At 71.9% G+C, this 105,990-nt stretch carries 87 protein-coding genes, 1 rRNA gene and 3 pseudogenes (1 of these 91 cut by a window edge); 58 read left to right on the top strand and 33 right to left on the bottom strand.

Going from position 1 to position 105,990, the window contains the following annotated elements; genetic code table 11:
• The first annotated feature begins 224 nt into the window (after positions 1-224).
• Positions 225-341: ribosomal RNA gene (gene rrf, locus H343_RS0118725) — 5S ribosomal RNA — on the top strand.
• A gap of 691 nt (positions 342-1,032) precedes the next feature.
• The gene (locus tag H343_RS35600) at positions 1,033-1,815 is read left to right on the top strand and encodes a tetratricopeptide repeat protein (RefSeq protein WP_486586954.1); all 783 of its coding nucleotides are present in this window, start codon (positions 1,033-1,035) and stop codon (positions 1,813-1,815) included.
• 67 nt (positions 1,816-1,882) lie between these two features.
• Here the strand turns inward: H343_RS35600 and H343_RS0118715 are convergent, their stop codons facing one another.
• The 5 genes from H343_RS0118715 to H343_RS0118695 all read right to left on the bottom strand — a co-directional run bounded on the left by H343_RS0118715 (position 1,883) and on the right by H343_RS0118695 (position 8,762).
• A complete protein-coding gene (locus tag H343_RS0118715; protein ID WP_028432403.1) occupies positions 1,883-3,700 on the bottom strand; it encodes an IucA/IucC family protein in 1,818 nt (605 codons plus the stop codon).
• Complete coding sequence (locus H343_RS0118710) at positions 3,697-4,314, bottom strand: GNAT family N-acetyltransferase (RefSeq protein WP_037904231.1); 618 nt, start codon at positions 4,312-4,314, stop codon at positions 3,697-3,699. Before H343_RS0118710 ends, H343_RS0118715 begins: the two co-directional genes overlap by 4 nt.
• Positions 4,311-5,651: a lysine N(6)-hydroxylase/L-ornithine N(5)-oxygenase family protein gene (locus H343_RS31475; RefSeq protein ID WP_037904228.1), complete on the bottom strand. Its 1,341-nt coding sequence runs from the start codon at positions 5,649-5,651 to the stop codon at positions 4,311-4,313. The genes H343_RS0118710 and H343_RS31475 overlap by 4 nt, the downstream gene beginning before the upstream one ends.
• A 33-nt stretch (positions 5,652-5,684) precedes the next feature.
• On the bottom strand, positions 5,685-7,265 hold the full coding sequence (locus H343_RS31470) for a pyridoxal phosphate-dependent decarboxylase family protein (RefSeq protein WP_078505857.1): 1,581 nt from the start codon (positions 7,263-7,265) through the stop codon (positions 5,685-5,687).
• Between the two features lie 159 nt (positions 7,266-7,424).
• Positions 7,425-8,762, bottom strand: coding sequence for a DUF1015 domain-containing protein (locus tag H343_RS0118695; protein ID WP_028432401.1), 1,338 nt, complete (start codon positions 8,760-8,762; stop codon positions 7,425-7,427).
• A gap of 134 nt (positions 8,763-8,896) precedes the next feature.
• On the opposite strand from H343_RS0118695, the gene H343_RS0118690 reads away from it, so the two are divergent.
• Positions 8,897-9,943 carry an HAD hydrolase-like protein gene (locus H343_RS0118690; RefSeq protein WP_028432400.1) on the top strand — a complete coding sequence of 349 codons (1,047 nt, stop codon included), beginning with the start codon at positions 8,897-8,899 and terminating at the stop codon, positions 9,941-9,943.
• Between the two features lie 123 nt (positions 9,944-10,066).
• Here H343_RS0118690 and H343_RS0118685 read toward each other — a convergent pair whose 3' ends face one another.
• Together H343_RS0118685 and H343_RS0118680 are read right to left on the bottom strand one after the other, a co-directional pair.
• The gene (locus tag H343_RS0118685) at positions 10,067-10,987 is read right to left on the bottom strand and encodes a siderophore-interacting protein (RefSeq protein ID WP_028432399.1); all 921 of its coding nucleotides are present in this window, start codon (positions 10,985-10,987) and stop codon (positions 10,067-10,069) included.
• 144 nt (positions 10,988-11,131) lie between these two features.
• Positions 11,132-12,163, bottom strand: coding sequence for an ABC transporter substrate-binding protein (locus H343_RS0118680; protein ID WP_028432398.1), 1,032 nt, complete (start codon positions 12,161-12,163; stop codon positions 11,132-11,134).
• 292 nt (positions 12,164-12,455) lie between these two features.
• Here H343_RS0118680 and H343_RS0118675 point away from each other — a divergent pair, with 292 nt between their 5' ends.
• The 8 genes from H343_RS0118675 to H343_RS31455 all read left to right on the top strand — a co-directional run bounded on the left by H343_RS0118675 (position 12,456) and on the right by H343_RS31455 (position 21,305).
• Complete coding sequence (locus tag H343_RS0118675) at positions 12,456-13,433, top strand: FecCD family ABC transporter permease (protein WP_486586953.1); 978 nt, start codon at positions 12,456-12,458, stop codon at positions 13,431-13,433.
• Complete coding sequence (locus H343_RS0118670) at positions 13,430-14,461, top strand: iron chelate uptake ABC transporter family permease subunit (protein ID WP_028432396.1); 1,032 nt, start codon at positions 13,430-13,432, stop codon at positions 14,459-14,461. Before H343_RS0118675 ends, H343_RS0118670 begins: the two co-directional genes overlap by 4 nt.
• A 116-nt stretch (positions 14,462-14,577) precedes the next feature.
• Positions 14,578-15,504 carry an ABC transporter ATP-binding protein gene (locus H343_RS31465; protein WP_078505871.1) on the top strand — a complete coding sequence of 309 codons (927 nt, stop codon included), beginning with the start codon at positions 14,578-14,580 and terminating at the stop codon, positions 15,502-15,504.
• Positions 15,505-15,558: 54 nt separating this feature from the next.
• The gene (locus H343_RS36015; protein ID WP_486586950.1) at positions 15,559-16,152 is read left to right on the top strand and encodes a hypothetical protein; all 594 of its coding nucleotides are present in this window, start codon (positions 15,559-15,561) and stop codon (positions 16,150-16,152) included.
• A gap of 3 nt (positions 16,153-16,155) precedes the next feature.
• Positions 16,156-16,962 carry a TlyA family RNA methyltransferase gene (locus tag H343_RS0118655; RefSeq protein ID WP_028432395.1) on the top strand — a complete coding sequence of 269 codons (807 nt, stop codon included), beginning with the start codon at positions 16,156-16,158 and terminating at the stop codon, positions 16,960-16,962.
• Positions 16,959-17,864 carry an NAD kinase gene (locus H343_RS0118650; protein WP_028432394.1) on the top strand — a complete coding sequence of 302 codons (906 nt, stop codon included), beginning with the start codon at positions 16,959-16,961 and terminating at the stop codon, positions 17,862-17,864. The genes H343_RS0118655 and H343_RS0118650 overlap by 4 nt, the downstream gene beginning before the upstream one ends.
• Positions 17,865-18,060: 196 nt before the next feature.
• Positions 18,061-19,812, top strand: coding sequence for a DNA repair protein RecN (gene recN, locus H343_RS0118645; protein ID WP_028432393.1), 1,752 nt, complete (start codon positions 18,061-18,063; stop codon positions 19,810-19,812).
• Between the two features lie 320 nt (positions 19,813-20,132).
• Positions 20,133-21,305, top strand: coding sequence for a glycosyltransferase family 4 protein (locus tag H343_RS31455; RefSeq protein WP_037904223.1), 1,173 nt, complete (start codon positions 20,133-20,135; stop codon positions 21,303-21,305).
• Positions 21,306-21,324: 19 nt separating this feature from the next.
• Here H343_RS31455 and H343_RS0118635 read toward each other — a convergent pair whose 3' ends face one another.
• Entirely contained in the window at positions 21,325-22,368 is a 1,044-nt protein-coding gene (locus H343_RS0118635; RefSeq protein ID WP_028432392.1) for a LacI family DNA-binding transcriptional regulator, read from the bottom strand.
• Between the two features lie 110 nt (positions 22,369-22,478).
• Here H343_RS0118635 and H343_RS0118630 point away from each other — a divergent pair, with 110 nt between their 5' ends.
• Entirely contained in the window at positions 22,479-23,438 is a 960-nt protein-coding gene (locus tag H343_RS0118630; RefSeq protein WP_028432391.1) for a glycoside hydrolase family 16 protein, read from the top strand.
• Positions 23,435-24,607 (top strand): beta-1,3-glucanase family protein, encoded by a 1,173-nt coding sequence (locus H343_RS0118625; protein WP_028432390.1) that lies wholly within the window; start codon positions 23,435-23,437, stop codon positions 24,605-24,607. Before H343_RS0118630 ends, H343_RS0118625 begins: the two co-directional genes overlap by 4 nt.
• Before the next feature lie 107 nt (positions 24,608-24,714).
• On the opposite strand, the gene H343_RS0118620 is transcribed toward H343_RS0118625, so the two are convergent.
• The gene (locus H343_RS0118620; RefSeq protein ID WP_028432389.1) at positions 24,715-26,529 is read right to left on the bottom strand and encodes a glycoside hydrolase family 15 protein; all 1,815 of its coding nucleotides are present in this window, start codon (positions 26,527-26,529) and stop codon (positions 24,715-24,717) included.
• A gap of 494 nt (positions 26,530-27,023) precedes the next feature.
• On the opposite strand from H343_RS0118620, the gene pyrG reads away from it, so the two are divergent.
• The 14 genes from pyrG to der all read left to right on the top strand — a co-directional run bounded on the left by pyrG (position 27,024) and on the right by der (position 43,702).
• The gene (gene pyrG, locus H343_RS0118615; RefSeq protein WP_028432388.1) at positions 27,024-28,661 is read left to right on the top strand and encodes a CTP synthase; all 1,638 of its coding nucleotides are present in this window, start codon (positions 27,024-27,026) and stop codon (positions 28,659-28,661) included.
• 3 nt (positions 28,662-28,664) lie between these two features.
• The gene (locus tag H343_RS0118610) at positions 28,665-29,312 is read left to right on the top strand and encodes an NUDIX hydrolase (RefSeq protein ID WP_028432387.1); all 648 of its coding nucleotides are present in this window, start codon (positions 28,665-28,667) and stop codon (positions 29,310-29,312) included.
• 150 nt (positions 29,313-29,462) lie between these two features.
• Positions 29,463-31,568: a tetratricopeptide repeat protein gene (locus tag H343_RS0118605; protein WP_028432386.1), complete on the top strand. Its 2,106-nt coding sequence runs from the start codon at positions 29,463-29,465 to the stop codon at positions 31,566-31,568.
• Between the two features lie 224 nt (positions 31,569-31,792).
• Complete coding sequence (gene ald / locus H343_RS0118600) at positions 31,793-32,908, top strand: alanine dehydrogenase (RefSeq protein WP_028432385.1); 1,116 nt, start codon at positions 31,793-31,795, stop codon at positions 32,906-32,908.
• 342 nt (positions 32,909-33,250) lie between these two features.
• Positions 33,251-34,444: a ParA family protein gene (locus H343_RS0118595; protein WP_078505854.1), complete on the top strand. Its 1,194-nt coding sequence runs from the start codon at positions 33,251-33,253 to the stop codon at positions 34,442-34,444.
• Positions 34,441-35,232 carry a hypothetical protein gene (locus tag H343_RS0118590; RefSeq protein ID WP_028432383.1) on the top strand — a complete coding sequence of 264 codons (792 nt, stop codon included), beginning with the start codon at positions 34,441-34,443 and terminating at the stop codon, positions 35,230-35,232. The genes H343_RS0118595 and H343_RS0118590 overlap by 4 nt, the downstream gene beginning before the upstream one ends.
• A gap of 134 nt (positions 35,233-35,366) precedes the next feature.
• Positions 35,367-36,776 carry a segregation/condensation protein A gene (locus H343_RS0118585; protein WP_028432382.1) on the top strand — a complete coding sequence of 470 codons (1,410 nt, stop codon included), beginning with the start codon at positions 35,367-35,369 and terminating at the stop codon, positions 36,774-36,776.
• Positions 36,773-37,483, top strand: a complete 711-nt coding sequence (scpB, locus tag H343_RS0118580; protein ID WP_028432381.1) for an SMC-Scp complex subunit ScpB — start codon at positions 36,773-36,775, stop codon at positions 37,481-37,483. The genes H343_RS0118585 and scpB overlap by 4 nt, the downstream gene beginning before the upstream one ends.
• Positions 37,483-38,778 carry a pseudouridine synthase gene (locus H343_RS0118575; protein ID WP_028432380.1) on the top strand — a complete coding sequence of 432 codons (1,296 nt, stop codon included), beginning with the start codon at positions 37,483-37,485 and terminating at the stop codon, positions 38,776-38,778. The genes scpB and H343_RS0118575 overlap by 1 nt, the downstream gene beginning before the upstream one ends.
• A gap of 194 nt (positions 38,779-38,972) precedes the next feature.
• Entirely contained in the window at positions 38,973-39,335 is a 363-nt protein-coding gene (gene aroH, locus H343_RS0118570) for a chorismate mutase (RefSeq protein WP_028432379.1), read from the top strand.
• Positions 39,335-40,423, top strand: coding sequence for a prephenate dehydrogenase (locus tag H343_RS0118565; protein ID WP_028432378.1), 1,089 nt, complete (start codon positions 39,335-39,337; stop codon positions 40,421-40,423). Before aroH ends, H343_RS0118565 begins: the two co-directional genes overlap by 1 nt.
• Positions 40,424-40,678: 255 nt before the next feature.
• Complete coding sequence (gene cmk / locus H343_RS0118560) at positions 40,679-41,416, top strand: (d)CMP kinase (RefSeq protein ID WP_486586949.1); 738 nt, start codon at positions 40,679-40,681, stop codon at positions 41,414-41,416.
• Positions 41,413-42,069 carry a lysophospholipid acyltransferase family protein gene (locus H343_RS0118555; protein WP_028432376.1) on the top strand — a complete coding sequence of 219 codons (657 nt, stop codon included), beginning with the start codon at positions 41,413-41,415 and terminating at the stop codon, positions 42,067-42,069. Before cmk ends, H343_RS0118555 begins: the two co-directional genes overlap by 4 nt.
• A gap of 139 nt (positions 42,070-42,208) precedes the next feature.
• The gene (gene der, locus H343_RS0118550) at positions 42,209-43,702 is read left to right on the top strand and encodes a ribosome biogenesis GTPase Der (protein WP_028432375.1); all 1,494 of its coding nucleotides are present in this window, start codon (positions 42,209-42,211) and stop codon (positions 43,700-43,702) included.
• A 74-nt stretch (positions 43,703-43,776) separates the two neighbouring features.
• Here the strand turns inward: der and H343_RS31450 are convergent, their stop codons facing one another.
• Complete coding sequence (locus H343_RS31450) at positions 43,777-44,151, bottom strand: hypothetical protein (protein ID WP_486586948.1); 375 nt, start codon at positions 44,149-44,151, stop codon at positions 43,777-43,779.
• 111 nt (positions 44,152-44,262) lie between these two features.
• On the bottom strand, positions 44,263-45,213 hold the full coding sequence (locus tag H343_RS0118540) for a hypothetical protein (RefSeq protein ID WP_106958882.1): 951 nt from the start codon (positions 45,211-45,213) through the stop codon (positions 44,263-44,265).
• A gap of 290 nt (positions 45,214-45,503) precedes the next feature.
• Here H343_RS0118540 and H343_RS0118535 point away from each other — a divergent pair, with 290 nt between their 5' ends.
• The 5 genes and pseudogenes from H343_RS0118535 to H343_RS0118515 all read left to right on the top strand — a co-directional run bounded on the left by H343_RS0118535 (position 45,504) and on the right by H343_RS0118515 (position 48,979).
• A complete protein-coding gene (locus H343_RS0118535; protein WP_028432372.1) occupies positions 45,504-46,754 on the top strand; it encodes a glycosyltransferase family 4 protein in 1,251 nt (416 codons plus the stop codon).
• Positions 46,751-47,845 (top strand): hypothetical protein, encoded by a 1,095-nt coding sequence (locus tag H343_RS31445; RefSeq protein WP_199778948.1) that lies wholly within the window; start codon positions 46,751-46,753, stop codon positions 47,843-47,845. The genes H343_RS0118535 and H343_RS31445 overlap by 4 nt, the downstream gene beginning before the upstream one ends.
• Positions 47,846-47,890: 45 nt before the next feature.
• A complete protein-coding gene (locus tag H343_RS0118525) occupies positions 47,891-48,061 on the top strand; it encodes a hypothetical protein (RefSeq protein WP_028432371.1) in 171 nt (56 codons plus the stop codon).
• Positions 48,062-48,093: 32 nt separating this feature from the next.
• Positions 48,094-48,300: pseudogene (locus H343_RS34320) on the top strand (hypothetical protein); the annotation flags it as partial.
• A 457-nt stretch (positions 48,301-48,757) separates the two neighbouring features.
• Complete coding sequence (locus H343_RS0118515) at positions 48,758-48,979, top strand: I78 family peptidase inhibitor (protein ID WP_028432369.1); 222 nt, start codon at positions 48,758-48,760, stop codon at positions 48,977-48,979.
• Positions 48,980-49,140: 161 nt separating this feature from the next.
• Here H343_RS0118515 and H343_RS0118510 read toward each other — a convergent pair whose 3' ends face one another.
• Positions 49,141-50,199 carry a phosphatase PAP2 family protein gene (locus H343_RS0118510; protein ID WP_028432368.1) on the bottom strand — a complete coding sequence of 353 codons (1,059 nt, stop codon included), beginning with the start codon at positions 50,197-50,199 and terminating at the stop codon, positions 49,141-49,143.
• Between the two features lie 493 nt (positions 50,200-50,692).
• On the opposite strand from H343_RS0118510, the gene H343_RS31440 reads away from it, so the two are divergent.
• The gene (locus H343_RS31440) at positions 50,693-52,495 is read left to right on the top strand and encodes an MFS transporter (RefSeq protein WP_051265495.1); all 1,803 of its coding nucleotides are present in this window, start codon (positions 50,693-50,695) and stop codon (positions 52,493-52,495) included.
• Positions 52,496-53,215: 720 nt separating this feature from the next.
• On the top strand, positions 53,216-55,363 hold the full coding sequence (helR, locus tag H343_RS0118500) for an RNA polymerase recycling motor ATPase HelR (protein WP_028432367.1): 2,148 nt from the start codon (positions 53,216-53,218) through the stop codon (positions 55,361-55,363).
• 195 nt (positions 55,364-55,558) lie between these two features.
• Here the strand turns inward: helR and H343_RS0118495 are convergent, their stop codons facing one another.
• A complete protein-coding gene (locus H343_RS0118495) occupies positions 55,559-56,002 on the bottom strand; it encodes a cell division protein SepF (RefSeq protein WP_028432366.1) in 444 nt (147 codons plus the stop codon).
• A gap of 1,141 nt (positions 56,003-57,143) precedes the next feature.
• Between H343_RS0118495 and H343_RS0118490 the strand changes: the two genes are divergently transcribed.
• On the top strand, positions 57,144-58,187 hold the full coding sequence (locus H343_RS0118490) for an alpha-lytic protease prodomain-containing protein (protein ID WP_028432365.1): 1,044 nt from the start codon (positions 57,144-57,146) through the stop codon (positions 58,185-58,187).
• A 153-nt stretch (positions 58,188-58,340) separates the two neighbouring features.
• Here H343_RS0118490 and H343_RS0118485 read toward each other — a convergent pair whose 3' ends face one another.
• Positions 58,341-59,363 carry an aspartate-semialdehyde dehydrogenase gene (locus tag H343_RS0118485; RefSeq protein WP_028432364.1) on the bottom strand — a complete coding sequence of 341 codons (1,023 nt, stop codon included), beginning with the start codon at positions 59,361-59,363 and terminating at the stop codon, positions 58,341-58,343.
• Positions 59,364-59,764: 401 nt separating this feature from the next.
• On the opposite strand from H343_RS0118485, the gene H343_RS0118480 reads away from it, so the two are divergent.
• Positions 59,765-63,394, top strand: a complete 3,630-nt coding sequence (locus H343_RS0118480) for a DNA polymerase III subunit alpha (RefSeq protein WP_028432363.1) — start codon at positions 59,765-59,767, stop codon at positions 63,392-63,394.
• Positions 63,391-64,503 (top strand): DinB/UmuC family translesion DNA polymerase, encoded by a 1,113-nt coding sequence (locus H343_RS31435; protein ID WP_078505850.1) that lies wholly within the window; start codon positions 63,391-63,393, stop codon positions 64,501-64,503. The genes H343_RS0118480 and H343_RS31435 overlap by 4 nt, the downstream gene beginning before the upstream one ends.
• 97 nt (positions 64,504-64,600) lie before the next feature.
• Here the strand turns inward: H343_RS31435 and H343_RS0118470 are convergent, their stop codons facing one another.
• Positions 64,601-65,452, bottom strand: coding sequence for an RNA methyltransferase (locus tag H343_RS0118470; RefSeq protein WP_028432362.1), 852 nt, complete (start codon positions 65,450-65,452; stop codon positions 64,601-64,603).
• A gap of 285 nt (positions 65,453-65,737) precedes the next feature.
• Here H343_RS0118470 and H343_RS0118465 point away from each other — a divergent pair, with 285 nt between their 5' ends.
• On the top strand, positions 65,738-66,577 hold the full coding sequence (locus H343_RS0118465; protein ID WP_078505863.1) for an alpha/beta fold hydrolase: 840 nt from the start codon (positions 65,738-65,740) through the stop codon (positions 66,575-66,577).
• A 115-nt stretch (positions 66,578-66,692) separates the two neighbouring features.
• On the opposite strand, the gene H343_RS0118460 is transcribed toward H343_RS0118465, so the two are convergent.
• Positions 66,693-67,337 carry an MSMEG_1061 family FMN-dependent PPOX-type flavoprotein gene (locus tag H343_RS0118460; RefSeq protein ID WP_028432360.1) on the bottom strand — a complete coding sequence of 215 codons (645 nt, stop codon included), beginning with the start codon at positions 67,335-67,337 and terminating at the stop codon, positions 66,693-66,695.
• Positions 67,338-67,776: 439 nt separating this feature from the next.
• Positions 67,777-68,739, bottom strand: coding sequence for a LysR family transcriptional regulator (locus tag H343_RS31430; protein ID WP_486586947.1), 963 nt, complete (start codon positions 68,737-68,739; stop codon positions 67,777-67,779).
• 87 nt (positions 68,740-68,826) lie between these two features.
• On the opposite strand from H343_RS31430, the gene H343_RS0118450 reads away from it, so the two are divergent.
• Both H343_RS0118450 and H343_RS0118445 read left to right on the top strand, forming a co-directional pair.
• Positions 68,827-70,179, top strand: a complete 1,353-nt coding sequence (locus H343_RS0118450; RefSeq protein WP_028432359.1) for a class-III pyridoxal-phosphate-dependent aminotransferase — start codon at positions 68,827-68,829, stop codon at positions 70,177-70,179.
• 279 nt (positions 70,180-70,458) lie between these two features.
• Entirely contained in the window at positions 70,459-71,655 is a 1,197-nt protein-coding gene (locus tag H343_RS0118445; protein ID WP_028432358.1) for a MarP family serine protease, read from the top strand.
• 108 nt (positions 71,656-71,763) lie between these two features.
• Here H343_RS0118445 and H343_RS0118440 read toward each other — a convergent pair whose 3' ends face one another.
• Entirely contained in the window at positions 71,764-72,693 is a 930-nt protein-coding gene (locus H343_RS0118440) for a GNAT family N-acetyltransferase (protein WP_037904217.1), read from the bottom strand.
• Between the two features lie 128 nt (positions 72,694-72,821).
• Here H343_RS0118440 and H343_RS0118435 point away from each other — a divergent pair, with 128 nt between their 5' ends.
• The 4 genes and pseudogenes from H343_RS0118435 to H343_RS36010 all read left to right on the top strand — a co-directional run bounded on the left by H343_RS0118435 (position 72,822) and on the right by H343_RS36010 (position 77,146).
• Positions 72,822-73,199, top strand: a complete 378-nt coding sequence (locus H343_RS0118435) for a GntR family transcriptional regulator (protein WP_486586946.1) — start codon at positions 72,822-72,824, stop codon at positions 73,197-73,199.
• Positions 73,200-73,425: 226 nt separating this feature from the next.
• The gene (locus H343_RS0118430) at positions 73,426-74,016 is read left to right on the top strand and encodes a TetR/AcrR family transcriptional regulator (RefSeq protein ID WP_028432355.1); all 591 of its coding nucleotides are present in this window, start codon (positions 73,426-73,428) and stop codon (positions 74,014-74,016) included.
• Positions 74,017-74,113: 97 nt separating this feature from the next.
• Positions 74,114-76,306 (top strand): annotated as a pseudogene (locus H343_RS31425) (MMPL family transporter); the annotation flags it as partial.
• 57 nt (positions 76,307-76,363) lie between these two features.
• Positions 76,364-77,146 (top strand): MSCRAMM family protein, encoded by a 783-nt coding sequence (locus H343_RS36010; RefSeq protein WP_486586952.1) that lies wholly within the window; start codon positions 76,364-76,366, stop codon positions 77,144-77,146.
• Between the two features lie 363 nt (positions 77,147-77,509).
• Here the strand turns inward: H343_RS36010 and H343_RS0118420 are convergent, their stop codons facing one another.
• A complete protein-coding gene (locus tag H343_RS0118420) occupies positions 77,510-78,142 on the bottom strand; it encodes a hypothetical protein (protein WP_028432354.1) in 633 nt (210 codons plus the stop codon).
• 134 nt (positions 78,143-78,276) lie between these two features.
• The gene (ybiA, locus tag H343_RS31420) at positions 78,277-78,843 is read right to left on the bottom strand and encodes a riboflavin biosynthesis intermediates N-glycosidase (protein ID WP_037904211.1); all 567 of its coding nucleotides are present in this window, start codon (positions 78,841-78,843) and stop codon (positions 78,277-78,279) included.
• Positions 78,844-79,264: 421 nt separating this feature from the next.
• Between ybiA and H343_RS36005 the strand changes: the two genes are divergently transcribed.
• Positions 79,265-79,531: a hypothetical protein gene (locus tag H343_RS36005; protein WP_028432353.1), complete on the top strand. Its 267-nt coding sequence runs from the start codon at positions 79,265-79,267 to the stop codon at positions 79,529-79,531.
• 181 nt (positions 79,532-79,712) lie between these two features.
• Here H343_RS36005 and H343_RS0118405 read toward each other — a convergent pair whose 3' ends face one another.
• From H343_RS0118405 to hmgA, 3 genes are all read right to left on the bottom strand, one after another.
• On the bottom strand, positions 79,713-80,909 hold the full coding sequence (locus H343_RS0118405) for a type ISP restriction/modification enzyme (RefSeq protein WP_158679580.1): 1,197 nt from the start codon (positions 80,907-80,909) through the stop codon (positions 79,713-79,715).
• Positions 80,910-81,120: 211 nt separating this feature from the next.
• Positions 81,121-81,873: a GntR family transcriptional regulator gene (locus tag H343_RS0118400; protein ID WP_028432351.1), complete on the bottom strand. Its 753-nt coding sequence runs from the start codon at positions 81,871-81,873 to the stop codon at positions 81,121-81,123.
• A 168-nt stretch (positions 81,874-82,041) separates the two neighbouring features.
• The gene (gene hmgA, locus H343_RS0118390) at positions 82,042-83,409 is read right to left on the bottom strand and encodes a homogentisate 1,2-dioxygenase (RefSeq protein ID WP_028432350.1); all 1,368 of its coding nucleotides are present in this window, start codon (positions 83,407-83,409) and stop codon (positions 82,042-82,044) included.
• A 224-nt stretch (positions 83,410-83,633) separates the two neighbouring features.
• Between hmgA and H343_RS31415 the strand changes: the two genes are divergently transcribed.
• From H343_RS31415 to H343_RS0118370, 4 genes are all read left to right on the top strand, one after another.
• Positions 83,634-86,060, top strand: coding sequence for a molybdopterin oxidoreductase family protein (locus tag H343_RS31415; RefSeq protein WP_078505846.1), 2,427 nt, complete (start codon positions 83,634-83,636; stop codon positions 86,058-86,060).
• On the top strand, positions 86,057-87,559 hold the full coding sequence (locus tag H343_RS31410) for an MFS transporter (protein ID WP_078505845.1): 1,503 nt from the start codon (positions 86,057-86,059) through the stop codon (positions 87,557-87,559). The genes H343_RS31415 and H343_RS31410 overlap by 4 nt, the downstream gene beginning before the upstream one ends.
• A gap of 56 nt (positions 87,560-87,615) precedes the next feature.
• Positions 87,616-89,034 carry an aldehyde dehydrogenase family protein gene (locus tag H343_RS0118375; RefSeq protein WP_028432349.1) on the top strand — a complete coding sequence of 473 codons (1,419 nt, stop codon included), beginning with the start codon at positions 87,616-87,618 and terminating at the stop codon, positions 89,032-89,034.
• Positions 89,035-89,123: 89 nt separating this feature from the next.
• Positions 89,124-90,209 (top strand): Zn-dependent alcohol dehydrogenase, encoded by a 1,086-nt coding sequence (locus H343_RS0118370; protein ID WP_028432348.1) that lies wholly within the window; start codon positions 89,124-89,126, stop codon positions 90,207-90,209.
• A 282-nt stretch (positions 90,210-90,491) separates the two neighbouring features.
• Here the strand turns inward: H343_RS0118370 and H343_RS36000 are convergent.
• The 3 genes and pseudogenes from H343_RS36000 to H343_RS0118360 form a co-directional block, all read right to left on the bottom strand.
• A pseudogene (locus tag H343_RS36000) lies at positions 90,492-90,554 on the bottom strand (hypothetical protein); the annotation flags it as partial.
• 202 nt (positions 90,555-90,756) lie between these two features.
• A complete protein-coding gene (locus H343_RS0118365; RefSeq protein ID WP_028432347.1) occupies positions 90,757-91,176 on the bottom strand; it encodes a DUF6653 family protein in 420 nt (139 codons plus the stop codon).
• A gap of 350 nt (positions 91,177-91,526) precedes the next feature.
• On the bottom strand, positions 91,527-92,291 hold the full coding sequence (locus H343_RS0118360; protein ID WP_028432346.1) for a TetR/AcrR family transcriptional regulator C-terminal domain-containing protein: 765 nt from the start codon (positions 92,289-92,291) through the stop codon (positions 91,527-91,529).
• 113 nt (positions 92,292-92,404) lie between these two features.
• Here H343_RS0118360 and H343_RS31405 point away from each other — a divergent pair, with 113 nt between their 5' ends.
• A complete protein-coding gene (locus H343_RS31405) occupies positions 92,405-93,502 on the top strand; it encodes an ATP-binding cassette domain-containing protein (RefSeq protein ID WP_078505843.1) in 1,098 nt (365 codons plus the stop codon).
• 58 nt (positions 93,503-93,560) lie between these two features.
• Positions 93,561-94,307: an ABC transporter permease gene (locus tag H343_RS0118350; RefSeq protein WP_028432345.1), complete on the top strand. Its 747-nt coding sequence runs from the start codon at positions 93,561-93,563 to the stop codon at positions 94,305-94,307.
• A gap of 46 nt (positions 94,308-94,353) precedes the next feature.
• Here H343_RS0118350 and H343_RS0118345 read toward each other — a convergent pair whose 3' ends face one another.
• Entirely contained in the window at positions 94,354-94,977 is a 624-nt protein-coding gene (locus H343_RS0118345) for a TetR/AcrR family transcriptional regulator C-terminal domain-containing protein (RefSeq protein ID WP_028432344.1), read from the bottom strand.
• 172 nt (positions 94,978-95,149) lie between these two features.
• On the opposite strand from H343_RS0118345, the gene H343_RS0118340 reads away from it, so the two are divergent.
• Positions 95,150-95,839, top strand: a complete 690-nt coding sequence (locus H343_RS0118340; protein ID WP_078505841.1) for a TetR-type transcription factor C-terminal domain-containing protein — start codon at positions 95,150-95,152, stop codon at positions 95,837-95,839.
• Here the strand turns inward: H343_RS0118340 and H343_RS0118335 are convergent.
• Both H343_RS0118335 and H343_RS31400 read right to left on the bottom strand, forming a co-directional pair.
• Positions 95,827-96,288, bottom strand: a complete 462-nt coding sequence (locus H343_RS0118335) for a MaoC family dehydratase (protein WP_028432342.1) — start codon at positions 96,286-96,288, stop codon at positions 95,827-95,829. The two genes, H343_RS0118340 and H343_RS0118335, sit on opposite strands and share 13 nt — an antisense overlap.
• A gap of 206 nt (positions 96,289-96,494) precedes the next feature.
• Entirely contained in the window at positions 96,495-96,998 is a 504-nt protein-coding gene (locus H343_RS31400) for a hypothetical protein (RefSeq protein ID WP_486586945.1), read from the bottom strand.
• Between the two features lie 217 nt (positions 96,999-97,215).
• On the opposite strand from H343_RS31400, the gene H343_RS34930 reads away from it, so the two are divergent.
• From H343_RS34930 to H343_RS0118305, 5 genes are all read left to right on the top strand, one after another.
• Positions 97,216-97,650, top strand: a complete 435-nt coding sequence (locus H343_RS34930) for an SAM-dependent methyltransferase (protein ID WP_158679579.1) — start codon at positions 97,216-97,218, stop codon at positions 97,648-97,650.
• A 136-nt stretch (positions 97,651-97,786) separates the two neighbouring features.
• Complete coding sequence (locus H343_RS31395; RefSeq protein WP_078505839.1) at positions 97,787-98,629, top strand: SDR family oxidoreductase; 843 nt, start codon at positions 97,787-97,789, stop codon at positions 98,627-98,629.
• On the top strand, positions 98,626-100,314 hold the full coding sequence (locus tag H343_RS31390; RefSeq protein ID WP_051265491.1) for an AMP-binding protein: 1,689 nt from the start codon (positions 98,626-98,628) through the stop codon (positions 100,312-100,314). The genes H343_RS31395 and H343_RS31390 overlap by 4 nt, the downstream gene beginning before the upstream one ends.
• Positions 100,315-100,390: 76 nt before the next feature.
• Positions 100,391-101,023: a TetR-type transcription factor C-terminal domain-containing protein gene (locus tag H343_RS0118310; RefSeq protein WP_078505861.1), complete on the top strand. Its 633-nt coding sequence runs from the start codon at positions 100,391-100,393 to the stop codon at positions 101,021-101,023.
• Positions 101,024-101,176: 153 nt separating this feature from the next.
• Positions 101,177-102,166, top strand: a complete 990-nt coding sequence (locus H343_RS0118305; RefSeq protein WP_028432339.1) for an NADPH:quinone oxidoreductase family protein — start codon at positions 101,177-101,179, stop codon at positions 102,164-102,166.
• Between the two features lie 227 nt (positions 102,167-102,393).
• Here H343_RS0118305 and H343_RS0118300 read toward each other — a convergent pair whose 3' ends face one another.
• Positions 102,394-102,807: a nuclear transport factor 2 family protein gene (locus H343_RS0118300; protein ID WP_051265489.1), complete on the bottom strand. Its 414-nt coding sequence runs from the start codon at positions 102,805-102,807 to the stop codon at positions 102,394-102,396.
• Positions 102,808-102,855: 48 nt separating this feature from the next.
• Between H343_RS0118300 and H343_RS0118295 the strand changes: the two genes are divergently transcribed.
• On the top strand, positions 102,856-103,302 hold the full coding sequence (locus H343_RS0118295; RefSeq protein WP_037904206.1) for a MarR family winged helix-turn-helix transcriptional regulator: 447 nt from the start codon (positions 102,856-102,858) through the stop codon (positions 103,300-103,302).
• A gap of 179 nt (positions 103,303-103,481) precedes the next feature.
• On the opposite strand, the gene H343_RS0118290 is transcribed toward H343_RS0118295, so the two are convergent.
• From H343_RS0118290 to H343_RS0118280, 3 genes are all read right to left on the bottom strand, one after another.
• Positions 103,482-104,708: an acyl-CoA dehydrogenase family protein gene (locus tag H343_RS0118290; protein WP_028432336.1), complete on the bottom strand. Its 1,227-nt coding sequence runs from the start codon at positions 104,706-104,708 to the stop codon at positions 103,482-103,484.
• A 6-nt stretch (positions 104,709-104,714) separates the two neighbouring features.
• Positions 104,715-105,737: a phosphotransferase family protein gene (locus H343_RS0118285; protein WP_028432335.1), complete on the bottom strand. Its 1,023-nt coding sequence runs from the start codon at positions 105,735-105,737 to the stop codon at positions 104,715-104,717.
• Positions 105,738-105,977: 240 nt separating this feature from the next.
• Positions 105,978-105,990 carry the 3' end of an MBL fold metallo-hydrolase gene (locus H343_RS0118280; protein WP_051265488.1) on the bottom strand. It continues 938 nt past the right edge of the window, so 13 of the gene's 951 nt are visible here — the last part of the coding sequence; the start codon falls outside the window, past its right edge; it ends in the stop codon at positions 105,978-105,980.

Genomic DNA, 105,990 nt, shown 5'->3' with positions numbered 1-105,990 from the left:
CCAGATATGGAAGACCCGTGAGGGTTGGAGTTGACTGGTACTAATAAGCCGAGGGCTTGACCACAGGTACTTCTGCTCGCGTCCACTGTGCGGTTTCTGAGACAGCAACCCGCAATCCAGCACCACCACGTGACATGTGAACAGTGTGTGTTTGCTGAGACTTCCCCCCTTGCCGGGGCGTGCCACTACGTGTGGCAGGCCCAGGAGAAGTGGGGGGTGTGAGTTTCGGTGGTCATAGCGTCGGGGAAACGCCCGGTTACTTTCCGAACCCGGAAGCTAAGCCTGACAGCGCCGATGGTACTGCATGCGGGAGCGTGTGGGAGAGTAGGACACCGCCGAACAACCATTGACGGGCCCGTGGCCCGCAGCGTACATGCGCTGCGGGCCACGGGCCCGTTTTCGTATTTGAGAGCGGCATATGTTCGGGCGCGGCAGAATGCTGTGCGGCACCCGCAGGACAGGAGTCTCCCGATGACCACCAATTCGCCTGACGAAGGACCCGAACGTCGCCCTCGTCAGTCCGGTCCGCGGCGGGGCGATGACCGGCCTCGTGGCGATCGGCGCGATGAGCGCGGCGGAAGCGGTGCCGCGCGGGGGCGCGGTGGATTCCGCCGCGACGACGAGCGTCGTGACGAACGGGGCGGCGAGCGCAAGGACCGGGGCAGGAGCGGTGGTTCGGGGTCTCCTGACCGGGACCGCTCGCGCAGCGGCGACCGGGACAGGCCGCGTGGAGGTGCAGGGCCCCGCCGGAGTGACGACCGGGGCGGGCGCTCCGATGAGAGGCGCTCCGACGACAGGCGTTCCGAGAGCCGTCGGGAGGGGCGGCGGGATGACCGTCCGCGTGGTCCGCGCCGGGACGACGACCGGAGTGGCAGCGGTGGCAGGCGTCCCTATGGGCAGAGCGGCGGGCGCGGGCGCGACGACCGCGACCGGGGCGGATTCCGCGGCCGGCGTGATGACTCCCGCTCCGGACCTTCGCGGCGTCCGGGGCGCGATGACCGGCGCGACGACCGCAGGCAGGACCGGGAGCCGCTGAGGCGACTGCCGGTCGACGACGACGTCACGGGTTCCGAGCTGGACAAGGACGTCAGGCAGGAGCTGATGAGCCTGCCGAAGACGCTCGCCGAGGACGTCGCGAAGAATCTGGTGATGGTCGCCCGCCTGCTGGACGAGGACCCCGAGGCGGCCTACGGGTATGCCAAGGTCGCGCTGCGGCTGGCTTCGCGCGTGCCGTCGGTGCGTGAGGCGGTGGGCTTCGCCGCTTACGCGGTGGAGAAGTACGCGGAGGCGCTGGCGGAGTTCCGGGCGGCCCGTCGCATGACGGGACTGCAGCACCTGTGGCCGGTGATGGCGGACTGCGAGCGCGGTATGGGCCGTCCGGAGAAGGCCCTGGCGATGGCCGGTGAGCCTGAGGTCCAGAAGCTGGACAAGGCCGGGCAGGTCGAGATGAGGCTCGTCGTGGCGGGCGCGCGGCGCGACATGGGGCAGGCGGAAGCCGCCGTGGTGACGCTGCAGAGCCCTGAGCTGGCCTCCAACTCCCAGCAGCCGTGGACGGCACGTCTGCGGTATGCCTACGCCGACGCCCTGCTGGCGGTCGGCGGCCGCGAGGACGAGGCCCGGGAGTGGTTCGCGAAGGCGCTGGAGGCCGACCAGAGCGGTGCGACCGACGCTTCGGACAGGCTGGCCGAGATGGACGGTGTCGAGTTCGTCGACGCGCTCGACCCGGACGCGGCCGACGACGAGAGCGGGACAGAGGTGCCGGAGCAGGCGGAGAGGGCGGCGGACCGCCCGCGCGAGGGTGGTCCGGCGGCGTGATCTGAGCGAGAGGAGCAGAGGGCGGGAACCAGGTGGGTTCCCGCCCTCTGCTTCGCTGTTCGCCTGCTTACGGGGCGAACCGCGCCAGGGGGTTGTCCAGTTCGCCGATCAGCTGGAGCGCGCCGGCCGGGTCCTGGAGGTCGACCATCTGCTGGTTGTTGCGCAGTTGCAGCCGGTTCAGGCAGGACAGTGCGAAGGTGTCCGCGAAGAGGTCGTAGCGCTGGAAGCGGTCGGCCAGATGCGGGGCGGACTTCTGGTAGTCGCGTACGCACTCGGCCACCGCGGACCAGAAGGTGTCCTCGTCCAGAGTGCCGCTCTCGGAGAGCGCGGCGTTGAGGAAGCGCAGAAAGCAGTCGAAGACGTCGGTGAAGAGGGAGAGGACCTTCATCTCCTCGGGCACCTCGGCGCGGATGCGTTCGACCTCCGGGGGGAGGGGCGTGTCCGCGTTCATCACGGCGATCTCTTCGGCGATGTCCTTGAAGATCGCGCGCTTGGGGGTGCCGTCCTCGTCGAGAACGAGGATGACGTTCTCGCCGTGCGGCATGAAGACAAGTTCGTACTCGTAGAAGCAGTGCAGCAGCGGCGTGAGGTAGGTGTCGAGGTAGCGGCGCAGCCACGTCGCCGCGTCCAGGCCCGAGGACTCGATCAGGGAGGACGCCAGGGAGGCACCGTCGCGGTCGATGTGGAGCAGCGACGCCATCGTCGCCAGCCGCTCGCCCGGTGCCAGCCGCGGCACCGGGCTCTCCCGCCAGAGTGCCGCGAGCATCTTCAGATACGGGGAGCCCTTGGGGGCGGAGGCCTCGTAGGGGGCGGGGTGGTAGCCGACCGCGGCGCACTCGCGCAGCACGGACAGGCCCGTCTCCCGCAACACCGGGTCACCGTCGATGAGTTCGGCCAGCCAGTCGTTGATGGCGGGCGTCGCTTTCATGTAGTCGGCCGAAAGGCCCCTCACGAAGCCCATGTTGAGGACCGACAGGGCCGTCTTGACGTAGTGCCTGCCGGGGTCGGAGGCGTTGAAGAAGGTACGGATCGACTGCTGGGCGAGGTACTCGTCGTCGCCGTGCCCGAGGCAGACGAGGCGGCGCCGTGCGACCTCGGCGGCGAAGGTGACGGACAGCTTGTTCCACCACTGCCAGGGGTGCACGGGAATGAGGTAGTAGTCGTCCAGGTCGAGTCCGGCTTCGGACATGGCGGAGGAGAAGCGGCGCAGGGTGGCCGCGGACAGTTCCGAGAGCAGCAGCTTGTCGTAGCCGAGGTCCGCGGCGGTGGTGAACGTGGCGTGGTCGCGGTGGGCGGCGACCCAGATGAGCCGTACGGGGGCGGCGGCTTCGGGAGCGTAGGCACGGTACTCGGCGATGTCGAAGCCGAGACGGCCGTTGTTGGCCACGAAGCAGGGGTGGCCCTCGGTCATTCCGGCCTCGATCTCCTGGAAGCCGGAGCGGGCGAGCCGGTCGGCGCCGGCGTGCGGCGCGGCCAGCTTGAACGCGGTGCTGGCCAGGGTGGAGCTGATCTCCTCCAGGTAGACGGGCAGGACCTCCTCGCCCAGGCCGAGGGAGTCGCGCAGTTCGGTGACGAACTCCAGGGCGTCCAGGGGGAGCGGGCCGCCGTCCCGGTGGCGGGTGATGCTCGCGGCGTCCACCTGCCAGTGGTCCAGCGACAACTTCCGTGCGGTGAAGCGGTATTCGGTCGCTCCGTCGTCGCTGTGCACGGCGTGTTGCCCGGCGGGGTGTCCGTCTGACTCCGGGAGCGGGACGGGGGCGAGCAGCCGTTCATGTGTGAACTCCGCGAGTGCCTTGCGTATCAGCAGGCGGTTGGCCTCCTCCCAGCGCTCGGGTGTGAGGTGGGCGACGGCTTCGCGGGGAGAGCAGGTGGTCGGGGCGGTCATCGGCTCGTCGTCCCTTCTCGGACGTCACGTGGTGCGGGGCGGGCCAGGAAGTCCTCCCGGGTGCACGTGCTCAGGAAGGCGTCCTTCTCCGGTTTGGTGATGGTGCGTTCGACGCGGAAGCCGACGGCTTCGTTGAGGGCGTGCACGGCCTCGTTGCGGACGTCCGGTTCGACCACGACCCGGTGGGTTCCGGGGTCGGCGAAGAGCATGTCCATCACGGTGGTGATCACCGCGAGGGTGAATCCGTGCACCGGGGTGTCGGTGGGGGCGCACAGGAAGTGCATGCCGACGTCGCCGGGTTCGGCTTCGTGGAGTCCCTTGAGCTCGACGTGTGCGGGGTCGTAGCGCTCCATCAGGAAGCGCGGCTCGCCCTCGTGCAGCCCGAGGAAGGCATCGTGGTGGGGCGAGGCTGCGATGTTCATGAACTCCCGTTCCACATCGGGGAGTTTCGCCTCCTGCATCAGCCAGAACGCCGACTTGGGGTGGGTGACCCAGCGGTGGAGGAGCTCGGCGTCGCCGGCGGGGTCGACCGGGCGCAGGGCGAAGACGCCCAGACGCGGGTCGGTACGGGTGTGCACGGTTCCCGGGGCGTTCGCACGGGTGTGGCTGCTCATGCGGTCGGAGCCTCCGTTTCTGCGGTCGTGGCCGCGTCCGGTGCGGCGAAGTCCTGGAAGGCGATGGAGCGTTCGACCGGGTAGTACTCACGGCCCAGCAGCTCGCGGATGATGCAGGAGTTGCGGTAGGCGGCCATGCCGAGGTCCGGTGTGACGAAGCCGTGGGTGTGCAGTTCGGCGTTCTGGACGTAGATCCCGTCGCCGGCGGTGTCGATGCTGTAGTCCCGGCGAACGGCGAAGCGGCCCTGCTCGTCCCATTCGATGCGGTCGGTCACGGGGGAGAGGAAGTCCGGTGTGCGGTAGCGGTATCCGGTGGCGAGGACGAGGCCCTCGGTGGTGAGGGAGAAGTCCTGCTTCTGCTCCTCCTGGCGCAGCCCGAGGGTGTACGAGCCGGTGCCCGGGTCGTAGGACGCGTCGGTGAGCGCGGTGTTGGTCATCAGCCGGGTGGGGCAGGGGCCGCGACGGCTCTTCTGGTAGAGGAGGTCGAAGATGCCGTCGATCAGTTCGGTGTTGATGCCCTTGTAGAGGTTCTTCTGGGAGGCGTTGAGCCCGTCGCGGGTGGCTGCGGGCAGGCCGTAGAAGTAGTCCACATACTCCGGGGAGGTCATCTCCAGGGTGAGTTTGGTGTATTCGAGGGGGAAGAAGCGGGGTGAGCGGGTGACCCAGGTCAGTTCGTAGTCGTGGCCGTCGATGTCCTGCAGCAGGTCGTAGTAGATCTCCGCTGCGCTCTGGCCGCTGCCGACGACGGTGACGGACTTCTTCTCCTGGAGGGCGGGCTTGCTGTCCAGGTAGCGCGAGTTGTGGATCAGGTCCCCGTCCAGGCCGCTGCAGGCTTCGGGGATGTGGGGCGGGGTGCCGGTGCCCAGGACGAGCTTGCGGCCGCGGTAGGTACGCCGCACGCCGCCGGCGCGGTCGTCGGCGTGCACGAGGTAGAGGCCCTCGCGCTCGTCGTACTCCACGCGTGCGACGTGGTGCTGGAAGCGCACCGACTCCAGTTGCGCGGCGGCCCAGCGGCAGTAGTCGTTGTACTCGGCGCGCAGCGGATAGAAGCTCTCGCGGATGTAGAACGGGTAGAGGCGGCCGATCTCCTTGAGGTAGTTCAGGAAGGAGAAGCGGGAGGTGGGGTCCGCCAGGGTGACCAGGTCGGACATGAACGGTGTCTGCAGCGTGCTGTCCTCGAGCAGCATCCCCGAGTGCCAGTCGAACTCCGGCTTGTCGTCCAGGAACAGGCCGTCGAGGTCACCGATCGGCTCCGTCAGACAGGCGAGGCCGAGGTTGAAGGGGCCCAGCCCGATGGCTATGAAGTCGTGGACGGTGGTGGTGTCTTGTGTGGACACGTGAGTGAGTCTCCGGGTCTCCGGGGCGGGTGGTCAGCTGGCGCGGGAGCGGATCTGTTCCGTGCCGTCGTGCGGGTCTCGTGCGGCGCGTCCGTCTCCTGTGGCGGGGACCGCCGGGGACGCCTTGGACGGGCCCTGCTGCCCGTGGCGTCCGGAGAGCCGCCTGCCTGCGTGCTCGGCGATGAGGTCGAGGACGGCGGCGATGTCGCCGATCGAGGTCTCCGGGTTGAGCAGGGTGAACTTGAGGTAGTGGCGCCCGTCGACGACGGTCGAGGCGACCACCGCCTCCCCGGAGGCGAACAGGGCCTCCCTGGCGTGCAGGTTGACCTCGTCGACGAGGGACGGGCCCGCGGGGGCGGGCGGCAGGTAGCGGAAGACGAGGGTGCTCAGCTGAGGCCGGGTGACGACCTCGAAGCGCGGGTCGTCGCTGAGCAGCCGCCAGGCGTCGGCCGCCCGGTCCACGACCTCGTCGAAGAGTTCGCCGACGCTCTCCGCGCCCATGATGCGCAGCGTCAGCCACAGCTTGAGCGCGTCGAAGCGCCGGGTGGTCTGGATGGACTTGTCGACCTGGTTGGGGATGCGCTTCTCCGCCATCCGTGCGGGGTTGAGGTAGTCGGCGTGGTAGGTGACGTGGCGCAGGGCGGCCTCGTCACGGACCAGCAGGGCGCTGGAACTGACCGGCTGGAAGAAGGACTTGTGGTAGTCCACCGTCACCGAGTCGGCGCGTTCGATGCCGGACAGCAGATGGCGGCGCCGGGAGACGAGGAGCCCGCAGCCGTAGGCCGCGTCCACGTGCAGCCACGTGGCGGCACTCTCGCACAGGTCGGCGATACCGGGCAGCGGGTCGATGCTGCCGAAGTCCGTGGTGCCGGCCGTGGCGACGACGGCCATCACCACCAGATCCTCTCGCTCGCACCGTTCGAGTTCGGCGGCGAGGGCCGAGAGGCGCATCCTCCGGTCCTGGTCGCAGGGCACGGAGACCACGGCCTCGGCTCCCAGCCCGAGCAGCGTGGCCGCCTTCTCGACGCTGAAGTGGCTGCACTCGGAGGTGAGAATGCGCAGCCGGGGGAGGAGTTCGGGCTTGCGCATCGGTGTGGCGGAGTTCTTCTCCACCAGGCGGCACGCCTCGTCGCGGGCGAGCAGAAGGGCCTGAAGGTTGGACTGCGTGCCGCCGCTGGTGAAGATGCCGTCGGCGTCGCGGCCGAGACCGATGCGGTCGGTCGTCCACTTGATGAGGCGGCGCTCGATGAGCGTGCCGCCCGCGCTCTGGTCCCAGGTGTCGAGCGAGGAGTTGACGGCGGAGAGCACGGCCTCGCCGAGGACCGCCGGAATGACCACGGGGCAGTTGAGATGGGCCAGATAGCGCGGGTGGTGGAAGTAGACGGCGTCGCGGAGGTAGACGCCCTCCAGCTCGTCGAGGGCGGCGGCCGGGTCGCGCAGTGGCTCCTCCAGGTCGATGTCCGAGACGGCCGGGGCGAGTTGGGACGGGGTGATTCCGGTGAACGGCTGTTCGGTACCGGCGATCTTCTCCGCGACTCGCTCGACGCCGGCCGTGAGGGAGCGCCGGTAGTGCTCCGCCGTCCTGTCGTTGAGCAGGTGTGACCTGCTGCTCATGAACTGTCCTCCCTGACACGGACATCTTCTGCACGCACGGGCAGTGCGGTGAGGTAAGGCTACCCTAACCCCTGCTCCGTCATGGCCGGGTGGGGGCACATGGTGCGGTCGGAAGGCTTCAGTCCGGAGATTCGCGCAGGTCGGACGGTGAAGGAAAAGTCAGCGCCCGTCGTCCTCGAGGACGCGCAGCACCAGGCCGGTTGCCGGTTTCGGGCCGAAGGATGTGGACTTGCGCGGCATCATGACGCCCTGCTCGGCCAGCTCGCGTACCGCTTCCTCCGGCACCGGGCGCAACAGCACCGCTGTGCCGCCGAGTTGGGCCGCCTTGCCGGCAGCGGCGGCGGCGTCGTGGATGTAGCCGATCTCTTCCGGACGGTCGGGGACGCGCCACACCTCGTCGAGCAGCACCGAGTGCAGCACGGTGGCGTCCAGCCGCCGCCAGGACTCCGGGCGGCGGGCGTCGAGCGTACGCTCCAGCAGACGCGGCTCCGGACGGTCCAGCAGGTGGCAGGTGCCGCCGCCGTCGGTGAGCAGAAAGGCATTGCCCGGGGTCGCCCCGAGGGCCTCCAGCGCCTGCGGGAGGGGGACGTCGAGTGGCGTGACGCGGAAGGCCCCGCGCATCTCCAGCGTCTCCAGGGCCCGTTTGAGGGGCAGCCGGGGCAGTACGCGGTGGATGGCCTGCACCCGCAGCGGGTAGCGGGCGGTGTCGACGAGCAGGACCAGGCCGTAGTTCCACGGGGAGTCCCCGTCCCTGCGCCCGTCCCTGTCCCCGTCTCCGCCCTCGCTCCCGGCGCCGGGTACGGCGGCGTCCCCGGACTGCTCGTCGCGCAGCCGCAGATACGTCGCCCACCGGTGGTGGCCGTCCGCGATCAGGGCGCGCCGCCGGGACAGGTCCGCGTCTGTCTCGGCGAGTTCGCCGGGATCGGTGACGGCCCACAGCCGGTGCGAGAAGCCGTCCTCGGTCGTGGTCGACAGCAACGGCTCGCGCAGCGTGGCGCGTTCGATGACGGCCGATGCCCCGCCCGGGGTGCCGTCACCGCGGTAGGAGAGCAGCAGCGGCTCCAGATTCGCGCCCGTGCCGCGCATCAGGGCGGCCCGGTCCGCGACGACGTCCGCCATCACTCCCTCGTGCGGCAGCACCACGCCGTCCTGGGGAGGGGAGAGCCGCAGCGCGCCGATGATCCCGCGCTGCAGAAGATCGCCGCGGCGCTGCTCGTAGACGTACAGGGCGGGCTCGGGGTCGAGCGCGAGGACGCCCTCCGCGCGCCAGCGGCGGAGCGTGGCAGCGGCCTTGCTCTGCCGGGCTGCCTCGTCGCCGGCCTGCGGCAGGATCAGCCGGACGATGTTGTGCGGGTCCGCGGTCTCCAGGTGGTGCAGCTCGTCCGGGCGGACCACGACGTCGTACGGCGGCGAGGTCACCGTGGCCAGACCGCCGGCCCTTCCGGGCGCGTAGCGCAGCCCGCGGAAGGGGGAGAGCCGGAGGCCGTCACTGGTCATTCCCGCATGCTATGCCGGGGCACGCGGGGGCCGGGACACCGGCGGGTGACGGGAGGGAGGATGATCTCACCACGAGGGGTGCGGACGGGCGTGGACGGGTGAGGAGAGAACCCTTGCGAGGAGAGCGAGAGACGATGCCGGACACTGTGCGCACAGCGCCCTCGGGCAGCGCGAGGGCGCTGCGGGAGGCGTACGACACCGCGCTGCTCGACCTGGACGGCGTGGTCTACGTCGCCGGTGACGCCGTCCCGCACGCGGTGGCCTCCCTGGAGGCGGCGCGAGAGGCGGGCATGCGGCTCGCGTACGTGACCAACAACGCGGCCCGCACACCCGTGAGCGTCGCCGAGCATCTCGAACGCCTCGGCGTGCCCGCCGAGGCGTCGGACGTGATCACGTCGGCGCAGGCGGTGGCGCGGCTCATCGCCGAGCAGCACCCCGCCGGAGCGCGCGTACTGCCGGTCGGCGGCGACGGCCTGCGGGAGGCGCTGCGCGAAGCCGGGCTGAACGTCGTGGAGTCGGCGGACGAGGACCCGGCAGCCGTGGTGCAGGGGTACGGCGGCCCGCAGCTGCCGTGGGGGCGGCTGGGCGAGGCGGCGATCGCGGTCGGCAGAGGGGCGCACTGGTTCGCCTCGAACACGGACATGACGATCCCGGGGGACCGGGGCATCCTGCCCGGCAACGGCGCGGCGGTCGAGGTCGTACGGGTGGCGACACGATGGATGCGCGAGGCGCCCGAACCGCAGATCGCGGGGAAGCCGCGGCCCCCGATGCACCGCGAGACGATCCTGCGCACGGGCGCGCGGCGGCCGCTGGTCGTCGGCGACCGGCTCGACACCGACATCGAGGGCGCCCACGTGGGCGGGGTCGACTCGCTGCTCGTGCTGACCGGAGTGACGGACGGGACGCAGCTGCTGGCCGCGCGGCCCGAGCACCGGCCGGTCTACGTGGCGCGCGATCTGCGCGGACTGGCGCAGCCGCAGCCCGAGTTGAGCCGGGAGGACGGGCCGGTGTTCGGCTGCGGGGGCTGGAGCGCCCGTGCGGGCGAGGACGAACTCGTCCTGGAGGGGGAGGGTGAAGCGCTGGACGGGCTGCGGGCGCTGTGCGCGGCGGCCTGGACGGCGGCGGGGGAGGGCAGTTGCGGCCTGGAGACGGGCAAGGCCCTGGCGCGGCTGGGGCTTTGATCGTCCGACGGCGGCACGGCGCCCTGTCCGTGCCGCGGGCCGTGCCGCAGGGCCTTGCGGTCCTTACGCCGGGGACGTCCCCCGGCCCCGCATCCTCCGGATGCCCTCGCCGCGCCGGCCCGTTCAGTCGTCCGTGCCCGTGGCCGCGCCGGAGACCGCCTCCTCCACGAGCTGCTCCTCCGTGGCGTTCATCCGCCAGTAGCCCGTGAACTTCACTGCCCTGCGGTCGAATCCGCGCTCCCGGACCAGATGCCGCCGCAGGGCCTTGACCGTCCCGGACTCGCCCGCGATCCACGCGTACGGGGTGCCGGGGGGAAACGCCGCGGAGCCGATCGAGCCGAGCACGAACTCCGTGCGCTGCCGGCGGGTGTTGTCCCTGACCAACCAGGTGATGTCGGCGTCGGCCATGGTCGGCAGGTCCTGGATGTCGTCCGCGTGCGGCACCTCGATCCAGACCTTGGCGGGCGTTCCGGGCGGCAGCCAGCTGAGGATTCCTGCGACGGCGGGAAGCGCCGTCTCGTCGCCGCTGAGCAGCACCCAGTCGGTGCCGGAGGGCGGCCTGAAGTCGACGCCGCCGTTGTCCCCTTCGACCGGACCCAGCAGCGTGACCCGGTCGCCGGGACGGGCGCCGGCCGCCCACCGTGACGCCGGACCGGCGGCCACGAAGCCCGCCGCCTCCGGGTCAGCCGGGTCGCCGACGCCGTGCAGCACGAAGTCGACGTCCAGCTCCGGACGGGGGTGGCGGCGCTGCTCCCGCACGGTGTACGAGCGCATGATTCCGCGGATGTCCGGGTCCATGGCCCGCCAGACCGTGAACCACGAGTCGCCCGCCTCGCACGGGACGACCGGTGCGTCCTGGCCGGGGTGCGGCAGGAAGAGTTTGAAGCGCTGGTCACGTCCGCCGGAGGCGAACCTGCTCAGCGCGTCGCCGCCAAGGGTGATGCGCAGCATGGTCGGGCCGAGCCGGGCGGTCCGTACGACGTGGGCGTCGAAGAACTCGAACGGGACTGTCAGGGCGGGCGCTTCGGGGGCTGCGGTACTCATCTGCGGGCTCTCCTCCCGTTCGGCCGCCCCGTGCGGTGCGGCCGGTGGCGGTGCGTTGTGTCGGTGCCGGCGGTGTCCGTCCCTGCGGGCGGTGCGTGCTTCGACTCACCGCCCGCGCTCGGGGCATCCGTGACCGGATGCGGCTCAACTGACTTTCTTCGCGCCTTCGACGGCCTCGGCGAGCTGCTCCAGGAGCGGGGCGGCGCCCGCGTAGGAGAAGCGGGGTTCGGCGTCCCATGTCGTCAGCTGGCCCTCCTTCACGGCGGGCAGGTCCGACCAGGACGGCTTGTCCTTGAGGGCGTCCGGCTGCAGGGCCTGGGTGCGGTTGTCGAGCATGATGACGTCGGCCTTGTACTTGTCGGCGTTCTCCCAGCTCAGCTCCTCGAAGAAGCCCTGCTGGCTGAGCTTCTCGGGTACGACGATGTCGACGCCGAGCTCCTTGAAGTAGCGCAGGTCGGCGTTGGCGGAGGGGTCGGAGACATAGAACAGGTCCGGGGAGCCGGAGGCGGCCAGCACCTTCAGGCCACCGTTCGCCTTGGCCGTCCTGCGCAGTTTCCCGGCCGCCTCCTCGAAGCGGGCCTTGTCGTCGGTGACCTTCTTCGCCTTCAGGTCCGCGCCGAGCGCCTCGGCGAGCTTCGCGAAGCGTTCGACCGCGTCGCGCATCGAGATCTCGGCGGTCTTCATGGCCAGCGAGGGCGCCAGCTTGAGGATCTTGGACTTGCTCTCGTCCGGCACGTACCAGAGGGCGTCCTCGACGTACATGTTGGTCACCAGCAGGTCGGGGCGGAGCTTGGCGTACTTCTCGATGTCGAACTCGCCGTAGGCGTTTCCGATGATCTTCAGCTTGTCGACGTCCAGGTCGCCGGCGAGTACGTCCGGTTCGCCGTTCTTCTTCTTCGTCGGACCGAAGACCCCGGCGATCCGGTCCCCGGCGCCGAAGTCGTGCAGGGCGGCGGCGGTTCCGACGTAGGCGACGACGCGCTCCGGTGCGGCGTCGAGCTTGATCTTCTTCTTGCGGTCGTCGGTGAAGGACCAGGCGCCACCGCTCTTGCCGGAAGCGGAGTCCGAGCCGCTCTCGCCCCCGCAGGCGGCGAGCAGAGCGCCGAGACCGGCGGCACCGCCTGCGGCCAGCAGGCCACGGCGGGAGAGACGGGATGACGCGGACGAGTGGGGCATGGCAGAGCCTTCTCTTCTCAATGTCGTACGGGACCGGCCGTGGGCCGGGATGTTCGGTTAGGTTAACCTAACCAAAGTCGTTGTTGTCCAGTGGTCCGGGGCCGCCCACTCCCCGGTCCCCGACCGGAGCCTGTACGTGACTCTCATCAAGTCCCGCCTTGCACACGGGGGTTCGGCCGCCGAAGTGCCCGCGCCACCCCACCGGCCGCCACCGCCGACGGGCCGGGCCGGTTCCCCGGACCAGCTCGGCACGGCCCTCGCCGCCCCCACCGCGGGGAGAGGCCGGTCCGCGCTGCGCGCCGCCGGACTCCTCGGTGCCGCGGGCCTGTTGCTGCTCGTGCTCGTGCTCAGCGTCGCCGTCGGGGCCAAGCCGCTCTCACCGGGTGAGGTCCTGCGAGGTCTCACGGAGCCCGGCTCACCGGCGTACACGGTGGTCCACGAGATGCGCCTGCCGCGCACCGTGCTGGGTCTGCTCGCCGGGGTCGCGCTCGGGCTCGCGGGCGGAGTGATGCAGGCGCTGACCCGCAACCCCCTTGCCGATCCCGGTCTGTTGGGCATCAATGCGGGGGCCGCCGCGGCAGTGGTCACCGCCATCTCCTTCTTCGGTGTGACCGGTTACAACGGCTACATCAGCTTCGCCTTCCTCGGTGCCGCGGCCGTCTCGGTGGCCGTGTACGCGGTGGGCGGCGGCAGGGGGGCCACTCCCGCCCGGCTCGCACTCGCCGGAACGGCTCTGAACGCGGCGCTCATCTCCTACGTGAACGCCGTCCAGTTGCTCGACACCGCCTCGCTGGACCGGATGCGCTTCTGGACGGTCGGCTCACTGGCCCGGGCCGAGGAGGCCACCAACCTCAAGGCACTGCCGTTCGTCATCGCCGGGCTGCTGGTGGCGCTGGCCCTCGCCCGTCCGCTCAACGCGCTCGCACTCGGCGACGACGCGGCCAGAGCGCTGGGTTCGCGTCCCGCGCTCACCCGCACCGGCGCCATCGTGGCCGTGACCCTGCTGTGCGGGGCGGCGACCGCCGCGTGCGGCCCCATCGTCTTCGTCGGCCTGATGGTGCCGCACATGGTGCGCTCCCTGACCGGGCCGGACCTGCGCTGGCTGCTGCCGTACTGCGCGGTGCTGGCCCCGGTGCTCATGCTGGGCGCGGACGTGCTGGGGCGGGTGCTGGGCCGGCCCGGCGAACTGCAGGTCGGCATCGTGACGGTCGTACTGGGCGGGCCGTTCTTCCTCTACTTCGTGCGGCGACGGAGGGTGGCACAGGCATGAGCGTCCTGCGTACCGCGAGCGGCTGGTCCGTGGCCTTCAGGCCACGCGCGCTGGCCGCCGGAACGGTGTGTGCGGTCCTCGCGCTCGCTGTCGCCGTCGTCGCGATCGGCAGCGGCGAGTACCCGATGGCCCCGGCGGAGGTGGTGCGCACCCTCGTCGGGCAGGGCGACCCCGCGGACGCCTTCATCGTGGCCGAACTGCGCCTCCCGCGAGCCGTCACGGCGCTCGCGGTGGGTGCCGCGCTGGCGCTGGGCGGCGCGGTCTTCCAGGCCGTGGTGCGCAACCCGCTCGGGAGTCCCGACGTGCTGGGGTTCACGCACGGCGCCGCCACCGGCGCACTGTCCGCGATCGTGCTCGCCGGCGGGGGCAGCGTGGCCCTCGCTGGCGGTGCGCTCCTCGGCGGGATCGTCACCGGTGTCCTGGTGTACGCACTGGCATGGCGCCGCGGGATGCACGGCTACCGGCTGGTGCTGGTCGGTATCGGAGTGGCCGCGATCCTCACCGGCGTCAACGGCTATCTGCTGACACGCGCGCACATCACCGAGGCGGGCCGTGCGGTGCTGTGGATGACCGGCAACCTCAACGGGCGCGGCTGGGACGACGTACTGCCGCTGCTGGGTGGTATGGCGGTGCTCGTGCCGGTCGTGCTGCTGGGGTGCGCACGCGGGCTGCGCATGATGGAGATGGGCGACGACGCCGCGTACGCACTGGGCGTACGCGTGGAGCATGTGCGGCTGGTGCTGCTGGGTGCGGCCGTGCTGCTGGTCTCCCTCGCCGCCGCGGCGGCGGGGCCCGTCGCCTTCGTGGCGCTCACGGCACCGCAGCTGGCGCGGCGGCTGACGAAGTCACCGGGGCCCAATCTGGTGCCCTCGGTCTTCATGGGGGCCGTGCTGCTGTCCGCCGCCGACCTCGCGGCCCAACGGGCCTTCGGCGGGCAGGAACTGCCGGTGGGAGTGGTCACGGGCGTACTGGGCGGCGGCTATCTGGTGTGGCTGCTGGCCACGGAGCGCAGGGCGGGACGGATATGAACGGCAGGACGGGCACGACCGGGGCGGCCGGGGCGGCCGGGGCGACGACCGATACGCAGGCCGATGCGGGAACCGGAGCGACGGCCGAACCGAGGACCGGTGCGAGGACGACCGAGATGACGCAGCAGACCGCGCACAAGACGGAGCACAAGCCGGGGCACAAGACTGGGCGGAAGACGAAGAGTCCGGGACAGCAGCCCCCGGTAACACTCCCGCAGGACCCGGCAGCGGCAGCCGCCAGGCTCACCGGCGAGGCACTCACCCTCGCCTACGACCAGCGCACCATCACCGAAGGACTCACCGTCGCCGTACCCGACAACTCCTTCACGGTGGTCGTCGGTCCCAACGCGTGCGGCAAGTCCACCCTGCTGAGGGCGCTGTCGAGGATGCTGAAGCCAGCCGCGGGGTCCGTCATGCTGGACGGCGCCGACATCGGCGGCATTCCGGCCAAGAAGCTCGCGCGGACGCTGGGGCTGCTGCCGCAGTCCTCCCTCGCCCCGGACGGGATCACCGTGGCCGATCTGGTGGCCCGGGGCCGCTATCCGCATCAGGGACTGCTGCGGCAGTGGTCGCGGGAGGACGAGCGGGTCGTGGGTGAGTCCATGGCGGCGACGGGGGTCGCCGACCTCGCCGACCGCTTCGTCGACGAACTCTCCGGCGGGCAGCGCCAGCGCGTGTGGATCGCCATGGCTCTCGCACAGCAGACGCCTCTGCTGCTGCTGGACGAGCCGACGACCTACCTCGACATCGCCCACCAGATCGAGGTGCTCGACCTGTGCGCCGCCCTCCACGAGGAACAGGGCCGCACACTCGTGGCCGTCCTGCACGACCTCAACCACGCGGCCCGCTACGCCACACACCTCATCGCGATGCGCGACGGCGGGATCGTGGCACAGGGCCCGCCGGGCGACGTCGTCACGGCGCAGCTCGTGGAGGAGGTCTTCGGGATGCCGTGCCGGGTGATCGAGGACCCGGAGTCGGGGACGCCGCTGGTCGTCCCCGCGGCGCGGGAACGTACGAGGGCGGCGACGCGGGCGGGATGAGCCGCGGGGCGGGCGGAGGCCGGGACGCAGGTCGAAAGCGGTAGCGTCTGGGGCATGAGCGACCCGATGCCGGACGGAGTGCCGGTGCAGCAGGACGGTGATCCGCCGGACCGGGCGGACCTGACGGACCCGGGGGAACCGGGGGAACCGGCGCGCCCGGTGGCCCCGGAGACCCCGGCGCAGCCCGCGCGTACGGAGTGGCCGCCGGAGCCGGCGGCATCCCCTGGCGGGGGGACGGACGAGGGGGGTCCGGCCGGCGGGCCCGGCCACGAGCCGGGCGGGAACCTCTCCGCTGCGGACGAGTACGCCTCCGCTGCGGATGAGGACCTTCCCCCGGTGGACGGCGCCGCCTCTGCGGACGAGGAGGACGGACCGCGGCCGCTGGGCCTGCATGTGGAGCCCACGGGGCACGCCCCCGTCGACGACCGGCTGAGGAGGCTGGAGGACGCCGATCATCTCGCCGTCTCCGGCCACCTGGAGGTGTACGAGGACGTGCACCGGGGACTGCGTGACACGCTCACCGCCCTCGACCGGCCCGCCCCCGGCCAGGTTCCCGCCCCCGGCCAGGTTCCCGCATCCGCCTCCGGCCCTGTCCCCGGTCCCGTACCCGGCCGGGGTGTGCCGCCACGTCCCCACCCACGGAGCTGACACGTGCCCCGACGCCGGCTCGACGCGGAGCTCGTACGCCGGAACCTGGCCCGCTCGCGCGAGCACGCCGCCCGCCTGATCGCCGAGGGGCGGGTGACCGTCGGCGGGAACACCGCCTCCAAGGCGGCCACACAGGTGGAGACGAGCGCCGCGGTGGTCGTCCGCGAGGACGGGAACGACCCGGGGTACGTCTCCCGCGGCGGGCACAAACTCGCGGGAGCGTTCGCAGAGTTCGTGCCGAGGGGACTGCGCACCGAGGGGCGGCGCGCCCTGGACGCGGGAGCCTCGACGGGCGGCTTCACCGATGTGCTGCTGCGCGCGGGGGTGTCGGAGGTCGTCGCGGTCGACGTCGGGTACGGACAGCTCGCCTGGTCGCTGCGCAGCGACGGCCGCGTCACCGTCAAGGACCGTACGAACGTACGGGAGTTGACACCCGATGACGTGGACGGGAAGCTCGTCGATCTCGTCGTCGGTGATCTGTCCTTCATCCCGCTGGGGCTGGTGCTTCCCGCCCTGGTGCGCTGTGCCGCGCCCGGCGCCGACCTCGTGCTCATGGTCAAGCCGCAGTTCGAGGTGGGCAGGGAACGGCTCGGCAGCGGAGGTGTGGTGCGCAGTGCCGCACTGCGCGCCACGGCGGTCGGGACGGTCGCCGGACAGGCGGCCGCGCTGGGACTGGGGGCGCTCGGGGTGACGGCGAGTCCGCTGCCGGGGCCGTCCGGGAACGTCGAGTACTTTCTGTGGCTGCGGGCCGGTGCACCCGAGATCGACCCGGCGGATGTCGAGCGAGCTGTGGCGGAGGGCCCGAAATGACGACACCCACTGACGCCCGTACGGTCTTCCTGCTCGCCCACACAGGCCGCCGCGCGGCAGTGCGCAGCGCCGAACTCGTGGTCCAGGGGCTGCTGCGCGAGAACATCGGCGTGCGGGTGCTGGAGGGGGAGGCCACCGACCTGCCGCTGCCCGAGCAGGCGCAGAAGGTGCCCGCCGACGGGAACGCCGCGGAGGGCTGCGAGTTGATCGTGGTCCTCGGTGGTGACGGAACACTGCTGCGCGGCGCCGAGTTCGCACGCGCCTCGGGCGTGCCGATGCTGGGCGTGAACCTCGGACGCGTCGGCTTCCTCGCCGAGGCCGAGCGCGACGACCTGGAGAAGGTCGTCAACCGCGTGGTGACCCGCGGTTACGAGGTCGAGGAGCGGATGACGCTCGACGTGCTCGTACGCACCGACGGCCGCGTCGTGCACCGCGACTGGGCCATCAACGAGGCCTCCGTGGAGAAGGCGTCCCGCGAGCGGATGCTGGAGGTCGTCACCGAGGTCGACAACCGGCCCGTCTCCCGCTTCGGCGGTGACGGCGTCGTCTGTGCCACGCCCACGGGGTCGACGGCCTACGCCTTCTCCGCGGGCGGCCCGGTCGTGTGGCCCGAGGTCGAGGCCCTGCTGATGGTGCCGATCAGCGCGCACGCGCTGTTCGCCAAACCGCTGGTGACCGCGCCCGACTCGGTGCTGGCCGTGGAGGTGCAGCCGCAGACGCCCCACGGAGTGATGTGGTGCGACGGGCGGCGCAGCGTCGAACTGCCCGCGGGCGCCCGGGTGGAGGTGCGGCGCGGCTCCGTGCCCGTACGGCTGGCACGGCTGCACCACGCGTCGTTCACCGACCGGCTCGTCGCCAAGTTCGCGCTGCCGGTGGCGGGCTGGCGGGGCGCGCCGCACTGACGGGTGGTGTCACGGCGTGGCGACCGTAAGTGCCCGAGGGTGCGCCGAAAGTGACGCGCGGCGGGGCTTCTGCGAGGTGAACGGCCCATGGACCGGCACTGCGGAGGCCGGGCCCGGCATGCTCAAGAGCGTGTGCGCACCTGTGATGTGAACCGTCACCCGGACCAGGGGTGGGGGTTGCCCCCGCGGACTGCGTATGGTCGTACCCGTGTTGGAGGAGATGCGGATCAAGTCCCTGGGCGTGATCGACGACGCCGTCGTCGAACTCTCCCCCGGCTTCACCGCGGTGACCGGTGAGACCGGAGCGGGCAAGACCATGGTCGTCACCAGCCTCGGACTGCTCCTCGGCGGGCGTGCCGACGCCGCCCTGGTACGGGCGGGCGCGAAGGCCGCCGTCGTCGAGGGGCGGATAGTCGTGCCCCCTCACTCACCCGCCGCGCTGCGTGCGAGCGAGGCGGGCGCCGAACTCGAGGACGGTGAGCTGCTCGTCAGCCGTACCGTCTCCGCCGAGGGCCGCTCCCGTGCCCACGCGGGCGGGCGGTCCGTCCCCGTCGGGCTCCTCACCGAGCTGAGCGACGACCTCGTGGCCGTGCACGGTCAGAGCGACCAGCAGGGGCTGTTGCGTCCCGCCCGGCAGCGCCAGGCCCTGGACCGCTTCGCGGGTGAGGCCGTCTCCGGGCTGCTGGCCTCCTGGTCGACGGCGTACCAGCGGCTGCGCGGCGTCAGCGCGGAACTGGACGAGATCACCACTCTCGCCCGGGAGCGCGCGCAGGAGGCCGACATGCTCCGTTTCGGCCTGGAGGAGATCGCAGCGGCCGAACCGCGGGCGGGTGAGGACGCCGAACTCGCCGCGGAGGCCGAACGGCTCGGTCACGCCGAGTCCCTCGCCTCGGCGGCCACCACCGCTCACGGCGCCCTCGCGGGCGATCCCGCCGACCCGGAGAGCATGGACGCAGCGGCCCTCGTCTCGGCCGCGCACCGAGCCCTGGAGGCCGTACGGGCCCACGATCCGGCTCTCGCCGCGCTCGCCGACCGGCTCGGTGAGGTCTCCATCCTGATGGGCGACGTGGCGGGTGAACTGGCCGGCTACGCCGACGACCTGGATGCCGACCCGCTGCGGCTCGCGGCCGTCGAGGAGCGGCGCTCGGCGCTCACGCAGCTCACCCGCAAGTACGGCGAGGACGTCTCCGCCGTCCTCGGCTGGGCCGAGGAGAGCGCGGCACGGCTCGCGGAGCTGGAGGGCGACGACGAACGAATCGGTGAACTGACCGCCGAACGCGACGCGCTGCTGTCCGAACTGACCGGCCTGGCCGAGCAGTTGACGCATTCCCGTACGGACGCGGCGAAGCGGTTCGCCGAAGCGGTCACCGAGGAGCTGTCCGAACTGGCCATGCCGCACGCCCGCGTCACCTTCGCGCTGCGGCGTGCCGACGCGGCCGAGGGCGCCTCCGGGCTCCCGCTGGACGGGCGCAGCGTGGCCTTCGGACCGCACGGCACCGACGAGGTGGAACTGCTGCTCGCCCCCCACCCCGGCGCCCGGCCCCGGGCCATCGCCAAGGGAGCCTCCGGAGGTGAACTCTCCCGCGTGATGCTCGCCGTCGAGGTCGTCTTCGCCGGCTCCGACCCGGTGCCGACGTACCTCTTCGACGAGGTCGACGCGGGCGTCGGCGGCAAGGCGGCCGTGGAGGTCGGCCGGCGCCTGGCGCGTCTGGCCAGGTCGGCGCAGGTCGTGGTCGTCACCCACCTTCCGCAGGTCGCCGCCTTCGCCGACCGGCATCTCGTGGTGGAGAAGACCGATGACGGCTCGGTCACGCGCAGCGGCGTCCAGGCGATGGAGGGCGAGGACCGCGTACGGGAGCTGTCGCGGATGCTCGCGGGGCAGGAGGACTCCCGGCTGGCGCGGGCGCACGCCGAGGAACTCCTGGAAGCGGCCCGCGCGAGCAGCTGAGCCGCGGGCGCGCGGCAGCGGCTCAGCTGCCGTGCGCGGTGCGGCCGTGCGCCGTGCCGGCTGCGCGGGGCGGGCGCATCGCCGCGGCCAGCCGCCGGACGGGGTGAACGCGCAGCACCAGGCGTCATCCGGGTGGGTGATACCTGTACCGTACGGGCGCGGTGTGCCGCACCTGTGACCGAGGTGTGGCGCCGGGGAGGCGCGAACGGCTGGCATGCTGGGCGCGGCCCCCTCCGTACGCGCGCACGCGCCCTCCCGTGCGTGTGTTCCCGGCCGCCCAGCCTGCCGTCCGTTGTCGCCGTCTTGGAGTTCGACCCGTTGTGAGCCGTCCCCCCACACCGTCCCCGCAGTCCGTCGGCCCGCCGCCGCACGCCGTCCAGGTGGTGGACGGCGCGAGCGCCGGCACCGGGGCCCATGTGCGTTCGCTCGCCGAGGGGCTCGTGGCGCGCGGGCTGCGGGTGACCGTCTGCGCCCCGCCGGCGGCGGAGGCCACGTACGGCTTCACGGACGTCGGAGCCCGGTTCGCCCCGGTCCCCGCGGCCACGGAGCCGGAGGGTGCCGCTGCGCTCCGCCACCTGTGCGCGGACGCCGACCTGGTGCACGCCCACGGTGTACGTGCCGGCCTGCTGGCTCTCTGTGCGCTCACCGTCTCGGGGCGGCGGCGCCGGGTGCCTCTCGTCGTGACCTGGCACCACCGCGGTCTGGCCGCGGGTGTGCGGGCCGGAATGAGGCGGCTGATGGAGCTGCGGGTGGCGCGGAGCGCGACCGTCGTCCTGGCCGCCACGACCGACCTCGTCGACCGGGCCCGGCGGCGCGGGGCGAGGGACGTGCGGCTGGCGCCGGTCGTCCTGCCGGGCCCGTGCCGGGAGGCTCCACCGGAGCCGCGTGCCGCGGTCGAGGGGCGGGAGAACCACAAGGTGCGAGCGGAAGTGGGCGCAGTGGCCCGTCCGTTGGTCTTCTCCGTGGGCCGCCTCGACGGCCTTCACGGCTACGGCACGGCGCTGACCGCCTCCCGTGCCTGGCGGGACCTCGACCCGCAGCCGCTGCTGGCCATCGCGGGGGAGGGGCCACAGCGGGCGCGGCTGCAACAGCGCATCGACGAGGAGGATCTGCCGGTGCGTCTGCTGGGACGGCGCGACGATGCGTTCGAGTTGCTGGCCGGTGCGGACGTGGCGCTGCTCACCTCCCGCTGGGAGGGGCGTTCTCTGCTTGCCCAGGAGGCGCTGCACGAGGGGGTGCCGCTGGTGGCCACGTCGGTCGGGGGAGTCCCGGAGATGGTGGGAGGCGGTGCCGTGCTGATTCCCTACGGCGACGCGGAGGCGCTCGCCGGTGAGGTGAGAGGGCTGCTGGCCGACCCGGCGCGGCGTGAGCGTCTGGTCGCGCTGGGCCGCGCGTGTGCCGCGACATGGCCGACGGCGGAGGCCACGGTCGCGCACGTGCTGAGCGTCTACGACGAACTGGCCGCCCGTCCGGCGACGGAACCCACGGCCTGACGCTGCGGGGGCGCCGGCCTCAGCTGGAGTCCCGTACGACGAGCGTCGCGGGTGTCACAACCGGAGCGGGCGGCTGCCCCTCCGGGGCGAGACCGATGCGCCTCAGCAGCAGTTCGGCCATCATCCGGCCCATGCCCTCCACGTCCTGTCTCACGGTCGTCAGGGCGGGCTCGGCCCACGCCGCAGGTTCCAGGTCGTCGTAGCCGACGACGGCGACGTCCCGCGGCACCCGGCGGCCGTGGGCGCGGAGCGTACGCAGCGCGCCGGAGGCCATCAGGTCGTTCCCGGCGAATACGGCGTCCAGGTCGGGCGCGCTGCTCAGCAGCCGGGACATCGCCCGCTCGCCGCCCTCGGCCGTGAAGTCGCCCTGTGCGACGAGTGCTTCGTCGCGTTCGTGGGGGGTGATGCCGAGAGCGTCGCAGTAGCCGTAGAGCCGGTCCAGGGCGGAGGTCTGGTCGAGGGGCCCGTTGATGACGGCTATTCGGCGGCGTCCTCGCTGAAGCAAATGAGCAACGGCCTGGCGGGCGCCGCCGCGGTTGTCCGTGTCGACGTAGAGGAGCGCGGGGTCCTCGGCTGCACCGGGCCAGCCGGGGCGTCCGCCGAAGACCGCGGGGAGGCCCGTGTCTTCGGCCATGGCCGGCAGTGGGTCGTCGCCGTGCAGTGAGAACATCAGGGCGCCGTCGACGTGTCCGGCCGACAGGTACCGTCCGATGCGTGCGTAGTCCTTCTGCTGCTCCAGCAGGATCAGCAGCAACTGCATGTCGTTGTCGGACAGTTCACGGCTGATACCGCGCAACTGCTGGGCGAAGAAGGGATCGGCGAAGACCCGTCGCTCCGGCTCGGCGATGACGACGGCGACGGCTCCGGTACGCCGGGTGACCAGGGTCCGGGCGGCGTTGTTGGGCACGTACCCCAACTCCTCGACGGACAGCCGCACTCTCTCGCGGACCTCCGCCCGTACGCCCGCACCGCCGTTGACCACCCGCGACACCGTCGCCCGGGACACCCCGGCGTGGGCCGCGACGGCCTCCAGCGTGGGCCGGGAATGGCGAAAAGTGTGCACCGACAACTCCTTTTCTTTTCTTAGGTCTTGACCAATCACCGATCTCTGGGCACCGTACATGTCCATGACGTGAGAGCGCTCTCACCCCCCACGAACGAGGAGCGTAGGTCATGCTTTTCAAGAACGGCAGACGGCGCTGGGCAGTCGCTGGTGTCGCGATGCTCGCGGCCGTAGGCACATACGTGGCCCCGGCGGCCGCACAGGAGGACGGCAGCGCGAAGCCGTCCCAGCAGAAGGCGGCGGCCCTCGCCGAGGTCTGGCGCACGGACTTCGACGGAGATGCCGGGACCCTCCCCTCCAGCGAGGACTGGATCATCGACAAGGGGCACAGCTATCCGGGCGGGGCCCCCAACTGGGGTACCGGCGAGGTGCAGGAGTACACCGACAGCCCGGAGAACGTGCAGCTCGACGGCGAGGGCCACCTGAAGATCACCGCACTGAAGGACGGTGACAAGTGGACCTCCAGCCGCATCGAGACCCAGCGCACCGACTTCGCGGCCCCCGAGGGCGGTGTGATGCGCATATCGGCGGGCATCAAGCTGCCCGACGTCTCCGGCGAGGAGGCCCTGGGCTACTGGCCCGCCTTCTGGACCCTCGGTGAGGACTTCCGCGGCAACTACCAGAACTGGCCCGGCGTCGGCGAGTTCGACATCATGGAGAACGTCAACGGCGAGAACACCACCCACGGCGTGCTGCACTGCGGCACCAACCCGGGTGGGCCGTGCAACGAGTCGACCGGCATCGGCCAGGCACGCGAGTGCACCGGCTCCTGCAAGACGGAATTCCACGAGTACGCCCTGGAGCTGGACCGCAGCGGCGAGACCGAGGAACTGCGCTGGTACGTCGACGGCGAGCAGTACCACTCCGTCAAGGAGACCGACCTGGACGCCCAGACCTGGGCCGACGCCACCGACCACGGCCACTTCATCCTGCTGAACCTGGCCATGGGCGGAGCCTTCCCCGACGGCGTCGCCGGTCAGCAGACACCCGTCGCCGCAACCCAGCCCGGCCATTCCATGACCGTGGACTACGTGTCCGTCGAAAGCAGCACCGGAGGTGCCTCCAAGTGATCAGCCGCAGGTCTCTCATCCGTGGTGTCACAGCCGCAGCCGTCGCCGCGCCCGCCGCCGGGCTCCTGGTGACCCAGGCGGGCGCCGTGACCCGCAGGCCGGCGGGCAGGGCCGCAGCCATGCCGCTGAAGATCGTCAACAACAGCGGTGAGTACGACAACACCTCGGTCCACGTCTACATCGTCGGCAACGACGGCACCAACCAGGTCCGCGTCACCCCCGAGGGCGAACTGAAGCCCGTCGCCATCGGGGACAACGGCGAGGACGGCTTCACCGACTACGCGATCCCGCTCGCGGCCAGCGGTGTGACGACCCTTCAGCTTCCGGAGATGTCCGGGCGCATCTACTTCGCGCTGGGCGAAAAACTGAAGTTCAAGGCGGTCGAAGGCGGCGACGGCAAGGCCGCGCTCGCCTACCCGGCGGCCTGGGTCGAGTCCGACCCCAACTTCGGGGTGATGCACGACTGCGCCGAGTTCACCTACCGGGACGGCGCGATGTACTGCAACACCACCATGGTCGACATGTTCAGCGTCCCGCTCTCCATCCAGCTCAAGGGGGACAACGACCAGACGGCCGGCAAGCTGAAGCAGGGAGCGCGGGACAAGATCTTCCAGGACGTCGGCGGCGCCGAGGGCTTCTCCGATCTGGTGATCGACGACAAGCGCGTCATCGCGCCGGGTCACGGCATGGGCGCGGGGAAGTTCTCGGAGAGCTACTTCGACGGCTACATCGACGAGGTGTGGAGCGCGTACTCCGGCAAGGACCTCGTCGTCACGACCAACGCCGGCGAGTTCACCGGCAGGGTCAGCGGCGACACGTTCTCCTTCACCGGGCCGGCCGAGGTCTCCTTCTCCAAGCCCACCACGAAGGACGTCCTCTTCTGCGACGGCGCCCTCGCCGCCCCGAACGACGGCACCACCGGGCCCGTCGCCGCGATCCTGGGCGCCGCGTTCAACCGCACCACGCTGCTGACGCACGCGGCCCAGCCCACCACCGACCCCGCCGAGTTCTTCAAGGGGGACACCGTCCACCACTACGTCAAGGCCATGCACGCCGCGACCGAGGACGGCAAGGCCTACGGCTTCGCCTTCGACGACGTCGCCGGGTTCGCCTCCTACATCGAGGACGGAGCGGCCAGCGAGATCACGCTGACGCTCACCCCGTTCTGAGGGCCTGCCCGAAGGGCCCCGGAACACCCGTACGCCCGCTGCCGGACTCCACCGGACAGCGGGCGTACGCGCGTCAGCCGACTGCCTCGCCGGTTGGTTCCGCCCGCTCAGCCGCCGTAGGCGCCGGAGGCGGTGAGCCGCAGCGCCGTGTCGATCAGCGGCACATGGCTGAACGCCTGCGGGAAGTTGCCCACCTGGCGCTGCAGTTGCGAGTCCCACTCCTCGGCGAGCAGCCCCAGGTCGTTGCGGAGGGAGAGCAGACGCTCGAAGAGCTTGCGCGCCTCCTCGACCCTGCCGATCATCGCGAGGTCGTCCGCGAGCCAGAACGAGCACGCCAGGAACGCGCCCTCCTCGCCCGCCAGTCCGTCGACGTTGCCGTCGTCCCCCTGCGAGGTGGGGTAGCGCATCACGAAGCCGTCCTCCGTGGACAGCTCCCGCTGGATCGCCTCCACCGTCCCGATGACGCGCTTGTCGTCCGGCGGCAGGAAGCCCATCTGCGGGATCAGCAGCAGTGAGGCGTCCAGCTCCTTCGAACCGTAGGACTGGGTGAAGGTGTTGCGCTCCTTGTCGTAACCCTTCTCGCACACGTCGCGGTGGATGTCGTCGCGCAGGTCGCGCCAACGCTCCAGCGGCCCGTCGACCTCGCCGGACTCGATCAGCTTGACCGTCCGGTCGACGGCGACCCACGCCATCACCTTGGAGTGCACGAAGTGCCGCCGCGGGCCGCGCACTTCCCAGATTCCCTCGTCCGGCTCGTCCCAGTGGTCCTCGAGGTAGCCGATGAGCTTGAGCTGGAGCAGCGAGGCGTAGTCGTTGCGGGCGAGGCCGGTCATGTGAGCCAGGTGCAGAGCCTCGGTGACCTCGCCGTACACGTCGAGCTGGAGCTGTCCCGCCGCGCCGTTCCCGATCCGTACGGGCACCGAATTCTCGTAGCCGGGCAGCCAGTTCAGCTCCGCCTCGCTCAACTCCCGCTCGCCCGCGATGCCGTACATGATCTGGAGGTTCTCCGGATCGCCCGCGACGGCGCGCAGCAGCCACTCCCGCCAGGCCAGTGCCTCCTGGTGGTAGCCGGTGCGCAGCAGCGAGGACAGTGTGATCGCCGCGTCCCGCAGCCAGGTGAAGCGGTAGTCCCAGTTGCGCATCCCGCCGATGCACTCCGGCAGCGACGTGGTGGGGGCGGCGACGATGCCGCCTGTCGGGGCGTACGTCAGCGCCTTGAGGGTGATCAGCGACCGTACGACCGCTTCCCGGTAGGGGCCGTGGTACGTGCAGTGGTCGACCCACTCGCGCCAGAACTCCTCCGTGGCCTCCAGCGCGGCCTCCGCGTCCGGCGCGGGCGGGGGGCTCTTGTGGGAGGCCCGCCAGCTGATGGCGAAGGCGACCCGCTCGCCGGGCGCGACGGTGAAGTCGGAGTAGGTGGTCAGGTCCTCGCCGTAGGTGTCGGCCCCGGTGTCCAGCCACACCGAGTCGGGCCCGGCGACCGCGACCGTACGGCCCTCGATCTGCTGCACCCACGGCACGACCCAGCCGTAGGAGAAGCGCATCCGCAGCGCGGAGGTCATCGGCACCCGGCCGCTGACGCCCTCCACGATCCGCACCAGCTGCGGCGCGTGCTGCTCACGGGGCGGCATGAAGTCGATGACCCGGACGGTGCCGCGGGGGGTGTCCCACTCGGACTCCAGGACGAGCGAGTCGCCGCGGTAGCGCCTGCGGTCCGCCCTGGGCGGCTCACCTCCGCCGGTCTGTGCGGGCCCCACCCGCCAGAAGCCGTGCTCCTCCGTACCCAGAAGACTCGCGAAGACCGCATGGGAATCGAAGCGCGGCAGACACAGCCAGTCCGCCGACCCGTCCCGGCCGATCAGGGCGGCGGTCTGCATGTCCCCGATGAGTGCGTAATCCTCGATGCGCCCAGCCACGTGCATCTCCAGTCGAACTGCGGCTCGCCCCGTGGGACGTGCGATGACCTGCGAATTTCCTTACGGCCCGATCCCATCTCCGATCGAGCGTCCGAGCAGGATACGACGGAGCGAAGCCACTTTTCCCACGCTCGCCACAGGACGGATGAGCCGATGAGGTGAGCTTGCGTCAGACCCCTCACCACCCGCAACCGGGCGCTCACGCCGCGAGACGGAAAACGTGCCCGGACGCCCGAATGTGCGGGTCGGAGGGGATGTGCGAGGGTCGCCGCCACGAGCGGTACGGCCGCGGACCGTCGCTGATACGCTGGTCGCCCGTGGACCGGTGGGCGAGAGTTCTCGGATTCGTCCCGAATCTCCGGCACGGCAGCCCCCCGAGCCGCAGCGACGGTATCCCTGAGCACACCCGCCCCGCACCAGTGCGTGGTGAGGTCAGGGGCGCCGGTGCGCACCCCACCTCGCGACCACGGGAGCACCTCTTGCCAACGCCGCCCACAAGCATGACGACCAAGCACCTCTTCGTCACGGGGGGTGTGGCCTCCTCGCTCGGCAAGGGGCTCACCGCCTCCAGCCTGGGGGCGCTGCTCAAGGCACGGGGCCTGCGCGTCACGATGCAGAAGCTCGACCCGTATCTGAACGTCGACCCGGGCACGATGAACCCCTTCCAGCACGGTGAGGTCTTCGTCACCAACGACGGGGCCGAGACCGACCTGGACATCGGGCACTACGAGCGCTTCCTCGACGTCGACCTCGACGGCTCCGCCAACGTCACCACCGGGCAGATCTACTCCTCCGTGATCGCCAAGGAGCGGCGCGGCGACTACCTGGGCGACACCGTGCAGGTCATCCCGCACATCACCAACGAGATCAAGCACCGCATCCGCCGCATGGCCACCGACGACGTCGACGTCGTCATCACCGAGGTCGGCGGCACCGTCGGCGACATCGAGTCGCTGCCCTTCCTGGAGGCCGTACGCCAGGTCCGCCACGAGGTCGGCCGGGACAACGTCTTCGTCGTGCACATCTCCCTGCTGCCCTACATCGGGCCCTCGGGCGAACTGAAGACCAAACCCACCCAGCACTCCGTCGCGGCGCTGCGCAGCATCGGCATCCAGCCCGACGCGATCGTCCTGCGCGCCGACCGCGAGGTGCCGCGCTCCATCAAGCGCAAGATCTCCCTGATGTGCGACGTGGACGACGCCGCCGTCATCGCCTGCAAGGACGCGCCCTCCATCTACGACATCCCCAAGATGGTGCACGCCGAGGGACTGGACGCCTACGTCGTACGGAAGCTGGACCTGCCCTTCCGCGACGTGGACTGGACGCAGTGGGACGATCTGCTGCGCCGCGTCCACGACCCCGCCCACGAGGTCACGGTCGCGCTGGTGGGCAAGTACATCGACCTGCCCGACGCGTATCTGTCCGTCACCGAGGCCCTGCGCGCCGGCGGATTCGCCAACAACGCCCGCGTGAAGGTCAAGTGGGTCACCTCCGACGACTGCCGCACGGCGGAGGGCGCCCGCGAGCAGCTCGGCGACTGCGACGCGATCTGCATCCCCGGCGGTTTCGGCGAGCGCGGCGTGGAGGGCAAGGTCTCCACCATCACCTACGCCCGCGAGAGGGGCGTCCCGCTCCTCGGTCTCTGCCTGGGCCTGCAGTGCATCGTCATCGAGGCGGCGCGGCACCTCGCGGGCATCGAGGGCGCCAACTCGACGGAGTTCGAGCAGGCGACGGCACACCCGGTCGTCTCCACCATGGCCGAGCAGCTCGACATCGTCGCCGGCGACGGCGACATGGGCGGCACCATGCGCCTGGGCCTCTACCCCGCCAAGCTCGCCGAGGGCTCGATCGTGCGGGAGGTCCACGGCGGTGAGCCCTACGTCGAGGAGCGCCACCGGCACCGCTACGAGGTCAACAACGCCTACCGCGGCGAGCTGGAGAAGAAGGCCGGCCTGATCTTCTCCGGCACCTCGCCCGACAACAAGCTCGTGGAGTACCTGGAGTACCCGCGTGAGGTGCACCCGTACCTGGTCGCCACCCAGGCCCACCCGGAGCTGCGCTCCCGGCCCACGCGCCCGCATCCGCTCTTCGCCGGCCTGGTCAGGGCCGCCGTGGCACGGCAGCAGGGCGAGGGCTGAGACATGACGCAGCGAAAGGCTGAAGCACGCGTCGTCGACTCACCGCAGGAGTGGGAGGTCACCGCGACCGAGGTGCCCTTCCGCGGCAAGAAGACCAGCGTGCGCACCGACGACGTGGTCATGCCGGACGGCTCCACCGTGCGCCGCGACTACCAGGTCCACCCCGGCTCGGTCGCCGTCCTCGCGCTGGACGAGGAGGACCGGGTGCTGGTGCTGAGCCAGTACCGCCACCCCGTCCGGCAGAAGCTGTGGGAGATCCCCGCCGGCCTGCTCGACGTCCCCGGGGAGAACCCGCTGCACGCCGCCCAGCGGGAGCTGTACGAGGAGGCGCACGTCAAGGCCGGCGAGTGGCACGTGCTCACCGACGTCTACACCACGCCCGGCGGCTGCGACGAGGCCGTACGCATCTTCCTCGCCCGCGACATCCGCACGGCCGAGGGCGAACGCTTCGAAGTCTCCGAGGAGGAGGCCGACATGGAGCTGGCCCGGGTGCCGCTGGAGGATCTCGTACGGGGCGCGCTCGTGGGGGAGCTGCACAACAACTGCCTCGTGGTGGGCGTCCTCGCCCTGACCGCCGCCCGTTCGGGCCCCGGCGTGGACTCGCTGCGGCCGGCCGGCGCCCCGTGGCCCGCCCGCCCCTTCGAGGAGTAGCAGGGGCCACAGACCGCCGCGCAGCGCCCGCCGGGCGCGCCGCGCGTACCGCCCCCGCCGCCTGCGGTGAACTACGCTCTGTGGGTTCCCGCTCGCGGCAGCGGCGGGTTCGTACGCAGGCGCAGGCGCAGGTGGACGGGAGCGTGGCCCGTGACGGATCAGGCGGTGCAGCCGGCGGGCGCCGGCGCACCCGGGCAGGGCACCGAAGCCTCCGGCGGGCAGAGGCCGGGCACCGGCTCCGGCGAAGCGGCCCCGGCCGACGAGGGTTTCGTGGGCCGTGAGTGCGAACTGGAGGAGATGCGCGCCGACATGGAGCGCGCGGGGCTCCACACCCTCTCCGGCCGACCCTCCCCGCACAGCCGTGTGCTGCTCGTCGCGGGCAGGGCCGGCTCGGGACGTACGGCGCTGGCCGAGGAGTTCGTGCGCCGGGTGGCGGGCAATTTCCCCGACGGGGTGCTGCGGGCCCGGCTGACCGACCCCGGCGGCGCACCCGTACCGACGGAGCGCACCGTCCGTGACCTGCTCGCCGCCCTCGGGCCCGACCCCGTGCCCGCCGGCGCCGGCGAGGACGAACTGACCGACACACTGCGGGCCGCGCTGGGGCAGCGGCGCGTACTCCTCCTCCTCGACGACGTGGCCGGCTCCGAGCAGTTGCTCGACCTGCTGCCGGACAACCGCGGCACCCTCCTCGTCGCGGTGGCCTCCGGGCCGCTGAGCGGCGTTCCGGACGTACGTCCCTGCACGCTGGGCGGACTCGGCCGGGCCGCTGCCGTCTCCCTCCTGGCCGCGCACGCCGGTGCTCCGCACCGCACCACCGTCGACCCGCGCAGCGCCGAGAAGGTGGCCGAGGCGTGCGGCGACCTGCCCGCCGCGCTGATCATGGTGGGCGGCTGGCTCGCGGCACGGCCCAGGCTCTCCGTCGCCGACGCGGCCGGCCGGCTTCAGGCGCACCCCGGCACCGACCCGCTGGAGCGTGCCTTCCGGCTGGTGGCCGACTCGCTGGCCAGGCAGCCCTCCCGTGTCCTGCGCATGCTGGCACTGGCGCCGGCCGGGCTGGCGGACGCGCACACCGCCTCCTCGCTCTCGGGATGTTCGGTGGGCACCGCCCGCGGCATCCTGGAGGAGTTCCAGCGGCTCGGGCTGCTGCGCACGAGCACGTACGCGCCCGGCTGTTACGAGGTGCCGCCCTGCCTGGACCCGCTGCTGCGCGCCGAACTCGACGAGCACGAGGGCCCCGAGGAGGTGATGCTCGCGCGTGCGCGGATGCTGGAGCGGACCGTGCGGCAGCTCACGGCCTGCCACGCCGTCACCGAACCGGAGGGCTCCGACGCCCGCAGAAGGCTGGCGTTCGTGCCGCGAACCGTCCGCTTCGGCACCGCCGCCGCCGCGTGCGAGTGGCTGAGGGCCCGGCGCCCGTACGTGCTCGCCGCCGCCCGGCTCGCCGTCGCCGAGGGCGAGGGACGGCTGGACGGCCTGGCCCGGCGCCTGGTCTCCGCCCTCGCCCGCGCCTTCGACGCCCACCGCTCGCCGGAGGAGGCCGCGCCCGAGCTGTACCGGCTGCACGAACTCGTACTCGACGTCGCACAGCGCTCGGGCCTCCAGCGGGAGAGGGCCGCCGCGCTGCTCAACCTCGGTGACCTGGACGCCCGTACGGGCCGGCATCCGCGTGCTCTCGCGCGCTACCGCGCCGCCCTCGACGCGGCCCGCGAGGTGAGCCCGCCGCGGCGCTCGGGGGAGAGGGCCGGAGCGGGGCGCGGCGGGCCGGACCACCTCGCGGCCGGGCGGGCGCTGGAGTCCATCGGCGGCACCTACGAGGACCTGGGTGACTGGGAGCGTGCCGCCGACTGGTACGGGCGGGCTCTGCAGCTCCACCAGACCAGGGACGCCCGCGCGGCGGCGGCACGGCTGCACGGGCGTCTGGGCTCCGTGCACTGCCGCGCCGGGTGCTTCGGTGACGCGCTGCGCGAGTGGCGTGCCGCCGCCGCGGCCTTCCGCAGGCTGGGGGACGCGAGGGCCCACGCGCGCGCACTGGGCGAGGTCGCCAGGACCCACGAACTGGCGGGCCGCCCGCAGGAGTCGGTGCGCGCCTTCCGCCAGGCGCGGGAGGCCGCGCGTGCGGCCGCCGACGTGCGGCTGGAGGCAGCGCTGCTGCTGAGGCTGGCCGACGCGTGCGACAGGACCGGCGATGTCCGTGCGGGACGTGGGCACCGCCGTGCGGCCGATGAGCTGCTGAATACTTGTGATGAGCGGGCGTGACGCAGGGTGGACCTGCGAAACCAATAGTCAACAATGAAAAGATTCCTTGTTTGTAAGGCTGGACAGCGCGGCATCCTTCATTAGACTGGCGGAGCCGTGGCCGTCCGGACAACTTCCGGCATGCCTCTTATGTGCTGCCGAAACGGGATGTGTGCCACGGGTGCTTCCGGCGTCCACCGACGTGAAAGCTTCCGAGAATCCCAGAGTCAAGGACCGTGATCGACGTGAAGGTCGGCATCCCCCGCGAGGTCAAGAACAACGAGTTCCGCGTGGCCATCACCCCGGCCGGGGCGCACGAACTCGTACGCAACGGACACCAGGTCACCGTGGAGGCGGGCGCCGGCACGGGCTCCTCCATCCCGGACGAGGAGTACGTCGCCGCCGGAGCCGTGATCCTCGGCACCGCCGACGAGGTGTGGGACACCGCCGACATGGTGCTGAAGGTCAAGGAGCCCGTCGCCGAGGAGTACGGGCGCCTGCGCAAGGACCAGACGCTCTTCACCTACCTCCACCTCGCCGCCTCCCGCGAGTGCACCGACGCCCTGCTGGAGTCGGGGACCACCGCCATCGCCTACGAGACCGTGGAGAGCGCGAACCGCGCGCTGCCGCTGCTCGCCCCGATGTCCGAGGTCGCCGGAAGGATCGCGCCCCAGGTCGGCGCGTACCACCTGATGCGTTCCGCGGGCGGCCGCGGCGTGCTGCCGGGCGGTGTGCCGGGTGTGCAGGCGGGACGTGCGGTCGTCATCGGCGGCGGCGTCTCCGGCTGGAACGCCACGCAGATCGCCACCGGGCTTGGCTTCCACGTCACGCTGCTCGACAAGGACGTCAACAAGCTGCGCGAGGCCGACCGGATCTTCGGCACCAAGGTGCGTACGGTCACCTCCAACGCGTACGAGCTGGAGCGTGCCGTCCTCGACGCGGACCTGGTCGTCGGCGCGGTGCTCATTCCGGGGGCGAAGGCGCCGAAGCTGGTCAGCAACGAGCTGGTGTCCCGCATGAAGCCGGGAAGTGTCCTTGTCGACATCGCGATCGACCAGGGCGGCTGCTTCGAGGACGCGCGTCCGACGACGCACGCGGAGCCGACCTTCAAGGTGCACGACTCGGTCTTCTACTGCGTCGCCAACATGCCCGGCGCGGTGCCCAGTACCTCGACGTACGCGCTCACCAACGCGACGCTGCCCTACATCGTCGAACTGGCCGACCGCGGCTGGCGGGAGGCCCTGCGCCGGGACGTGACGCTGGCCAAGGGGCTCAACGTCCATGACGGTGAGGTCTTTTACGGCCCGGTCGCCGAGGCCCACGGGATGGAGAGCCGCGAACTGGCAACGCTGCTGGGCTGATTCGGCACGCCCGTCAACCGCCCACGTCAATCTCCGCGACGGCGTATCACCGGCCGCTCCCCGTCCGTGAAAGGGGGCGGCCGGTGTGCCGTATGTGCCCGGGCCGGGGGCTCAACTCGCCGTGAACGTAACTCTCTCGACCGTTTTGCGCCGCACCCTGACAGGCGTCGCGGCGCTCATTGCCTCTTGACAGCGGAGTGTTGGCTGCTCGACACATCGTGCCGTCTCCGGCGGATTGTGTTGCTGACTACCGCCGACACGCCATAGAGTCGCCAATCGTCGGCATGGTGTCACGCTGACCTGTCTAGAAGTTTCCTGGTCACCAAGGAGGTAGGACGACTTGTGAATGAGTCGACATTTTCTCCCGGGGGTGGTCGACCAGGAGCACCTGCGCGGGGCCAGGAGTCCTCGGGGCCGGAGGAAGTCGGCTCCGTCGCTGTCCGCACCTTCGCCGCGTACCAGAACGCATCACCGATCCCCACAGCCCACCAGAGCATGGACGGCCGCCAAGTGAACGCCATGGCCGGCAACTCCGCGGGCGATCAGTCCGCCGAACTCGCCGACTACAGTGACCCGCACCGCGTCGCCTACGGCGAGCTGCCCGAAGGGCACTTCTACGATCCGGACGCGGAATACGAACCGGACCCCGAGTACGCGGCCACCCTCGCCCCCGACGCCGCACGGCAGCGCCGCGAGCGCATCGGCCCCACCGGCCGCCCCCTGCCGTACTTCCCGATCCCCGGGCCGGTCAGCGAGCCGGGCCCCGCGAAGATCATCGCGATGTGCAACCAGAAGGGCGGCGTCGGCAAGACGACGTCGGCCATCAACCTGGGCGCGGCGCTCGCGGAGTACGGACGCCGCGTGCTGCTGGTCGACTTCGACCCGCAGGGCGCCCTGTCGGTAGGGCTCGGGGTGAACCCGATGGAGCTCGAACTCACCGTCTACAACCTGCTGATGGAGCGGGGCCTGGCGCACGACGAGGTGCTGCTGAAGACGGCGGTCGCGGGAATGGACCTGCTGCCCAGCAACATCGACCTGTCGGCCGCAGAGGTGCAGCTGGTGAGCGAGGTCGCCCGCGAGTCGACGCTGCAGCGCGCGCTGCAGCCGCTGCTGAGCGACTACGACTTCATCGTCATCGACTGCCAGCCCTCGCTCGGCCTGCTGACGGTGAACGCGCTGACCGCCGCCCACAAGGTCATCGTGCCGCTGGAGTGCGAGTTCTTCGCGCTGCGCGGTGTGGCCCTGCTGACCGAGACGATCGAGAAGGTGCAGGAGCGGCTCAACCCCGAGCTGGAGCTCGACGGCATCCTGGCGACGATGTACGACTCCCGCACCGTGCACAGCCGTGAGGTGCTGGCACGTGTCGTCGAGGCGTTCGACGAGAACGTCTACCACACGGTCATCGGGCGGACCGTGCGCTTCCCCGAGACCACCGTCGCCGGCGAGCCGATCACGACGTACGCCTCCAACTCGGTCGGTGCCGCCGCCTATCGCCAGCTCGCCAGGGAGGTGCTCGCCCGGTGCCACGCCGAGTGAGTCTCCCGGCAGCTGACGAACTGTTCCGTACGACCGGGGGGTCGGCCGTACAGCCCTCCACCCCCGCACAGCAGCACCACAACGGCGAGGAGCCCTCCGGCAAGGAGGCACCCGCCTCGAAGCGGGTACCGGCCCCCGCGGCCGGGCCTGACGGCGAAGGCGGCGCGGAGCCGGCCGCCGAGGCGGCCTCCGGAGGCGCGCGCGAGGCGGCCGGCGAAGGCCCCGGCGACGAGCACAGCGCCGTGGGGGAGGGCGGGGAGTCCGGGTCCGAGGCGGGCGCGTCCGGTCCCGACGGCGGGCCCGCGGGGGAGAGCGGCGCCGAGCACGGCCGCGAACGCGGCGGCACGGACCGGAAGCCGGCCGCTCAGCGTCCCGCCGTGCCGGGCCAGGGAGTTCCGCAGGGGGCGGGCAGGGGCCGCGGCCAGGAAGGCCAGGGCGCAGCCGAGGCGGCATCGCGCTCCGGAAGCCGGCCGGCGCAGGCGACGCCGAAGCCGGGACGTTCCCCCGAGCCCAAGGGCCGCCAGGCGGCGGCCGGTTCACCCCGCCGGGGAGGACGTGGCGCGAACCGCCGTCCGACCGGACGCGAGCGCCATGACGAGAAGATCACGGTGTATGTCTCCGCGGAAGAGCTGATGGACCTGGAGCACGCCCGGCTCGTCCTGCGCGGTGAGCACGGACTGGCCGTGGACAGGGGCCGTATCGTGCGCGAGGCCGTCGCCGTCGTGCTCGCCGACCTGGAGTCCCGCGGCGAGGCGAGCATCCTCGTACGCCGGCTGCGGGGGCGCTGAACCCTCGCGGCCGGCCCGGCCCCGGCGCAGGCGTTCACGGGCGCGGCACGGTGGGCCGGAACCACGGTGAAAGCACGGGCACACGAGTGAACCGGAGCGCCCTGACCGCCCCTGGCCCAGTACGCTGCCGGGCGATGCCCACTCCTGACGACCACGCCGAGGCGACACCTCGCGCCGCCCGCCGCACCCTCGGGCGGGGACCGGGGACATCGCCGGCCCCCGAGGCGGGGCCCCCTGCCGAACCGGGGCTCGCGGCACCGCTCGAACGGGAGGCGTCCGCACGGGAAGAGGCGTCCGGGCCGGAAGAGGCATCCGCTCCGGAAGAGGCCACCGGGCAGGCACCGGCCGCCCCGCCCCCCGCTCCCGCTCCCGCGCCTCCGCCGGTCACACCGGCGCCGCCGCCAGGCGACGGCCAGGGGCCCGCCGGACCGCCGCCGGAACCCCCGGCGGAGCTTCGTCAGACGGCCCCTCAGGAGCCCCGGGGAACGGACGGGACGAACGGGGAGCCCGCGGACGGGCCGGAGGCGGAGCGGGGCGCACAGGCCCTGTCGGAGCCGCCCCAGGACGCCACCGGGGAGGCTCCTCCCGAGACGCCGGAGGAGGACGTACCCGCCGGGGCCCCCGCCGAGCAGCCCGCCGAGCAGTCCGAGGAGCAGCCCGACGACGGGCGTTTCAAGGTCGTCCTCGACAACTTCGAAGGCCCCTTCGACCTTCTGCTGCAGCTGATCTCCAAGCACAAGCTCGATGTCACCGAGGTAGCGCTCTCCCGGGTCACCGACGAGTTCATGGACTACATCCACGCCATGGGCCCGGACTGGGACCTCGACCAGACCACCGAATTCCTCGTCGTCGCGGCCACCCTGCTCGATCTGAAGGCGGCCCGGCTGCTCCCCGCCGCCGAGGTCGAGGACGAGGCCGATCTCGCCCTGCTGGAGGCGCGCGACCTGCTCTTCGCGCGGCTGCTGCAGTACCGCGCGTACAAGGAGATCGCCGGAATCTTCGCGGGGCGCATGGCGGACGAGGACCACCGCCACCCCCGTACGGTCGGGCTGGAACCGCACCACGCGGAGCTGCTGCCCGAAGTGGCCATCAGCATCGGCCCGGAGGGTTTCGCCCGTCTCGCGGTGAAGGCGATGCGGCCCAAACCGAAGCCGCAGGTGTACGTCGAGCACATCCACGCGCCGCTGGTGAGCGTGCGCGAGCAGGCCGAAGTGGTCGTGGCGCGGCTGCGGAAGCTGGGCGAGGTCACCTTCCAGCAGCTGACCGAGGACGCGCCGGACACCCTGACCGTCGTCGCGCGCTTCCTCGCCCTCCTGGAGCTCTACCGCGAACGTGCCGTCTCCCTCGACCAGGAGGAGGCGCTGGGTTCGCTGACGGTCCGCTGGAGCGGCGAGGAGGGCCGTCAGCCGCTGGTGACCGACGAGTTCGACCAGGAACCGCAGCCCCCGCAGCAGGAACCGCAGCCCCCGCAGCAGGAAGAGCGGGCGGAGCCGGACGCGGCGGGGACGCGGCATCCGGAGCCCGGGAAGGAGATCGAGGCATGAGCGAGGACACCTACGAGATCCAGGAGGCGCAGCCGGCCGGCGGTGTCCCCGGTCCGGAAGCGGAGGCGGATGCGGAGGCCGACGACGGCGGTGTCCGTGAACTGGAGCTCAAGCCGGCCCTGGAGGCCGTGCTGATGGTCGTGGACGAACCGGCCACCGCCGAGCACCTGGCGAAGGTCCTCGGCCGGCGCAGCCGCGAGATCAGCGACGCGCTGCGTGAACTGGCCGACGAGTACGACCGGCAGCACCGCGGCTTCGAACTGCGTCTGGTGGCGGAGGGCTGGCGCTTCTACACACGGGCCGAATACGCCGAGGCCGTCGAGTCGTTCGTGCTCGACGGGCAGCAGGCCCGGCTCACACAGGCCGCGCTGGAGACGCTGGCCGTGGTCGCCTACCGCCAGCCCGTGAGCCGTTCCCGGGTCTCGGCCGTCCGCGGGGTCAACTGCGACGGCGTGATGCGTACGCTGCTGCAGCGCGGGCTGGTGGAGGAGGCGGGCGCGGAACCCGAGACAGGTGCGATCCTGTACAGGACGACGCACTACTTCCTGGAGCGGCTGGGCCTGCGCGGCCTCGACGAACTTCCGGAGCTGGCGCCCTTCCTCCCCGAGGCGGAGGCGGTCGAGGGGGATTCCCAGGAAGGGATGCCGTCGTTCGACGTAGACGACAGCGGCGATGAAGTCCCCGACAGAACGCAGACGGAAACTTGATGCGAAGCAGCGGCAGCAACACTGGCGGCAACCGTAGGAACAGGGGCGGCACCGGAAAGCCGTCGCCTCGCGCGGCCGGAGGGGGCGGGGGAGCGCAGAAGGGCGCGGGCCGTCCGCGGCCGGAGGAGCGCCGTTACGGCAAGGGCGACGACCGGCCCACGGGCGGTGGCGGCAAGGCGGGAGCCCGTAAGGACGGGCGCGGACAGAAGTCCGCAGCGGGCGGCCCGAAGGGCGCCGCGAAGAAGCCGTCCGCGGGCGGCCCCCGCAGCGCGGCGGCGAAGAAGGCCGCCGCGGGCAAGTCCGGCGCGAAGGGCGGCACCACGAAGGGCGGCACCACGAAGGGCGGCACCACGAAGGGCGGCACCACGAAGGGCGCCGCCGCGAGGAGCGTCGCCGCGAAGAGTGCCGCCAAGACCGGCCCCAGGAAGGTCACCAAGAGCGGAGCCCCCAAGGCCCGTGCCCGCAACGCGTCCGCGCCCGCCCGTCCCCGCGAGTACGAGGCGCAGATCGAGGAGCGCAACCGCGCCCGTCACAGCAGGCCCGCGCTCAAGCTGCCCAAGACCTTCGGCGGGCAGGAGGGCGAGCGGCTGCAGAAGGTGCTGGCACGTGCGGGCATGGGCTCGCGCCGTGCCTGTGAGGAGCTCATCGAGCGGGCGCGGGTCGAGGTCAACGGCAGCATCGTCGTCGAGCAGGGCGTCCGCGTGGACCCCGACAAGGACGAGATCAAGGTCGACGGCCTGACCATCGCGTCCCAGTCGCACGTCTTCTTCGCGCTCAACAAGCCCGCGGGCGTCGTCGCCTCGATGGAGGACCCCGACGGGCGCCAGTGCCTGGGCGACTACGTCCAGAACCGGGAGACCCGCCTCTTCCACGTCGGCCGCCTCGACACCGAGACCGAGGGCCTGATCCTGCTCACCAACCACGGTGAGCTGGCACACCGCCTCACCCACCCCCGCTACGGAGTGAAGAAGACCTACCTCGCCGCCATCCAGGGCCCCATCCCGCGCGACCTGGGCAAGCGCCTCAAGGACGGCATCAGGCTCGACGACGGCTATGCCCGCGCCGACCACTTCAAGGTCGTGGAGAACACCGGGAAGAACTACCTCGTGGAGGTCACCCTGCACGAGGGCCGCAAGCACATCGTGCGGCGCATGCTCGCCGAGGCGGGTTTCCCGGTCGAGAGGCTGGTGCGCACCCGTTTCGGTCCGATCGCCCTGGGCGACCAGAAGTCGGGCTGGCTGCGCAGGATGACGAACACGGAGATCGGCATGCTGATGGACGAGGTCGGCCTCTGAGGAGCCCGTGAGGGAGCGTGCGCGGGCGGGCCGCGAGGACTCCCGCGTCCGGCCGCCGCCCGCTCTCCCCGCCGCTGCGCCCGCCGCCCCGCCGGCGCGGCGTCTCAGTGTGCGGTCCGCCCCGCGCGCGTGCGGCGGGCGGACCTACGCTGGGGAGGGCAGAAGGCACAGCGCACAGGGAGCGGGGCAGGCACGTGGCGGTACGAGCGGTGCGGGGCGCCGTCCAGCTGGACCGGGACGAGGCCGGCCATATGCACGAGCGGGTGTCGCAGCTGATGACCAGCGTCCTGGAGCGCAACCATCTGCGCGCCGAGGACCTCATCAGCGTCTGGTTCACGGCAACCCCAGACCTGCACAGCGAGTTCCCGGCCGCCGCCGCCCGTAAGCTCGGCATCGTGGACGTTCCGCTGATTTGCGCCCAGGAACTCGACGTCGCTGGCGCCATGCCCCGCGTGGTGCGGGTGCTGGCGCATTTCGAGTCGGAGCTGCCGAAGTCCGGGATCAATCACGTGTATCTCGGTGCCGCCGCCGCACTCCGCAAGGACATCGCCCAGTAATGCGTACAGCCCTCGTCATCGGTACGGGACTCATCGGTACCTCCGCGGCGCTCGCCCTCGTCGGACGGGGCGTGCGGGTGCACCTGACCGACCGCGACCCCGAGCGCGTCCGTACGGCGACGGCACTCGGGGCCGGCACGGACAGCGAACCGGAGGGCCCCGTCGACCTCGCCGTCGCGGCCGTGCCGCCCGCCCACGTGGCACACGTCGTCGCCGACGTGCAGCGCCGCGGCCTGGCGCGCGGCTGCCTGGACGTCGCCAGCGTCAAGGGCGGACCCCGCCGGGATCTGCGGGAACTGGGCGGCGACCCGGTCACCTACGTGGGCAGCCATCCGATGTCGGGACGCGAGCAGAACGGCCCGCTGGCCGCCACCGCCGACCTCTTCGAAGGCCGGCCCTGGGTGCTCACGCCCACGAGCGAGACCGACACCGAGGTGCTCAATCTCGCCCTGGAACTGATCGCGCTGTGCGGCGCCGTCCCCGTGGTGATGGACGCCGACGCGCACGACCGCGCCGTCGCTCTCGTCTCGCACACGCCGCAGCTCCTGTCCAGCCTGATCGCGGCCCGGCTGGAGTCCGCCGACGAGACGGCCGTACGCCTGTGCGGGCAGGGCATCCGTGACGTGACACGTATCGCCGCCTCCGATCCCGCGATGTGGGTCGACATCCTCTCCGCCAACCCCGGTCCTGTCGCGAACATCCTGGCCGACGTCGCTGTCGACCTGGACGAGGCCGTACGGGCGCTGCGTGCCCTCGACTCGGCGGACGAGGACAAGCGCGGCGACGGTGTCGTGGGCATCGAGGACGTCCTGCGCCGCGGGAACTCCGGCCGGGAGAGGGTCCCGGGCAAGCACGGCCAGGCCCCGGCGGCCTACCGCACCGTCGTCGTGCTCATCAGTGACCGCCCCGGCGAACTGGCACGGATCTTCGCCGACGCGGGCTCCGCCGGCGTCAACATCGAGGACGTGCGCATCGAGCACGCCACGGGCCGGCAGGCCGGACATGTGCAGCTGATGGTCGACCCGGGCGCGGCCGCGCTTCTCGAGGAGGCGCTGCGCGACCGGGGATGGGCGATCCGACGGCAGTGAGCCCGCTGACCGGCGGCGGAGTGCCCCGTGCGTCGGCACGGACACGGCCCGCGGACCGGCGGGCCGTACGAGGCCCGCGGCGGGGGCGTACGGCAGACCGCGAACGACGCGGGGGCCCGCCCGGAGGGGCCGGTGAAGGCGCGGTGACAGTACGAGGGCGGCAGGCGGAGGCGGTCCCGTCAGCCGGTAGCCTGGTGCCGGGGCCATTCGGCCCACACCTGCCATGCCCCGTGTCCGAGAAAGGTCCCACACAGCGTGTCTGCAGTGATTGTCGCCATCGACGGCCCCTCCGGCACGGGCAAGTCCAGCACCTCCAAGGCCGTCGCGGCCGCGCTGCGGCTCAACTACCTCGACACCGGTGCCCAGTACAGAGCGATCACCTGGTGGATGCTGAGCAACGGTGTGCCCGTGGACGACGCTGAAGCGGTGGCGGCGGCCTGCGCCGAGCCCGTCATCGTCTCCGGCACCGACCCGGCCGCCCCCGCCATCACCGTCGACGGTGCGGACGCCTCCGGCCCGATCCGTGGCCCGGAGGTCACCGCCGCGGTCAGCGCCGTCAGCGCCGTCCCCGAGGTACGCAGCCGGATCACCGCGCTGCAGCGCTCCATCGCGGCGGAGGCCGCCGGCGGCATCGTGGTGGAGGGCCGGGACATCGGCACCACCGTGCTGCCCGACGCCGACCTGAAGGTCTTCCTCACCGCCTCGCCCGAGGCCCGCGCCTCCCGCCGCAGCGGGGAGCTGAAGGGCAAGGACGCCACGGACCTGTCCGCCACGCGTGAGGCGCTGATCAAGCGGGACGCCGCCGACTCCGGCCGCAAGACGTCCCCGCTGAAGAAGGCTGACGACGCGGTGGAGGTCGACACCACCGAACTCACCCTGGAACAGGTCGTGGAGTGCGTGGTCACCCTCGTCGAGGCTGCCTCCGCCGAGAAGAACCGGCAGGACGCCCAGGAGGGGCCCACGAGCGAGAAGGCGGGGCAGATCTCCAAGTGACTTCGACCGGCTCCGTGCCCGGCGAGCGGGGGGCCGCGGCGGGGCGGCGGATCGGCGTGGGGCTGATGCACGGCCTGTGGCGTCCCCGGGTGCTCGGTGCCTGGCGGGTTCCGGCGAGCGGACCGGCCATCCTCGCTGTCAACCACTCCCACATCGTCGACGGCCCGATGCTGATGGGCACCGCACCGCGTCCCGTGCACTTCCTCATCAAGCAGGAGGCCTTCGTCGGGCCGCTCGCCCCGTTCCTGCGCGGGATCGGGCAGATCGGCGTGGACCGCAGCACCGCCGACAGGGCCGCCGTCGTCGGCGCGCTGGGGGTCCTGGAGCGCGGGGGAGTGCTCGGGATATTCCCCGAAGGCACGCGCGGAGAGGGCGACTTCGCCTCGCTGCGCTCCGGGCTGGCCTATTTCGCACTGCGATCGGGTGCGCCCGTCGTCCCGGTGGCCGTGCTGGGCGGCGGCGAGACCTCGGGCAGGCTCGCCAAAGCGCTCCCCGCGCTGCGCAGCCGTATCGATGTGGTCTTCGGAGACCCGTTCGAGGCGGGTGACGGCAGCGGGCGGCGTACGCGCGCGGCGCTGGACGGGGCGACCCTGCGCATCCAGGCCAGGCTCACGGAACACCTGGCGGCAGCACGGCGGTGCACGTCACGCTGACCGCCCCGCTCCCGCCGCGGGAGCACCTCGGCAGCCGCCCTCCGGCGCCCTGCCGGACACGCAGCAGCGAGCCGTACGGAGACAGGACCTCCGGGCGGCAGCAGACCACCTGAACACCCCACGACGAGGACGGCACGGCATGAACGACCAGAACCAGGACGGCGGCGGGCACCAGCCCGCGAACGGCGAGCACCGTGAGCACGGTGAGCTCGGCGACGCCGAGTTCGCCCAGTTCATGGAGCTCGCCGAGGAGGAGGGCTTCGACGCCGACGTTGTCGAGGGCGCCCTGGAGGAGGCCGCACACGGTCCGCTCCCCGTGCTCGCCGTCATCGGCCGTCCGAACGTCGGCAAGTCGACTCTTGTCAACCGCATCCTCGGCCGCCGGGAAGCCGTCGTCGAGGACCGCCCCGGAGTGACCCGCGACCGGGTCACCTATGAGGCGGAGTGGGCCGGGCGGCGCTTCAAGGTCGTCGACACCGGCGGCTGGGAGCAGGACGTGCTCGGCATGGAGGCATCCGTCGCCGCGCAGGCGGAGTTCGCGGTCGAGGCGGCGGACGCCGTCGTCTTCGTCGTGGACGCCCAGGTCGGAGCCACCGACACCGACGAGGCCGTGGTGCGCATGCTGCGCAAGGCGGGCAAACCGGTGGTGCTCTGCGCCAACAAGGTCGACGGTCCCACGGGCGAGGCCGACGCGGCCTACCTGTGGGGCCTGGGCCTGGGTGAACCGCACCCCGTCTCGGCGCTCCACGGGCGCGGTACGGGCGACCTGCTCGACGTCGTGCTGGAAGCGCTGCCCGAGGCGCCTCAGCAGACTTTCGGCGCGGGCATCGGAGGAGGCCCGAGGAGGGTCGCGCTCATCGGCCGTCCCAACGTCGGCAAGTCCTCGCTGCTGAACAAGGTCGCCAAGGAGGACCGCGTCGTCGTCAACGAGACCGCGGGCACCACCCGCGATCCCGTCGACGAACTGATCGAACTCGCGGGCAAGACCTGGATGTTCGTGGACACCGCCGGCATCCGGCGACGCGTCCACCTCCAGGAGGGCGCCGACTACTACGCCTCGCTGCGCACCGCCGCTGCCCTGGAGAAGGCCGAGGTCGCGGTCGTGCTGATCGACGTGACCGAATCGATCAGCGTCCAGGACCTGCGCATCATCACCATGGCGGTGGAGGCCGGGCGGGCGATCGTCGTCGCCTACAACAAGTGGGACAGCATGGACGAGGAGCGCCGCTTCTATCTGGAGCGGGAGATCGAGAGGGATCTCGTCCAGGTCCGCTGGGCGCCGCGCGTGAACATCTCGGCCCGCACCGGACGGCACATGGAGAAGCTCGTACCGGCCATCGAGTCCGCCCTGGGGGGCTGGGAGACGCGGGTGCCGACGGGGAAGCTGAACGCCTTCCTCGGCGAGATCGTCGCCGCCAACCCGCACCCGGTGCGCGGCGGGAAGCAGCCCCGCGTCCTCTTCGGCACCCAGGCGGGGACCCGGCCGCCGCGGTTCGTGCTCTTCGCCTCCGGCTTCCTGGAGGCGGGCTACCGCCGCTTCATCGAGCGGCGGCTGCGCGAGGAGTTCGGCTTCGAGGGGACGCCGATCCACATCTCCGTACGGGTGCGGGAGAAGCGCGGCAAGAAGAAGTAGGAGCCCGCGGCGCCGGGACGGGCCACCCCGGTGCCGCGGGACGTTCTCGCCCGGCGGCCGCCGGGGCTCTGCCGTCAGTGCCCGTACGAGCCGGGGGCGTTCGCGTTCCCGTTCCCGTCGCGTGAACCGGGCGGAAGCGCGGCGGGCCGCTGCGCGCCTGACTGCGGGAGCGCCTCATGAGGCCACTCGCCGCCTCGCCGGCTGTCGCCCCACTGGCCGGTGCCGTGCACGGTGCCGAAGCCCTCGAACCTCAGCTCCTCCTCACCCGTACGGTCTCCGGGAAGCGTACGGAAGAGACGGCCCCACTCCGCGAAGAGCGCGTCGTAGATGGGCGTCGCTGAGCCCCCGGAGGCGGACGTCTCGTGGCTGAGCCGCATACCGGGGATGCCGTGGATACGGCCCTGGTCGCGGTACGGGTGGTGGGCGCGGGAAGGTTCGTAAGGCTGCACGTCTGGCCAACGACCGCGCCGCCCGGCGGATGCGGGCGGCGCGGCGAATGACCTGTTCGCAGGGGTGGGCGGCCGGGAGCAGCAGGTGCACGGAAGCGGCACCGGACCGGTTCAGGAGCCGGCGAGCGGCATGGCGGCCGCGACCAGCACCCCTTGTGCGGCGGCCTGTACGAGTGCCTCACGCAGCAGGTCCTCGCGGGGCTGCTGGCCGATGGAGCCGGCCGGGGCGGCGTAGACGAGCACCGTGTTGCTGGTGTTGGCGCTGTTGCGCCACCCGTCGGTGACCGGCAGCGCCTGGTGCGCCTGCCACCAGGCCGTGGGCTGCATGGTGCCGTTCGCCGGAGGCTGCAGGATGGCGTGCAGCTGTCCCATGGCGACCAGTACGGACCAGCCGGGGACCGCGGCGGGCGGCTGCGTGAGCCCGGTGACCGGCTGGAAGCCCTGCTCGACGAGGAGGGGGAGGAACTCGTCGACGGCGCCGTTCGATCCAGGACGGGCGATGGGCGCCGTGGGTTCCACGACGACCGCGGCGTGCAGCGTGTCCTCGATGAGGACCTGCCCGCAGGTGACCCCCAGAACGGCCCGCTCACGGGCGCCGCCCGGACCGGCCCCCTCCGGGTACGCGGCGGCCGGCGCGTCCTGGTACGCGTCCGGGCGCGCGGCGGCGGGTGCGGCGGCGGGTGCCGCCCGGGCCCCGGCGCCGGACGGAGGTCCCGCCGGGTAGGCGGGCGCGGGCGCGGCCGCCCCGTCTGCGGCGGTCGCCGCCGCGGCCGTGCCCGGACCCGCCTCGGCCGTGATCGTACGGACGGCTCCCTGCACCTGCTCCTCCGTCACTCTGACGACCTGGGAGGGGATGCAGGTGGCGTGGGCGAAGGCGAGCACCGCCGTCTCGTCGCCGACGAAGAGGACGGTGCTGGTGGGCATGTGACCGGTGTCGCCGGGAGTGCGGCACGAGGTGCAGTCGTAGCTGCCCGGGGCGTTCTCGCCGGCGAGCAGCCTGTTGGCTTCTTGGTCGCCGATCTCGGCGCGTACGTCGTCGCTGACATCGAGCATGGGGGACACGGGGGCTCCGCTCCTGGCGTTCGGTTCTGTCCGTATGAACAACGGGAGATGCCAGGTCCCGGTCACGCGTGAGCGGTGGCGGAATCCGGACGGGGCGGCCGTGGCCGGGACCGTGAGCGTGCTCCAACGATGTGGAGAGCAGTTCGGTTCCAGGATTCCGCTCACGATGTCAGAACTCTTGTGGAACAACTCCGTGATGACGCCCAACCATCACCTTCCGAACCCGGTCTAGACAAGCACAGGCGGACAGCAGGGGACTGAACGCGACGAAAACGTGGGGGTCGGAGCAAATGCACATCGCGTTTCTGCTCAACAGCGGGTACGGCATGGGGGGAACCATTCGGACCACGTACAACCTGGCGCGCACGCTCGCCGAACACCACGACGTGGAGGTCGTGTCGGTGTTCCGGTACCGGGACAGACCGTTCTTCGACCCGGGCCCCGGCGTGAGCCTGCGTTCGCTGGTCGACATGCGGCGGCACAGCCCCGGATACGAGGGCGACCACCCCGAACACGCCCTGCCGGCGGCCGTCTTCCCGGCCAGCGACGGCCGCCACCCGCAGTACAGCGCGCTGACGGACCGCCGTATCGGCGAGTATCTGGCCACCACGCGGGCCGATGTCGTCATCGGGACCCGCCCCGGCCTCAACGCGCACATCGCGCGCCAGACACGTCGCGGGCCTGCCCGCCTGGGGCAGGAACACCTCACTCTGGCCACGCACTCGGCGCGTCTGAAGCTCATGCTGCGCGACACCTATCCGCGGCTGGACGCCGTGACCACCGTCACCGAGGCGGACGCGCGCGACTACCGCCGCATCCTGCGGCTGCCCGGCGTGCGCGTGGAGGCGCTTCCCAACAGCGTGCCCGCGCCTGACGTCGTCCCGGCCGACGGGAGCGGCAAGTGGGTCGTCGCGGCCGGGCGGCTGGCGCCCGCCAAGCGCTACGACGTGCTGATACGCGCCTTCGCCCGCGCCGCGGCCGAACGGCCCGACTGGGGCCTGCGGATCTACGGCAGCGGACGCGAGCGCGACAAGCTGCGCTCGCTCATCGACCGGCTCGGCCTCTACAACCATGTCTTCCTCATGGGCCCCGCCCACCCCATCGAGGCCGAGTGGGCCAAGGGAGCCATAGGGGCGGTCACTTCGAGCCTGGAGTCCTTCGGCATGACCATCGTCGAGGCGATGCGCTGCGGGCTGCCGGTGGTCGCCACCGACTGTCCGCACGGCCCCGGCGAGATCATCCGCGACGGCGTCGACGGACTGCTGGCACCGACGGGTGACGTGCCGGCCGTCTCCGGCGCGCTGCTGCGCCTGATGAACGACGACGCGCTGCGGCAGCGGATGAGGCAGGCGGCGCTCGTCTCGTCCGCCCGGTTCGACCCGGCGCGGGTGGGCGCCCGCTACGAGGAGTTGCTGACCGGTCTGGTCAACCGCCGCGGCGGCGGCCTGCACCGGGCGCGCGCCGCGATGCTCGGCGGCGCGTACGCGGCCAAGGACGCGCTGGTGGGCAAGGAATTCGCACTGCAGGGAGGAGTGGCATGACCACACGAGGCACCGGCACACTGAGAGCGACGGGGAGCGCCGCGCACGCGGGCCCGCGTGCCGCACCCCCCGCGAGCCCCGGGGCAACGGGGCTGTCCCGCTCCGCCCTTCCCCGTCCCCCGCACGGGGCCGCGGGTGGTGAGGGGACGCGCGGGCCGCGCGCCGACTGCACGGCCGACAGCGCCGGGGGGCTCACTTTCGACGTCCGGCCGGGCGACGCCCCGGCCGGGCGTGACGGGACGGCGGTGACGGGCGGCGGCGCCGGCAACGCCGCGCTGCTGCTGCGCCGCCGCGGCGGGGGCGAAGGGCCGGCGGACGAGGTCCGGCTGCCGCTCGGCCCTGCCGGGACGGACGGCACGCTGCGCGCCGTGCTGCCCAGCATCATGACCTTGCCGGAAGGGCGCTGGGACGCCTATCTCGCGCCGGCGGAGGCGGAGCCGCGGCGCCTGCTGCCCGGCGTCAACGATCTGCGCTCCCTCATCGACCGCGTCCCGCGCCGGGGGCGGACATGGCTGGGGGTGCGCATCCCCTACGCCACCAAGTACGGCAACCTCACTGTGCGTTCGTGGTTGCGCTGGCCGCATGCCGAGGCCGGGCGGCTGCGTGTGACGGACTGCCGCATGCTGCTGCGCGGCAGGCTCTACGGAGCGCGGCTCAGCAGTACGGCACGGCTGGAGGCGCACGCCCGGGGCGCGGCCGCCACACCGGTCGCCGTGCGTGTGAGCCGGGCGTGCGAGGTGTCCGGGGCGTGGGACGCCTCAGGCGCACTCGACGCGGCCGGTGCGTACGCAGGCGGGGACGGTGCCCGGAGCCGTCTCCAAAATGGTGACCCGGCCTCGGAGTTCGCCGCCGAACTCTCCCTCGCCGACCTGCCGCCCGCGCATCAGGTGTGGGACCTGTGGCTGCGCCCCGGTGAGGGCGCTGAGCCGGTCCGTCTGGCCCGCATCCTCGACGACGTGCCGGACAAGAAGGACATCTTCAGCTACCCGCCGCAGCGCGTCGCCGACGCCGCAGGTGAACGTGCCGTCAGGCCGTACTACACGCTCGACAACGACCTCTCCGTGCGGGTGAGTTGTGCGGAGGCGGTGTAGAAGCGCGGCAACGGGCAACTCGGCGCCGCGGAGGTGTCATTACCCATGGTTCCTATTCTGCTCGTACTGCTTCTGGCCCTGATCCTCTTCGGCGCGGGCTTCGCGCTGGAGGTGCTGTGGTGGATCGCTGTCGCGGTCCTGGTGATCTGGCTGCTCGGCTTCCTGCTGCGCAGCACCTCGCCCGCCGGAAAGAGGGCGCGCTGGTACCGCTGGTAGAGGGGGGACGGAGTACACGGTGAGGCCACCCCTTGCGGACCGAGGCTGTCCGCAAGGGGTGGCACGCTCCCCGGCATGTCGGGACATCGGCACGGCTGCTGCGTCTGCTGCCACTCCAGCAGACCCCACGTGACTGGTCCGGGGCCGGACTGACCGACCGGCTCGGTGTCACACCGTGCACCGTCCGCAGGGACGTGGACCGGCTGTTCGGCCTCGACTTCGAAGTGCGTGCTCCGGGGGCGCTGTTCCCGCAGGTCGAGGCGTTGCGCGACCGGCCGGACCGGGCGCTGGGGCAGAGCTGGCCCCGCACTTCCCGCTGTTCCCTCCCTCCGGCCAAGTGACGTGAAATACACGTGCAGTCACTGTGGCCGATTCCTCCGCGGCCTTCGCCGTACGGGAGTTCGCGGCCTCGTTGTTCACCGGTCCCGGCCGTCGGAGTCCGGATTCCGTGCTCCGGACGCGGGGTTCGACAGGGAAGGCGGAACAACGAATTACGGTGCGTGCCGGGGTTTCTGACGGCCCGTCCCGTCCCGAATTCCCCGTCGAGTTTCCGGCCTCTTCCGGTGCCGGATTCCCGGCCGCCACAGAAGCCACGTACGAGTGAAGCGGCGTGGGCGGAGGTGGACGCGGACCGCTGTGACAAGAGTGTGACGAGGTGACGATACGAGCCGGACTTCCGGCTGTACGGTGGCTGTCATGGCACCGGAATCCGCAGCCCAGGACACCCCCCAGGACGAGCCGGAGAGCTATGTCGGGCTCTCCTCGCAGGCCGCCGAGGAGCGCGCCCGCGCGCGCGGCTGGACCACTGTGCGGTCGCTCGCACCCGACGCGATCATCACCATGGAGTATCTGAGCGGGCGCCTGAACTTCGCCGTCGACAAGGACACGGGAACGGTCGTGCGCTGCTGGCCCGGCTGATCCGTCCGGTCTTCGGCCGGACCACGTCCCTCATCTGTGCGGCCCCGGCGCCTACGACAAAGGCGCCGGGGCCGCACACATGAGGGAACGCATGAGAGAGCGGCCCTGGAGATGACCCGCCCGCGTTCCCCGTCCGTCGCTTCGCCGGGCCTCCCGCCGGCTCACTTCTCCCGCGGCCCGAGAGGCGCTGTACGCGGCTGTGAGCGGTCCGCGTAGGGCCGCCGGGGGCCCGCGGGTGCCTGCGGGCCCACAGGCGCGCGTTCCGGGCGCAGCGGGTTCTGACGCCCCGGCGCGTGGTGCAGCCGGGCCGCCCCGACACCGCTCCCGGTGGGGGCCGCGGGCGCGCGGCTCCCCACCACCCGTGTCTCACCGTGGAGCGGTTCCTCCCCGGCGGTCATCTCCTCGGCCGGAAGGCTCCTGCCGGACGGCAGCAGCGGCTGCCGGGTGACGGGCGAGAGGGGCGACGGCGCCAGGCCGGGGATCTTCGCGGGGCTCACACGGTCACGCCAGAGGAGGATGCGCGCCTCGGCCGTGGCCAGAGCGGGCTCCGCCCAGGGCAGCGCGAGGAGGATGAGCAGCCCCGCGGCCCAGCCCAGCAGCACGTCGCTCACCCAGTGCGTACCGAGGTAGACCGTGGTCGCGCCGACTCCCAGGGCGAAGAAGGCCGCGACCACCGACAGCACCCGGCGGGCGCGCGGCGTCGTGGCGAGATAGGCCAGGATGCCCCAGGTCACCACGGCGTTGGCCGTGTGGCCGGAAGGGAATATATCGCCGCCGGCGAAGAGTTCGGCCGATCCGACGGAGGTCGCGTAGTGCGGGCCGAGCCGGCCGAGCCCGATCTTCACCGCGCCGACAGTGACGTTGAGGGCCAGCAGCGCGGTGCCGAGCACCAGCAGCGGGCGCAGCGTCCGCTGCCGCCAGGAGCGCCAGCCCAGCCAGGCGGCCACCAGCACGGCGGTGGGCCCGCGTTGGCCCAGCACGACGAAGTAGTCCAGGAACGCGTGCACTTCCGGCCACTGCTTGTAGGGCCGGAAGAGCATGAGCTGCCAGTCGAGCCGTACCAGATCTGTGCGAACCAGCACGGCGATGACAATCACCGCGTAGAGCCCCGAAGTAGCGCCGAACAACAGCTTCCGGGTTCGGCTCATCCGCGGGGTGTCGCGGTTGCTCGGTCGCTCGGGCTCTTGTTCCAGCCGGGCGAGCAGTCGGTCGATACGCACCCAATCGACGTTACAACGGCTGTGAGAGATGGCCGTGCACGTCAGGGCGTTCGTGATGACGATGTGATGTGGAGTGCGTCTCACCGGGGTGTTTGTATGCCTGAATTCCCGCAGCTTATCCGGGGTTTACGTGCCGCATTCCGGATGGCGTTCACTGACATCCGGTGCGCTCGTTCGCCGAATTTCCGTTCACCGCCGGTTGGCGGGGAATTCTGCCCCGCTTTTCCATCCGGGTTCCCTTCCCGCGTGCGCCAGTTGGCGAACGGCGGGCTGCGCAGGACACACAGGGGCGGCACACCGGGACGCCTCGGCGTGGCCTGCCGCTCCGTGAGGTGCGCCACGTGATCGCCTGGCAGACTCGCGTACCCTGACGGCCACTCGCCCTTCCGCTCCGGGCCGTGCGGCGTTCCGTCCCCCCTCGCCGTGCGTGCCGACTGCCGCCTTCCCGGAGCGCCCCCACCGTGCCGAGGGGCGAGCGGGAGAGGAGGTGTGCATGTCCGGGACGACTCCGGCCGGAGCGAGCGATACGGCAGCGGAGGCCCCCGAGCACAGGGCAGACCCCTCAGCCGGCGGTTCCGCGCCCCCGGTCAACAGGTGGACCGTGCTCGTCGTCCTGTGCGCCAGCCTGCTGCTGGTCGCCGTGGACGCCACGGTGCTGCACGTCGCGGTGCCCGCCGTCTCCGAGGAGTTGCGGCCCGGCTCCGTCGAACTGCTGTGGATCGTCGACGCCTATCCGCTCGCGTGCGCCTCCCTGCTCATCCTCTTCGGAACGCTCGGTGACCGGGTCGGACGCCGGCGTGTCCTGCTCTTCGGCTACGCGCTCTTCGCCGTCGCATCAGGCCTGGCCGCGTACGCGGAGACCCCCGGCGTGCTGATAGCGGCGCGCGCCCTTCTGGGGGTCGGCGGGGCGATGATCATGCCCGCGACGCTGTCGATCCTGCGTCACGTCTTCCCCGACCGCCGTGAGCGGGCGCTGGCCGTCGGCATCTGGAGCGCGGTCGCGGCGGTCGGTGCCGGTGTGGGGCCGCTCGTCGGCGGGGCGCTGCTGGAGCACTTCTGGTGGGGTTCGGTCTTCCTGGTCAACATTCCGCTGATGGCCGCGGGCCTCCTCGTCGGCCGCTGGCTGCTCCCGGAGTCGACGGGGAGCAGGGAAGGCCCCTGGGACATCCTCGGCGCGGTCATGGCCGCGGGCGGACTCCTCGGGCTCATCCTCGGCATCAAGCACGCGGGCGGCGCGGACCCGGTCTCGCCCGGCACGGCTGTGCCGCTGTTCGCCGGCGGGGTGCTGCTCGCCTTCTTCGTGCGGAGGCAGCGGCGCCGCACGTACCCGCTCATCGACGTCCGCACCGTCGCCCGCCGGGCCTTCGGCACCGCGGTGGGCTGCATCGTGCTCACCGTGCTGGCCCTGGTCGGTCTGGCGCTGATCGCCGCGCAGTATCTCCAGCTCGTGCTCGGCCTCTCCCCGCTGCAGACCGGGTTGCGGCTGCTGCCGCTCTCCCTGGCGGCCGTCGCCGCCGGGCTGGCCGGTTCGCGGCTGCTGCGGCTGCTGGGCCCGCGGACCATGGTCGCACTGGGCTTCGCACTCACCGCGGTCGCCGTGCTGCTGCTGACCGGCGTCGGTCAGGAGGACCGGCCCGCACTGCTCGTCGGAGGATTCGTGCTGCTGGGCTTCGGCCTGGAGACCACGCTCTTCGGCTGCTACGAGTCCATGCTCAGCGAGGCGCCCCCCTCCAGGTCCGGAGGCGCCGCGGCGATCGGCGAGACCGCGTACCAGCTGGGAGCCGGCATGGGCATCGCCGTGCTCGGCAGTGTGATGAACGCGGCCTATGCGCCGGGGGTCCGTGACGTGCCCGGCGTCCCGGCCGCCGCGAGGGACGGCGCGGGACACTCGCTGGGCGAGGCGTACGGCATCGCCGCCCGGCTGGAGGGCCCCGCGGGCGACGCGCTGCGTTCGGCCGCGCGCGGCGCCTTCGTGCACGGCATGCACGTCACCCTGATCGTCAGCGCCTCCCTGCTGCTGCTCGGCGCACTAGCGGCACTCAGGCTGCCGCGCACCATGGACACGGCACGGGACGAGGCCGGTGAACAGGGCGATGCCGCGGGCGAGGTCCCCGCAGGGCAGGCGTCCCCCGCGGGAGAGCCCGCGCCGTGCCTCACCTCGCCATCGAAGGTGCCCGCGCGGCAGGAAGCCGGGGATCAGGGCGAACGCGGTGCCGCGCGCAGCGGGGTGCCGCGGCAGGCGGATCGGAAGCGCGAGACGTCCTCGGCCGCCGCGCCGGCCGACGCGTCGGCGTAGCGGGACGGGCGGGGTGGCCTGGGGCCGCCCGGAGAGCGACACGGACGGCACACCCGTGACGGTGACTCGCCGGCAGAAGTCCCGGTCGGCTCCGGCTCCGGCTCCCCGCTCCGCGACCGTTGCGACCGCGCCGCCCTGATCACATGAGACGCCGGGCAGCAGCCCGGGAGCGCCGGGGAGCGCCGGGGAGGAGAACCCGCATCGTGCGCCTCGCACACGATGGCGCCGCCATGACCCGCGCCCGGCCGCGCCCGTACCCCGCCGGCCGTCTGCCGTAGCTGTGCGCCTGCCCGCGCGGGCAGGAAGCACCGGGGAAGAGGCGTCGGGTCCGTACGGGGTCTGCGCAGATCCCGTACGGGGACCTGCCGGAGAAGATCCTCCCGGACGCGGGGGACCGCCGCATGAGGAGCGCTGTCGCTTCGCGGGGAGGGGTTCGTCCGCTGCGGACGACGAAGGGCAAGGAGCATTCCCACTCCTTGCCACTCTCAACGTATAGCGCACTGGGGGCCTTGCGGCAAGACCCGGGTCGTGCCGCAGAATCGCCCACCGAGGCCAGAACCTGCGGAAACGGGGGCTTTGTCGAATGTGTGGGGTTTTGACCGGTGTGCGGGCCGCGCGGAGACGTCGGAACGCGGGTGGTGCCACCGGAAGAGGACTCCGCGCGGCGGACCGCCCTGCCGCGCGCGACGGCCGTGAGCGACCCCGAATCGGAGCGATGACGTGAACCCGCAGACCACCAGTGTGTTCGACCTTCCCGACCGCCTCTCACCCAAGGCCGACCCGGCGCTGATCGCCGGTGACCAGCAGCACTTCGCAACCGTCGCGGAAAGTCTCCAGCAGGCGATCGCCGAGTTGACCGACCGCCTCGACGCCGAGCGCAGGGCACCCGGCGGCCTCGGCCGGGAGGCGATGGACCGGGACGCGGAGATCCACCGGCTGACCGCCCGCCTGCGCGCCCTGCGCCGCTTCGGCCTGGACCTGTGCCTCGGACACATCGTCGGCACGGACGACCCCGAACCGGTGTACGTCGGACGGCTCGGCCTCACCGACAGCGAGGGCCGCCGGCTGCTGCTGGACTGGCGCTCCCCGGCGGCCGAGCCCTTCTTCGCCGCGACCCACGCAAACCCGATGGGCCTGGCCAGCCGCCGCAGATACCGCTGGACCCGTGGCCGGATCAGCGACTACTGGGACGAGGTGTTCACCGCTGAGGGGCTCGAAGGGCACGCCGCGCTCGACGACCAGTCCGCCTTCATCGCGAGCCTGGGCAGCAGCCGGTCGTCCCGGATGCGGGACGTGCTCGCCACCATCCAGTCCGACCAGGACGCCGTCATCCGCGCGGGATCGGGCGGCACTCTCGTCGTCGACGGCGGTCCGGGCACGGGGAAGACCGTCGTCGCCCTGCACCGCTCCGCGTACCTCCTCTACGCCGACCCCCGGCTCGGCCGCCGCCGGGGCGGCGTGCTGTTCGTCGGTCCGCACCGGCCCTACCTGGCCTACGTCGCCGACGTCCTGCCCAGCCTCGGGGAGGAGGGCGTGCAGATCTGCACGCTGCGGGACCTCGTCGCCGAGGGAGCCGGAGCAGTGGCGGAGACCGACCCGCGCGTGGCGCTTCTGAAGTCGTCCGCGGACCTGGTGAAGGCGGTCGATCCGGCCGTCGCCATCTATGAGGAGCCGCCCACCGAGGCGATGACCGTCTCGACCCCCTGGTCCGACATCCGGCTGAGTGCCGAGGACTGGGCAGCGGCGTTCGACGCAGTGGAACCGGGCACTCCGCACAACGAGGCGCGCGAGCAGATCAGGGAGGAGCTGCTGACGATCCTGCTGGACAAGGACGGCAGCGACGCCCCGCCCGATCTGCTGCGCAGATCGCTGCTGCGGGACACGGAGCTGATGAGGACCCTCAACCGCGCCTGGCCCGTGATCGAGGCGGGTGACCTCGTCTCGGATCTGTGGTCGGTCCCCGCCTATCTGCGCAAGTGCGCTCCCGGTCTCGGCCCCGAGGACGTACGGAGGCTGCAGCGCAAGGACGCCCGGGCCTGGACGGTCTCCGACCTGCCGCTGCTCGACGCGGCACGGCAGCGGCTCGGCGACCCGGAGGCGTCACGGCGCAAGCACCGGCACGACGCCGCTGTCGCCGCCGAACGGGCGCGCAGGGCCGACGTCATCGACGGTCTGCTGGAGGCCGACGACGACGGCGAGGGCGCGGTGACCATGCTGCGGGGACAGGATCTGCAGGACAGCCTGATCGACGAGTCCGCACTGCCGGGCGCCGAACCCGACCTGCTGGCGGGCCCGTTCGCGCACATCGTCGTGGACGAGGCCCAGGAACTGACCGACGCGGAGTGGCAGATGCTGCTGCTGCGCTGCCCGTCCCGGAGCTTCACCGTCGTCGGGGACCGTGCCCAGGCCAGGCGCGGGTTCACCGAGTCGTGGCAGGAACGTCTTGAGCGGGTCGGCCTGGACCGGGTCGGCGTGGCCTCGCTGAGCATCAACTACCGCACGCCGAAAGAGGTCATGGCGGAGGCGGAGCCGGGTATCCGGGCCGTGCTCCCGGACGCCAACGTGCCGGTCTCCGTCCGCGGCAGCGGCGACCCCGTCGTGCACGGATCCGCCGCGGACCTGAACTCGCTCCTCGAGACCTGGCTCGCCGCGCACACCGACGGGATCGCCTGCGTCATCGGCGAACCCGGCTTCCGGGCGACGTCCCGCGTGCGGTCGCTGACGCCGGAGCTTTCGAAGGGGCTGGAGTTCGACCTGGTCGTCCTCGTCGACCCGGAGGCGTTCGGAGAGGGCGTCGAAGGCGCTGTCGACCGCTATGTCGCGATGACCCGGGCGACCCGGCGGCTCGTCGTCCTGACGAGCTCCTGACGAGTTCCTGACGCCGCCGGACGAACGTCGGCCCGGGCCGGAGGAGGAGCGGAAGCACCGGGCGCGGACGTGGGGTGGACGTGACGGAGGCAGGGCAGGCGCGGCGGACGTGGGGCCGGTGTCCGGCGGACCACGGGGACCACGGGGACCGCGGTGACGGACTTGCCCGTTCCCGCCCCCTGAACCGGCCCCGTCTCAGCTCTGGTTGAAGAAGCCTCCTTCGGCGCGGCGGTCCTGGCCTCCGACGATCTTGTAGTCGTCGGGGGTCAGCAGGAACACCCGCGTCGCCACCCGTTCGATGGAACCGCGCAGCCCGAAGGTGAGACCCGCGGCGAAGTCCACGACCCGCTTGGCGTCCGCCGACTCCATCGTGGTGAGGTTGATGATGACGGGGACTCCCTCGCGGAAGAGCTCGCCGATGCCGCGCGCGTCGCGGAATCCGTCCGGTGTGACCGTCGCGATGCGGGTGCCCTGGTCCTGTGCCGCCTCGGCCGTCACCCGGACTCTCGGGTCGGTGACCCAGGGTTCGCGGGCGGCGTCCCCGGGCTCCGGCCCCTCGGCGTAGTCGTCGTCGTAGTAACGCATTTCGCTGTCATCGACGAGGCCCAGCCAGGCACTCGCCTTGCGCACCGATCCCATGGACGCCTCCTCTCCTCTAACGCGGTCGTCCGCAGTGACGTCCAGCGGCTCCGCAACGGGTCCGCATCCCTATCGTCGTCCATGATGCGGATGTTGCGCCAAGCGGATACCTGCCCAGAACGGGATTCGTGACGTTACTGGTGCAGAACACGTGGCGCTCGGTCAGGAATTGGCGGGGGCCCGCTCGGTGACGGAGTGCAGGTCGCCACGTCCCCGCGGGGCGGTTCGGCGGTGCGGCAGGGGTGCGGGCTGCCCCGCGACCATGGTGGCCTGCTGCCAGGGTGATGCCGCGGCGCGACGCGTACGAAACACTGTGCGAGGGGTCAACGGTGAGGCGGTGAAGCGGTGTTCGAAGCCGTGTGCGCTCGCGGGCGGGTCGCCGGTCCCACGGACGGAGACGCGAGCCCGGCCGGTCCGCCCCCGGGTGACGTTTTTCGGTGAAGCTGCGCTCCGGCTCGGAGAGCTGTGGAGCGCGGGGTCATGTCCTGCGCGGCGGCCCGCTGTTGGAAGCACGACCGGTGGCGGCGCCGCTCCCGCCTCCCGCCGGTCCTGCCGGACGGTGGCCGGTTCGCGCTCCCGTGCCCCGCGGGGCGGGTCCGGCAGGGGCGGCTGAGCCTGTGCCACAAGTGCGGTTGCGGATGCGGTGAATGCCCTTCATGGGTGCGGCGATTGCTTGCCGCAATTGCGCCGGGCGCCTCGGGAATTCAGCCGTCGAAGCAGCCGGATGCATATGCGGAATTACCTTCCGGCCCACTCGCGACAACCCCGGCCGAAATCCATTGGCTGAGGGGTCAATTGGTGGACAGAACAGGACAAGTCCGCTTCTTGTGCCAGTTGGGGCGATGACTGTGACCTGTCACGCGGCGTGTTCAGACGAAACATCGACGGTTCTGTGAATTCGTGTGTAGCGTCGAGCTGCGACGGGGCCAGATTTTCCTCGGTCGAGGCGAACTTGGCCTTGTGTGACAAGCGTCATTCTCGTAATACTCGGCAGTACGAGTTGGCATGGACGCGATTCCTTCGGGCAACGAAGGCTGTGTCCGTACTTCCTCCGGGGCTGTCCCCCCAAGACCCGGGCGGCCCCAACCCCCCACTGGAGGTTCTTGAGTTGAGCGAAAAGAAGCACATAACGAAGCGGCGGATGGCCATCGCGGGCGCGGGTGTCGCGGCCCTGGTCGCCGGGTCGCTGACCTGGACGAGCGCCAACGCGGCGGAGGAGTCGACACCGAGCGTGAAGACCCTCTCCAGCGCGTCGGCTTCGAAGCTCGCCTCGAAGCTCACGGCTGACGTCAAGGGTGACGCCGGGTCGTACTACGACGCCAAGGCCAAGAAGCTGGTCGTCAACGTCACCGACCAGGACGCCAAGCAGCAGGTCGAGGCCGCCGGTGCCGAGGCCAAGGTCGTCCAGCACACGATGGGCCAGCTGAACTCCGTCAAGAAGACCCTCACCGAGGAGGGCATGGTCGGCACCTCCCGCGCCGTGGACGTGAAGTCCAACACGGTCGTGGTCACCGCCGACAAGACGGTCAAGGGCGCGAAGCTCGCCAAGCTGAAGAAGCAGGTCGAGTCCGAGGGCAGCAAGGTCGAACTGAAGCGCTCCTCGGGCGAGTTCACCACCAAGATCGCCGGTGGTGACGCCATCCACGGTGACGGCGGACGCTGCTCCCTCGGGTTCAACGTGACACTCGACGGACAGCCGGCCTTCCTCACGGCGGGCCACTGCTCCACCGCCATCGCCCAGTGGTCGGAGACCGAGGGCGGCGAGGTCATCGCCGAGAGCGGTGACGGCGAGTTCCCGGGTGCCGACTACGGCATCGCCACCTACACCGGCGAGACCGACGCCCCGAGCGAGGTCAACCTCTACGACGGCAGCACGCAGGAGATCACTGCGGCGGCCGAGGCAGAGGTCGGCCAGCAGGTCACCCGCAGCGGCAGCACCACGCAGGTTCACGAGGGCACCGTTCAGGCCCTGGACGCCTCCGTCACCTACCCGGAGGGCACCGTCAACGGCCTGATCCAGACCGACGTCTGCGCCGAGCCCGGCGACAGCGGCGGCTCCCTCTTCGCCGGCGACCAGGCGCTGGGTATGACCTCGGGCGGCAGCGGTGACTGCTCCTCCGGTGGCGAGACCTTCTTCCAGCCCGTCACCACGGCCCTCGAGGCCACCGGTGCCGAGCTTCCCTGAAGAAGCGCCGCACACCGCAGTGTGATGTCGCACTGATCTCGCACTGAGCACTGTCGCAGTACACGGCGGAACCCCCGGGCATTGCCCGGGGGTTCCGTCTTTTGCGCATCCGGCGGCGTCAGGGGTGCCCGGCACGCCCGTCGGTGCCGGTGTTCATTCGGCGGCGACCAGCTCCGCGATCTGTACGGCGTTCAGCGCCGCCCCCTTGCGCAGGTTGTCGTTGGTGAGGAAGAGCGCGAGGCCGTGCTCCACGGTCTCGTCGCCGCGGATGCGGCCGACGTAGCTCGCGTCCTTGCCCGCCGCCTGGAGCGGGGTGGGGATGTCGGAGAGCTCGACGCCCGGAGCGGCCGAGAGCAGCTCGCGGGCCCGTCCGGGGGTGAGTTCGCGCTCGAAGCGGGCGTTGACCTGGAGCGAGTGGCCGGTGAAGACCGGCACGCGCACGCAGGTGCCCGAGACCTTCAGGCCGGGGATGCCGAGGATCTTGCGGCTCTCGTTGCGGAGCTTCTGCTCCTCGTCGGTCTCCTCCAGGCCGTCGTCGACGATCGAGCCCGCCATCGGCAGCACGTTGAAGGCGATCGGACGCTCGTACTTCTCCGGCTGCGGGAAGTCCACCGCCTCGCCGTCGAAGGTCAGCCGGGTCGCGTCGCTCCCGACGGCCTTGCGCGCCTGCTCGTCGAGCTCGGCGACGCCGGCCAGGCCGCTGCCGGAGACCGCCTGGTAGGAGGCGACGACCAGCCCGGTCAGCCCGGCCTCCTCGTGCAGCGGACGCAGCACGGGCATGGCGGCCATGGTGGTGCAGTTCGGGTTGGCGATGATGCCCTTCGGGCGCTGCCTGGCGGCGTCCGGGTTCACCTCGGAGACGACCAGCGGCACGTCCGGGTCGAGCCGCCAGGCGGAGGAGTTGTCGATCACGACCGGGCCCTGGGCGGCGACCTTCTCCGCGAGGGCCTTGGAGGTCGAACCGCCGGCGGAGAAGAGGACGACGTCCAGCCCGGAGTAGTCGGCCGTGGTCGCGTCCTCGACGGTGATCCCGCCGCCCTGCCAGTCGAGGGTGCGCCCGGCGGAACGGGCGGAGGCGAACAGCCGCAGCTCGTCGACGGGGAGTTTCCGCTCGGCCAGAATCTCCCGCATCACACTGCCGACCTGGCCGGTGGCTCCGACGATCCCGATCCTCATGGGGCTCCTTCTGTGAGTTCCTGTGTGCGTGTGGGTCCGTGTCGTCCCGTTCTGCGGTGTGCGTACGGGATCGGCGCTGGCTCTCCTACCCTGCCCTGCCGCCTCTACGACCGGCCACTTCTTTGACATCGGTCACACGGGGTGAGGGGATCACCGGCTGACGACGGCGCGCCGGCCGCAGGTGTGCTTCGGCGGCACCGCCGGGCCGGTGTGCACCTGGCTCGAACACCCTCTGCGGGCCCGTGATTTCGGGCTCGCGGGCTGTCCGGACGGGGGTGTGCACCCGTGGTGAGCTGCGGAGAGGCGCCGGAAAGTCGTTCGAACGAAAGTTCGAGAGCTGGTCTATGGTGGGGGTCGGACCGGGGCAAGCAGAGGTGCGAGTGCGGCGGGAGGTGCGTGCGATGCCGGGATTCGTGCACCTGCACGTCGCCTCCGGGTTCTCCCTGCGGTACGGAGCCTCGCACCCCGAGACGCTGGCCGAGCGCGCCGCCGAACGCGGGATGGACGCCGTCGCGCTCACCGACCGGGACACCCTCGCCGGTGCGGTGCGCTTCGCCAGGGCGAGCGCGGGCGCCGGAGTGCGGCCGGTCTACGGAGCGGAGCTGGCCGTGGCGGAGCGGCCGGAGGGGCACAGCGCCGTACGGCGGCGGCGTACCCCCGTCAAGGGAGGTGCCTTTGTCGACGAGTCCGCACAGCGGGTCGTCTTCCTCGCCGGGCAGGGAGCCACGGGCTGGGACCGGCTGTGCCGGACGGTCAGCGCCGCACACGCCGGCGGGGGCGAGCGTCCACGGCTGGAGTGGGCGGACCTGGCGGCTCTGGGAGGCGCGTCGGAGGGTGCGCTGACCGTCCTGCTCGGCCCCGCATCCGACGTCGGCCGTTCACTCGCCGCCGGGCGCCCCGACCGTGCGGCACGGCAGCTGGACGGCTGGCGCGAGATCTTCGGCACGGCGCTGCGGCTGGAGGTCACCGGCCACGTACCGCTGCGGGAGTCCGCGCGGATGCTGGGGCTCGCAGCCGAGCAGAGGGTCAGCCCCGTACTGACCAACGCGGTGCGCTACGCCGACCCCAGCCAGGGGCCGGTCGCGGACGTACTGGACTCGGCGCGCCTGCTGGTCCCGGTCGATCCGCGCAGGGGACTGGACGGAGGGGAGCGCTGGCTGAAGGGGCCGGAGGCCATGGCGGAGGCCGCGCTGCGCGTCGCGGAAGCCGCGGGGTACCGGCGGGGGACCGCGCACCGGCTGCTGACGCTGACGGAGGAGACCGCCGGTGCCTGCCGTGTCGACCCCGAGGACGACATCGGCATCGGACGGGTGCACTTCCCGGAGCCGTGGCTGGTCGGGGCGGGTACCGGCGTCCGCGGCGCGGGCCGGGGCGCGGGCGGAAGGAGCGCCGAGCACGTGCTCCGCTCGCGCTGCGCGGCCGGGATGGTCGCACGGCGGTACGAGGGGCAGCGGGAACGCTGGGACCGGCTCGAACACGAACTGCGGATCATCGAGGGGCTCGGCTTCTCCTCCTACTTCCTCACCGTCGCCCAGGTCGTGCAGGACGCGCGGGCGATGGGCGTACGGGTCGCGGCACGCGGCTCGGGTGCCGGGTCGCTGGTCAACCACCTGCTGGGTATCGCACACGCCGACCCGGTCGAGCACGGCCTGCTCATGGAACGCTTCCTCTCGCCGCGCCGCGCGGCTCTCCCGGACATCGACATCGATGTGGAGTCCGCCCGGCGGCTGGAGGTCTACCGCGCGGTCTTCGACCGCTTCGGCGAGGAGCGCGTCGCCGCCGTCGCCATGCCGGAGACCTACCGGGTGCGGCACGCCATCCGGGACGTGGGCGCGGCGCTGAGCATGGACCCCGCCGAGACCGACCGGCTCGCCAAGTCGTTCCCCCACATCCGGGCGCGTGACGCGCGCGCGGCACTCGGTGAACTCCCCGAACTGCGCGGTGTGGAAGCCGAACGGTACGGGCCCCGCTTCTGGGACCTGGTCGAGTCGCTGGACGCGCTGCCGCGCGGGGTCGCCATGCACCCGTGCGGTGTGCTGCTGTCGGACTCCTCGCTCCGCGCCCGTACGCCTGTCGTGCCCACAAGCGGCGAGGTGCCCCACAGTTCTCCGGGCGAGGGGGGTTCCCCCATCCCGATGTCCCAGTTCGACAAGGACGACGTGGAGGAGCTGGGGCTGCTCAAGCTGGATGTGCTGGGGGTGCGGATGCAGTCCGCGATGGCGCACGCGGTGGCCGAGGTCGAGCGGGCCTCCGGCGGTGGGGGCGCCCCCGCCTCGGGCAGGGAGAGGGTCGTGCTGGAGGAGGTGCCGGAGGGCGATCCGCGGACCTATGAGCTGATCCGCTCCGCGGAGACGCTCGGCTGCTTCCAGATCGAGTCGCCCGGCCAGCGCGACCTGGTCGGGCGGCTGCAGCCGGAGAGCTTCCACCATCTCGTCGTCGACATCTCGCTGTTCCGGCCGGGGCCGGTCGCCGCCGACATGGTGCGGCCGTTCATCGAGGCGCGGCACGGGCGGCGGCCGGCCAGCTATCCGCACCCGGACCTGGAGCCCGCGCTGCGGGAGACGTACGGCGTCGTGGTCTTCCACGAGCAGATCATCGAGATCCTGTCGGTCATGACCGGCTGCGGCCGTGCGATGGCCGACGAGGCGCGTCGTGCGCTCTCGGACGAGGCGCGGCAGGGCAGGGTGCGGGCCTGGTTCGCGCAGGAGGCGTCGCGGCGCGGGTACGAGGCCGGGGCCGTCGAGCGCACCTGGGAGATCGTGGAGGCGTTCGGGTCCTACGGGTTCTGCAAGGCGCACGCCGTGGCCTTCGCCGTACCCACCTATCAGTCGGCGTGGCTGAAGGCCCACCATCCGGCCGCGTTCTACGCGGGAGTGCTGGAGCACGATCCGGGGATGTACCCGAAGAGGCTGCTGCTGGCGGACGCGCGCCGGCGCGGGGTGCCGGTGCTGCCGCTGGATGTGAACCGGTCGTCCGTCGCCTATCGGATCGAACTGGTGTCTGATTTCAAGGGTGTTGAGGGACCCGGCCGGAGCCGGTGGGGTGTGCGTCTCGCCCTCTCCGAGGTGCAGGGCATCAGCGAGGGCGACGCGGAGCGGATCGCCGCCGGGCAGCCCTACGACTCGCTGGCCGACCTGTGGCGCCGGGCGCGGCCGTCCCGTCCCGTCGCCGAAAGACTCGCGCAGGTGGGGGCACTGGACGCCTTCGCGCCCCACGGCAACCGGCGCGACCTGCTGCTGCACATCGCCGAACTGCACCGGCAGCAGCGGGGGGCCGCCGGGGCCCGTGAGGGTCAGCTGGCACTCGGCGAGGCCGCCGTGCCCGAACCCGCCGGGCTGCCCGATCTCGACGCGGACGAACGGCTGGGCGCCGAACTCGGTGTTCTCGGCATGGACGCCTCGCGGCACCTCATGGACGACCACACCGCGTTCCTGCGGGAGTTGGGCGTGCACCCGGCGCATGGCCTGCGCGAGGCCCGGCACGGCGACACGGTCCTGGTCGCGGGCGCCAAGGCCGCCACCCAGACCCCGCCGATCCGGTCCGGGCGGCGCGTCATCTTCGCCACCCTCGACGACGGGACCGGGCTGGTCGACCTCGCCTTCTTCGACGACAGCCACGCGGCCTGCGCGCACACCGTCTTCCACTCCTGGCTGCTGCTGGTGCGGGGTGTGGTCCAGCGGCGCGGACCGCGCAGCCTCAGCGTGGTGGGAGCGGCCGCGTGGGACCTGGCCGAACTGGCCGAACTGCGCCGCACCGGCGGTCTGGACGCGGTCGCCGCGCGGCTGGCGGAACCTCCCGGGCGGCGGGACCAGGGGGCGGGACCGGTCTCCCGCTCCGGAGGGACCTCCGAAGAGGGGGCCGGAGAAGGATCCCAAGAGGGCTCCGGAGAGGGAGCCGGAGAGCGCACGGTCCGGGTGGCGAAGGGGTACGAGATGCACCCCTGGGCCGATCTGCGTCCGCCCGGCGATTCCGCCGGCTCCCCGAAGGCCCTCCGCAAACTGTGGCATTCCAGCCCGGGGAGCGCGGGATGACCGGGGCCGCCGCACGTCCCGGACTCCACGTGCTGTACGTGCGCTTCGAGAACCACGGGGAGGCGGACCACCCGGAATTCCCCCGGCTCCCCGAATTTCCCGAACTCCCCGAATTCCCGGAGCTCCTGGGCCTTCTCGCCGGCTTCACCCCCGTCGTACAGGCCCTCCCGCCCGACGCCGCGCTCGCCGACGTACGGGGCGCGCTGCGCTACTTCGACCGCGACGCCCCCGCCCTGGCCCGGCTCGTCCGCCTCCGCGCCCTGGCCCTGTACGGCACCGACTGCACCGTCGGCGTCGCCGTCAACCCGCTTCTGGCACGGATGGCCGCGCAGGCCGGTCCGCGCGGCACGGTCCGCGTGGTGCGCCCCGAGGAGACCGCGGAGTTCCTCGCCCGCCGGCCTGTCGCGTCCCTGCACGGCGTCGGCCCGGCGACCGCCCGCACACTGTGCGCGTACGGCCTGGACAGCGTCGGCCGTGTCGCGGACGCGGCACCCGCCACCCTGCAGCGGGTGCTCGGAGCGAAGACGGGACGCCGCATCCATGAGCGTGCCCGCGGTATCGACCCGGCCCCCGTCGTCCCCAGCGCCCCCGCACGCTCTGTCAGTTCGGAGTACCGCTTCGACCGGGACGAACTCGACACCGTCCGGCGCCGCCGCGCGCTGCTGACCCTCGCGGACGAACTGGGCTTCCGTATGCGTACGGAGGGGCAGGCCGCCCGCGCGCTGAGTCTCACCGTCCGCTACGCCGACCGCTCCACCACCGTCCGTACCCGCACGCTCGCCGAACCCTCGGCGCACACACCGGCGTTGACCGCCGCCGCCTACGCACTGCACGACGCGCTCGGACTGCAGCGGGCCCGGGTGCGCGCGGTGTCCCTGCGTGCGGAGGAGCTGATGCCCGCCGAAATGGCGGCCCGGCAGCTCTCCTTGGATCCCCGTGAGGAGAAGGCCAGACGCGCCGAGGCGGCGGCGGACCGGGCGCGGCTTCGGTTCGGTGCCGCGGCGGCGCACCCCGCGGCGCTCTCCGGGAGAGAACCGGAGGGGGCGCGGGCGTCCGGCGGGCCCTCCGGCGGCGGGCCCTCCGGCGGCGGGTTCTCCGACGCGGCATAGGCGGGTCGGGGTCCCGGACGCGGCATGGGCGGGTGCGGGACCGGGGACTCCCGCCCCGGGCCTCCCAGCGCCGCGTCCGGGCCGCGCCTCGACCGGTTCAGTCTGTGGGCCGGTCCCCGGCTGCCCTGGCCCGGGCAGCGGCGACACGCTGCCGGGACGCCTCGTACAGCACGGCCGTCGCGGCGCCGGCCGCGTTGAGCGAACTGGCCGACCCCGCCATCGGAATGCGCACCGTGCGGTCGCACAGCCCGCGCCACGCCGTGCTCAGTCCCGCGGTCTCGTTCCCGACGAGCAGCAGTACGGGCCCGGTCAGATCGGAGTCGAAGAGGTCGGCCTCGCCGGTCTCGTCCGTACCGACCACGGTGATCCGCGGCCCGTGTGCTCTCCGCTCCTCCAGCCAGTGCAGGACCTCGCGGTGGGAGGGGACCCGGACGGCGGGCAGCGCGAACAGTGAACCTGTGCTGGCCCGCACCGACTTGGGGTCGTAGACGTCGGCGGCGTGCCCGGTGACGATCAGCCCGTCCGCGCCGAAGGCGTCCGCGGAGCGGATGACCGTGCCGATGTTCCCGGGGCTGGTGGGCCGGTCGAAGAGCACGCCGAGGAAGTCGCCGCCCCCGCCGATGCGGGAGAGGTCGTCCGGGGGCATCTCCAGCACCGCGATCACCTCGGGTGCGTTCTCGCTCTTTCCGCCCAGTTCGGCGAGGAGCCGCGGGTCCATCGCGACGCGCTCCGCACGGGTCTCGCGCAGAAGGTCCTCCGCCCAGCGCGACAGGGGCCGGGCGGTCGAGTGGATCAACGTCCGTACGGGCCAGCCGCGTTCCAGGGCGACGGTGATGGGACGGACCCCCTGTACGAGGAACTCCCGTGCCCGCAGGCGCTTGTTCCGGTTGGTCAGCAGCGACTGCCACTGCTGGAAACGGGCGTTGCGGGAGGTGATCCGCACAGCCACCGGTCTTCCTCCCGCCCATGATCCGTTCTCGGGTTGCTGCCGCGGCAGCCTACACGGCGGAGGCGGTCACAGAATCTTCACAAGCACGCTTATGGCCCCGCCATGTTACCCCTGCGTAAATTGACATGGCTTCATCAATGTGGCCCAGGTCACCCCCCATGAGGAAAACGCCCACCTCACCCCCACGAGGAGCGTTCGTCTCACCCCCATGAGGAGACGACAGTGAAAATCTCCTGGAAACATCCCCACGGGACGGCAGCCGCTGCGGCGGCGGTCGCGATCGTCATGGCACTCCCCCTCACGGCCGCCGGGGCTTCCGCGGCGGAACCCTCCTCCACCCCCGCCACGAAGGCGGCTCCGGAACCGAAGGCCGCTGAGGGCGGCTGGAACGACTACGACTGCAAGCCCTCGGCCGGACACCCGCGCCCCGTCGTGCTCGTGCACGGCACGGGCGGCAACGCGGTCGACAACTGGCTCGGCCTGGCCCCGTACCTGAAGAACCGCGGATACTGCGTCTTCTCCCTCGACTACGGCCAGTACAACGGCATTCCGCTCGTCTACGGCCTCGGCCCCATAGAGGACTCGGCCGACCAGCTCGACGCGTACGTCGACAAGGTGCTGGAGGCCACCGGTACCGGCGAGGTCGACATCGTCGGCCACTCGCAGGGCGGCATGATGCCCCGCTACTACCTCAAGTTCCTCGACGGAGCGGAGAAGGTGAACGCTCTCGTCGGCATCGCCCCCAGCAACCACGGCACCACCCTGAGCGGGCTCACCAAGCTCGTCGATCTGATCCCGCCCGTCGGCGACGTCATCGAGGACCTCGGTCCTTCGCTGATGCAGCAGAAAGAGGGCTCGGAGTTCATCAACCGCCTCAACGAGGGAGGCGACACCGTTCCCGGCGTCCGGTACACCGTGATCGCGACCAAGTACGACCAGATCGTGACGCCCTACAAGACGCAGTTCCTGGAGGGGCCCGACGTCAACAACGTCGTGGTGCAGGATCTGTGCCCCGCCGACATCTCCGAACACCTCGCCATCGGGCTCTTCGACAGGGTGGCCTTCCACGAGACGGCCAACGCCCTCGATCCCGCCAACGCGACCCCGACCACCTGCACTTCCTAGTGCAGTGAGGGCACTGGTGCCCCTCCCCGCTCCGGTGGGGAGGGGACGTCCGCAGGCACGGTCCGCCCGTCACCGCGACCCGCGCCGCCCGTCACCGCCACCCGCCCCGCGGCCGTCACCACCTGTAGAGCTTCTCGGCGTACGAGGGGCCGTAGTACTCCTCCAGCACCTCCAGCGGGTCGTCCTGACGCTCCAGCGCCTTGGACACCTTCGCACGGCTCGGCAGCGCGTCCGGCCGCCAGCTGCCGGGACTCCAGGTGCCGGAGCGCAGGAAGGCCTTCGAGCAGTGGAAGAAGACCTCCTCGACCTCCACCACCAGCGCCAGCACGGGCCGGTTCCGCTTGACGGTCATGCTGTCGAAGAAGGGTGCCTCACGCACGATCCGGGCCCTGCCGTTGATGCGCAGCGTGTCACCGCGGCCCGGCACCAGATGGATGAGGCCGACGTGCGGATTGGCCAGTACGTTGCGGAAACCGTCGATGCGCCGGTTTCCCGGCCGGTCCGGGATCGCGACGGTGTGCTCGTCGAGCACCTTGACGAATCCGGGCGGGTCACCCTTCGGGGAGACGTCGCACGAACCGTCGCCGCCGGAGGTCGCGATCAGGCACAGCGGCGAGTGTGCAAGCCATTCGCGGTCCATCGCGTGCAGCGCGCTCCGGGCCTTCCGTGCGGCGTGCGGGGCCGGCTCGCCCAGCAGCTCTCGCAGTTCGGCCTCCGATGTGACCTCCCGCGCCGCCGACGGCTGCTCCACCGACTCCACCCGGCCTCACCTTCCCTGCACGCGGGGCATGTTCCCACGGGCTCCGGTTCGTACCGGCATTCTACGGACACGGTCACTCACACCCGGGGGTGGTGCGCGACGCCCGGCAGCTCGACGCCGGCGGCCGTACGACGGGCGGACACATGGAACTCCTGACGGTGGGGGGCGGTTCCGCCGGCGGCCGTGGCCTCCCGTGGGGGATGTCGGGAAGCCCCGGCCGCCATGAGCACGCTAACCCCGCTCAGCTGCAATTTCCCCGTCCAGGAGCCCCAACCGCCCATCCTTATGGTGCGCTTAAGGACTGGCTCACGGGCGGTTAAAGCTCGGGCGGCCGGACGGGCCGTGCGGAGTGCCCGGCCGGAGGCACGGGGACCGCCTGCCGTCCCGGTCCCGCGAACGAAGAGCGGTACGGCGGTTACGGCGGCCGGGCGGCGCGGCATCAGTCCCGGAGAGCCGGGCCCGTCCCCTCCGGCGGTGAGCCGGTGGCCGGAGTGCCGCCACGGACGGGGCCGGGGGCTGCCTCGTGGTGTCGCAGCGCGTCCAGCACGGCGCGCACGGCGGCCCGGGGTGGTGCGCCGCGGCGGATCACTGCGGTGACGGTCCGCGTCACCGGGGTCGCCAGCTCCCTGGTGGCGACGCGATACCGGCTGTCGACCGCCAGGTCGGGCAGCAGCGCGATCGACAGTCCGGCCTCGACGTGCTCCAGAGTCATCAGGTAGTTGCTGAACCGGCACACCACCCGCGGTTCGAACCCGGCTTGACGGCACAGGCGCAGGGCGAGGTTCGCCATGTAGGACTGGGGCATGTCGAACGCCCACGACTCGTCCGCGTACGCCGCGATGTCCACGGTGCCGCGGCCGGCCGCGGGGTGTTCGGGCGGGACCACCAGCACCACCGGGTCCGTGGTCAGCGGAACGAGGTCGAGGTCGGGCCCCAGCGGCAGTTCGTCGAAGTCCGTGGTCGTGATGACGATGTCCGCGTCGCCGCCCCGCAGCGCGGGCACGCTCTCGTGCGGTTCCAGTTCCAGCAGTTCGACGTCCAGGTGCGGATGCTCGCGCGCCAGCCGGGTCACCGCCGGTACGGCCATGGTCCGGATCGCGCTCTGGAAGGCCCCCAGCCGCACCAGCCCGGCCGGCTTCTCCCCGAAACCGCGCAGCTCCTCCTCGACGCTGTCCATGTGATCGAGGATCGCCCGCGCCCGCCGGGCGAGGATCAGCCCGGCCGAGGTCAGCCGCACCCGGCGTCCCGTTCGCTCCAGGAGCTGTGTGCGTGTCTCGGCCTCGAGCACGGCGAGCTGCTGGGACACGCTGGACGGACTGAGGTCGGCGGCCTGGGCGACCGCCCGGACGGTGCCCAGCGTGTCCAGCCGGCTCAGCAGACGGAGTCTCCAAGGGTTCATCATGCCCGCATTCTTGTGCGGTTTTGCCGAACACGACAGCCGGAATCGTGAGATGGACGTGTCGCTCGGGTGCGTCCTACCGTCGAGGACATGGCTTCTTCGACCACCGCCGCGAGTACTGCCGCGACCACCGCCCCGTCCTCCACCGAAGCCTTCTGGGCGGATGCCGGGAGGCATCTCGTGCGTTACGGAGGCGAGTTCACCCGCGAGATCATCGACCGTGCGGAGGGGAGTTTCCTCTTCACCGCCGACGGCCGGAAGATCCTCGACTTCACCTCCGGCCAGATGAGCGCGATCCTCGGCCACTCGCATCCGCAGATCGTCGCGACCGTCCAGCGGCAGGTGGCGACCCTCGACCATCTCTACAGCGGCATGCTCAGCCGCCCGGCGGTCGACCTCGCCCGGCGGCTGGCCGGCACGCTGCCCGCGCCGCTGGAGAAGGCGCTGCTGCTGACGACGGGCGCCGAGTCGAACGAAGCCGCCATCCGGATGGCCAAGCTCGTCACCGGCAGGCACGAGATCGTCTCGTTCGCACGGTCCTGGCACGGGATGACGCAGGCAGCCGCGTCAGCCACCTACAGCGCGGGTCGCAAGGGCTACGGACCTGCCGCGCCGGGGAACTTCGCCATCCCCGTGCCGAACGCCTACCGGCCGGACTTCACCGCGGCCGACGGCTCGCTGGACTGGCAGCGCCAGCTCGACTTCGCCTTCGACCTGATCGACGCCCAGTCGACCGGCGACCTCGCCGCGTGCCTCGTCGAGCCGATTCTCAGCTCGGGCGGAATCATCGAGCCGCCGGCCGGATACTTCGCGGCGCTGCGGGAGAAGTGCCGGGAACGCGGCATGCTGCTGATCCTCGACGAGGCCCAGACCGGCCTGTGCCGCACAGGGACGTGGTACGCGTTCGAGCGCGACGGCATCGTTCCCGACATCCTCACGCTGTCCAAGACGCTGGGTGCCGGACTTCCCCTCGCGGCCGTGGTCACCAGCGCCGAGATCGAGCAGGAGGCGTACGAGCGCGGGTTCCTGTTCTTCACCACACATGTCGCCGACCCCCTCGTGGCCGCGGTCGGCAACACCGTCCTCGACGTCCTGACGGACGACGAGCTCGACGAGCGCGCACGGTCGCTCGGCTCGTTCCTGCGTGACGGCCTGGCGGACATCGCCGGGCGCCACGCAGTCGTCGGAGACATCCGCGGCAGGGGTCTGCTGGCAGGGCTCGAACTCGCCGCCGACCCCGTGACGGAGCGGAGCCCGGACGAGCTGGGGGCTCAGGTCACCCGGCGCTGCCTCGAACTCGGCCTCCACATGAACATCGTCCAGCTCCCCGGCATGGGGGGAGTCTTCCGGATCGCGCCGCCGCTGACCGCCACCGAGGAAGAGCTCTCGCTCGGCCTGGCCATCCTCGACGAGGCGATCGGCGCCGCCCGCGCCGAACCCTGAACCGTGGCGGCCCGGGAGTGACCGGGAGTCGATGCGGGAGTCGACGCGGGAGTGATGCGGGAGGGCGTGGGCGGACACGGGCGGACACCGGCGACGCCCCGACCGCCTGTCCCGTGTCCCGCTCCCGCTCCCGCGCGAGGCCGGTGAGGAACCGACTTGGCGCACTTCCGCGTCGTTCCGGAGAAGCGGGGAAGACACACGGACGGTCGGGGCACAATCGGGGGGCACGGCTGGTACGGAGAGCGACGAACAGCCCACTGGGCGAAGAGGAGTGCACGGGTGAACCTGCTGGATGTGCTGCTGCTGCTCGCAGTGCTGGTCTTCTCCGTGTCCGGCTATCACCGGGGCCTCGTCGCGGGCTTCGTCTCGCTGGCGGGTTTCGTCGGCGGTGCGCTCGTGGGTGTGTGGGCGCTGCCGTCCGTACTGAGCAGGGTCTCCTCCGGCACCACGGAAGCCACCGTCGCCGCGCTGCTCACGGTGCTCCTCCCCGCCGCAGTGGGGCAGGCCCTGGCCGCCCCGATCGGGTGGCGGCTGCGCGGCGCCCTGCACTGGACCCCCGTCCGCTGGGTCGACGGGGCCGGGGGAGTGGCGGCCAACGCGGTGGCGGTGCTCCTGGTCGGCTGGGTCGCGGCGAGCGCCCTGTCCACCTCTCCCTCACCCGCACTCAACCAGGAGATCCGCGGCTCCGCGGTCCTCGGCACGGTGCAGGACCGCATGCCCGACCAGGCGTCCACCTGGTTCAACGACGCGAGCGGGGCGCTGACCACCGCCGGGTTCCCGCCGGTCTTCAACCCGTTCGAGAACGAGCCCGGCGCCACCGTCGCGGAGCCCTCCGGTGACTCCGTCACCCCCGCGGCGACGCAGGCCGCCAAGCGCAGCACCGTCAAGGTCGAGGGTGTGGCGAACGTCGAGGGCAGCGTGCGCGGCCAGGAAGGCAGCGGCTTCGTCTACGCCCGGGAGCACGTGATGACCAACGCGCACGTCGTGGCCGGCGTACGCGAACCCACGGTGCGCGTCGGAGGAGTCGGCCGCGCCTATCCGGCCGAGGTCGTGGAGTTCGACCCGACGACCGACGTCGCCGTGCTCGACGTGCCCGGACTCAAGGCCCCCGCGCTGAAGTTCGCGGGCACCGCCTCGCGTGGCGACCCCGGTGTGGTCGCGGGCTACCCGGAGAACGGGCCTCTCGATCTGCGGGCGGCCGCCGTCGCACAGCGCGTCAGGGCGCAGGGCCAGGACATCTACGGCGACAGCCCCAGCACCCGCGACATCTACGCCATACGCTCCAACGTCCGCCCCGGAAACTCCGGCGGGCCCCTGCTGACCACGGACGGCCGGGTCCACGGGGTGATCTTCGCCCGCTCCACCAGCGACGCGGGAACCGGCTACGCGCTCACGGCCGAACAGGTACGGGACCACGCGCGCAGAGGTCTCGCCTCCTCGGAGCCGGTGAGCACCGGCAACCGCGCCGCGCTGTGACGGGGCGCCGCGCGGGCGAGGGGGCCGGCCCTGTGACGGGGCGCCTGACGGGGCGCCACGCCTTGTCCGCGTGCCGCGCCGTGGGCGGCCGGCCCGCGCCTCTCCGGCTCACAGCTCCTTGACGTACCGCCACTCCGCGCCCGTCCGCGCGTAGCCGAGACTCTCGTTGACGGCCAGCATCGGCGCGTTTCCGGCGTCGTTGCCGGTGAAGGCGTGGACGTAGCCCGCGGCGGTTGAGCGGCGCAGCGAGTCGAGCTTCGCCAGCCGCGCCAGGCCACGTCCCCTGTACGCGCGCCTGGTGCCGGTCATCCCCGACCAGTAGCGCTCGCGTCCGTCCGTCCGGGCCACCGAGTACGCCGCCACGCGGCCCTCCAGCAGGACGACCGAGCTGAGACGGTGATCGATGTCCGGGCGCTCCCAGTTCAGCCGGAGCCAGTCGCCGTAGGGCACGAACCCGGCCCGCACGTCTCCGGGTTCGTCGGCCGTGCACTCCAGGTCCGCCTCGTACAGGGGCTGTTGACGGCCGTCGAAATCCTGCGCGGTGCGCAGCTCGACGCCCGCCGGCAGGGGGTCCGGCAGCGGCGGAAGCCCGGCCCGCGTCAGATCCAGGCCGAGGAAGCAGGCGCGGCGTCCGCGCGTGTAGCCGCGCCGTTCGGCGAAGCCCGGGGAGCGGCCGTCGTCCGGGACCCAGGTGTAGACCCGCCGTGCGCCCAGTCCCGCCAGATATTCCTCCCCGGCCGCGGCCAGGGCGTCGCCCACCCCCTGACCCTGCACACCGGGGAGCACCGCGGTGTGCAGGGCGCTCCCACCCGGCTCGGTGCTCTCGGTGAGCAGCCCGGCGTCCGCGCACCCCGTGATCCGGCCGACCGCGTCACGGGCGACCAGCCACCGAGTGCGCTTCCCCTCGGGGGAGGAGGCGGCCTCCCAGGCCACCGACTCCCCGGTGCACACGAGATGGGGAACGGCGGCACGTCTGACACGGGCGACGGCCCCGGCGTCCTCGGCGCGGAACCCCTCCACGGCGACCGGCGGTCTCATGGCGCCGCACAGTAGCCGACCGCGAGCGGCGGCCGCTGAGGATTCTCCGCCGCCTGAGAGAGAATCGGCAGCGCACAACCGCGTGAACTCCACGCGCCACCGCACCCGCGAACAGATCCGGAGACCCCGTGCCGCTGCAGATCGACATCGACATCGACCCGGCCGCGCCGGAGGCGCCCTACGAGCAACTGCGCGCCCAGATCTCCGACCAGGCACGCGGCGGCACCCTGCCGACCGGCTACAAGCTGCCGACGGTACGCGGGCTGGCGGAGGAGCTGGGCCTGGCCGCGAACACCGTCGCGAAGGCGTACCGCGCCCTGGAGTCGGACGGCGTGATCGAGACCAGAGGGCGGCACGGCACCTACATCGCCGCGGCCGGTGACGCCGCCGCCCGCGAGGCCGCGGAGGCAGCCCAGTCGTACGTGCAGCGGGTGCGGCGGCTCGGCCTGGACCGGAGCGCCGCGCTCGCTGCCGTGGAGGACGCGCTGCGCGCCGCCTACGGCTAGGTGTTCTGTCCACGGAGGCTGGTGACGGTGGCCACCGGTAGGTGATCTTGAAGTGGCGTGGGGGACGGCCTTCCGGCTCGGCGCAGGCCAGGGGCCTTCTCCGTCCCGTACGCCCTTCGTGCGCAGCCGCGAGCGCCCCCGCGGTACGAGACGGTTTCGTTTCGCGCGAGGTGTGCGCTACAGTCCTCGTGTACGAAACAGTTTCGTTCAGAGGGAAGTGTCGATGATGGCTGATGCCGCAGCGGCGCGCCGCAGCCGGATCACGCCCGAGCGCGAGGGCGAGCTGTACGCGGCCGTGCTCGACCTGCTCCGGGAGGTCGGCTACGACGCCGTCACCATGGACGCCGTGGCCGCCCGCACCCGGTCCAGCAAGGCCACCCTCTACCGCCAGTGGGGCGGCAAGGCCGAGCTGGTCGTCCGGGCGCTGCGGCACGAGAAGCCGCTGCATCTCGCCGACGTCGACACCGGGTCCCTCCGGGGAGACCTGCACGCCCTGGCCATGTGCCAGGGTGACAGCCAGATGGAAGCGGACTCCGCGCTGATGCGGGGACTGGCCATGGCGGTCCATGCGAACCCCGACCTGTTGCAGGCATTCCGTGAGCTGCTGATCGAGCCGGAGCTGGAAGAGCTCCGCGGGGTGCTGCATCGCGCGGTCGACCGGGGCGAGGTCCGTGCGGACAACCCCGCACTCGACTATGTCCTGCACATGATGGTCGGCGCCTTCGCGGCCCGGACCATGATCGATGCCCGGCCTCCCACGCAAGCCTTCCTGCTCTCCTACATCGATGCCGTGGTCCTCCCCGCCCTCGGCGCCTGACCCGGGTCTCCCCGCCCCTGCCCGATTCACCTGACGCGACCGCTCTCGCCGTCGGTCCGATGCCCCCTGCCTGACAGATCAACCGGGAGTAAGTCCTGTGGCCACATTCCTCTACAAAGCCGGTCGATTCGCCTTCCGGCGACGGCACTTCGTCGCCCTGTTCTGGGTGGCGCTGCTGGCACTCGCGGGCGTGGGCGCGGCACAGGCGCCCACGGCCGGCACCACTTCCTTCTCCATCCCCGGCACCGAGGCACAGAAGGCCTTCGACCTGTTGGAGGAGCGCTTCCCCGGTTCCAGCGCCGACGGGGCGACCGCGCGCGTCGTCTTCAAGGCACCCGACGGCGAGAAGATGACGGACCCGGCGAACAAGTCGGTCGTCGGGGAGACCGTCAAGGAACTCGGTGACGACTCCCAGGTGGCCGCCGTCACCGACCCGTTCCGGAGCAAGGCCGTGAGCCGGGACGGGGCGACCGCCTACGCGCAGGTGTCGTACAAGGTCTCGGGCATGGAGCTGGAGGACTCCTCCAGAGACGCCCTCAAGGACGCCGCCCAGGACGCGAGGGACTCCCGGCTGACGGTGGAGGTCGGTGGTGACGCGCTCCAGGCGGTGCCGGAGACCGGCACCACCGAGGTCATCGGTGTCTCCGTCGCTGCGGTCGTCCTCGTGATCACTTTCGGTTCGCTGATCGCGGCCGGGCTTCCGCTGCTCACCGCGCTGATCGGGGTGGGCATAGGCATCTCCACGATCACCGTGCTGGCCAGCAGGCTCGACCTGGGCTCCACCACCTCGACGCTGGCGATGATGATCGGCCTCGCGGTCGGCATCGACTACGCCCTGTTCATCGCCTCCCGCTACCGCGCCGAGCTGGCCGAGGGCCGGGAACGTGAGGACGCGGCCGGCCGGGCCGTCGGCACCGCGGGTTCTGCCGTGGTCTTCGCCGGTCTCACCGTCGTCATCGCGCTGGTGGGCCTGGCCGTCGTGAACATCCCCATGCTCACCAAGATGGGCGTCGCGGCCGCGGGCACCGTCGTCATCGCCGTCCTCATCGCGCTCACCATGATCCCGGCACTGCTCGGTTTCGCCGGCCGGAAGGTGCGGCCGGCGGGCCAGAAGAGCAGACTGCTGGGCGGCGGCCGCAAGAAAGCCGCGAGTGCCACGGGAAAGCCGAACATGGGGACCCGGTGGGCCCGCTTCGTCGTCCGCCACCCCGTCGCTCTGCTGCTGCTCGGCGTCGTGAGCCTGGGGGCGGCCGCGGTTCCGGCCTCCTCGCTGGAGCTGGGCCTTCCCGACGACGGATCGCAGCCGACGTCCACCACGCAGCGCAAGGCGTACGACCTGCTCTCCGAAGGGTTCGGGCCCGGCTTCAACGGTCCGCTGATGGTCGTCGTCGACGCGAAGTCCGCCGACGACCCGAAGTCCGCGGTGGGAGAGGTGACCCGGACCGTCAAGGGCCTCGAGGACGTGGCCGCGGTGACGCCGGCGCAGTACAACAAGCCCGGCGACACCGCGATGATCACTGTGGTGCCCGACTCCAAGCCCTCGTCCACCGAGACCGAGGACCTGACACAGGCCGTCCGCGACGCGGGCGACGGCATCCGCGCCGACGCCGGCGCGGAGGTGCTGGTCACCGGCACCACCGCGATGAACATCGACGTCTCGCAGAAGCTCAACGACGCGCTGCTGCCCTATCTGGCGCTCGTCGTCGGCCTGGCCTTCCTGCTCCTGATCGTCGTCTTCCGCTCGATCCTGGTGCCGCTCAAGGCCGCGCTGGGCTTCCTGCTCTCCGTCCTCGCCGCGTTCGGCGCCGTGGTGGCCGTCTTCCAGTGGGGCTGGCTCGCCGACGTGATGGCCGTGGAGGAGACCGGCCCGATCATGTCGATGATGCCCATCTTCATGGTGGGTGTCGTCTTCGGCCTTGCGATGGACTACGAGGTCTTTCTCGTGACACGGATGCGCGAGGCGTACATCCACGGGGAAACGCCCCGTCAGGCGGTCGTCACGGGATTCCGGCACGGTGCCCGGGTGGTCGCCGCCGCGGCCGTCATCATGATCGCGGTGTTCGCGGGCTTCATAGGGTCGAGCGAGTCGATGGTGAAGATGATCGGCTTCGGTCTCGCCGTCGCCGTGTTCTTCGACGCGTTCATCGTGCGTATGGCCATCGTCCCGGCGACCCTTGCACTGCTCGGCAGGGGCGCCTGGTGGCTGCCGAAGTGGCTCGGCCGCGCTCTGCCGAACGTCGACGTCGAGGGCGAGCGGCTTCGCGATGCGCCCGCAGACGGAGATCCGGACGGGCACGCGCCGCATCCGGCGGGGACCGGGGCGCCGGTCGCCGAGAAGGCACCGGGCCTGCCTCCCGCCGTCAGCACCCCGGACGTCAGCGAGGTCCGCGGCCTCGTCCGGAGCGCCGACGGCGACCCGGTGGCTTCCGCGACGCTGACCCTGATCGACGCCGGCGGCTACCAGCTCGTCCGGACGACCAGTGAGGCCGACGGCCGGTACACGCTGCCGGCGCCGGGGAACGGCGACTACGTGCTGATCGCCGCCGCAGATCACCGCGCCCCGCAGGCCGCGAGCCTGGCGGTCACCGACACGTCGGTCGACTTCGACCTGGTGCTCACCGGCTCCTGCGAACTGACCGGCACAGTGCGCGGCACGGACGGCCTCCCGGTCGGCGGTGCCGTGATCGCGGCCACCGATATCCACGGAAAGGTGATCGCCACCGCCAAGACCGGCCCCGAAGGCGAGTACGCGTTCACGGCACTTACCACCGGGCGCTACACACTCGCGTTCAGCGCTTCGGCGCACCGGCCCACCGCCGAGTCGGTCGAGGTCGCCGGCGGCCGGACCTCGTGTGACGTCGAACTGCGGCCCCGCGCAAGGATCAGCGGCACCGTGCGGGTCGATGACGGCCGCCCGCTCCCCGACGCCAAGGTCACGCTGCTGGACACCGCCGGCAACATGGTCCGCGCCGCCACCACGGGCTCCGACGGAGGATACGACTTCGGCGACCTGACCGACGGTGAGTACACCCTCGTCGCCAGCAGCTACCCACCGGTCGCGGAGGCCGTCGCAGTGGCCGGCACGGACAGAGAGGACCAGGACCTCTGGCTCCGCCACCCCAGGGAGTAGCGCTGCGAACGGGAGGGTTCACCGGTTCGCGGCGTCCGGCACGGCGCCTCGCCGCGTTCCCCGGAAGCTGCGGGCTGCCCGGCAGGCCTTCCCGGTCACGGCAGCTCACGGCAGCTGAGGACTGACCACGACCTCGGAGTTCCGGCCCTGCCGCGTGAGCGGCGGGGCCGGACGCGCCGGTGCGGTTCGAGGCAAGGGCGGGGGAGACGGTCGGGCCGGGATGTGCGGGAGACCCGTTGCAGAAGCTGGAGCCGGTGCGTCAGGGGCGGCGGGCGGCCGTCCGGAGGGCGGAACCGATCCCGGGCAGGGCCCACTTCCCGGTACGCCCTTGACCGGACCGCCTCAAGGGCCGGGGCGGGAGGATCAGTTGAGCTTGTCCACCGCCGTGCCGGTCGTCTTCTTGAACGCGGCCACCGGCGCCTGGCCCAGGTCGCCCATCTGTCCCCAGCGCACGACGGTGACGGTCCTGCCGTCGCGGCCGACGCCGAAGAGGTGCACGTCGGGGGCGGATTCGGGATTGGAGATGTGCACGCCGTAGACGTGTGCGCCGTCTCCTGCGGCCACCTTGCCGTACTTCTGCCAGGAGGCGGTGCCGCCCGGGGTGCCGCGGAGCCAGTCGGCCGCGCATCGTGCGACGGACTTCCGCAGCTCCCCGGCCAGCTTCGCGGCCGCTTTCCCGCTCGCGGCCACCACGCTGACCTGTGTGGCGTTGGTGTCGAGTTCGGTGTGGTACTCCCGGTGGTGGCTGCCCCGCGCGGGCAGCGCGCCCTCCAGGCAGAAGGTCTCCGGGTCGGGCAGGCCGGCCGTGACCTCTCCCGCCGACCAGGGCGATGAGGGGTGCGGCGGCAGGTCGGACGGGGCCAGGAATCCCGGGGCCGGAATCCTCTTCGCCGCTTCCGCGGCGGCTCCCGGGCCGCTCGCGGCGAGTGTCAGGCCCATGGCGGCGAGCGTCGCGAGCCCACCGAAGGCCGCGGAACGGAAGGGACGTGTACGCATATTCAAAACCTTCTCCCCCGTGTCGGAACTGTCGCCACAACAGACCGCCGGCCCCGCCCGAAGGTTGTGCGTCCGGGTGAGGGCGGGCAGACGCGGCATGCTCGACCGCTCTTCGGCCGGGGGGAGTTCCCGCGTCAGGAGAGCGTGCCCGTCCGTGTCAGCAGCCTCGTACGGGCCTCTGTCAGGGCGAAGCCCAGCAGGTTCAGGCCGCGCCACTGTGCCGGGTCGCGCAAGCGTTCGTCGCCCAGGGCCAGTCCCGCGCCCCACACCCGGTCCAGCGGGCTCGCCTCCACCAGCACACGGCTGTTGGTACCCAGGAGATACTCACGCAGCTCGTCATGGTGACCGAACTTCCGCACATTTCCCTCGACCACGATCCCGAACCGCTCGCGCTCCCATACCGCCTGGTCGAAGCCGCGCACACGGCGCCCCGCGGCCTTGGCCTGCCGGGGGTGCGCCGCCGTGAGGGCGTGGCGCTCCGCCTCCGCGTCACCGAACAGACGCGCCTTACGGGCCATCATCCAGTGCTCCGCCGTGGCGTACTCCACGCCCTCCACCTCGAAGGGGGCGGGCCACCACTGACTGAGGCAGCCCTTGCCGACGCTTCCGTCGCGCTGCGGCCGATGCCCCCAGAAGTAGAGGTACTTGAAGCGCTCCCCTTGCTTCGTGCGCGCGGCGAGTTCAGCGAGGTTTTCCACCATGCGGTGATTGTTGCAGCGGGCACAGACATCGTTCGACCAGTTATCGGCCGAGCGCGAAAGATCTCATCGAGACCTCACCGACTGCGGCTCCGGCTCGTCCCCGGCGCCCTTCACGGCCTCGTCCAGGCATTTTTCGGCCAGTTCGCCGCCGGCCGCGGTCGGGGGACGTCCGCACCTTCCTGCACCGTCCTGCCGCCCGCGGGCGCCAGGGTGCGGCCCTTCCCGGCGCGGCATCACCGGTGGGGAGGCACGCGGATTCCCTGCCGGCGTGGCGGGCGTCCTGTCACGGTTCGTACGGTCCGGTGTTCGTCAACGCCCCTGTGGGGCAGGTGAATCCTGTGACCGGGATACACGCGAGTAGCGGTCGGGCGATAGGGTTACTCTGCCCGGGCAGGGTGCCCTCGTACGGGTGGGGAGTGTCATGGAACAGATAACGGTGAGCGGCAGGGCGCGAGTGCCTGCGATCAAATGCGGTACAAGCGCGACGAGTTCGCGCCTGGACCGGCATCTGTCCGTGCTCGCGGGCCCCGCCGTGCCGCAGGGTGAGACGGAAGAAGCAACGACGTTGATGCGTGAGATCACGCGACGTGACACGGGGCGGGAGCGGAACGTCAGCCGAAGCGCGCGTGTCTCTCTGTTCGCGCCCCTGCGCAAGCTGCGCCGCACGCTTTTCGGCGGGCGCGGCTGAGTTCGCTTCCCGAGACCCACCCTCCCCTGCCCCGGGGCGGCGGCCCGAGCGGCTGCCGCCCCGGGGTCGTTTCTGCCTGCTTGCGCGGACGGCAGGCGGGCGCCGACGCAGAGGGGTGGTGCGGGCGCGCGGGCCGGCAGGGCCGTGCTCCGCGGAGCCGGCCGGTTCGCGCGGAAGCCTCCTAAAGCAGAGCCAGTTGGCCGCCGGGGCCCTCCTCGCGCAGATCGAGGACCGAGGCCGGGCGGCGCGATGCCGCAGACGGCGGGAGCAGCCCTGCGCGCTCCAGCCCGGTGCGGGTGATGACGTGCCTGTCGTCGCGCATCCTCAGCGCTTGCCCCAACTCCTGCTGCTGCGGTTCCAGTTCGGCCCGCAGTGTGAGAACGGTGATCAGCTCCAGCAGCTGCGAGGTCCACTCCTGCGGCCAGCGGGCCGAGTGTACGGCCGCCAGCGTGTCCGGCGGTGCCGGTTCCGTGCGCTGGGCGAACCACGTCTCCAGCACGCGAGCGCCTCCCGCTTCGAACTCCCACGCCGACCGGTCCACCGGGGCCACGCGTCCCTCCCCGATGTGCAGCGCACGTTCGCCGGCGTCGTGGGCCAGGTCCTGCGGCCCCGGTCCGGGCGGCAACGGCGCACGTACGTAGGGGCGGTGGCCTCCCGGCAGCCTCGGTGCGTCCCCGTCCCCGTCCCCGTACCGCGCGCCCCGGGTGTCCAGCCGGATCAGACGGCGGCCCAGCTCCACGCCCCGCCGCCACAGCGCGGCATCCGAAGTCAGCGGCACCGCCCGGCCGTTCGGCCCCGCCGTGGTGGCGGCCGCTATCCAGGCGAGGACGTCCTGCGCCCCGACGGGAGTGCCGAGGAGACCGGCCAGATGATCCGGCAGCCCTGGAAGGATGTTGGGTTCGCCCCCGCCGGGACGCCGGTAGAGGGGACGGATGCGGCCGGGCCGTCCGGCGGGGGAGTGGCCGTCGGGCAGCAGCGCGCTGAAGGTGACCACGGGCCCGGGTCTCCTCGGATCGTGCGCGGTCTCGACCAGATGCGTCTGCCTCGTGTCGCTCACCCGCCACAGCTCGGGCCGGGCCGCGTCGATGAGCCGCTGGTCCGGGATGAGCCACTGGTGGTCGTAGGGCCCGTGCAGTACCGGCACCGGCGGCGGACACCCGCCCCGCTCCCGCGCGAGCGGGCGGTCGCAGGCGGGGAGGCCGGGCAGCGGGGCCGGCGTGCCGTGCAGCGTGCGGGCGCGGCTCGGGCCGAAGAGAGCGGCACGTGAACCCTCGTCCTCGGCATGCGTCAGGGCGTCCCAACGGCTGCGCAGCCAGGCCGCCTCGGGCGCCCGCACCCAGCCCCGTCCGAGCCTCAGCGGGGCCACGGACCAGGGCATCACTTCGTCGAGCAGGGGCGCGCCGAGGAGAGAGGTGTCATGGGGGGCGGGGCCGTCGTCGCTCACCGCTCGATGCTACGAGGGGGTGCCTGCCGCCGTCAGGGGCGCGTTGGGCCACTGAGCGGGGCGGCGGTGGGCGGTGCGGCCCCGCAGGCGGCCAACCGGACTGCGGCCGGGGCGAGTCGGGGTCTCCCGGGGCGCGGGGAGGGTCTCACCGTGCTTCGACCGTCACGGAGAAGGAGAAGCGGTCGCCCCGGTAGTGGATGAGGGCGACGTCCACGACGCGTCCGTCCTCGTCGTAGGAGACGCCCGTGTAGTGCAGGATCGGGCTCAGCAGCGGCACGTCCAGCAGCTTCGCCGTCTCCGGATCGGCCAGCCGCGCCTCGACGGTGTCGGTGATCCGGCTGATCCGTACGCCCACGACGTCCCGCAGCACCTTCGTCATCGGCCAGCCCCGCTCCAGGTCGGCGGGGTCGATGTGCGGGGCGGCGGCGGGGTGGATGTGGTTCTCGGCCCAGTTGGTGGCCTCGCCGCTGTCCGGGTCGTGCCGCAGCCGCCGGAAGACGGTGGTCTGCGTGATCTGCGGGAAGTACTCGGCCAGTTCGGCCGGTACGGCGGCGGGCCCGCTGTGCAGCAGCGTCGTACGCTCCCCGGACTGCTGGGCCACGATGGTGTCCACCGAGCCCAGCAGCCTGACCGGACGGGACCGGCACGCTTCCGGCTCGATGAACGTGCCGCGCCGCCGGTGCCGGGAGATCAGCCCCTCCGCCTCCAGCTCCTTGAGCGCCTGCCGCATGGTCAGCACGCTCACGCCGTAGTGCTCCGCGAGCCGCTCCTCGGTCGGCAGCCGCAGCGGCGCCTGAGGGGAACGGCCGAGTATGGAGGCGCGGAGCGACTGGGAGACCTGATACCAGAGCGGCAGCTTCCGGTTCAGTTCCAGCGAGTCGGGAGCGAAGACGGTCACGGTGCCTCCGGGGCGCGCCGGGCACGGGAGCGCGAACGCGCACTCACGTGCGGCGGTTCTGCTCGGGCGGACGGATCGGGGCGGACGGATCGGGGCGGACGACCCACCGGGCCGGGCCGGCGCCGGTGAGCCGGTGGACGCCGTGGACGCCGTGGACGCCGGTGGGCGTCACGGACGGAACGAGCGCTGCAGACCCTCCCACACATCGTCGTACCCGGACTGGAGATGGCCGGCATCCAGTGCCTGCGCGGTGGGGACCACCGGCCACCGCGTCTCGAACATGAACGCCAGCCCGTCGTCCACCTTCTGCGGTTCCAGCTCCGCCGCGCTCGCCCTCTCGAAGGTCTCCCGGTCGGGCCCGTGCGCGGACATCATGTTGTGCAGGGAGCCGCCGCCCGGCAGAAAGCCCTCCGCCTTCGCGTCGTAGGCGCCCTCGACCAGGCCCATGTACTCGCTCATGACATTCCGGTGGAAGTAGGGCGGACGGAAGGTGTCCTCGCCCACCAGCCAGCGCGGCGCGAAGACCACGAAGTCCACGCCGGCCAGCCCGGGGGTGTCGGAGGGCGAGGTGAGCACGGTGAAGACGGACGGGTCGGGATGGTCGTAGCTGATGCTGCCCATTACGTTGAAGCGGCGCAGGTCGTAGACGTAGGGGACGTGGGTGCCGTGCCAGGCGACGACATCGAGCGGCGAGTGGTCGTAGCGTGCCGCCCACAGGTTGCCGCAGAACTTGTTGACCACCTCGACGGGGCGGTCCACGGCGTCACTGCCCTCGTACGCGGCGACCGGGGCCAGGAAGTCCCGGGGGTTCGCCAGGCCGTTGGCGCCGATCGGTCCCAACTCGGGGAGCGTGAAGGGCGATCCGTAGTTCTCGCACACGTAGCCGCGGGCGGTGGCGTCCAGCAGTTCGGCGCGGAAGCGCACACCGCGAGGGATCAGCGCGATGCTGCCCGGTGCGGCTCGCAGCATCCCGAACTCGGTGTGCAGCAGCAGCCCTCCGCGCTCCGGGACGATCAGCAGTTCGCCGTCGGAGTCGCAGAAGATCCGGTCGTGCATCGAGGTGTTGGCGGCATAGAGGTGGATCGCCATTCCGCAGCGCCGGGCCGCGTCCCCGTTGCCGCCGAGCGTCCACAGTCCGTCGAGGAGGTCGGTTCCGCCCGGCGGGTCGGGCAGCGGGTTCCAGCGCAGGCGGTTCGGGTCGGGCACGGCCTCGGTGAAGGGGGCGCTGCGCAGGCCTCCGTTGTCCGTGCGTTCGAAGCGGGGGTGCGCCGCGGAGGGCCTGATGCGGTAGAGCCAGGAGCGGCGGTTGACGGCACGCGGCTCGGTGAAGGCGGTGCCGCTCAGCTGTTCCGCGTACAGGCCGAGCGGTGCGCGCTGGGGGGAGTTGCGGCCCAGCGGAAGGGCGCCGGGTTCGGCTTCGCTGCTGTGCTCGTTGCCGAAGCCGGGCAGGTAGCTCAGCCGCTCCGCCGTCCTGCGTGCCCGTTCCTGGGCGCCCTGGCCGGTGGTGCCGCTGCCGGGACCGGTACCGGTGCTCATCACTTGCTCCCGCCGTTCATGTGTCCCCCTGGATTCCTGCGTAAGACCATAGGAATCCGCGGTCGCCGCGTCAATGAGGCCTGCACGGGGCGGATTCGGCGGCGGGTCCGGGTGCCGCAGCGCCGTAAGGCCCGTCACGTTCGCGGAGTGCACCGGCGGTGTGCCGTTCACCGGGTCTACAGTGCCTGGCACGGAGTGACATCAGCACCGTCCGAGGGAGCGCGATGACCGCGACCGGTACCCCCAGCCCGTCCAGTCCGTCCGGCGGGCGCGGCCCGTCCGGCCCGTCCAGTCCGACCGCCCGTCCCGCCGGGAGCGCCGGTGCGGCGGAGCCGACCGGCACCGCACTGCGCATCTGCCCGCTCTGCGAGGCGACCTGCGGCCTGACCGTCACCGTCACCGGGGACCGCGTCTCGCATGCGCGCGGCGACCGGGAGGACGTATTCAGCCGCGGCTTCGTCTGCCCGAAGGGCGCCTCCTTCGGCGAACTCGACGCCGATCCCGACCGGTTGACCCGCCCCCTGGTGCGCGGCGCGGACGGCCGCCTCGCCGCGGCGAGCTGGGAGGAAGCGTTCGCCGCGGTCGCCGAGGGCCTCGGCGGGGTGCTCGCCGACGGCGACCGGGACGCCGTCGCCGTCTACCTCGGCAACCCGAACGTGCACACCATGGCGGGCGCCCTCTACCCGCCCCAGCTCCTCGGCGCCCTGCGCACCCGGAACTTCTACACCGCCAGCACCCTCGACCAGATGCCCAAGCACGTCTCCTGCGGCCTGCTCTACGGCGACCCGCAGGCCATTCCCGTTCCCGACGTGGACCGCACGGACCATCTGGTGATCCTGGGCGCCAACCCCGTGGAGTCCAACGGGTCACTGGCCACCGTCCCCGACTTCCCCGGCAGGCTCAAGCAGCTGCGCCGCCGCGGCGGCCGTCTCACCGTGATCGACCCGCGCCGCACCCGTACGGCCAGGCTCGCCGACCGGCACATGGCGATCCGGCCGGGCAGCGACGCGCTGCTGCTGATGGCCATGGTGCATGTGCTCTTCGCGGAGGAGCTCACCGACACCGGCGCACTGGCCCCGCATCTGTCGGGCGTGGACGAGATACGGGCGCTCGCCCGGGAGTTCACACCCGAGGCCGTCGAGGACGCCTGCGACGTCCCGGCCGAGGACATCCGCACCCTGGCACGGGAGGTCGCCCGCGCCCCCAGCGCCGCCGTCTACGGGCGGGTCGGCTCCTCCACCGTGGAGTTCGGCACCGTCACCAACTGGCTCGTGGACGTCGTCAACGCCCTCACCGGCAACCTCGACCGTCCCGGCGGCGTCATGTTCCCTCTCTCTGCCACCGCCCGTCCGCCACGGGCGGAGGGGGCCGCCCCCGGGAAGGGGTTCGCGCTGGGCCGCTGGCACAGCAGGGTGTCGGGACATCCGGAGGCGAAATCGGAACTCCCCGTCGTCGCCCTCGCCGAGGAGATCACCACCCCCGGGGAGGGCCGCGTACGGGCGCTGATCACCCTGGCGGGGAACCCGGTGCTCTCCGCGCCCGACGGCGAGGGGCTCGAACGCGCCCTGTCCGAACTGGACTTCATGGTCAGCCTCGACCCGTACCTGAACGAGACCACACGCCACGCCCACGTCGTGCTGCCGCCTCCCAGGCCCAGCCGCACCGCGCACTTCGACTTCGCCTTCAACGCCCTGGCCGTGCGCAACCAGGTCCGCTACACCCGGCCCGTCATCGAACCGGACGGGAGCGAGCCGGCCGAGGCGGAGATCATGGCGCGGCTGCTGCTCTGCCTCGGCGGCACCCCCGGAGGCGACCCGGACGAGGTCGACGCGGCGGTGATCCGCCGCCTCCTCGGCAAGGCGGTCGCCGACCCCGGCTCGTACGTCCACGGCCGCGACCCGGAGGAACTCGCCGGGCGGCTGACCGGACGGGACGGCGCGGAGCGGCGCCTGGATCTGATGCTGCGCCTGGGACCGTACGGAGAGGGCTTCGGCGCCGATCCTGCAGGGCTGACCCTGGAGAAGCTCCTCGCCCACCCGCACGGCATCGACCTCGGCCCGCTCCGGCCGCGGCTGCCCGGAGCGCTCCGTACCCCCTCGGGAACGGTGGAACTGTGCCCCGGGCCGCTGCGCGAGGAGGTGCCCCGGCTGCGTGCCTCCCTGCACCGGAGGTCCGGCGGCGACGAACTCCTACTCGTCGGACGGCGCCACTTGCGCTCCAACAACAGCTGGATGCACAACGTCCCCGCACTGCGCGGCGGCACCAACCGGTGCACCCTGCAGCTCCACCCGGACGACGCCGCCCGCCTCGGCCTCGCCGACGGTGCGCCGGCGCGTGTCGCGGGCGCCGGGGGAGAGGTGACGGTGCCGGCGGAGGTGACCGACGCCGTACGCGCCGGTGTGGTCAGCGTGCCTCACGGCTGGGGCCACGACCGTCCCGGTACGCGGATGCGGGTGGCCGCCGCCGAGCCGGGCGTCAACGTCAACCAGCTCTTGGACGGAACCCTCCTCGATCCGCTTTCGGGCACCGCCGTCCTCAACGGCTTCCCGGTGCGGGTCGCACCGGCCACGGCCGGGGAGACCCAGGCGGCCGCAGCGGACGTCCCCGTCACGGCCGGGGACTCCACCCGAAGCGCTCCGGGATCCGGGTGAGCCCTTCCGGGCCGCACGGCCGCCGCTGGCTGCTGCGCCTCGTCATCTCCTTCGCCTTCTCGCAGGGCGCGGTGAGCATGGCGCGGCCGGCCGTCTCGTACCACGCGCTCGAACTGGGGGCGGACGCCCGCGCCGTCGGTGTCGTCACCGCGGCCTTCGCGCTGCTGCCGCTGGCCGTCGCGGTGCCGCTCGGACGGCGCACCGACCGCGGACGGTGCGCACCCCTGCTGCCCGCCGGGGTCGCGCTCATCGCGGCCGGCTGCGCCCTGTGCGGTACGGCGCCGTCACTGGGGGCGCTCGCCGTGTGGAGCGCGCTGCTCGGTCTCGGGCACCTGGTGTTCATGATCGGCGCGCAGTCGCTGGTCGCGCGGCAGAGCCGTCCCGACGAACACGACCGCAACTTCGGCCACTTCACGATCGGCGGCTCGCTCGGCCAGCTGATCGGACCGGCGCTCTCCGGTGTGCTGGTCGGCGGCGCGGGGGCGGCATCGGGGGGCGCGGGCGGATGGGCGGGGCACAGCAGCGACCTCGCGCTGTTCGCGTCGGGCGCGTTGAGTCTGTGTGCGTACGCGACGCTGTGGCGGATCGAGTGGCCGCCGCCGGCGCGGGCATCACGGAAGCCCGTGCGGACCGCTGTACGAGCTGCCGCACGGGCCGCACGGGCCGCCGCACGGACCGACCTGCGACCGGGGCGGGCCGGACGGGTGGAACGGGCTGGACGGGCGGGCCTGAACCCGCGTTCCGTACGGGCCGGGCACGCCGACGCTGCGAACGCCGTGCCGGTCGCCCGCATCCTGCGGACACGCGGCGTGCCCGCGGGCATCTTCACCTCCCTCGCGGTGCTCTCCACGACCGACGTGCTGACGGCCTACCTTCCGGTCGTCGGCGAGGACCGGGGCATCGCGCCCGGCGTGGTCGGTGTGCTGCTCAGCCTGCGTGCGGCGGCGTCCGTCCTCTCCCGTCTCGCTCTGCCCCTGATGACGCGGCGGCTGGGCAGACAGCGGCTGCTGACGGTGAGCTGCCTTGCCGCGGGCGCACTGTGCGTCGTGCTGGCGGTGCGCCTGCCCCTGTGGGGACTGGCCCTCGCGCTGCTGCTGCTCGGCTTCTGCCTGGGCGTCGGCCAGCCGCTCACGATGAGCACGGTCGTACAGGCCGCGCCGGAACGCGCCCGGTCGACCGCTCTGGCGCTGCGGCTGACCGGCAACCGGCTGGGCCAGGTCGCGGCTCCCGGCGGTGCGGGACTGCTGGCGGGTTCGGCCGGTGCGGCGGCGCCCTTCGTGCTGCTCGGCGCGGTGCTGCTGTGCGCGACGGCCACGGCGGCCCGCACCCCGGCACGGGCCCGCCCGCAGGAGGCGTACGGCCGACCGCGGAATCCGCACGGTGCCGGGGGCGGCGCGGAGGCGTGCGGGAGCGCAGAGGAGGACCGGAGCGGAACGGGAAGTGGAACCGGCAGCGGTACGGAGGCGGTGCGGGAGCGGGCCGCTGTACGCGACGAGTGAGCCACGGCACGTGAGGCCGTACTGACACCCCAAACTAGCGGCGCTAGTTTGGGTCCATGCAGGCACACGACGGTATGTACATCGACGGCTCATGGCAGTCCGCGGCCGGGCCGGAGAAGATCGAGGTCAGCAACCCCGCCGACGGCACGGTCGTCGCCGCGGTCCCCGCCGGCGGCAAGGAGGACGTGTCCGCCGCCGTACGGGCCGCCCGCGCCGCGTTCCCCGGGTGGGCCGCGACTCCGCCCGCCGAACGCGCGGCCCTGCTCGGCGCGTTGCACGCCGTGCTGGAGCGGCGCAGGGAGGAGATCGCCGAGACCGTCACCAAGGAGCTGGGCTCCCCGCTCGCCTTCTCCCAGGCGGTGCACGCCAGTGTGCCGATCGCGGTCTGCGCCAGCTACGCGAAGCTGGCGGCCGGCTATCCGTTCGAGGAGGAGATCGGCAACTCCCGCGTCCTCCACGAACCCGTCGGTGTCGTCGGTGCGATCACGCCCTGGAACTACCCGCTGCACCAGATCGTCGCGAAGGTCGCCCCCGCTCTCGCAGCGGGATGCACGGTGGTGCTCAAGCCCGCCGAGGACACCCCTCTGGTGGCCCAGCTCTTCGCCGAGGCGGTGCACGAAGCGGGCCTGCCCTCCGGGGTCTTCAACCTCGTCACCGGCCTCGGTCCGGTCGCGGGACAGGCGCTGGCCGCGCACGACGGGATCGACCTGATCTCCTTCACAGGCTCCACCGCCGTCGGACGGAAGATCGGTGCCGTCGCGGGCGGCTCGGTCAAGCACGTCGCGCTGGAGCTGGGCGGCAAGTCCGCCAACGTCATCCTGCCGGGCGCGAATCTGACCAAGGCGGTCAAGGTCGGTGTCGCCAACGTGATGGCCAACTCCGGCCAGACGTGCAGCGCCTGGACCCGGATGCTCGTCCACGCCGACCATTACGACGAGGCCGTGCGGACGGCCGCCGCGGCCGTCGCGAAGTACGTTCCGGGCGACCCGTCGGACGAGAACACCCGGCTCGGTCCCGTCGTCAACGCCAAGCAGCGCGAGCGCGTCACCGGCTACATCTCCCGGGGCATCGAGGAGGGCGCCACGCTGGTGTCCGGAGGCCCCGGCGCACCCGAGGGCCACGAACAGGGCTGCTACGTGCGGCCGACCGTCTTCGCGGGTGTGACGCCGGAGATGACCATCGCGCAGGAGGAGATCTTCGGCCCGGTGCTGTCCATCCTGAAGTACGAGGACACCGAGGACGCCGTCCGCATCGCCAACGACACCGTCTACGGACTCGCAGGCGCCGTCTGGTCGGAGGACGAGGAGGAGGCCGTCGCCTTCGCCCGCCGGCTGGAGACAGGCCAGGTCGACATCAACGGCGGACGCTTCAACCCGGTCGCCCCGTTCGGGGGTTACAAGCAGTCCGGTGTCGGCAGGGAGCTGGGCAGGCACGGGCTGGGGGAGTACCTGCAGACCAAGTCGCTGCAGTTCTGAGACGGCCCGGGCGGACGCCCTCCCGCGTCCGTACGTGCCGTTCCCGGCCCCGCCGTCCCTTCGTTCCCCTCCACGCCAGGAGCCCCCGCATGGTCCGCGCCGCTGTACTTCCCGCCGTCGGAGCGCCTCTCCGGGTCACCGACATCGAACTGCCCGAGCCGGGGCCCGGACAGGTGCGGGTCCGGCTCGCCGCCGCCGGCGTCTGCCACTCCGACCTGTCCCTGTCCAACGGCACGCTGCGCCAGCCCGTACCTGCCGTGCTCGGACACGAGGGCGCGGGCACCGTCGTCTCGGTCGGGGAGGGCGTCGAGGGCCATGCGCCCGGGGACCGGGTGGTCCTCAACTGGGCGCCGCCGTGCGGCGAATGCCACTTCTGCGACCGGCTGTCCGAGCCGTGGCTGTGCATGAACGCGAACCGGGCGACCACGGTCCCCTACGCCCGTACGAAGGAGGGTGAGGAGCTCTATCCCGGACTGTCCTCGGCCGCCTTCGCGGAGGAGACCGTCGTATCGGCACGTGCCGTGCTGCCGCTGCCCGAGGGCGTCCCCCTCACCGACGCGGCGCTGCTGGGCTGTGCTGCGCTGACCGGCTACGGCGCGGTGCACCACAGCGCACGTGTACGCGTGGGCGAGTCCGTGGCGGTCTTCGGCGTCGGCGGGGTCGGTCTGGCCACGCTGCAGTCGGCCCGCCTGGCCGGGGCGGGCCCGCTGATCGCTGTCGATGTCTCCCCGGAGAAGGAGGAGTTGGCGCGTGCCGCCGGAGCCACCGACTATCTCCTCGCGTCGGAGACGACCGCCAAGGAGGTGCGCAAGCTCACCGGAGGCTTCGGCGCGGACGTCGCCGTGGAGTGCGTGGGACGCGGCGGGACGATCCGCACCGCCTGGAACTCCACACGGCGCGGCGGCCGTACGACGGTCGTGGGCATCGGCGGCAAGGAAGAGCAGGTGCAGCTCTCCGCGTTGGAGATCTTCCACTTCGCGCGCACCCTGACCGGGTGCGTCTACGGCAACTGCGATCCGGCCCGCGACCTGCCCGTGCTGGCCGCTCATGTACGCGAGGGGCGGCTGGACCTGGGCGCCCTGGTGACCGGGCGGATCGGCCTGGACGGCATCCCCGCCGCCTTCGAGGCGATGCTGGCAGGGCGCGGCGGGCGGGCGCTGGTCGTCTTCGACTGAGGGGACGCGCAGGTCCGTCCCGGGGGAAAGGTCCGGCGGTGCAGAGCGCGGAAGTCGTTCGTGACCCGGTGCCCCGGAACGCGCCGCATCGTCCCAGTGAAGGCACTCCGGGCTTCGCTCGGCAGGTGGACCAGGACCGCGCTGTGGAAGACCACCGGCGTGGCCTGTTGAGATCCCCCCGGACCAAGTGCGGGGGCTCGGCTTGCGCGATGCGTGCGGCTCGCAGCCGGTCCAGGGATTGAGGTCGACGCAGGCCCGCCAGGCAACGGTAGGCAGCCGTTCCGGAAACGGTGTGGGACCGGCGGTGCGACACGTCGGGGAGACCGGACTGTCGGACGGCCCCAAGGGAGGCCGGCCGTCGAACCGGAACTGGAAGTGGTCGGGGTGGAGACACAGGCCGGGCGTCCCGGCTCACACCGTTCGAGGAGAGGACTGGCCCAAGCGTCCGAAGCTGGCGGCGGTACTTCCTCCTGAGGAAGAGTCAAGATCTGTGGGATCCGCATGTCACGCGGCTGCGGTGCCGAGCGTCATGATCGGGATGTCCGACTCACGCCACGTTGTGGTCGTAGTAGCGGGCCATCAGTTCCCAGTACGCCATCAGCAGCCCCATCTCCAGTGCTGTCGCTGCTGCGGCCGGTACTGCTCGGCGCTGATGGGCGGCGACCATCGCGGCCAGCAAGGCGGCGGTCGCGGCTGCGTTGACCGCCATCGCGGTGTCCATCGGCCGCTCGGCGATCCACTGCTCCTCACCAAGCGCCGCCCGGGTCGCCCATGCCCGGTCGTGCGCGGGTTGGCTGAACACCACCGGGTTGACTGCCATCCACAGGGCGACCAGCGCGGCGTCGCGCCGGCTGCGCCGCCACACCGGTACGAGCATCAGCGGTGTGCTCGCCCACCTCGTCCACATGCTCCACGGATTGCTGTGCCGCGCGAACACCGCCCGCTTGACCTTCCGCCAGTCCTCCATCGGCGGCTCCTTCCGGTCCTGCTGGTCGCACCACTCCGGATTCTGATCCTATGTGCCGTCCAGCGCCCCCGTCCGGCGCAGGGGCGGGAGGGATGGTCAAGACCTCTGGATCAGCGGGTCACGCGGCGTGAGCGTCACCTCCTGTTCCCTGGTCATGGTTGTCGGGCATTTCGTGGTCTCGTTCGACCAGCTTGCCCTTTCTCGAACTTCGCGCCGGTGCGGACGAGGGCGACGAGGTCGGGCGCATTCACCGCACGCCACCTGGCTCGGGCGGACTCGATGAGATGGCAGGCCATCGCGATTCCGGCGGCCCGCGAGCCGGGGCGCTTGGCACCCCCGGCCGAGGGGCCCTACGAGCCCCCGGTGTGCGGCGCCCGCGGCACGATCACCTCGATACCGTCCAGGATGCGTTCGAGGCCGAAGCGGAAGTCCTCGTCGGTGTCCTCGACGGGCTCGTCGAAGACACCGGCGTCGATCACTCCGTGCAGGGCGGGGAAGTCCTCCGCGTCGGTGAGCATGGCGAGTCGGGTGCTGTAGCCCAGCAGGAAGGTCTCGTCGGTGTCGCCTGAGGCGCGCATGGCCGCGGCGAGCTGGTTCTCCAGCAGGGCCTGGCTGCGCACGTACTGACTGACCAGCAGCAGCGCGCCCATCTGCTCACCCGGGGCCAGCCCCGCCGCGCGCAGGCAGCGCAGCCCGGCCTCCATCCACCTGACCGAGTTGGGAGTGACCGGCGGTCCGCTGATCGAGACCTCCACCGCCCACGGGTGCCGGCGGAAGACCGCCATCTGCTCGGTGCTCCAGCGGACCAGTCCCTCCCGCCAGTCGTGCACCTCCTCCGTCTCTGGGACGGGGGTGAAGACGGAGTCGGCCATCAGTGTGAGGAGCTCCTCCTTGGCCGCGACGTACCGGTAGAGCGACATGGTCGCGACGCCGAGTTCCTGGGCGACCCTGCTCATGGAGACCGAAGCGAGCCCCTCCGAACCGGCGACGCGCACGCCGGCCTCCACGATCCCGGCCAGGCTCAGTGCCCGCCTGGGGCCCTTCTTGGGCTGCTGCCGGAATCCCCACGCCAGCTCGATGCTGACGGGCAGTCCGGTGCTGGTCTTCTCGCTCATGCTCCCGCTTCTGAGGAAGGACGGTTGACACCCACGCTTCTGCGTATAACCTACACAGTAGGTACTGTGTATGGAATACGCAGTAAGGGTCCGAGCGGAGAGGGGGAGGGGCCTTGGACGCGGCGATCGACGCGGCGGGTGTCGTGAAGTCCTACGGCGCGGTGCGTGTCCTGGACGGAGTGGACCTCGCGGTCCGGAGCGGCAGCGTGACCGCGCTGCTGGGGCCGAACGGGGCGGGCAAGACGACGATGGTGCGCATCCTGACCACGCTGAGCCCGATGGACGCGGGAGAGGTGACGGTGGCGGGCTGCGACGTACGGCGGGAGCGCGCCCGGGTGCGCCGCAGGATCAGCCTCACCGGGCAGTCCGTCGCACTCGACGAACTGCAGACCGGCACGGAGAACCTGCGCATGATGGCCCGCCTCGCCGGAATGAGCGGCAGGCAGGCAGCCTCCCGCGCCGCCGGACTGCTGGAGCGATTCGACCTCGCACACGCCGCGGGGCGGAGGGTGAAGACGTACTCGGGCGGCATGCGCCGCAGGCTCGACATCGCGGCGGGTCTCCTCGGCAGTCCCTCGGTCATCTTCCTCGACGAGCCGACCACCGGCCTCGACGTACGCAGCAGGCAGGCGATGTGGTCCGTCGTCTCGGGCCTCGCACGCTCGGGCGTGACGGTGCTGCTGACCACGCAGTACCTGGAGGAGGCCGACCAGCTCGCGGACCGGGTGGCGGTGCTGGACGGCGGCCGGATCGTCGCCGAGGGTGCCCCCGCCGAGCTCAAGCAGCGCGTCGGCGGGCACCGGCTCGACCTCACGATGTCCGGCGCCGCCGCGTTCGGCCGTCTGCGCGCCGAACTGGGGGCGCGGGCGGTCGCGGCCGACGAGCAGGAGCGGACGCTGAGCGTCGCCACCGACGGCACGGCCGCACAAGTGCGCGCCATGCTCGACGAGTTCGATCCCGCACGGGAGGACATCGAGCGGTTCAGCACGCACGGTGCCTCGATGGACGACGTCTTCATCGCGCTCACCGGGCGCACACCGGTCTCCGGCGGGCACGCTGCCCGCAGCGCGGACGCGAACGGCACGACGAACGCCCACGGTGCGACGGGCACGACCGGCACGACCGGCACGACCGGCACGACCGGCACGACGGGCACGACCGGCACGGACGGTACGACGGGTACGAACGGCAGAGAGGCGACCCATGTCTGACGTCGCGAGCACCCACGCAGCGGCTCATCAGGACGGCGCCGCGCGGCCCTTCGCGCCGCTGCGGGAGACCCTCACCATGTCGCAGCGCAGCGTACGGCTGACCATGCGGGAGGTCGACGGGCTGCTCACGGCCCTCATCCTGCCCGTGATGATCATGCTGCTGTTCGTCTACCTCTTCGGCGGGGCCATCGAGACCCCCACCGCTCAGTACGTCGACTTCGTCTTCCCCGGCGTGCTGCTGATGTGCACGGGATATGTCTCCGCCCTGACGGCGACCAGCGTCACCCGGGACATGAGCGAGGGGATAGTCGACCGCTTCCGTTCCATGGGGGTGGCGGGCGGATCCCTGCTGGCGGGCCACGTCGTCGCAAGCCTCGTACGCTGCTGCTACGCGTCCGCGCTGATGCTGGTCACGGCGCTTCTCATCGGTTTCCGTTCGCATTCCGGCGTGCCGGCGTGGCTGGCGGCGGCCGGTCTGCTGGTGATGTTCGTGGTCACGGTCTCGTGGCTGGCGGCGGTGTTCGGCCTGCTGGCGCGTACGCCGGAGGGCGCGGGCGGTTTCAGCTTCGTCATCCTCTTCCTGCCCTACGCCAGCGACGGCTTCGTGCCGGTCGAGTCGATGCCGGGCTGGATCCAGGGCTTCGCGGCGAACCAGCCGGTGACGCCGGTCATCGAGACGCTGCGCGCCCTGCTGCACGGCACACCGGTCGGCCCGGAGTGGTGGACGGCCGTGGCGTGGTGCGCGGGGATCACCGTGGTCTCCCTCGTGCTGACCGCCGTACTCTTCCGCCGCCGTACCGCCTGAGCGGCGCGGGTCGCGCAGCCGCCGTGCCTGCCGTGTATCCGCCGCCTCAGCCGGGGAAGCGGGACGCCAGCCCGTCGACGAGGGCGCGCAGTCCGGTCTCGAACGCGCCCTCGTCCACCCGCTGCTGGTGCTCGGCCAGCAGGTGCGCCTGGTCGAGGTGGGGGTAGTCGCGCGCGTACAGCGCGGCGTCGTCGATGAACCCGCGGGCGAACGAGCCGAGCGCCGAGCCCGCCACGAAGTAGCGCATGAGGGCGCCGATGTGGGTGGCCTGCGCCTTGGGCCACCCCGCGTTCGTCATGCCGCCGAACACGGCGTCCGCGATGCGCAGCTGGCTCGGGCGCCGGCCGGGTCCGCGGGCGAGGAAAGGCACGATGTTCGGGTGCGCGGACAGCGCCGCACGGTAGGAGCGCGCCCACTCCACAAGGGCCCGGCGCCAGTCGGTGCCGTCGGAGAACATCGACACCTCCACCCCCTCGCAGACGGTGTCCGCGACCGCGTCGAGGATCTCGTCCTTGTTGCGGAAGTGGTGGTAGAGCGAGGGCCCGCTCACTCCGAGTTCGGCTGCCAGGCGCCGTGTGGAGACCGCCTCCAGCCCCTCAGCGTCCACGAGGGACAGCGCGCACGCGACGATCCGTTCGCGGCTGAGCAGGGGCTTGGGAGGTCTGGCCATGGGACGCATACTAGAGCGGCCGGAGCCGGAAACTAGCACCGCTAGTTGCATCGCTGCGACGTCCGGGGCGCGGCCGCGCCGTGGCGGCCGGGCAGATCCGATGTGCAGGAGCTAAGCAGCTGCTCAGTGGCCCGTTGTATGGTGTTCGCCGGTCGAAGGAAGGGCGGACGCGATGGCATCCAAGGCGGCATCCCGGGCCGTGAGGTCCGAGGAGGAGAACCGGGCGAGCGCCGACGAATCCTTCGAGGGCGTCAGCCCGGACGCCGCCCGGCGGCTGCTGCTCGGCGCGGTGGAGGCATTCGCGGAGCGCGGCTTCCACGCCACCACCACCCGGGACATCGCGAGCCGTGCCGGCATGAGCCCTGCCGCGCTCTACATCCACTACAAGACCAAGGAAGAGCTGCTCTTCCACATCAGCAAGGTCGGCCACGAACGTTCTGTCAGGGTGCTCGCCGAGGCCGCCGACGGCGGTGGCGGTGACGCGGACCGGCTGGCACGCGCCGTGCGGCTGTTCGTGCGCTGGCACGCGGAGCACCACACCACCGCACGCGTCGTGCAGTACGAACTGGCGGCGCTCGGCGAGGAGCACTACGAGGAGATCGTCGGACTGCGCAGGCGCAGCGAGGAGATCCTGCGCGGAGTGCTGGCCGGGGGCCGGGAATCAGGCGAGTTCGAAGTGGCCGACCTGCGCGGCACGACGCTCGCCGTGATGTCGCTGTGCATCGACGTGGCCCGCTGGTACAGCCCCTCCGGGCGCCGGACCCCCGACGAGATCGGCACGCTCTACGCCGACCTCGTCCTGCGCATGGTCGCCCCGCAGCCGGCCGCCGGCTGCGAAGGCGCCGCGTCTCACCAGAAGTAGCGGCTGAGGGTCTCCGCGACACATACGGGCTTGTCGCCGCCCTCCCGCTCGACAGTCACCTTCGCCGCCACCTGGATGCCCCCGCCCGCCTCGCTGACGTCCACGAGCTCCGCACGGGCGCGCACCCGCGAGCCGGACGGCACCGGTGCGGGGAAACGCACCTTGTTGACGCCGTAGTTGACGCCCATGCGTACGCCGTCCACGCGCATGATCTGCGGTACGAGTTCGGGGAGCAGGGAGAGGGTCAGATAGCCGTGCGCGATGGTCGTACCGAAGGGGCCGTCCTTCGCCCGGGCGGGGTCGACGTGGATCCACTGGTGGTCGCCCGTCGCGTCGGCGAACATGTCGATCCGCTTCTGGTCGATCTCCACCCAGTCGCTGACGCCCAGTTCCTGACCGACCGCTGCCACCAGCTCGTCGGTCGAGGTGAAGAGACGGGGCTCCGCCATCGGTGCAACCTCCCGCATGCGTCGTGCGCCGCCGCGTTGCTAAGCGCTCGCTCAGCATGCTGGGCGGCGCCGCGTGTGTCAACGCTGCCCGGGCGTACTGCCGCAGGCGCGGCCCCGTTCCGGCGCGGCCTCGTTCCGGCTGCTTCCGGTCCGCTGCTACGGCCTGACGGAGGTCGGCCCTGAGGTGATCCGGGGGAGTGTGAGGGTCAGGCCCGCGCGGCGGCCATCGGTTCCCGTCCGGAGCGGAAGCTCCGTCGGCCGGCGAAGCGGATGACGTCTTTCCCGACGTCCTTGTCCATGGCGGTGATCATACGGCGCAGCACTTCCGCGAGCCGAGGTGTGGGCGGCGTCGACGGGTCACACGGCAACAGTGACCGGCCGCCCCACGTCAGGCGGTGCCATTCGTCGTGCGGCGCCGGCTGTCTGATCCCGAGGCGTTTCTCCGCTCTGCGGCGGGAGGCGACCTCGGACTCGTACGCGAGCCAGACGGACCGCGCCTCCTCCAGCTCCTCCAGCGCCGAGACGAGGAGTTCGGGATCGGGTTCACGGTCGTCGGGTTCGAAACCGGCGCGGGCGCACAGGTGTTGCCATGTCGCGCGGTGCCCGTACGGCGCGAAGCGCTCAAGGCACTTCCGCAGCGCCTGGCGGCGCTGGGACGGTGCCCTGTAGGGGTCGCGAACCTGCTCTGCGAGGGCTCTGAAACCGGCCAATCATCCCACCTCCGACGGACTGGACCCGACTCGTCGGCGATGTGACGTAACTGCCGCGCAATCGGATCCCCCCGTTGCGAAGTTCGTATGCGTCATGTCGTCCCGGCTGTTCGCCGGCACCAGCCTTCCGGAATCGGTGAACTACCCCGCGGCGGGAGCGGCACGCCCCCACGGCGGGGATTCTCACGGGGTACTCATGAGTCCTCACGGATCTCTCATGAGCCGTGAAGACCTCGCGACGGCGGGCGGCGTCCGCCGAGGGGAGGGAATCGGCGGATCGCTGCGGGCGTGCTCCGGCTCCGGAGGGGAAGCGCTTGCTGGTGGCCGTACGGTTGAAGCCGGGAGCAACCGCGGAGAGGGGGAGGCGGGCACCGTGACGGAAGGCCGTACCGCTGCGGACCCGTCCGTGAAGATCGAGACCACGGTGCCCCGTCCGGCCCGCATCCGGAACCACTGGCCGGACGGCACCGACAACTGTCCCGTCGACCGTGAGCCCGGGGGCGAGTTCGCCGGGATCTTCCCCGGCACCGTCGACGCCGCACACCGCTCCCGCCGCTTCCCCGCCGCCCGCGCCGTGCGGGACCTCGTCCGCCCGCTCCCGCGCGTGCGGCGCCATCCCGGCCGTCGAAGTGGGCAGCGGCGGACGGTCTGACAGCCGGGCGGGAACGCGCGAGTGCGGCCGCTGTTGCGATACCGGCCGGGACCCGCCCTTCCCTCCGCACATACCGACTGGTTAGTCTGCCGCAGCGGGGAGAGCCGAAGCGAACCAGCGAAGGGGAGTTGCGGGCATGGAGTCATTGCGCGACAGCGGCGTGGTCGTCACCGGTGGGGGCGGCGGAATCGGTGCGGCACTCGCCAGGCGCTTCGCGGCGGAGGGCGCCAGGGTCGTCGTCAACGATCTGGACGAGGCCAAGGCCAGGACCGTCGCCGGGGAGATAGGCGGCATCGCCGTGCCGGGTGACGCCTCGACCGTCGTGCCGGCCGCCCGGAAAGCACTCGGCGGCACGATCGACACCTTCTGTGCCAACGCCGGTGTCGCACCGCACGGCGGGCCGGAAGCCCTCGAGACGGCGTGGGAGACCGCGTGGGACGTCAACGTGATGGCGCACGTACGGGCGGCGCGCGAACTGGTCCCCGAATGGCTGGAGAAGGGCCGGGGCCGCTTCGTCGCCACCGTCTCCGCCGCGGGAATCCTCACCATGCTCGGCTCGGCCCCCTACAGCGTGACCAAGCACGCGGCACTGGCCTTCGCGGAGTGGCTGTCGGTCACCTACCGGCACCGGGGCATCGACGTGCACGCCGTGTGCCCGCAGGGCGTGCGGACCGACATGCTCGCCGGGACCGGGACAGCCGGCGACCTCGTGCTCGCCGAGACCGCCATCGAGCCGGAGGCCGTGGCCGAGAGCCTCTTCGAGGCGATGGGGCAGGGCCGCTTCCTCGTACTGCCGCACCCGGAGACCGCCGGATACTACGCGGCGCGGGCCGGCGACCCCGACCACTGGCTGGGCGGCATGAACAAGATGCAGCGCAGGCTCGAAGAGCTGCTGGAGCAGGAGGCGCGCGAGCGCAAGGACGGTGCGGGGACGGCCGGGGACGGGACGGCCGAGTCGCGGAAGGAGGCCGGGCGTTGACGGTCACCTACGAGGACAAGCCCTGGCTGGCACAGCTCAACGACGTACAGCGTGCGCCCGTGCACCCGCCGGAGACCGTGCTCCACGCCTTCCGGGACGCCGTACGCGCCGTACCCGGCCGCACCGCACTTGCCTACTTCGACGGACGGCTCAGCTACAGCGAGACCGACACCCTCTCCGACGGCGTCGCCGCCCACCTCGCCGCCCGCGGCCTGGACCGGGGTGACCGGCTGGCACTGATGCTGCAGAACAGCCCGCACTTCGTGATCGCGCTGCTGGGCGCCTGGAAGGCGGGGGCGACGGTCGTGCCCGTCAACCCCATGTACAAGGCCGGCGAGGTCGCGCACGTCCTCGCCGACGCCGGCGCGGCGGCGCTGGTGTGCGCCGATCGCGCGTGGGAGGGCGGGCTGCGCGCGAGCGCCGCCGCCGCGTCCGTACGCATCGCGCTGACCGCCTGCGAACTCGACCTGCAGACCCGTGACGACAAGCGGGTGCTCGACTTCGAACGTGCCGCGCCCGCCGGCGACGCCGACGATCTCCTCACCGTCGCCCGCTCGGGCGGCGGCGCCCCCCAGGGGCGTGAACTCACCGGCGCGGACACGGCGTTGATCAGCTACACCTCCGGTACGAGCGGCACCCCCAAGGGCGCCATGAACACCCACGCCAACATCGCCTACAACGCGGAACGGCAGCACACCGGCCTCCAGCTACCGGACGGTGCCTGCATATTCGTGCTCGCGCCGCTCTTCCACATCACCGGGATGGTCTGTGAGCTGTCCGCCTGCATCGCCGGACGCGGCACCCTGGCGATGTCCTACCGCTTCGAACCCGGCGCCGTACTGGACGCGTTCGCGGAACACCGCCCCGCCTTCACCGTCGGCCCCTCCACCGCCTTCATGGCTCTGGTCGCCCGGCCGGAGGCCACGCGCGAGCACTTCGCCTCCTTCCACGTCCTCTCCTCCGGCGGGGCGCCGGTGCCGCCGGCGCTGGTGGAGAAGCTGAGCGCTGCCTTCGGCCCGTACCTGCGCAACGGCTACGGGCTCACCGAGTGCACCGCGCCCTGCGCGTCCGTGCCGCCGCACCTGAGGGCACCCGTCGATCCCGCGTCCGGGACCCTCGCCGTCGGCGTCCCCGGCCCGGACACGGTGGTGCGCATCCTGGATGAGGACGGCAGGCCGGTGCCCTTCGGGGAGCCGGGCGAGATCACGGTGCGCGGACCGCAGGTCGTGCCGGGCTACTGGCGTCGCCCCGAGGAGTCGGCCGCCGCCATCCCCGACGGTGAACTGCGCACCGGCGACATCGGTTTCATGGACAGCGACGGCTGGCTCTACGTCGTCGACCGCAAGAAGGACATGATCAACGCCTCCGGGTTCAAGGTCTGGCCGCGTGAGGTGGAGGACGTCCTCCACAGCCATCCCGCGGTGCGGGAGGCGGCGGTCGTCGGTGTGCCCGACGCCTACCGGGGCGAGACGGTCAAGGCGTACGTCAGCCTCCGCCCGGACGCGTCGGCGGGGCCGGAGGAACTGGTCGGCCACTGCAGGGAGCGGCTGGCGGCGTTCAAGTACCCGCGCGAGATCGAGGTACTGGCGGATCTGCCCAAGACGACCAGTGGGAAGATCCTGAGACGGGAACTGCGTTCACGCGGTGACAGCGGTGACAGCGGTGACAGCGGTGACCAGCCGTGACCGTGCGGCCGGCGGTTCCGGCACCCGGCACGCGCACGCGGCGGACGGGCGCACACAAGAGAGGCAGGTGAGGCTCATGGCCACGCCGAGAACGACATCCCGGGGCGACGTGGGCGGCAAGGCGCCGGCGGGCGGTGCGCCGCCGCCCGTCCCGCAGCGGCTGATGGCCGCCGCCACGCGCCTGTTCTCCGAGCGCGGGTACGACAGAACCTCGGTGCAGGAGATAGTCGAGGCAGCCGGCGTCACCAAGGGCGCGCTGTACCACTACTTCGGCTCCAAGGACGATCTCCTGCACGAGATCTACGGCCGGCTGCTGCGGCTCCAGCAGGAGCGGCTTGACACGTACGCGGACGCGCAGGAACCCGTCGAGCAGCGGCTGCGCCGTGCCGCCGCGGACGTCGTCGTCACCACCATCGACAACCTCGACGACGCCCGCATCTTCTTCCGCTCCATGCACCAGCTCAGCCCGGAGAAGCAGAAGCAGGTGCGGGCGGAACGGCGCCGCTACCACGAGCGGTTCCGTGACCTCGTGGCGGAAGGACAGCGCTCCGGCGTCTTCCACGACGCGACGCCGCCGGACCTGGTCGTGGACTACCACTTCGGATCGGTCCACCACCTGAGCAGCTGGTACCGGCCGGACGGTCCGCTCACACCGCCGCAGGTCGCCGACCATCTCGCCGACCTGCTGCTGCGTGCGCTGCGACCGTGACGCCCGCGGCTCCGCACTGTCCGGCCGTGCGCGGCCGGACAGTGCGGAGCCGGCCGGGCACGTCATGCACGTCCCCGCACCCGGGTATGCACGTGCACCTGGGTCCCACGCACGACGAACCAAGCAACGCGACGACACCCCGGAGGTAGCACGGTGAAGGCATGGCGGGTCCACAAGAACGGCGAGCCGCGCGAAGTGATGGGTCTGGAGGACGTGCCCGACCCCGAACCCGGCCCGGGGGAAGTGCTGGTGCGGGTGCGCGCCGCCAACGTCAACTTCCCCGACGCGCTGATGTGCCGCGGTGAATACCAGGTCAAGCCGTCCTTCCCGTTCACTCCGGGCGTCGAACTGTGCGGCGAGGTGCTGGCAGTGGGGGAGGGGAGCGGGGAAGAGGCGCCGGCCGTGGGCGCCCGCGTCATCGCCCAGCCCTCGCTGCCCGCCGGGGGCTTCGCGGAGCGTGCCGTCGTCAGCGCGGCGAGTGCGCGCAGCGCGCCGGAGGCGCTGGACGACGCGGAGGCCGCCGCACTCCACATCGGCTACCAGACCGGCTGGTTCGGGCTGCACCGCAGGGCGCGGCTCCAGCCCGGCGAGACGCTTCTCGTGCACGCGGCTGCCGGAGGGGTGGGAAGCGCGGCCGTGCAGCTGGGGAAGGCGGCGGGCGCGCGCGTCATCGGCGTGGTCGGCGGGGAGTCCAAAGCCCGGGTGGCCCGGGAGCTGGGCTGCGACGTCGTCGTGGACCGGCGGCAGGACGACATCGTGGCGGCCGTGAAGGAGGCGACGGACGGACGCGGCGCGGACGTGGTCTACGACCCCGTCGGCGGCGACGCCTACGCCAAGTCCGTCAAGTGCATCGCATTCGAGGGGCGTGTCGTGATCGTCGGCTTCGCGAGCGGCGCCGTGCCGACACCGGGCCTCAACCACGCGCTCATCAAGAACTACGCGATCCTCGGACTGCACTGGGGCCTGTACAACACCAAGGACCCCGCCGCGGTGCAGGCCTGCCACGGGGAACTGACCGCGCTCGCCGCGGACGGATCGGTCAAGCCGCTGGTGAGCGAGCGGGTGCCGCTGGAGGAGGGCGCCGACGCTGTCCAGCGGGTCTTCGACGGCATCACGACGGGACGGGTCGTCATCCAGCCCTGAGCGGGCGGCGGCCGCCCGCCGCCGCTGGTGGCCGCCGGGGCCGCCCCGGACCGACCCGGAGTTCCCACTCCTCGACGCGGAGCGCGGTTTGCGCCTCCGGTCGCCTGCGAGAAGGGCCTGGCCCTGTACGGGTCCGGCCCGAATCCGGGCGCGGAGAACCGTGACTGTGGGCTCCGCCCGTCGCCGGTCACGACCTTCTCGACAGCTTCAGCCTCGCCCTCGGCGGGTCACTGAGCTGCCGGGCCCCGGCTCCCGGCCGCGGCCAGCGCAGCGTCGAGGCCGTCGAAGCGCAGCACCGCCGTGACGCGGCCGTCCTCGACGCGGAAGAGGGTCGCGAGGCGTACGGGAGCGCTACCGCTCCCGGCGTCCGGACGGCCCGGCCATGTGGCGTCCTGCTCGACGACGACCGTCTCTTCGTCCACCGGGTGCCAGGAGACGGGGGTCAGGCGGATGCCCGAATGTCCGATCCAGTCCAGGAGCAGGGTAATTCCGGTGGTTTCGCCCCGGGGACCTCCCAGCAGGATGCCGTCCGCCGACACCGATCGTGCGGCGTCGAAGTCCCGTTCGTTCACGGCCCTGTGCCACTTGCGCACCGGCGGCCAGTCCTCACCCACTTCTCCACCCTTCCATGCGATACGCATACACTGTATATGCGTATCACATGGAAAGGCCGCTGTGAGGAGGCAACGATGACCGAGAACGCCGGGCCGGGCCAGACGCTGTTCCGGTTCGTGAGGTTCTGGGCGCGGCGATGGACCGGCGCCGGGTCCGGTGTCGAAGCCGAACGCGGACGGGACGTCATGGTCACCGAAGCGGTCTCGGCCCACGCCGACGGCGGCGCGACCATCAACGAGGTGGCCCGCGAGCTGGGGATCGACCAGTCGGGAGCCAGCCGCATGGTCGCCCAGGCGGTCGATCGCAGCTATCTCGTGAAGAGTTCCGCAACCGACGCGCGCCGCCGCGTCGTTCACGTCACCGATGCCGGCCGCGAGCTGCTCTCCCATGCCCACGCGTGGCAGGAGGCGGCTTTCGCCGAACTGACCGCCGGGTGGACCCCCCACGAGGTGGCCCGGTTCAGCGAGTTGATGGCCAGACTCGTCGCGACACAGGAGAAGAACAGCGCCGCCGACCGGTGAAACGGACGCACCGCAGGCGGTGGTGCGGCGGAAACCCGCACACACCCACTGGCGGTCCCTCCCCTCCTGCGATTGGCGCCTGTCCCCGGTCCGGGAGGGAACGGGCGTCTCCTTGCCGCCCCGCCCGCCCGTCCGTACGGCAGCGCCCGGAGGGCATCCGGCGCCCAGGCCGCGGAGGACTACTCGGCGGCAGCGGCGTAGCGCTTCAACTCCCGGCGTGCCAGCGAGCGCTGGTGAACTTCGTCCGGTCCGTCCGCGAGCTGGAGCGTGCGGGCGGCTGCCCACAGTTCCGCCAGTGGGAAGTCCTGGCTGACGCCGCCCGCGCCGTGCAGCTGGACCGCCCGGTCGAGGATGTCCACGACCGCCCGCGGTGTGGCGATCTTGATGGCCTGGATCTCGGTGTGCGCACCCTTGTTGCCGACGGTGTCCATCAGCCAGGCCGTCTTGAGGACGAGCAGCCGCAACTGCTCGACCTGCACCCGGGCGTCGGCGATCCACTCGCGCACCACGCCCTGCTCGGCCAGTGGCCTGCCGAATGCCGAACGCGCGTGAGCCCGGCGGCACATGAGCTCGATCGCGCGCTCCGCCATCCCGATCAGCCGCATGCAGTGGTGGATGCGCCCCGGCCCGAGACGGGCCTGCGCGATGGCGAAACCGCCGCCCTCCTCGCCGATGATGTTGGACGCCGGCACCCGCGCGCCGTCGAAGACCATCTCGGCGTGCCCGCCGTGGTAGTGGTCCTCGTAGCCGTAGACCTGCATGGCCCGGCGCACCTCGAGCCCCGGGGTGTCGCGCGGCACCAGCACCATGGACTGCTGGCGGCGGCTGTCGGCGGCGTCCGGGTCGGTCTTGCCCATGACGATGAAGATCTTGCAGTCGGGGTGCATGGCGCCGGAGATGAACCATTTGCGGCCGGTGATGACGTACTCGTCGCCGTCCCGCCGGATGCGCGTCTCGATGTTCGTCGCGTCGGAGGAGGCCACGTCCGGCTCGGTCATCGCGAAGCCGGAGCGGATCTCACCGTTGAGCAGCGGCTCCAGCCACTTCCTGCGCTGTTCGGCGTTGCCGAACTCCGTCAGCACCTCCATGTTGCCGGTGTCCGGGGCCGCGCAGTTGACGGCGGTCGGCGCCAGTCGCGGACTGCGGCCCAGGATCTCGGCAAGGGGCGCGTACTGGAGGTTGGTCAGCCCGGCACCGTAGGTACGGTCGGGCAGGAAGAGGTTCCACAGGCCGTGCTTGCGTGCCTCCTTCTTCAGCGCCTCCACCACCGGCGGTGTCTGCCACGGCGATTCCAGCTCGGCGCGCTGCTCGTCGGCGACGGCCTCCGCCGGATAGACGTGCTCGTCCATGAAGGCCCCGAGCTGCCTGCGCAGTTCTTCCGTACGGGCGTCGTATGCGAAGTCCACTTGACCTCATCCCTTCCGCAGCGTGGTGAGTCCGTTGTCGATGAAGACCGGGACGAGGTCGCCTATCCGGTCGAATCCCGCGCCGACGGTCTGGCCGAGCGTGTAGCGGTAGTGGATGCCTTCCAGAATCACCGCGAGCTTGAACCAGGCGAAGGCCGTGTACCAGTTGATGCGTGAGACGTCGCGTCCGGAGGCGGCCGCATAGCGCTCGATCAGTTCCTCGGGCCGGGGGTGGCCCGCGGCCTCGGCCGTCGTACTGACCGGTGCGTCCGGGACGTCGAGGCGTTCGCTGTACATCACCAGCAGCCCGAGGTCCGTCAGCGGATCGCCGAGTGTGGACATCTCCCAGTCCAGTACCGCGGCGATACGGTCGTCCGCGCTCGCCAGCACGTTGTCCAGACGGAAGTCGCCGTGGACGACAGTGGGTCGGGGCGAGACGGGGAGCTGCCGCCCCAGGGAGTCGTGCAGTTCGTCGATCCCGGCCAGCTCCCGGCTGCGCGAGGCCCCCAACTGCTTGCCCCAGCGGCGCAGTTGCCGCTCCAGGAAGCCCTCCGGGCGTCCGAAGTCCTCCAGTTGCACGCTCTGCGGGTCCACCGCGTGGAGGGCGACGAGAGTGTCCGGCAGTGCCAGCACCAGCGCCCGTGTGCGCTCCGGGCCCAGCGCGGCAAGCTCACCGGACGTACGGTAGGGCGTGCCCTCCACCTCTTCCATGACGTAGAAGGGCGCGCCGAGCACGTCGTCGTCCTCGCACAGCAGAACCGTCCCGGGCACGGGCACGTCCGTGCCGCGCAGTGCCGTGATGACCCGGTACTCGCGTGCCATGTCGTGTGCGGTGGCCAGCACATGGCCCAGGGGCGGACGGCGCAGGACCCAGCGGCCCCGGCCGTCGGTGACTCTGTAGGTCAGGTTGGAGCGGCCGCCCTGGATCACCTCGGCCCGCAGCGGCCCCTGGACCAGGCCGGGCGACTCCCGGTCCAGATGTGCGGCGAGCCGCCCGAGGTCGAGCCCGGGCGGATTCTCCTTGCTCATGCGTGCGCGCTCCTCTGCGTCGACGGGGTACAGCCTCGCTGGGACGGCTTCGGCTGCGCCGGCCTCGCTGCATGGACCGGACGGACGACCGCCTCGATCATGCCGACTAGTCGGTATGGCGTCTAGGGGTGTACGGCGGCCGGCGGCCCCGAAAGCCCCTCATGTGACGAGGCCCACGCCCCGCGCGGCCTCCCGGCGCGCTCCTGAGCGGTCTGCGCCCGCCCCGAGCGCTGCACGGGCTCAGGCGTGACAC

This window comes from Streptomyces sp. TAA204 (assembly GCF_000424965.1).
This window is presented reverse-complemented; position numbering and strand designations above follow the sequence as displayed.

Bases quoted from the DNA above. Each gene is read 5' to 3' on its own strand.
- H343_RS0118715 (WP_028432403.1), bottom strand. From the start codon at position 3,700: ATGACCGCCCCGACCACCTGCTCTCCCCGCGAAGCCGTCGCCCACCTC.
- H343_RS0118710 (WP_037904231.1), bottom strand. From the start codon at position 4,314: ATGAGCAGCCACACCCGTGCGAACGCCCCGGGAACCGTGCACACCCGT.
- H343_RS31470 (WP_078505857.1), bottom strand. From the start codon at position 7,265: ATGAGCAGCAGGTCACACCTGCTCAACGACAGGACGGCGGAGCACTAC.
- H343_RS0118695 (WP_028432401.1), bottom strand. From the start codon at position 8,762: ATGACCAGTGACGGCCTCCGGCTCTCCCCCTTCCGCGGGCTGCGCTAC.
- H343_RS0118690 (WP_028432400.1), top strand. From the start codon at position 8,897: ATGCCGGACACTGTGCGCACAGCGCCCTCGGGCAGCGCGAGGGCGCTG.
- H343_RS0118685 (WP_028432399.1), bottom strand. From the start codon at position 10,987: ATGAGTACCGCAGCCCCCGAAGCGCCCGCCCTGACAGTCCCGTTCGAG.
- H343_RS0118680 (WP_028432398.1), bottom strand. From the start codon at position 12,163: ATGCCCCACTCGTCCGCGTCATCCCGTCTCTCCCGCCGTGGCCTGCTG.
- H343_RS0118670 (WP_028432396.1), top strand. From the start codon at position 13,430: ATGAGCGTCCTGCGTACCGCGAGCGGCTGGTCCGTGGCCTTCAGGCCA.
- H343_RS31465 (WP_078505871.1), top strand. From the start codon at position 14,578: ATGACGCAGCAGACCGCGCACAAGACGGAGCACAAGCCGGGGCACAAG.
- H343_RS36015 (WP_486586950.1), top strand. From the start codon at position 15,559: ATGAGCGACCCGATGCCGGACGGAGTGCCGGTGCAGCAGGACGGTGAT.
- H343_RS0118650 (WP_028432394.1), top strand. From the start codon at position 16,959: ATGACGACACCCACTGACGCCCGTACGGTCTTCCTGCTCGCCCACACA.
- recN (WP_028432393.1), top strand. From the start codon at position 18,061: ATGGTCGTACCCGTGTTGGAGGAGATGCGGATCAAGTCCCTGGGCGTG.
- H343_RS0118630 (WP_028432391.1), top strand. From the start codon at position 22,479: ATGCTTTTCAAGAACGGCAGACGGCGCTGGGCAGTCGCTGGTGTCGCG.
- H343_RS0118620 (WP_028432389.1), bottom strand. From the start codon at position 26,529: ATGCACGTGGCTGGGCGCATCGAGGATTACGCACTCATCGGGGACATG.
- pyrG (WP_028432388.1), top strand. From the start codon at position 27,024: ATGACGACCAAGCACCTCTTCGTCACGGGGGGTGTGGCCTCCTCGCTC.
- H343_RS0118610 (WP_028432387.1), top strand. From the start codon at position 28,665: ATGACGCAGCGAAAGGCTGAAGCACGCGTCGTCGACTCACCGCAGGAG.
- H343_RS0118585 (WP_028432382.1), top strand. From the start codon at position 35,367: ATGCCCACTCCTGACGACCACGCCGAGGCGACACCTCGCGCCGCCCGC.
- scpB (WP_028432381.1), top strand. From the start codon at position 36,773: ATGAGCGAGGACACCTACGAGATCCAGGAGGCGCAGCCGGCCGGCGGT.
- H343_RS0118575 (WP_028432380.1), top strand. From the start codon at position 37,483: ATGCGAAGCAGCGGCAGCAACACTGGCGGCAACCGTAGGAACAGGGGC.
- H343_RS0118565 (WP_028432378.1), top strand. From the start codon at position 39,335: ATGCGTACAGCCCTCGTCATCGGTACGGGACTCATCGGTACCTCCGCG.
- der (WP_028432375.1), top strand. From the start codon at position 42,209: ATGAACGACCAGAACCAGGACGGCGGCGGGCACCAGCCCGCGAACGGC.
- H343_RS0118535 (WP_028432372.1), top strand. From the start codon at position 45,504: ATGCACATCGCGTTTCTGCTCAACAGCGGGTACGGCATGGGGGGAACC.
- H343_RS31445 (WP_199778948.1), top strand. From the start codon at position 46,751: ATGACCACACGAGGCACCGGCACACTGAGAGCGACGGGGAGCGCCGCG.
- H343_RS0118525 (WP_028432371.1), top strand. From the start codon at position 47,891: ATGGTTCCTATTCTGCTCGTACTGCTTCTGGCCCTGATCCTCTTCGGC.
- H343_RS0118515 (WP_028432369.1), top strand. From the start codon at position 48,758: ATGGCACCGGAATCCGCAGCCCAGGACACCCCCCAGGACGAGCCGGAG.
- H343_RS31440 (WP_051265495.1), top strand. From the start codon at position 50,693: ATGTCCGGGACGACTCCGGCCGGAGCGAGCGATACGGCAGCGGAGGCC.
- H343_RS0118495 (WP_028432366.1), bottom strand. From the start codon at position 56,002: ATGGGATCGGTGCGCAAGGCGAGTGCCTGGCTGGGCCTCGTCGATGAC.
- H343_RS0118490 (WP_028432365.1), top strand. From the start codon at position 57,144: ATGGCCATCGCGGGCGCGGGTGTCGCGGCCCTGGTCGCCGGGTCGCTG.
- H343_RS0118485 (WP_028432364.1), bottom strand. From the start codon at position 59,363: ATGAGGATCGGGATCGTCGGAGCCACCGGCCAGGTCGGCAGTGTGATG.
- H343_RS0118480 (WP_028432363.1), top strand. From the start codon at position 59,765: ATGCCGGGATTCGTGCACCTGCACGTCGCCTCCGGGTTCTCCCTGCGG.
- H343_RS31435 (WP_078505850.1), top strand. From the start codon at position 63,391: ATGACCGGGGCCGCCGCACGTCCCGGACTCCACGTGCTGTACGTGCGC.
- H343_RS0118465 (WP_078505863.1), top strand. From the start codon at position 65,738: ATGGCACTCCCCCTCACGGCCGCCGGGGCTTCCGCGGCGGAACCCTCC.
- H343_RS31430 (WP_486586947.1), bottom strand. From the start codon at position 68,739: ATGATGAACCCTTGGAGACTCCGTCTGCTGAGCCGGCTGGACACGCTG.
- H343_RS0118450 (WP_028432359.1), top strand. From the start codon at position 68,827: ATGGCTTCTTCGACCACCGCCGCGAGTACTGCCGCGACCACCGCCCCG.
- H343_RS0118440 (WP_037904217.1), bottom strand. From the start codon at position 72,693: ATGAGACCGCCGGTCGCCGTGGAGGGGTTCCGCGCCGAGGACGCCGGG.
- H343_RS0118430 (WP_028432355.1), top strand. From the start codon at position 73,426: ATGGCTGATGCCGCAGCGGCGCGCCGCAGCCGGATCACGCCCGAGCGC.
- H343_RS0118420 (WP_028432354.1), bottom strand. From the start codon at position 78,142: ATGCGTACACGTCCCTTCCGTTCCGCGGCCTTCGGTGGGCTCGCGACG.
- ybiA (WP_037904211.1), bottom strand. From the start codon at position 78,843: ATGGTGGAAAACCTCGCTGAACTCGCCGCGCGCACGAAGCAAGGGGAG.
- H343_RS36005 (WP_028432353.1), top strand. From the start codon at position 79,265: ATGGAACAGATAACGGTGAGCGGCAGGGCGCGAGTGCCTGCGATCAAA.
- H343_RS0118405 (WP_158679580.1), bottom strand. From the start codon at position 80,909: ATGCCCTGGTCCGTGGCCCCGCTGAGGCTCGGACGGGGCTGGGTGCGG.
- hmgA (WP_028432350.1), bottom strand. From the start codon at position 83,409: ATGAGCACCGGTACCGGTCCCGGCAGCGGCACCACCGGCCAGGGCGCC.
- H343_RS31415 (WP_078505846.1), top strand. From the start codon at position 83,634: ATGACCGCGACCGGTACCCCCAGCCCGTCCAGTCCGTCCGGCGGGCGC.
- H343_RS0118375 (WP_028432349.1), top strand. From the start codon at position 87,616: ATGCAGGCACACGACGGTATGTACATCGACGGCTCATGGCAGTCCGCG.
- H343_RS0118370 (WP_028432348.1), top strand. From the start codon at position 89,124: ATGGTCCGCGCCGCTGTACTTCCCGCCGTCGGAGCGCCTCTCCGGGTC.
- H343_RS0118365 (WP_028432347.1), bottom strand. From the start codon at position 91,176: ATGGAGGACTGGCGGAAGGTCAAGCGGGCGGTGTTCGCGCGGCACAGC.
- H343_RS0118360 (WP_028432346.1), bottom strand. From the start codon at position 92,291: ATGAGCGAGAAGACCAGCACCGGACTGCCCGTCAGCATCGAGCTGGCG.
- H343_RS0118345 (WP_028432344.1), bottom strand. From the start codon at position 94,977: ATGGCCAGACCTCCCAAGCCCCTGCTCAGCCGCGAACGGATCGTCGCG.
- H343_RS0118340 (WP_078505841.1), top strand. From the start codon at position 95,150: ATGGCATCCAAGGCGGCATCCCGGGCCGTGAGGTCCGAGGAGGAGAAC.
- H343_RS0118335 (WP_028432342.1), bottom strand. From the start codon at position 96,288: ATGGCGGAGCCCCGTCTCTTCACCTCGACCGACGAGCTGGTGGCAGCG.
- H343_RS34930 (WP_158679579.1), top strand. From the start codon at position 97,216: ATGAGCCGTGAAGACCTCGCGACGGCGGGCGGCGTCCGCCGAGGGGAG.
- H343_RS31395 (WP_078505839.1), top strand. From the start codon at position 97,787: ATGGAGTCATTGCGCGACAGCGGCGTGGTCGTCACCGGTGGGGGCGGC.
- H343_RS0118310 (WP_078505861.1), top strand. From the start codon at position 100,391: ATGGCCACGCCGAGAACGACATCCCGGGGCGACGTGGGCGGCAAGGCG.
- H343_RS0118300 (WP_051265489.1), bottom strand. From the start codon at position 102,807: ATGCGTATCGCATGGAAGGGTGGAGAAGTGGGTGAGGACTGGCCGCCG.
- H343_RS0118295 (WP_037904206.1), top strand. From the start codon at position 102,856: ATGACCGAGAACGCCGGGCCGGGCCAGACGCTGTTCCGGTTCGTGAGG.
- H343_RS0118285 (WP_028432335.1), bottom strand. From the start codon at position 105,737: ATGAGCAAGGAGAATCCGCCCGGGCTCGACCTCGGGCGGCTCGCCGCA.